Annotated in this window: 73 protein-coding genes, 1 pseudogene and 1 other annotated feature; of the genes and pseudogenes, 16 read left to right on the plus strand and 58 right to left on the minus strand. The window is 48.1% G+C overall.

Going from position 1 to position 81888, the window contains the following annotated elements; all coding sequences use genetic code 11:
• Positions 1-544 precede the first annotated feature (544 nt).
• Genes BLU30_RS08890 through brnQ form a run of 8 tightly spaced genes read right to left on the minus strand, consistent with a single transcriptional unit; the run spans position 545 to position 7471 of the window.
• Positions 545-1843 carry an acetyl-CoA hydrolase/transferase family protein gene (locus BLU30_RS08890; RefSeq protein ID WP_090245608.1) on the minus strand — a complete coding sequence of 433 codons (1299 nt, stop codon included), beginning with the start codon at positions 1841-1843 and terminating at the stop codon, positions 545-547.
• Complete coding sequence (locus BLU30_RS08895; RefSeq protein WP_090245609.1) at positions 1830-2375, minus strand: 2-oxoacid:acceptor oxidoreductase family protein; 546 nt, start codon at positions 2373-2375, stop codon at positions 1830-1832. Before BLU30_RS08895 ends, BLU30_RS08890 begins: the two co-directional genes overlap by 14 nt.
• Position 2376: 1 nt before the next feature.
• Positions 2377-3126, minus strand: coding sequence for a thiamine pyrophosphate-dependent enzyme (locus BLU30_RS08900; RefSeq protein ID WP_090245610.1), 750 nt, complete (start codon positions 3124-3126; stop codon positions 2377-2379).
• Positions 3123-4178, minus strand: a complete 1056-nt coding sequence (gene vorB / locus BLU30_RS08905; protein ID WP_090245612.1) for a 3-methyl-2-oxobutanoate dehydrogenase subunit VorB — start codon at positions 4176-4178, stop codon at positions 3123-3125. The genes BLU30_RS08900 and vorB overlap by 4 nt, the downstream gene beginning before the upstream one ends.
• An 11-nt stretch (positions 4179-4189) precedes the next feature.
• Positions 4190-4411, minus strand: a complete 222-nt coding sequence (locus BLU30_RS08910) for a 4Fe-4S dicluster domain-containing protein (protein WP_090245614.1) — start codon at positions 4409-4411, stop codon at positions 4190-4192.
• Between the two features lie 19 nt (positions 4412-4430).
• A complete protein-coding gene (locus BLU30_RS08915) occupies positions 4431-5102 on the minus strand; it encodes an ATP-binding protein (protein WP_090245616.1) in 672 nt (223 codons plus the stop codon).
• 27 nt (positions 5103-5129) lie between these two features.
• Positions 5130-6173: a Glu/Leu/Phe/Val family dehydrogenase gene (locus BLU30_RS08920; RefSeq protein WP_090245618.1), complete on the minus strand. Its 1044-nt coding sequence runs from the start codon at positions 6171-6173 to the stop codon at positions 5130-5132.
• Between the two features lie 26 nt (positions 6174-6199).
• Positions 6200-7471: a branched-chain amino acid transport system II carrier protein gene (gene brnQ, locus BLU30_RS08925; protein ID WP_090245620.1), complete on the minus strand. Its 1272-nt coding sequence runs from the start codon at positions 7469-7471 to the stop codon at positions 6200-6202.
• Between the two features lie 386 nt (positions 7472-7857).
• On the opposite strand from brnQ, the gene BLU30_RS08930 reads away from it, so the two are divergent.
• Positions 7858-8553, plus strand: a complete 696-nt coding sequence (locus BLU30_RS08930) for a helix-turn-helix domain-containing protein (protein ID WP_090245622.1) — start codon at positions 7858-7860, stop codon at positions 8551-8553.
• Positions 8554-8643: 90 nt separating this feature from the next.
• Here the strand turns inward: BLU30_RS08930 and BLU30_RS08935 are convergent, their stop codons facing one another.
• The 34 genes and pseudogenes from BLU30_RS08935 to BLU30_RS09095 all read right to left on the minus strand — a co-directional run bounded on the left by BLU30_RS08935 (position 8644) and on the right by BLU30_RS09095 (position 45206).
• Positions 8644-11916, minus strand: coding sequence for a response regulator (locus BLU30_RS08935; protein ID WP_176770882.1), 3273 nt, complete (start codon positions 11914-11916; stop codon positions 8644-8646).
• Between the two features lie 28 nt (positions 11917-11944).
• Complete coding sequence (locus tag BLU30_RS08940; RefSeq protein ID WP_090245624.1) at positions 11945-14071, minus strand: EAL domain-containing protein; 2127 nt, start codon at positions 14069-14071, stop codon at positions 11945-11947.
• A 138-nt stretch (positions 14072-14209) separates the two neighbouring features.
• The gene (locus BLU30_RS08945; RefSeq protein ID WP_090245626.1) at positions 14210-14545 is read right to left on the minus strand and encodes a hypothetical protein; all 336 of its coding nucleotides are present in this window, start codon (positions 14543-14545) and stop codon (positions 14210-14212) included.
• A gap of 104 nt (positions 14546-14649) precedes the next feature.
• Positions 14650-15831, minus strand: coding sequence for a CaiB/BaiF CoA transferase family protein (locus tag BLU30_RS08950; protein ID WP_242873556.1), 1182 nt, complete (start codon positions 15829-15831; stop codon positions 14650-14652).
• Between the two features lie 17 nt (positions 15832-15848).
• Positions 15849-16226 carry a hotdog fold domain-containing protein gene (locus tag BLU30_RS08955; protein ID WP_090245630.1) on the minus strand — a complete coding sequence of 126 codons (378 nt, stop codon included), beginning with the start codon at positions 16224-16226 and terminating at the stop codon, positions 15849-15851.
• Positions 16227-16240: 14 nt separating this feature from the next.
• Positions 16241-16696, minus strand: coding sequence for a beta-alanyl-CoA:ammonia lyase (locus BLU30_RS08960; protein WP_176770883.1), 456 nt, complete (start codon positions 16694-16696; stop codon positions 16241-16243).
• A gap of 220 nt (positions 16697-16916) precedes the next feature.
• Positions 16917-18059, minus strand: coding sequence for an acyl-CoA dehydrogenase family protein (locus tag BLU30_RS08965; protein WP_090245632.1), 1143 nt, complete (start codon positions 18057-18059; stop codon positions 16917-16919).
• 298 nt (positions 18060-18357) lie between these two features.
• A complete protein-coding gene (locus BLU30_RS08970; RefSeq protein ID WP_090245634.1) occupies positions 18358-19389 on the minus strand; it encodes an electron transfer flavoprotein subunit alpha/FixB family protein in 1032 nt (343 codons plus the stop codon).
• Positions 19390-19402: 13 nt separating this feature from the next.
• Positions 19403-20194, minus strand: a complete 792-nt coding sequence (locus BLU30_RS08975) for an electron transfer flavoprotein subunit beta/FixA family protein (protein WP_090245636.1) — start codon at positions 20192-20194, stop codon at positions 19403-19405.
• Between the two features lie 17 nt (positions 20195-20211).
• A complete protein-coding gene (acrC, locus tag BLU30_RS08980; RefSeq protein ID WP_090245638.1) occupies positions 20212-21348 on the minus strand; it encodes an acryloyl-CoA reductase in 1137 nt (378 codons plus the stop codon).
• A gap of 213 nt (positions 21349-21561) precedes the next feature.
• Positions 21562-22818 (minus strand): Zn-dependent hydrolase, encoded by a 1257-nt coding sequence (locus tag BLU30_RS08985; protein ID WP_090245641.1) that lies wholly within the window; start codon positions 22816-22818, stop codon positions 21562-21564.
• 171 nt (positions 22819-22989) lie between these two features.
• Positions 22990-24324, minus strand: a complete 1335-nt coding sequence (locus tag BLU30_RS08990) for an MATE family efflux transporter (RefSeq protein WP_090245643.1) — start codon at positions 24322-24324, stop codon at positions 22990-22992.
• A gap of 74 nt (positions 24325-24398) precedes the next feature.
• Positions 24399-25778: a dihydropyrimidinase gene (gene hydA, locus BLU30_RS08995; RefSeq protein ID WP_090245645.1), complete on the minus strand. Its 1380-nt coding sequence runs from the start codon at positions 25776-25778 to the stop codon at positions 24399-24401.
• A 42-nt stretch (positions 25779-25820) separates the two neighbouring features.
• Positions 25821-27077 (minus strand): NAD-dependent dihydropyrimidine dehydrogenase subunit PreA, encoded by a 1257-nt coding sequence (gene preA, locus BLU30_RS09000; protein WP_090245647.1) that lies wholly within the window; start codon positions 27075-27077, stop codon positions 25821-25823.
• 21 nt (positions 27078-27098) lie between these two features.
• Complete coding sequence (locus BLU30_RS09005) at positions 27099-28307, minus strand: FAD-dependent oxidoreductase (RefSeq protein WP_090245649.1); 1209 nt, start codon at positions 28305-28307, stop codon at positions 27099-27101.
• Positions 28308-28360: 53 nt separating this feature from the next.
• The gene (locus BLU30_RS09010) at positions 28361-28906 is read right to left on the minus strand and encodes a DUF1097 domain-containing protein (protein WP_090245651.1); all 546 of its coding nucleotides are present in this window, start codon (positions 28904-28906) and stop codon (positions 28361-28363) included.
• A gap of 408 nt (positions 28907-29314) precedes the next feature.
• Positions 29315-30172: a MerR family transcriptional regulator gene (locus BLU30_RS09015; RefSeq protein ID WP_090245653.1), complete on the minus strand. Its 858-nt coding sequence runs from the start codon at positions 30170-30172 to the stop codon at positions 29315-29317.
• Positions 30173-30303: 131 nt separating this feature from the next.
• Positions 30304-31602, minus strand: a complete 1299-nt coding sequence (locus BLU30_RS09020; RefSeq protein ID WP_090245655.1) for an NAD(P)H-dependent oxidoreductase — start codon at positions 31600-31602, stop codon at positions 30304-30306.
• A gap of 205 nt (positions 31603-31807) precedes the next feature.
• Positions 31808-32125 (minus strand): bh protein, encoded by a 318-nt coding sequence (locus BLU30_RS09025; protein WP_090245656.1) that lies wholly within the window; start codon positions 32123-32125, stop codon positions 31808-31810.
• A 9-nt stretch (positions 32126-32134) separates the two neighbouring features.
• Positions 32135-32830 (minus strand): tRNA threonylcarbamoyladenosine dehydratase, encoded by a 696-nt coding sequence (locus BLU30_RS09030; protein ID WP_090245657.1) that lies wholly within the window; start codon positions 32828-32830, stop codon positions 32135-32137.
• A gap of 7 nt (positions 32831-32837) precedes the next feature.
• Complete coding sequence (argS, locus tag BLU30_RS09035; RefSeq protein WP_090245658.1) at positions 32838-34529, minus strand: arginine--tRNA ligase; 1692 nt, start codon at positions 34527-34529, stop codon at positions 32838-32840.
• An 81-nt stretch (positions 34530-34610) separates the two neighbouring features.
• Complete coding sequence (locus tag BLU30_RS09040) at positions 34611-35057, minus strand: YwiB family protein (RefSeq protein WP_090245660.1); 447 nt, start codon at positions 35055-35057, stop codon at positions 34611-34613.
• A gap of 25 nt (positions 35058-35082) precedes the next feature.
• Positions 35083-36147, minus strand: a complete 1065-nt coding sequence (locus BLU30_RS09045; RefSeq protein WP_242873557.1) for a D-alanine--D-alanine ligase family protein — start codon at positions 36145-36147, stop codon at positions 35083-35085.
• 48 nt (positions 36148-36195) lie between these two features.
• A pseudogene (locus BLU30_RS14530) lies at positions 36196-36627 on the minus strand (2-thiouracil desulfurase family protein); the annotation flags it as partial.
• Between the two features lie 94 nt (positions 36628-36721).
• Positions 36722-37252, minus strand: a complete 531-nt coding sequence (locus BLU30_RS09050; protein ID WP_090245664.1) for a ferredoxin domain-containing protein — start codon at positions 37250-37252, stop codon at positions 36722-36724.
• A gap of 12 nt (positions 37253-37264) precedes the next feature.
• Positions 37265-38953 (minus strand): phospho-sugar mutase, encoded by a 1689-nt coding sequence (locus tag BLU30_RS09055; RefSeq protein ID WP_090245666.1) that lies wholly within the window; start codon positions 38951-38953, stop codon positions 37265-37267.
• Positions 38954-39034: 81 nt separating this feature from the next.
• Positions 39035-39901 carry a UTP--glucose-1-phosphate uridylyltransferase GalU gene (galU, locus tag BLU30_RS09060; RefSeq protein WP_090245668.1) on the minus strand — a complete coding sequence of 289 codons (867 nt, stop codon included), beginning with the start codon at positions 39899-39901 and terminating at the stop codon, positions 39035-39037.
• Between the two features lie 16 nt (positions 39902-39917).
• Positions 39918-41249 carry a UDP binding domain-containing protein gene (locus BLU30_RS09065; protein WP_176770885.1) on the minus strand — a complete coding sequence of 444 codons (1332 nt, stop codon included), beginning with the start codon at positions 41247-41249 and terminating at the stop codon, positions 39918-39920.
• A complete protein-coding gene (locus tag BLU30_RS09070; RefSeq protein ID WP_090245672.1) occupies positions 41249-42079 on the minus strand; it encodes a response regulator in 831 nt (276 codons plus the stop codon). The genes BLU30_RS09065 and BLU30_RS09070 overlap by 1 nt, the downstream gene beginning before the upstream one ends.
• A 102-nt stretch (positions 42080-42181) precedes the next feature.
• Positions 42182-42391, minus strand: coding sequence for a hypothetical protein (locus BLU30_RS09075; protein ID WP_090245674.1), 210 nt, complete (start codon positions 42389-42391; stop codon positions 42182-42184).
• Between the two features lie 22 nt (positions 42392-42413).
• Complete coding sequence (locus BLU30_RS09080; RefSeq protein WP_090245676.1) at positions 42414-43004, minus strand: SipW-dependent-type signal peptide-containing protein; 591 nt, start codon at positions 43002-43004, stop codon at positions 42414-42416.
• A gap of 64 nt (positions 43005-43068) precedes the next feature.
• Positions 43069-43848 carry a hypothetical protein gene (locus tag BLU30_RS09085; RefSeq protein ID WP_090245678.1) on the minus strand — a complete coding sequence of 260 codons (780 nt, stop codon included), beginning with the start codon at positions 43846-43848 and terminating at the stop codon, positions 43069-43071.
• 139 nt (positions 43849-43987) lie between these two features.
• Positions 43988-44701, minus strand: a complete 714-nt coding sequence (locus BLU30_RS09090) for a hypothetical protein (RefSeq protein WP_090245680.1) — start codon at positions 44699-44701, stop codon at positions 43988-43990.
• The gene (locus BLU30_RS09095) at positions 44670-45206 is read right to left on the minus strand and encodes a signal peptidase I (protein ID WP_090245682.1); all 537 of its coding nucleotides are present in this window, start codon (positions 45204-45206) and stop codon (positions 44670-44672) included. Before BLU30_RS09095 ends, BLU30_RS09090 begins: the two co-directional genes overlap by 32 nt.
• Before the next feature lie 211 nt (positions 45207-45417).
• Here BLU30_RS09095 and BLU30_RS09100 point away from each other — a divergent pair, with 211 nt between their 5' ends.
• Complete coding sequence (locus BLU30_RS09100; RefSeq protein ID WP_090245684.1) at positions 45418-45807, plus strand: 4Fe-4S binding protein; 390 nt, start codon at positions 45418-45420, stop codon at positions 45805-45807.
• A gap of 203 nt (positions 45808-46010) precedes the next feature.
• Here the strand turns inward: BLU30_RS09100 and rpiB are convergent, their stop codons facing one another.
• The 5 genes from rpiB to ileS all read right to left on the minus strand — a co-directional run bounded on the left by rpiB (position 46011) and on the right by ileS (position 53631).
• Positions 46011-46460: a ribose 5-phosphate isomerase B gene (gene rpiB / locus BLU30_RS09105; protein ID WP_090245686.1), complete on the minus strand. Its 450-nt coding sequence runs from the start codon at positions 46458-46460 to the stop codon at positions 46011-46013.
• Positions 46461-46563: 103 nt separating this feature from the next.
• Entirely contained in the window at positions 46564-47607 is a 1044-nt protein-coding gene (locus BLU30_RS09110) for an L-threonylcarbamoyladenylate synthase (RefSeq protein WP_090245688.1), read from the minus strand.
• A 23-nt stretch (positions 47608-47630) separates the two neighbouring features.
• Entirely contained in the window at positions 47631-49067 is a 1437-nt protein-coding gene (locus BLU30_RS09115; protein ID WP_090245692.1) for a nicotinate phosphoribosyltransferase, read from the minus strand.
• Positions 49068-49114: 47 nt separating this feature from the next.
• The gene (locus tag BLU30_RS09120) at positions 49115-50290 is read right to left on the minus strand and encodes a GGDEF domain-containing protein (protein WP_176770886.1); all 1176 of its coding nucleotides are present in this window, start codon (positions 50288-50290) and stop codon (positions 49115-49117) included.
• 185 nt (positions 50291-50475) lie between these two features.
• Positions 50476-53631 carry an isoleucine--tRNA ligase gene (gene ileS, locus BLU30_RS09125; RefSeq protein ID WP_090245695.1) on the minus strand — a complete coding sequence of 1052 codons (3156 nt, stop codon included), beginning with the start codon at positions 53629-53631 and terminating at the stop codon, positions 50476-50478.
• Positions 53632-53679: 48 nt separating this feature from the next.
• Positions 53680-53907: a binding site (T-box leader), on the minus strand.
• A 127-nt stretch (positions 53908-54034) separates the two neighbouring features.
• Here ileS and BLU30_RS09130 point away from each other — a divergent pair.
• The 4 genes from BLU30_RS09130 (at position 54035) to BLU30_RS09145 (ending at position 57809) form a co-directional block, all read left to right on the plus strand.
• Entirely contained in the window at positions 54035-54760 is a 726-nt protein-coding gene (locus BLU30_RS09130) for a LytR/AlgR family response regulator transcription factor (protein WP_090245696.1), read from the plus strand.
• On the plus strand, positions 54757-56154 hold the full coding sequence (locus BLU30_RS09135) for a sensor histidine kinase (RefSeq protein WP_090245698.1): 1398 nt from the start codon (positions 54757-54759) through the stop codon (positions 56152-56154). Before BLU30_RS09130 ends, BLU30_RS09135 begins: the two co-directional genes overlap by 4 nt.
• Positions 56155-56248: 94 nt before the next feature.
• Positions 56249-56764, plus strand: a complete 516-nt coding sequence (locus tag BLU30_RS09140; RefSeq protein ID WP_090245700.1) for an ECF transporter S component — start codon at positions 56249-56251, stop codon at positions 56762-56764.
• A 61-nt stretch (positions 56765-56825) separates the two neighbouring features.
• On the plus strand, positions 56826-57809 hold the full coding sequence (locus BLU30_RS09145) for a diaminopimelate dehydrogenase (protein ID WP_479691031.1): 984 nt from the start codon (positions 56826-56828) through the stop codon (positions 57807-57809).
• Between the two features lie 81 nt (positions 57810-57890).
• Here BLU30_RS09145 and BLU30_RS09150 read toward each other — a convergent pair whose 3' ends face one another.
• The 7 genes from BLU30_RS09150 to BLU30_RS09180 form a co-directional block, all read right to left on the minus strand.
• Positions 57891-61376, minus strand: coding sequence for a VWA domain-containing protein (locus BLU30_RS09150; RefSeq protein ID WP_176770887.1), 3486 nt, complete (start codon positions 61374-61376; stop codon positions 57891-57893).
• Between the two features lie 206 nt (positions 61377-61582).
• Entirely contained in the window at positions 61583-65218 is a 3636-nt protein-coding gene (locus BLU30_RS09155) for a SpaA isopeptide-forming pilin-related protein (protein ID WP_090245705.1), read from the minus strand.
• 401 nt (positions 65219-65619) lie between these two features.
• Positions 65620-66033, minus strand: coding sequence for a hypothetical protein (locus BLU30_RS09160; protein ID WP_090245707.1), 414 nt, complete (start codon positions 66031-66033; stop codon positions 65620-65622).
• 1 nt (position 66034) lies between these two features.
• Positions 66035-67276: an AfsR/SARP family transcriptional regulator gene (locus tag BLU30_RS09165; RefSeq protein WP_090245709.1), complete on the minus strand. Its 1242-nt coding sequence runs from the start codon at positions 67274-67276 to the stop codon at positions 66035-66037.
• Positions 67277-67425: 149 nt separating this feature from the next.
• Positions 67426-68301, minus strand: a complete 876-nt coding sequence (locus BLU30_RS09170; protein ID WP_090245711.1) for a hypothetical protein — start codon at positions 68299-68301, stop codon at positions 67426-67428.
• Between the two features lie 2 nt (positions 68302-68303).
• Positions 68304-69008 carry an LPXTG cell wall anchor domain-containing protein gene (locus BLU30_RS09175; RefSeq protein WP_090245713.1) on the minus strand — a complete coding sequence of 235 codons (705 nt, stop codon included), beginning with the start codon at positions 69006-69008 and terminating at the stop codon, positions 68304-68306.
• Between the two features lie 11 nt (positions 69009-69019).
• Entirely contained in the window at positions 69020-69682 is a 663-nt protein-coding gene (locus BLU30_RS09180; protein WP_090245715.1) for a hypothetical protein, read from the minus strand.
• Positions 69683-69889: 207 nt separating this feature from the next.
• On the opposite strand from BLU30_RS09180, the gene BLU30_RS09185 reads away from it, so the two are divergent.
• From BLU30_RS09185 to BLU30_RS09215, 7 genes are read left to right on the plus strand one after another with little or no spacing between them, the layout of a single operon-like run.
• The gene (locus BLU30_RS09185) at positions 69890-70789 is read left to right on the plus strand and encodes a transglutaminase-like domain-containing protein (RefSeq protein WP_090245717.1); all 900 of its coding nucleotides are present in this window, start codon (positions 69890-69892) and stop codon (positions 70787-70789) included.
• A gap of 24 nt (positions 70790-70813) precedes the next feature.
• Entirely contained in the window at positions 70814-71863 is a 1050-nt protein-coding gene (locus tag BLU30_RS09190) for a type II secretion system F family protein (RefSeq protein ID WP_090245719.1), read from the plus strand.
• 31 nt (positions 71864-71894) lie between these two features.
• On the plus strand, positions 71895-72236 hold the full coding sequence (locus BLU30_RS09195) for a hypothetical protein (RefSeq protein WP_090245721.1): 342 nt from the start codon (positions 71895-71897) through the stop codon (positions 72234-72236).
• Positions 72233-72700 carry a DUF4860 domain-containing protein gene (locus tag BLU30_RS09200; protein WP_090245723.1) on the plus strand — a complete coding sequence of 156 codons (468 nt, stop codon included), beginning with the start codon at positions 72233-72235 and terminating at the stop codon, positions 72698-72700. Before BLU30_RS09195 ends, BLU30_RS09200 begins: the two co-directional genes overlap by 4 nt.
• Positions 72701-72710: 10 nt before the next feature.
• On the plus strand, positions 72711-73169 hold the full coding sequence (locus tag BLU30_RS09205) for a type IV pilus modification PilV family protein (RefSeq protein ID WP_090245725.1): 459 nt from the start codon (positions 72711-72713) through the stop codon (positions 73167-73169).
• Complete coding sequence (locus tag BLU30_RS09210; protein WP_090245727.1) at positions 73166-73615, plus strand: hypothetical protein; 450 nt, start codon at positions 73166-73168, stop codon at positions 73613-73615. Before BLU30_RS09205 ends, BLU30_RS09210 begins: the two co-directional genes overlap by 4 nt.
• 14 nt (positions 73616-73629) lie before the next feature.
• Positions 73630-74688, plus strand: coding sequence for a type IV pilus twitching motility protein PilT (locus tag BLU30_RS09215; protein ID WP_090245729.1), 1059 nt, complete (start codon positions 73630-73632; stop codon positions 74686-74688).
• 55 nt (positions 74689-74743) lie between these two features.
• Here the strand turns inward: BLU30_RS09215 and BLU30_RS09220 are convergent, their stop codons facing one another.
• Positions 74744-76240, minus strand: coding sequence for an FGGY-family carbohydrate kinase (locus BLU30_RS09220; RefSeq protein WP_090245731.1), 1497 nt, complete (start codon positions 76238-76240; stop codon positions 74744-74746).
• 93 nt (positions 76241-76333) lie between these two features.
• On the opposite strand from BLU30_RS09220, the gene BLU30_RS09225 reads away from it, so the two are divergent.
• Complete coding sequence (locus tag BLU30_RS09225) at positions 76334-77098, plus strand: exodeoxyribonuclease III (protein WP_090245733.1); 765 nt, start codon at positions 76334-76336, stop codon at positions 77096-77098.
• On the opposite strand, the gene BLU30_RS09230 is transcribed toward BLU30_RS09225, so the two are convergent.
• From BLU30_RS09230 to serS, 3 genes are all read right to left on the minus strand, one after another.
• A complete protein-coding gene (locus tag BLU30_RS09230) occupies positions 77095-78081 on the minus strand; it encodes an NAD-dependent epimerase (protein ID WP_090245735.1) in 987 nt (328 codons plus the stop codon). The genes BLU30_RS09225 and BLU30_RS09230 overlap by 4 nt on opposite strands.
• A 76-nt stretch (positions 78082-78157) precedes the next feature.
• A complete protein-coding gene (locus tag BLU30_RS09235; RefSeq protein WP_090245736.1) occupies positions 78158-79429 on the minus strand; it encodes an FUSC family protein in 1272 nt (423 codons plus the stop codon).
• Positions 79430-79540: 111 nt separating this feature from the next.
• On the minus strand, positions 79541-80815 hold the full coding sequence (serS, locus tag BLU30_RS09240) for a serine--tRNA ligase (protein ID WP_090245738.1): 1275 nt from the start codon (positions 80813-80815) through the stop codon (positions 79541-79543).
• A gap of 228 nt (positions 80816-81043) precedes the next feature.
• Here serS and BLU30_RS09245 point away from each other — a divergent pair, with 228 nt between their 5' ends.
• Positions 81044-81223 (plus strand): hypothetical protein, encoded by a 180-nt coding sequence (locus tag BLU30_RS09245; protein ID WP_090245740.1) that lies wholly within the window; start codon positions 81044-81046, stop codon positions 81221-81223.
• Between the two features lie 219 nt (positions 81224-81442).
• On the plus strand, positions 81443-81604 hold the full coding sequence (locus BLU30_RS14235; protein ID WP_176770888.1) for a hypothetical protein: 162 nt from the start codon (positions 81443-81445) through the stop codon (positions 81602-81604).
• Positions 81605-81888 lie beyond the last annotated feature (284 nt).

The raw sequence follows: 81888 nt of genomic DNA on the forward strand, positions 1-81888 counted from the left end.
TCATAGATGAAGTCGAAGCTGATGGCTTCATCCACTAACCTTAGAATATGGTCCCTTGGTACGATGGTATCCATGGTGATGATCTGAGATTGTTCTCGTATGTTTTTTTCCCGTTTCGTCAGCATCTTTTTTTCCTCCGCTTTTGATGTTTTTATTATATCACGGATGACGTTCTCGCTTCTCTTCCAATCGAAAAAAAGCCATAGAAACTTTATGGGTTTCCATGGCTTTGTCGACAGTCTGAGCACCTCTCAGGTGCTCAGTGTGTCGACAAACCCAGGTCAGGGTGATGATAAAAATACGAGAACCCCGGTTGCCCCTGCGGGCTGGCGTTTTGGTTGTCATCAAATTAAGAAAGTAAACCCGCCTTAAACCTGATCAAAACCGAAGGTTTTGCGCTCTGACGAATGAGGGCTAACCCTTTGTTCGTCAGCGCCTGGGGTCCGGGGTGAATCTTTTTTATCCTCACCCTGACCGCGCTACACCACTTTGTCTTCACTTAGCACCTCTCAGGTGCTTTTTTCATTGCAATACTCTTTCAAGTCTATAAAAACCTCAACCTTTCCGCCTCTTCCATTAATGCCTCCCGAAACCGGGGGTGGGCAATTTGGATGAGGGCCCGGGCCCGTTCCGATCGGGTCCGCCCCCTCAGCTTGGCAATCCCGTATTCGGTGACAATATAGTCCACATCATTCTTCCCCGTCGTCACGACAGCACCAGGGGACAAACTGATAACAATGCGGCTGATTTGGCCATCCTTGGCCGTTGAAGGCATGGCGATAAAGCTTTTTCCTCCAGGGGAAAGAACGGCTCCCCGGACATAATCCACCTGTCCCCCGGTGCCCGATATATGCTTAAACCCAATGGATTCTGCACAGACCTGTCCCCACAAATCCACCTCCAATGCGGCATTAATGGACATGAAGGACGGATGTCTGGCAATGACCTCCGGATTGTTAACATAATCCACCGGCAGGATTTCCACTGCTGGATTATCATCGATATAATCGTACATCCGCCGGCTGCCATAGGCAAAGGTAGCCACGGTCCGTCCAGTATGGACAGGCTTTAAACGATTGGTGACTGCGCCACAGGCAATCAGTTCAATCATGCTGTCCGTGAGCATTTCGGTATGAATTCCCAGATCAACTTTATTGCGAAGGGCCATTCCCACCGCATCGGGAATAGCCCCAATACCTAACTGGAGGGTTGAGCCATCGGGAATTTCCCGGGCAATGATTTCTCCAATGGCCATACTAACCGCATCGGTTTCCATTACCGGAGCTTCCGGGATGGGAAAGCCACTTTCACACAGGGCATCAATCTGGGAAATATGCACCATGGGGGCCGATGCCACCCGGGGCATACTACCATTCACCTCCAGATAAATATGCTGGGCCTTTTGCAGCAATGCTTCGCCATTGGACCCCACGGTTCCCATGGAGAAATAGCCGTGACGGTCCATGGGAGAGACCGTCGCCATAAAGGCATTTACGGGTATTTCCTGGGTGAAGAGCCCGGGCATATCCCGGTAGTAGCAGGGCATAACATCCCCCGTTCCCCGGGCTATAGCCTTTCTTGCCCAGGGGCCGGAAAACCAGGAAATCCCCACACGCTTATTGATGTCATCCCCATAGATACCCGTGGGGTGGATATCTAAAATAGTATGGATTTTTAGATTAAACCGCTTTTCAACTTCCAGCCTTTTTCCCAACATTCCCATTAACAGTGAGGGTGCCCCCATGCCAATATCCGCGCAGCAGGTCCATCCACTTTTAAATCCACTGGCAATGATGGCTGCCGTCTTACTCTTTTGAGCGTATAATTCTTCAAACGTCCCCATAGATCTTTCCCCGGTCCATGGCGGCATGATTGATGGGAATGAACTTGGCTTTATTTGCCCCAAATACCTTGGGAAAGGCACTAAAGACCATCTCCTCGGGCACCGGCTCCTGCACCGCCATCAGTGCTCCCAGCAGTACAATATTAGCCAACTTTGGATTACCGAGCTCCTTGGCGATGGTATTGGCCGGCACGGTGATCACACGGATATCCTTTCGCTCAACGTCCGAGGTCACCAAATCCCCATTAATAATGAGGCTGCCTCCCGGGATGATGAGATCCTGAAATTTATGGAGGGATGGCTCATTCATCACGATGGCCGATGTGGCGTCCTTGGTGATAATGGGCGCGCCAATGGGCTCATCGGAGATGACGACAGCGCAGTTCGCAGTGCCTCCACGCATTTCCGGCCCATAGGAAGGGCACCAGGATACTTCTTTCCCCGCCATCATGGCCGCATAGGCTAAAAGACGGCCAACACTCAGCACGCCCTGGCCGCCAAATCCAGCAAAACATATTTTCTGGGTCGTCATATTACTCCACCTCCTGGGTGATATCCTTGTACACCCCCAATGGATAATAGGGGATCATTTCTTCCTCCACAAATTTCATGGCTGCCTCTGCCGTCTGTCCCCAGTTAGTGGGGCAGGTAGAAACCACCTCGATGAGGGTGAATCCCAGGCCGGCATCCTGGATTTCAAAGGCCCTACGGATGGCCTTCTTGGCCTTGGTGACGGCCGAGGGGCTATTGACGGATACCCGCTGGATGAAGGCGGGGCCATCTAAAACAGAGAGCATTTCGCAGACCCTTATGGGATAACCGTGGACCTTGACGTCCCGGCCGTCCTGGGCGGTGGTTGCCTTCATTCCCGGCAGGGTGGTGGGTGCCATCTGCCCCCCAGTCATGCCATAAATCCCATTGTTAATAAAAATGGTGGTGATTTTCTCACCCCGGGCAGCAGCATGGACAATTTCAGCGGTCCCAATGGATGCCAAATCCCCATCACCCTGGTAGGTGAAGACCATGTTATCGGGATGGACCCGTTTAATCCCCGTGGCAGTGGCCGGTGCCCGCCCGTGGGCCGCCTGGATCCCATCCATATTGAAATAGCTGGTGGCCAGAACCGAGCAGCCCACAGGCACCACGGCAATGGCATCCTCCACACGCCCCATTTCCTCCAGGACCTCTGCCACCAGACGATGGACAATGCCATGGGTACACCCCGGGCAATAATGGGTTTGCAGGTCGGTTAAGCCAGTGGTTTTCTTAAATATGGTTTTCATGATTGACGTCCTCCCATAATGGATTCTCCAAAGGCGACGATTTCCTCTGGTGTCGGTACGACACCGCCACTCCGTCCATAAAAGCTAATCTGATCCTTACGGCCACAGGATAATTGAACATCCTCAATCATCTGGCCAAGGCTGAGTTCGACGACCATAATTCCCTTAAGGCTTTCTCTTTGGAAAGGCTCATCTGGAAATGGCCATAGGGTCTTGGGACGAATGAGCCCCACCTTGTACCCCTCTTTTCGCAGGGTGACAATGGCACTTTTCACAATCCGGGCTGCGGTTCCATAAGCAGCAAAGGCATAGTCGGCATCTGCCATTTCATATTCTTCCCAGGACTTTTCCTCGGCTTCAATACGGTCATACTTTTCCTTTAACGCCAGATTGACCTGTTCCAGCCCCTCTGCCTGTAAATCCAGATTTAAAATCAAATGGGGGGAACCCGCCCCCTTACCCGTCATTGCCCAGTCCTTGGCTTCGAGTTTCTTCTTTGGGGTATAATTAAATTCCACGGGCTCCATCATCTGTCCAATGAGTCCATCAGACAAAAGGATAACCGGCGTGCGATAATAATCTGCTAAATCAAAGGCCTCCATCACCATATCCGCTGCCTCCTGTACCGAAGAAGGGGCCAGCACAATATTATGATAATCCCCGTTACTTCCGCCCTTAACGCACATATGGTAATCGGCCTGGCTGGGCTGAATCCCGCCTAAGCCAGGACCCCCGCGCATCATATTGACAATGACGGCGGGCAGCTCGGCCCGGGTAATATAACCGATGCCTTCCTGCTTGAGGGCAATCCCAGGCGAAGAAGATCCGGTCATAGCCCGGGCACCGGCACCGGCTGCGCCGTATAACATATTAATGGCAGAAATCTCTGATTCTGACTGGACGAAAACCCCGCCAATTTTAGGCAGCTCCCGGGATAGATATTCGGGCAGCTCGCTCTGGGGGGTAATGGGATAGCCAAAGAAATAGCGACACCCCGCTTCCATGGCCGCCTTACCAACCGCTTCATTGCCCTTCATTAAAACCTTGCTCATACCCTTACCTCCTACTGGTCCATTCCCATGACCGTGATGGCTGCCTCTGGGCACATTTTTCCACAGCTGGCACACCCCACGCATTCACTCATATTTTTGATTGTGCTTGGATTGTATCCCCGGTCGTTCACACGCTCGGTATCCAGCACAAGGAGTTTCTTCGGACAGAACACCACACACAGTCCACACCCTTTACAACTCGCTTCATCAATTTTAATACGACCTTTTGCCATAAATTAATGCCTCCTCTTCCTACATCCAGTCCTTGCGCATAAACAAAGACATGGGGATGACCACGCCGGAAAGCCCCGACGGCGCCTGTCCGATAATCGATGGGACGTAGGCGGTATAACGTACCGGGATACCGGTTCTCTCTGCCACGCAGCGCAGGATGGAATCCGATGCCTTTAAATTATCTGCCGTACTTTCCCATATTAAATTCGTGTTGTTCACTAAACCCGTAATCCGGTAGCCAGAGGCCCTTTCCAGAGCCTCTATCTGCCGGCAAATACCAGAAGCAGTGGCGGTATCCGGACGGTTTGTGTTGACGACGATGTAAACGTCGAGTTCCTCTTGGTCGATGATGGGGTGTAGGCGACCCAGGGGGCGGGTCCCCACATCATTTCCTCCAAGATCGATAACGCAGGACTGCATACCCCCACGAAGTACACCGTCGATGGCAGCCGAAACTGCCGGTAAATCCACATTATCCTGGATAATCGATGACGAAAGCACAGAAATCCCCAGCTTTTCCAGCTGCATACTTCGCTCCCGGGACCGGAAGTAGGTATTGACGATGTCCATATCTGCCAGAATCATCGACTCGCCCTGCTCATGGCGGGCCAATGCATAATTGAGGGCAAATTCCGTTTTACCACTTCCGTAATGGCCGGTGATGATTGTGATTCGTTTGTCTTTTTCCATTGATCCCTTACCGCCTCTCTGCCAGGGTTAGTGTTTGCCTTGTTTAATGATGTTTAATGCGTATTCATCTGCTGCCGCATAGGTACTGATTCCCTTTTCCTTGGCAAGGGCAATGATTTGAGCGGTGGTATCATAGATTTTTTCAACCCGGACCGCCACATCTTCAGGATTATATTTCCCGGGTAGGATTTCGACCCCACAATTAATCACACCACCGGCATTGATGATGTAATCCGGCAGGTACAAAATACTCTGATCCTCCAGAATATCTGCTGCCTTTTCATCCACCAGGATATTATTGGCACAGCCACCAACAATGGCACATTTCAGGCCCGGTGCATTTTCTTCGCTGATCACCGCACCCAGAGCACAGGGGGCTAAGATATCACATTCCGTTGTCAGTACATCCTCTGCGGCTACGGGAATGGCCCCCAGTTCATCCACAGCCCGTTTAACGGCTGCCGGGTTAATATCGTACACCTTGAGGATGGCCCCTTCATCGTGGAGGTATTTTGCCACTAAATACCCGACACTGCCTAACCCCTGAACCATTACGGTCAGGCCTTTGGCCGTATCCTTCCCAAATTTTTCTTTAATGCCAGCCTTAATGCCCACAAAGGTTCCCCGGGCAGTATAGGGTGAGGGATTTCCCCCGATTTCCGGTGTTCCAGTAATAAACTGGGTTTCTTCATGGATCCAGGCGATATCCTGGGTGGTCGTGTTCACATCCTCAGCCGTGTAGAATCGGCCTCCCAGGGAATTGATGAAACGGCCATAGGCATTGAAAAATGCCTTGTTCTTTAATTTTTTTGGATCTCCAATGATGACGGCTTTCCCTCCACCATTCGCCAAGCCACAGCCTGCATTTTTAAGGCTCATCCCCCGGGATAGACGCAGCACATCATAAAGTGCAGCATCCTCACTGACGTAATTCCACATCCGCGTTCCCCCAAGGGCAGGTCCCAGGGTGGTGTCGTGGACGGCGATAATCGCCCGTAAGCCTGTTTCTTCATCCCGTGCAAAAACTAATTCTTCATGTCCGTAAAAATCCATTTGTTCAAAGATATTCATTATTTTTACCCCAATCTAATTTTGTGTTAAACTCTTACTTTTTTCCCGATGAAATAACCGATAATCCCACAAACAATGGTTGGCAGCACCCAGGCTAAGCCCATCTCATTAAGGGGGAATGCCCTGATAAAGTCGAAGCCCAAGCCTTTTCCATTGGCCAATGTGATGAGACTGACCACGGTGGCTCCCAGAGCCGCGGCTTTAAAGACATCGTCACTCTTAATCCGATCTCCAAAGAGAGAAAGGACGATCAATGTTAAGGCCGGAGCGTAGACAATGCTGAATATGGGCTCTGACACTGCAATGATGGTTTCCAGACCCACATTAGAGACCACCGCACTAAAGATGCACATTCCAATAACGATGGCCCGATACTTTACACGCCCTCCGGTCATTCGGGAGAAGAAAGTGGCGCTGGAGCTAACCAGGGCAACGGCGGTGGTAACACAAGCCAGCGCTACCACAATGGCAAAGATGACAACACCGGCATACCCCATTAGGCTCTTAATGATATCCACCACCAGATTTGCCCGGGATATATCCGGCGCAGCCGTTTGGGATACGGTGGCCCCCAAATAGCTTAGCCCTCCATAGACAATGAGAAGCCCCCCAGCTGCCACAAGACCCGCACCGCCGATAATCCGGCGTTTTTCTTCAAGCTTGGTATAGCCCTTTTGCTCCACCGTCTTAAAGATAATGACACCGAAGATCAACGCTGCCAGAACATCCATGGTTTGATACCCGGAGATGATCCCCGTGGAAATAACATTCGCCATCCGGGGAAGGGCATCGACTCCACCCAATGGGTTGATAACACCTTTTGCAATAACAATGAGAAGTCCAATGAAAAGTGCTGGTGTCAAGAATTTCCCAACAATATCCACCACGGAGGATTCTTTGAGACAAAGCCCCAAAATCAATGCAAAAAACAGAACCGAGAACAGGATTGAATTCATCCCTGGAACAAGTGGTAAAGCTGCCATTTCAAAGGTGGTTGCACCGGTTCTTGGAATCGCCAGCAGCGGTCCAACACAAAGAAATATTGCGCAAGATAAAAGGGCTGCTGGTATTTTACCAATGCGCTTCGTGATCCCTTCGATGTCACTGTTACACTTCAGCATGGCAAAGATTGCAAGAAGGGCCAGGCCGATATCTGCTAAATAGTAGCTTATAAAAGCTGGTAGCCAAAGGTAGCCAGCCTGCATTCCTAAAAAAGGTGGAAAAATGACATTTCCTGCCCCAAAAAACATGGAAAACAACGCTAAACCGACAATCCATCTCTCTTTAATTTGATTCATTCGTTGCAACCTTTCTTCCAAAAGAATTCCTTTGGTACACACCCAAACAGTTCATCACTGACCAGCTGGTTTTACATTTGGTTAACCTGATTTTCATTGTAAACCTCCTTCATATCATCCGTCAAAAATATCGATACCTCATATAATTATAAAAAAAGTGGAAAAAATTTCTTCAAACGAAACATTTCGCACTTTTTTAATGGTTTTCATCATTTTTCTTTCGATTTTCTATAGAATTCACAGAATAGTCTATTTACACGATTTCAACTTTCATTAAGAAAGGCCTCTTTCGAAAGAGGCCTTTCTTGACAATTTTTCTTCACTCGCATATCATTTTATACAGAGAGAACTTGCTTAAATTACTTTTAACAAGAGAGGTTATGTGAATGTCTATGAATTTTCCAGCTTTAGTCGGCGCACAAATCCGAACTTACCGTAAAGCATCCAAACTGAGTCTCGACGATTTAGCGCAGCGAATCCATAAAAGCAAGGCCACTGTCTGCAAATATGAATCCGGGGATATTTCCATCGATATCACGACCCTTTATGAAATTGCAGAAGCCCTGAATATTGAAATTGGACATCTCGTAGAAGATATTCCCATAAAAGCAACCCACCTATCAAACGACCTCCCCTTTGGCTTCACTGAAGTTTTTTATCTGTATCATACACATCACAGCAAGTATTATACCTCACAAATTCATTTAGGGCACCAGGAAGGTACAAACCAGTATGGTGCTACCCTGTATTACCGTTTGAAAAATGACAGCCAATTCCATGATTGTGAATGCATTTACAATGGCCATATGCAGATTTCGAGTAATAATCTTCATTTTGTCATGAAAAACTTCCACAGTTTAGCTGAATCCATTTATATTTCTTTTTTTATTCCCATTAAACAGGTTTCTTATTATCCGGGACTATTAATGGGCATCCAAAACGATAACCTGCGCCCCGCCTGCTTCAAGGTTCTCCTGGCCAAGCATATTCTTTCTGATCAGGATTTACAGGCGCACCTTCTATTAGATCGCGAGGAGATCCGAGGACTAAAAAATGGCAGCTATTTTGCCATTAACGAATAATATAGTGACAACGAGATAAAAAAAACAGTTAATGGATTATTTTAACATACTCCCATTAACTGATTCTTTTATCTTTCTCCAACACGCTTTCTATTGATCCTCCAGTCTCCACTCACCATAAATAAAGTCGTAAAGGGTTTGATAGAGTTGCTTTGGCTCAATGGGTTTTGCCAGATGGGCATTCATCCCGGCTGCCTTGGATTTTTTCACATCATCTTCAAAGGCGTTGGCTGTCATGGCAATGATTGGGATGGTTTTCGCATCTGTTCTTCGCCAATGGCGAATACTATAGGTCGCCTGAAGCCCATCCATATCTGGCATCCGAATGTCCATTAAAATGGCGTCGTAATAATCCGGGGAACTGGTGGTAAACATCTCCAATGCCCGGAGGCCGTTTTCAGCATGCTCAATTATAAATCCCTTCCGCTCTAAAAGTCGTTTGGCTACTTCAACATTCATGGGATGGTCCTCTGCAAGCAGAATTCGTTTTCCATTAAATTCAAAATCATCATGCCGCCCTATAACTTCTTCCTCCTCATGGCCCAAGGCTTTTTCAAAGGCCGATATTAAAGTGGATTTAAACATAGGCTTACTCATCAGCAGATTAACACCGGAAGATTTAGCCTCATGTTCAATATTCGCCCAATCATAGGATGTCATGATAATAATGGTAACCTCTGAACCGACAATTTTTCGAATATGGCGTGCCGTTTCAATTCCATCCATTTCAGGCATTTTCCAATCAAGGAGGATGAGATCATAATATTTTTTCTTCTTCCATTTTTCCTGTACTTTATCGATGGCTTTTCTGCCACTATCCACCCACTCTGCGGTAACACCAATTTCCTTTAAAGTAATCATTGCATGTTCACACACCGTTACATCATCATCCACCACCAAGGTTTTTAACTGGGTGAAGTTATAATGGGGCTTACTCAAATACCGGATTTTCGATTCCGCTGTCATTTCAAGGCGAACATCAACTGTAAACTCTGTTCCAACACCAACAATGCTCCGAACGTCAATGTGTCCGTCCATCATATCCACCAGGTTTTTACAAATCGCAAGACCTAATCCCGTTCCACCATACATGGTGGTTGTCCCGGAGTCCGCCTGGGCAAAGGGATCAAACAACTTTGGAATAAAATCTTCTGAAATTCCACAGCCAGTATCATTGATAATAAACCGTAAAGTCGCATGACGCTTATCCTTTTGCGTTTGACGGACATTCAAGGTCACTCTACCACCAGAGGGTGTAAATTTAATGGCGTTGGATAAAATATTAATGACGATTTGCTGCAGTTTCATGGCATCACCGATATAGTAATCTTCAAGATTAGGATCTGTGATGTTTTCATAATCAATATTCTTTGCCTTTGCTTGGGTATAGCAAATTGAATTAATGCCCTTTAAAAACTCTTCGAAGGGAATTTTTTCATTTTTGAGCAGCATTTTCCCGCTTTCAATACGGCTCATATCTAAAATATCGTTGATTAAAGAAAGTAAAAAGTGGGAGGAAATACCAATTTTCCCAATACAATCGGCCACCTGGGCATCATCTCCCATGGATTGTTCCGCTATGGTAGCCATCCCAATAATGGCATTCATCGGCGTCCGAATTTCATGGCTCATCCGGGATAGAAAATCACTTTTGGCACGATTAGCCTGTTCTGCCGCAAGGAGAGCGGCTTCGACTGTCATCTGTTGCTGTTTTTGATACGCCAATAAATCCGTTACATCAGTCCGTGTCATGACCACTTGTTCATTCATCTCGTCCAAATAGGCGTATTGAATACGTTTTTGTCGAATATTTTTATTATTGTCATACACATTATAAACAGCGGTGACCGATCTTTGTGTTTTTAATTTCTCCTTCATGGTCTCTGGCATCATATCAGAAATAGCGCCTTCGACCTCTTCTGGAACAATTGCCTCGCCATTGATCCTTTTCATTGTCTCGATGTAATTATCTGAATTTTGATTGGGCATTAAAACAATGTCATCATTGCCCAGATAAAGCCTGAGCTGATTCCGGTTAAGATCAATGTAGGCAATATAGTCATATTCCAAAGCAGTAACCGAATTAATAATACCAGCCTTAATCTTATCTTCGTTGATGTCATAAGTATACATAAAGGACATCACATCCCCAGTTTCAGGATTTTGATAGGTTTTGACGGTTGTGTTGACCCAAATAACACTCCCGTCCTGCAGCCTCCTTCGATACTCCAGTGTGTCGATCTTTTCTCCCTGGGCAAAGGCGGTAAGGACGCGGTGTCGGTTAATGGACTTCCAAAGTTCATCCTTTTCCTCTTCTGTGAATCCTACTGCAACAAGAGCCGCAACAGCATCTTCATAGGCCATACCCTCAGTGCAGACCCCCACCATATCTTCAGCGATATAACGTTCGATGATGCCCTGGGACACATTGGCACATCCCTTTACGAGCAGACTTTCACTTTGTACTGCATCTGCATAGGTCTTTTCTTCCTGAAATTTCTTTTCAGCAATTTTAGTAGCCGTCACCTCTTTACCTACGGCGTAGGCCTGTAGGGGCATCCCATCCTCATCAAATACATTGGTATAGTCAATATGCTCACACCACCACTGTTTGGCTGAGCTGTCATAGGTCCAAAAATCCCCCGAGGCGGTCTTCGCTCCTGCTTCCAACTCACGGTACATTTGTAAAAATGCTTCTGCTGAATCCCAGCGGATATGTCCCCCCTCAATGAGTGATTCGGGTACATTTTCTACCACTGTTTCCAAACCGTGATGCCGCTTTGAGGATTTGGTTTGAATAATCGCCCGACGGGCATAATTGTAGGTCCAGAACGAAAGATCCGAATTATCCGTTGCAATTCTAAATTTTTCCTCACTAATTTGCAGGGCTCGCTCCATGGTCTTCAATTTTGAAATATCCGCAACATACCCGTCAAAAACATCTTCTCCATCACGATGATTAAAACAACCACTGACAAAAGCATATTTTAGTTTTTTCTTCCCAGTGATAATCCGCATTTCCCATTCGACATTTTTTTGCTTCTTTTCCCTGGCCTCTGATAATACCTGTTGAACATACGGAAAATCCAGGGGATGGATAAAAAGTGCACAGCTTTTCCCAAGCATCTCTTCCGGTTCGTATTCGTGAACCTGAAAATATAAATCATTGGCATAAAGCAAGGTGAAATCTTCATCCATTCTGACCGAGTATACCCCACCAATATTTGAAGAACGATACAGCTGGAGCTGTTTGTTCAACTCCAAAATGGTCTTCGAATATTGATTCAACTTTTCTTCTAACGCTCGGTTCTCCTCACTCTTTCGTTGAATCGCTTGTTTCCATTCCTCATTCCTATTATCCATAATACTCCACTCTCTTCATTTTTAAATGTTACTTCCAATTTTCTAACGTCTCTTTTGTCTTCCATTCCGTGGTTAAATCTCTAAAAACCCCTAACATATGATGCTTTTTTCCCAGTCGATTAATATATCGGAGGTGAACCTGTATCCAGCGACAGGACCCATCAGGATACTCTCTAAGATAAATACATTCAGCGGTTGCCTGATTTTCTATCGCTTGATTAACGGCGGACTGAACCACTTTTTTATATGTTGGCGACAAGACCTCTTCCCATTGAAGAGAATTATTTGAAAAATTATCGTGTCCAAAGAGATCATAATACTCCTGATTGACGCGCAGGAGTTCGACTTTATCATCACAGACTTCAAAAATGACAAGTGGTTCTGGGATAACGGAAAACATGAGGTTAACCTGGTCACTATCCTTCCAGAGCTTATGAATTGGATGCTCTGTATTTTTTTTGCCTTTTATTTCTAAATTTTGATGTTCTTCCAACAATACTTCATAGTCAGCGGCAGGCATCGGCCGTGCAAAATAATAGCCCTGAACACACTCACACCCCATATCCCTGAGGAACGTGACTTGCTCTAGGGTTTCGACACCTTCGGCAATAATTGGCAACCCCAGCCATTTGGCCATGCGGATAATCGAAGCAATAATATTTTGCTGGCGCCCTTTTATGGCTGATCCTTCAAAAAAAATCATATCGATTTTCAGTACATCAAACTCAACATCTTTTAACACGTTCAAAGAGGAATAACCACTGCCAAAGTCGTCCATCATCACAATGAAGCCATTATCGTGGAGCTTGGCAATGGTATCCTGGATGATGGATGGATGCTCGGTATAGATGCTTTCCGTTAGTTCCAGATTAATAAGCTCGTGGGGAAGATGATGGCGATCCAACATTTCACAAAGCACCTCTGGGAGCTTAGGATTATATAAATGCACCCGTGAAACATTAACCGATATGGGTAAAATCGGTAAATTTCTTTTTCGCATACTCTCAAGCAATTGACAAGTTTCTTCCCAAACATAGTAGTCTAATTTGGCAATAAAGCCATTTTTTTCGAAGACTGGGATAAATGCGCCCGGGGAGATCATTCCCTTTTCTGGATGAATCCACCGGACCAGGGCTTCCGCTCCGGCTGGTACCTGCTGATATAAATCGTATTTCGGCTGTAAATAAATACAAAACTGTCGCTCCTCCAGAGCCCGGCTCATATCATTGATGATTTCCTGCTCGGCCACCAACATATCACCCATGGCCTTGTCATAAAAGGCATAATTATGGCTAAAATGACCCTTTGCTTTTTTTGCAGACAGGTTGGCATTGTCCAGCATCTGACGCACAGGAATAATAGGTTCGGTCACCAGATAGATACCAAAAGTAAGGATGGTTTCAAAATTCAAGGGGTACTTTTTTAAATCTTCGATGGTTTGCTGTACCATCCCTTCCAGAATGGGCAACGTCTCATAGGCACAGCAAAAGGCAAATTCATCCCCTTCAATCCGTCCATAAGTAACCGTCTTAAAGCACTTTGTCAGTTTGGATTTTAAATAGCTGGCGATATACTGCAGGAGCCGGTCTCCCGCCTCATTGCCAAAAAAGGTGTTGACCAAAGAAAATCGATCCATATCCAAACGGACAAATGCAAAAGAAAGGTCTGTCCCCTCCAGAATCATTTTCCAGGTTTCTTCAAAAAACTTATTCTGGTTATAAAGTCCCGTCAACGGGTCATGCTCTGCCAAGTATTTCATCTTTCCCCATACCACGTATTGGCTCCGGGTGATGGCGCTCTGGAGACGGTATTTTAAAATCTGGGCATCATAAGGTTTTGAAACAAAATCCAGGGCTCCCAGGTCAAAGGCCCTTTTCTCATTTTCCGCCCCATTATTCCCAGTCGTTACGATTACAGGGATGTCATGATGCGATGTCTTTTGCAATGCGCCTAAAAAGGTATATCCATCCATTACAGGCATTACTAAATCAAGTAAAACTGCGGATATCCTTACCGATGAAGTTTCTAATACATCCAGGGCCTGCTTTCCGTTTTCAGCCTGCATAACCAGATAGTCATTTTCCAGAATTTTAACCAATATTTTTCGATTCACAGCATTATCATCAACGATTAAAACAGTATATTGTTCTTTCACACGGTCACCACCTGTTTCGCTTTACCTTATTTATATATCTATGGAGAGTGTAACATATCATACCCCCAAAATCCAGAAAACCCTGACAGAACTATCAGGATCTGTCAGGGTTTTTTTGGTTTTATGGGTTTACTTTTTTTATTCGTGTTCCTTCACAATTCGCCGCTTCAGCTCATACTCGATTTCCCGGGTCTGTCGATCCATTGAAACGGCACTGCCATCCTCATTATAAACTAAGGCAACCCCCAGATAGATAATGCGTTCGGGATGACCGGAGTGATCTTGAAAACGCACCATTTCTCCAAATCCAGGCAAGTGAACGATGTCCATCTCCCGGATGGATACCAGGGGGATGGGTTCCCCTTCCTCGGGAATGATGGTGGGAATCTCCCTAATCTCAGTGAGCCGTCCCTTTTTACAGGCGTTGGGTGCAGGCATTCGATGTCCAATATGATAAATAATTTGATAATCCATGGTTTTATGCCACTCCTTCTTCGTTTTTGTCATTGTAGCAGTGAATCCTTAGGTGAGAAGAAAGGCGACAAAAAAAGACACCCCGGTACAGGGTGCCTTAAGATTTAGATAACACCCTCGTTTTTGAGGCGCGTGTAATCCGCATCGGAAAGACCGAGAACTTCCTGGGTGTGCTGTCCCAAAAGGGGTGCTGGCGCATCGACACTCCCCGGTGTCTCGGTCAGCTTAATGGGGCAACCCTGGAAATACATTTCCCCAATGGTGGGGTGTGTGCTGTGGACCATCATTTCCCGGGCCTGAAAATGGGGATGTTCAATGGCTTCCTGCATGTTGAGCACCGGACCACAGGGAATACCAGCCTCTGCAAAAATGGCTTCCAAATCCGCTTTTTTCTTATCACTAACCCATCCTCTGATGAGGTTCTGCAGACCATTTTTGTAATTCTGACAGCGCAGATCATTGGTCGTGTACATGGGGTTATCCAGGAGATAATCCATACCGATGACTTCGCAGAAAATACCAAAAAGCTTATCGTTGCCCACACCGATGGCAATGTAACCATCCGCCGCTTCGTAGATATCGAAGGGGGCGATGGAGGGGTCGACATTGCCTTCCCGCTGGGGAATATAGCCTGCCATAGTGGTTTTCACAATGGCATTTTCCAGTAGGGAGAAAATAGTATCCGCCATAGACACATCGACCTGCTGGCCTTCACCGGTTTTTTCTCTGTGATACAGAGCCATCAATGTCCCCACACAAAGGTAAATCCCTGTTACATTATCGGCAACTGAGGGCCCCACCTTTACCGGGGGCGTATCTTCAAATCCCGTCAGGTTGACCATACCGCCCATGGATTGGGCAACAATATCATAGCAAGGGCGATCCGATAGTGGACCGTATTGACCAAAACCTGAACCCGAGGCGTAAATAATCTTAGGATTAATGGCCTTTAATGTCTCATAATCGACCTTGAGCTTCTTGCTAACCCCAGCACGGAAGTTTTCCACCACTACATCAGCGTCCCGAACCAGGTCGTAAAAAATTTCCCGGGCCCGTTCGTCCTTCAGGTTCATGGTAATGCCCTTTTTATTACGGTTTAGGAAGGCGAAAAAGCCGCTTTCACCGCTCTTTTCATCCATGGGACCCCAGGTTCGGCATTGGTCACCCTGGGGGGGCTCAATTTTAATGACATCTGCCCCATTATCCGCCAGCAAGGTGGTACAAAAGGGCCCGTTGTAAGCATGGGTCAGGTCCAATACTTTTAATCCAGTCAGTGCTTTCATCATAATTTCCTTTTCACCTCTTATTTTGGGATGGCGTATTCGAAGATGGCCGCTGTGGACAGCTGGGGATCTTCAATCATGTCAATGGAACTTGGGAATTCCGGTTCAGCGGGCAGCTCGCACACTTTAAAGGAGCGTACTTCAATGATGGCTTTTCCATCCTCTTCTTTTAAAATCCGCCCGATGAATTCCATGTAGTCGCCTGCGAAGCAAGGGACAAAAAGGCGAACCTTCCGGACCTTTGTGCAGCGGCTGACATTGCCATAGGCCTTTGCCATCAGGCGATTGGCCAAGTCATTCATATAAGTGATGGAGCGGGCACCGTTGACCACACCGCCACCGTAGAACACATCACGGTCCGACATTCTATATCTCATGGTTACTGTTTGTTCGTTCATCCTATGCCTCCTTTTTAATAATCGATTTCCCGCCAAGGATCCTTGACGTCGCCGCTGGGCTGATGTCCACGCTGAAGATCTTTCTTTACCACCAGGACAACAGTCCCTTCAGTGACAAGCTTGGGTTCATCAAAATAATGCATTTCCCCTGGTGCCGCATCGGTTTTTCCCATCCGGGAAGCGGGTGTGGCTACCTTATAGCAAGCAATACGGCAGGTTCTGGATGTTCCCCCTACCTTTAACATTTCTGCGGTAAAATCCATCATATCGCCCACGTAGACATCTTCATACAGCTCAACATCACTATAGCCCAGGCATAAGGATTCATCCCCGTCATTTAAAATCATCAATTCAGTTTCAACATCACCGATAAAATCGAATTGACGGCCAAAGGGGACAATACCCTCTGGATTACCCGCATCCGCGGTGGTCATGTTATAGCTTAAAAAAGCTTTTGTTCTTACACTCACAATAATTCCCTCCTGTTTGTTTTATTGGTTAAATCGCATTGCTTTCTGTGTTGTCTTAATAGTACGCCATCCCCTTTATATATAGTCAATTCCTAATTGAAAAATTTTTAACAATATTTTTGACCAAGACCCTCAAACTCTCCCTTCGGTAGAGTGTTTGTTTTTTCATAAAAAATCCCCGTCGTGTAAAACGACGGGGTAGTTTGACGGAAAATCGATTTTAGGCAAAAATATTCCCGCCGATAATCAGGCGCTGAATTTCGTTGGTGCCCTCGTAGATCTGGGTAATTTTGGCATCCCGGAACATCCGCTCCACGTGGAATTCCTTCATATACCCGCTGCCACCCATCATCTGGACGCACTCGGTGGTCACGTGCATAGCCAGCTCAGTACAGGCCAGCTTCGCTTTTGCCGCATCGATGGCAAAATCCACTTTTTCATCCTGGCGGCTAACCGCTTTGTAAAGGAGCAGTCTGGCCATATCGATATCCACCTCCAGATCTGCCATTCTAAAATTAAGGGCCTGGTGCTTGTGGATCGGTTTTCCAAATTGGATACGGTCCTGCATAAAGGAGCGACAGGCTTCGAAGGCTCCCTGGGCCAATCCCAGCCCTTGGGCGGCAACCCCCAATCGACCGGCATTAAGAGTCGTCAGGGCATAACGGAAGCCCTTACCCTCCTCTCCAATCAGTCGATCAGCAGGAATATGACAGTCCTCAAAGATGAGCTCCGATACCTGGGCGCTGGCAATCCCACATTTATTTTCAACATGGCCAATCCGCACCCCGGGGGTGGTCTTTAAGTCCACTAAAAATGCGGACAGCCCTTTCGAACCTTTTTCGGGGTCGGTGGAAGCAACCAAGAAGCAATAATCCGCAACGGGACCATTGGTAATAAAATGCTTCACCCCATTGATAATGTACTCATCCCCCACCTTCTCGGCCCGGGTTTTTGCGCCGCCAGCATCAGACCCCGTGTCGGGCTCTGTTAACGCAAAGCACCCCAGAGCATCTCCACGACAGAGCCGAGGCATACAGTGCTGCTGCTGGGCTTCATTGGCAAAGAGCATAATCGCCCCGCCAAAGCCCGTGGTAGAAATCGAATAGGCGATTCCAAAGGACGAATCCACCTTGGAGAGTTCCTCAATAATCAAAGTATAAGACAAGTAATCCCCACCCTGTCCCCCAACAGACGTCGGGTATTGGATCCCAATCAATCCTGCCTCTCCCAATTTTTTCACTAAGGACATATCAAAGGTTTTGCCTTCGTCCCGGTCAATGACCCCAGGCGCCAGTTCCTTTTCTGCAAACTCCCGAGCCACCCGCTGCATCATCTTTTGTTCTGCACTTAAATTGAAATCCATAATACTTACCTCTATTTTGATATTCTTTTTCTGCCATAAGCATCCGTGTTCCGGCCGGGAACACCCACCAGCGGCAATCCGGAGGTTCCGTACCAGACGACATCAGCAGCTGCCTTCCCATCCTATTATTGCTAATAAGGACAGCTGCTTCGTCGCCCGGCACATCCCCTTCCATGATGACCCTGACGGGATACTCTTATGATAATGCCTCGGCTTTGTATAAGGTCAAGGGATGGATTTCATTTTTTGCATTTTTATTATCCGATGCTTCTGAGGACTCTCTTTCTGTTAGATGGTTTTATTTTTCAACAGAGGCATCCAAGGCTGCCATAATCGCCGGGATGATCTGATTTAAATCCCCTACCAGCCCCACATGGGCCACATCAAAGATAGACGCATGGGCATCCTTATTAATGGCCACAATGGTATCGGACTCGGACATCCCTGCCAGGTGCTGAATGGCACCGGATATCCCACAGGCAATGTACAGCTTTGGACGGACGGTTACACCGGTTTGTCCCACCTGCTTATCCGGGGTGATCCACCCTGCATCCACACAGGCACGGGAAGAGGCTACTTCCCCACCGAGCTTTTCTGCCAGGGACTTTAATAATTCAAAGCCCTTGGGTCCGCCGATTCCCCGACCACCAGATACGATAATTTCGGCTTCACCCAGGGGCACGCCGTGCCGGGCTTCCTCAACCATTTGAACCACCTTTGCCAGAATATCCCCTTCTGACAGATTGCCCTTGATGGTTTCAATGGCACAGGCATCTGCCTGATATTCAGCCTTCTGCATAACGCCGGGGCGCACGGTAGACATCTGGGGACGGTTATTGGGGCAAATGATGGTGGCCATGAGATGACCACCAAAGGCCGGACGGGTCTGGAGGAGCTTTTTGTCGGACTCATCGACATCCAGTACGGTACAGTCGGCGGTCAGGCCTGTCCCGACCTTTGCGGCAATTCGGGGGGCCAGATCCCGGCCGATGGTTGTCGCCCCCACCAGAACAGCTTCTGGCCGGCGTTCTAAAATCAATTCTCCAATAACCTTGGCGTAAGCATCGGTGGTGTATACCCCCAACAGGGCATCCTCCACAAAGAGAACCTTATCGGCACCGTAATGGGCCAGGGCTTCAACCTCATCGGTCATTCCATCCCCCAGCACCACAGCGGTGAGGGTGGTGCCAATTTTATCCGCCAGTTTCCGGCCTTCTCCTAAAAGCTCAATGGAAACGCCCATGGTTTTACCACGACGCTGTTCAGTGATCACCCACACACCCTTCCATTGACTAAAATCCAGGCCTCGGTTTACTTTTGCATTTGACATATTGTCACCCCTCCTATACCAGGTTTTCCTTCTTCATTTCATCCATGAAGACCGCAGCCAATTCTCCAGGGGTTCCCGTGAATTTCTCCCCGTGGAATTCCTTGACCGGTACAAAGCTTTTGTGCACATTGGTGGGGGAATTCTTCACCCCAATCTGGGTGGCATCCACATCAATATCTGCCATGCTCCAGAATCGGATGGGTGCATCCGGGCTATAGGCCTCATAAATGCGGCGCATCCGGGGGTAACGGGGGGTATTCAGCTCTTTAATGGTCGTTAACAGTACGGGCAGAGGACAGCTAATTTCGTAGTGTCCATCCTCAGTAGCCCGTTCAACCAATACGCCATCCTCCGTCACCTGAATTTTTTTCGCATAGGTAATCTGGGGAAGATCCAGGAATTCGGCAATCTCTGGTCCCACCTGGGCGGTGTCCCCATCAATGGCCTGACGGCCGCAGAAAATCAGGTCATAATCCCCAATTTTCCGAAGGGCAGCACTCAGAATAGTTGCTGTGGCCCAGGTATCCGACCCGGCAAAGGCCCGATCCCCTAAGAGGATGGCTTCATCGGCACCCATGGCCAAGGCCTCTCTCAGGGCATCTGCTGCCTGGGGTGGCCCCATTGAGAGTACCGTAACATGAACATCATCCCGGCTATCTTTAATGCGCAGGGCTTCCTCAATAGCATTTTTGTCATCTGGATTGATGATACTGGGCACCCCATCACGGATCAGTGTCCCTGTCTCTTTATTAATCCGGACCTCATTGGTGTCCGGCACTTGTTTCGCACATACGATTATTTTCATCACGACTCCTGCCTTTCCTACTTCAGAATATTGGATGCGATGACGACCTTCATAATTTCAGAGGTCCCCTCATAAATTTCAGTGATTTTGGCATCCCGATACATCCGTTCCAAGGGATAATCTTTCATATAGCCATACCCCCCATGGATTTGCAGGGCTAAATTCGTGACTTCTCTGGCCACTTCAGAGGCATGGAGCTTGGCCATGGCGGCTTCGGTGGTGAAGCTTTCTCCTCTGTTCTCAAGATCGGCGGCCCGGTACGTCATCCACCTGGCCGATTCCAATTTTGTCTTCATTTCTGCTAAATACCACTGGATTCCCTGGAGATTTGCAATGGGTTTCCCAAACTGTACCCGCTCCTTGGCGTATTGGATGGATAAATCCAGGGCACCCTGGGCAATACCCAGCCCCTGGGCGGCTGTCCCAATACGGGCGCTATCCAGGACCATCATGGCATATTTAAAACCCTTCCCGATTTTACCCAGAACATTGGTTTTTGGTACCCGGACATCGGTGAAAATAAGTTCCGCTGTCTGGGAGCCCTTGATCCCCATTTTATCTTCGATTTTCCCAATTTCAAAGCCAGGAGTATCCCCTTCAACAATAAAGGCGGTTAATCCCTTCAGCCCCTTTGCCGGATCTGTCTGGGCAATAATGGTATAAATGGAGGCAATTCCCCCACCAGTGATAAAGCACTTGGTGCCATTTAAAATATAATCGTCACCCTCCGCCACTGCCGTGGTCTGCACCCGGGAGGCATCAGAGCCTGCTCCAGGCTCTGTCAGGGCAAAGGCTCCCAGCTCTCCCCCGGCCAGCAGGCGGGGCAGGTAAGCTGCCTTTTGATCCTTATTCCCAAAGCGATTAATGAGCCAGGGCGTTACGCCGTGAATGGAGAGCATGGCGGCCTGGGTGGCACAGACCTTGGCGATTTCCTCAACGGCAATCACTTCAGCCAGTTTATCCTCTCCGGAGCCACCATATTCTGCGGGAAAGCCCAATCCGGTTATGCCGCATTCCGCCATGGCCTTAAAGGAATCCATGGGGAATTCTCCCGTTTTATCGATCTCCTCCGCCCGGGGCTCGCAGACCTCACTGGCGAATTGGGAGACCACCGTTTTAATCATCTGTTGTTCAGGTGTGAAACGAAAATCCATATAAAATCTCCTCATTTAAAGTTAAAGGGGCTATTTCAGAAATAAAAGAAGCCCACAGCTGTCCGGCATATAAAGTACATTTAGGGTCGACTTGACGCGAACAGCGACCACTATCTCCCACTTCCGTCACTGCCCTTTAAATAGAAAGGTCATTATCAAGGGAGTGTCACTCGGATGATAATGACCTTTTTGATTTGCCGGTTAAATTAAAAACTATTCAGCGTCGCACTTCAGAATGGCATTTAACAGAACGGAAGCCCCCTGGGTACATTGCTTTGCAGAGGTAAATTCCGGTTCACAGTGGGAATGACCATCCTTTGAAGGTACAAAGATCATGGTGGTCGGCATCATATATGCGGCAAACTGAGCATCGTGGCCAGCACCGGAGTTAATCCTCTGGTTGCTGTAGCCCAATTCCTTAACCGCATCCTGGACATAGCTCACCAGGGTTTCATTGAAATACACCGTATCCCGGGTCCAGGCTACATCGTAATCCACCTTACACCCAACAATTTCTTTGGGCATATTCTTAATAACATCAACCACCTGCTCAATGACCTTGGGATCTTCGTGACGGGCGTCAATGGAGAAATCCACAAAGTCCGGAATAACGGTATGCACATTGGGATGACACAGAATTTCACCGGTGGTGTACACCAGATCGGCATCCAGGTGATCCAGCTCATCGTGGAGGTATTGCAGAATCTTCGCGGAAGCATACAGTGCATCCTTCCGGTATTTCATGGGTGTGGTGCCGGCATGATCAGACTGACCATAGGTCCGAATACGGTAGTTGATCATTCCCAGAACACAGGTCACTACGCCGATATCCTTGCCTTCCGCTTCCAGAATTGGGCCCTGTTCAATATGGAGTTCAAACATGGCTTTATAATCCTTTGGATTCAGGCGATTGGCCTTTTCTCCCTTGTAACCCGAAGCATCCAGGGCTTCCCCAAAGGTTTTCGTCTTATCCAGCACCGATTTAGAAGCCAGCATATCCTCATGAATAAATTTCACCTTAATATCATCCGGCAGGTAATCATTACAGATAACCCCTGAAGACATCATTGCCGGTGGATATAAGGAACCCTCTTCATTGGTCCAGATCATCGCAGTGATATCGTGCTTGTGGGGAATCTTTTCAGCAGCGATGGTCTCTAATACTTCCATAGCGCCCATGACCCCTAAGATCCCATCGTAGTTCCCACCGTTTTTAACGGAATCACAATGGGAGCCAGTGACAATGGCCGGCAGTCCTTCTTCAGAACCCTTTAATGTTGCGTAGATATTGCCCATATCATCCGTCTTAATTTCCGCACCAACAGCCTGCATCCGACGGACGAATTCGCCTCTGGCCTTCAGGGCTTCAGGGGATAAGGAGTAACGGGTAATCCCACCGTGTCCTGCATCTCCAAAGGTGCTCATGGTCGAAATCTTATCCTGCATTCTTTCTTCACTGCAAGTATACATAATATAAAACCCTCCTTGAAAATTTGTTAGAATTTGTATTTGTTAACTCTATAACGATGTTGATAAGCCTATTATAATGGCTAATCCTAATGAAAGGTAAAGGGCCTTTCCCAATTATTTTAACTTTTTTAACTGTAAAAACCTGTAACCCTCAGGTCGGGGCAGGGTTGGTTATCCGAGCACCGCACTGCGCTTCCAAATCCCCGACCGCTCATAGATCAAGGCCGGCAAAATGGACACGCTGGTGGAAATCATCAAAATCCAATAAATACCGATAATCCCCACCAAGGGTCCCAGGAAATAGAGCAGGGAGATGCGCACAATAATGCAATTTAAAAAAGAATTGATGGACACAAATAATGTATGTCCCGCCCCAATGGCCAGGGCATGGTACATATAAAAAATGGAGAAGAACCACTGTCCCATAATTTCAATGCGCAAATTAGTCACTGCTACCTGGACCACCGTTGTATCCTGGGTAAACACCCCAGCCAGGACCGGTGCTGCCACCTCCACGAGTAATATGGTAATGGTCGCCATGGCAATATCCAAACCCATGGCCGTCCGCAGCACCTGCCGTGTCCGCGGAATGTCCCCGGCGCCCAGGCATTGGGCAATCATACTGGAAGTCGCCGTCATCATGGCCGTTATCAGGAGTTGGCAAAAATCCCGGATTTTCGCACTGATACCATAGCCCGCCACCACGTCCGCACCGTAACCGTTAATCACGGCAAGGACATACAGCCAGGACACGGCAATGATGGCCTGCTGGAAGGCAATGGGCAGGCTAAGGCGGATAATGGCCCAAATTCTCGGGCCATCCCACACCAGCCATCGCCGCTCCAGGCCATAAAAGGAACCTTTGGGCAAGGCGTAAACCAAAAGAATGGTCAAAAAGGCCACTCCCTGGGCCAGCACCGTTGCAATGGCCGCACCGTATACGCCCCAGCCAAAGCCCCCTACAAATAAAAGATCTAAGAGGACATTGGCTCCGGAGGCCGCCATAATGCAGTAAAAAGGCCCCTTGGACTCCCCCACTCCCCGGAGGATGGCACTCAGGGCATGATACCCAAAGATGGGCAAAAATCCAATGGCAGATAACCGGATATACCCCACCGCCTCTGCCGATTCCTGGGCCCCCAAAAGTCGAATCATGGGACCGGCCAAGGCATACAGCCCAAAGGTAAACACTACCCCCAGTACCAGGCTGAATACGCACAAAGCCCCTGCCGACGCCTTGCGCTCATCGGCCTGTCCACTGCCAAAATGCCGTCCCACCAGTACATTGCCCCCAACGGTCATGGCAATGGCGATCTGGGATAGAAACCCCACCACCTGACCAGCATTGGTCACCGCCACAATCCCAGTGCTCCCCACAAACTGGCCCACGATCATCAAATCCACAATGCTGTACAAAGCCTGGAGCGCATTGATGGCAATGAGCGGCACCGCATAGCGAATGAGCTGCGGCGCCACCGCCCCCCGAGTCAAATCATTTCCGTTCATAATCCCTCTCTGTTCTTCCCCATTTTAAAACCTAAAAATCCCTCCCCTTTGGGGGAGGGTCTTTCATCTTTAAACTATTTCCGCGGTGAACGCTTGACGTATTCTCCGAGGCCAGGGGCACCGACGAATTCGCCATCATCATACACCAGGTTGCCACGAACAAAGGTCTTTACCGGATAGCCATGGAGCTGCTTTCCTTCCCAGATGGTATGATCGCAGTCTGAATGCATGGACTCCACACTGATGGTAAAATCCTTATCCTTATCATAAATGACAATATCTGCATCCTTCCCCACGGTTAAGGAACCTTTGCTGTCACAGCCAAAAATCCGTGCGGGGTTAGTGGCGCAAAGTTCAACCACCCGCTCAAAGCTCAGCTTACCTGAACCAGCGGCATCAAGCATATAGGGATAGAGATTTTCAATCCCCGAGCAGCCGTTGGGAATCTTGGTGAAGTCATCCTTACCCCAATCCTTCTCGTAGCTTTGGAAGGGGCAGTGGTCCGTGGCCACAGTGTCAATCATGCCGTTTTGCAGGGCTGTCCACAGAGCATCCTGACTTTCCTGACCCTTGATGGGTGGGGAGCACACAAAGTTACGGCCGTCCTCACGCTTATACACATCACAGGTGAATTCCAGATACTGGGGACAGGTTTCCACAAAGACATCCGCCCCTTCTTCTTTTGCTGCAATGCAGGCCTCCAGGCCTTCCTTATCTGCCATATGGACAATATACAGCGGTGCTTCCAGGTGGCGTGCCCAATGAACGGCCCGCTTATCGGCTTCTGCCTCTACAAATTCCGGACGGCTGAGGTAATGATACCAGGGGCTGGTCTTCCCCTCTGCCAGGAAGTTCTCCACATTCATATCGATAAGATCCGGGTTTTCGGCATGGACGTTAATCATCGCACCCAACTCCTTAGCTCGAAGCATCAGCCGGGCCAAAGTGGCATCATCCACCATCATCCCTTCTTTTTTATAGACCAGGAAGCATTTAAAGCTGGTAATTCCCTGGGCCACAGCCTCTTCCATTTCTTCCAGAATCGCCCCATCATTTAAGTTGGTGATACAGCAGTGCATGGCATAATCCACACAAGCTTCCTTTTCCAGCATCTCCTTTTTGGAGTTCACTAAACCGATGATGGTATCTCCGGTCTTTTGTACCGGATAATCGAAGATGGTGGTTACGCCGCCACAGGCTGCTGCACGGGTTCCGGAAAAATAACTATCAGAAGAAACCGTCCCGCCAAAGGGCATTGCCAAATGGGTGTGGACATCCAGGGCTCCGGGCAGGACCAGCTTCCCTTCCACATCGTAGACCACAGTGGCATCATCTTCTGCCAAATTTTGGCCAATGGCTGCAATCTTGCCGTTTTTAACGGCAAGATCTGCTTTAACCATATCGGTGGTCGTCACGATGGTCCCATTTTTAATCAGCATATCATATTGTTTCATGGGTTAACCTCTTTTATTTGAATCTGTTTTATTATAACCGATTTAGAGATAATGTTCCTTTAATTTGATTTCGTGCTCGGCTTCGCCTTCCTTTAAGACCAGCTTACCTGGCAGGATACAATCCATCACAGGACAGACATTCAGGCACAGGTGACAGCCCACGCATTTATCATCCAGAATTTTTGGTACACGGGTCTCTTCGTCAAAGGTAATGGCTTGATGTCCACCGTCAAAGCAGGAAACATAGCAGCGGCCACAGCCCACACATTTGTCTTCATCAATAACCGGCAGGCTTTTGTAGGAACGGTCAAGATCATCTGCCCCAACAATGTTCGGCAGTGCCAGACCAACCATATCCTGGAGACGTTCGAAGCCATGGTCTTCCATAAAGTGGGAAAGGCCAGAAATCATATCCTCGACAATGCGGTAACCATACTGCATGATCGCAGTGGTGACCTGGAGGTTTTCACATCCCAGAAGGATAAAGTCCAGGCAGTCCCGCCAGGTTTCAATCCCACCCATACCGGTCATTGGTACATCCTTTAAGATGGGGTCGTGCTTCATATCAGAAATAAAGCGCAGGGCGATGGGCTTAACCGCAGCTCCGGAATAACCAGAAACCGAAGATTTTCCGTTCACTACAGGCATCCCGGTCATATTATCCACATCAATATTCGTGATGGATTTCACGGTATTAATGGCAGCAATTCCCTTGGCACCCCCTTCAATGGCGGCAATGGCAGGGATTTCCATATTCCCAATATTCGGTGTCATTTTAGCAATGACAGGAACATCGGTGGCCTTGGAAACGACCTCGCAATAATGCTTTACCAATTCAGGGTTTTGGCCAACATCTGAGCCCATGGTGGAGGAGGTCATCTGAGGACAGGAGAAGTTACATTCGATGAGATCCACCCCAGCCTTGGTGACTTCCTTGGCCAGGAATTCCCATTCTTCATCAGAACTCCCCATGATGGAAGCGACAATCACCTTATTGGGATAGTCTTCCTTTAAACGACGCATATATTCAAAGTTAAGTTCATTGGGCTTGTCGGAGGTCATTTCCATGTTCTTGAATCCGGTCCAAGGAGTCCCTTCCTTTGTGGCGATATCGAAACGGGGTGAACATTCATTGGGGATGAACACCGAGATGGACTTGTAATAAATCCCACCCCAGCCTGCTTCGAGTGCTTTTGCGCACATTTCATAGTTGCTGCCCACGGGAGATGAGGACAGGAAAAAGGGATTTTCACAATGTACTCCCATAAAGTCGATTGATAAATCTTTTGTTAATGCCATAATTTGTTCTCCTTCCTCTAATTATCCCAGGTAATTCACAATGTCAGCTGCAGCAGCCTTACCGTCGGCCACAGCCTCTACCACGGTTGCACCCTTGCCATCTTTCATATCTCCGCCAACGAAGACACCATCCCCAAAGGAGACCCCTTCAAAGGCAGCTTCCAGCTCTTGACCAATGGCAAAGACAACCATATCTGCCTTTAAAGTCATTTCAGATTCACCATCCCGGCCTGTAGCCTTGAGGAAGGTGACCTTGCCATCTTTCCCCAGGATTTCAGCAGGTGCAAACTGGGTGAACATCGGAATCCCCATACTCTGGACCAGTTTGACTTCTTCGATGTCTGCCGGTGCTTCTTCAATGGTTCTCCGATAAACGATGGCCGCATTCTTAGAGCCTAATTGCTTGGCTGTCGTCACACAGTCCATGGCCACATCTCCGCCGCCGATAACCAATACGTTTTCTGGTAATTCTGTCACCACACCTGTTCTAGCTTTTTCCAGGAAGTCAATGGCACCGACAACCCCGTCTAAATCTGTCCCAGGGAGGTCTACCATTTTCGCCTGCCACAGGCCGATGCCCATAAACACAGCATCATATTCTTTTTTAAGGGTTTCCAGCCGTGCCCCGTCGACGGTTTCGCCAAAGACGAAGTGCACACCGGTTTTTGCGATGGTTTCAATGTCGAAGTCCACCACTTCCTGGGATAAACGGGAGGGTACGATCCCATAGGACAACACACCGCCAGCCTTTTCCTTGGCTTCAAAGACGGTGACATCATAGCCTAATACCGATAGTTCTCTGGCACAGGTTAAGGAGGCAGGACCAGCCCCGACACAGGCCACTTTTTTGCCATTCTTTGCAGCCGGTGTTAAAAATTCCATGCCCTGTTCTTTTTCCTGTTCAACCAGGAAGCGTTGGATTTTCCCAATATTAATGGGCGTATCGATGCCACAGCGGCTGCAGGCTTCTTCACAAAGCTTGCCATAGGGGCAAACCTGGGCGCAGCTTCCAGCTAAGGCATTGTTTTCACGGATGGTTTCGGCCGCACCCTTTATATTTCTAAACCGCAGGGAGCGAATGAATTTACCAGGATCGGTACCTGCCGGGCAGCCCTTGCTGCACGGGGCATCATGGCACAGGAGGCAGCGGGAAGCTTCCTCCATGGCCCGGCGATAATCATAACCCTTTTCAATTTCTTGCGCATACGATTTTTTTAAAACATCACTCATATTGATACTATCCTTTCTCTCTCGCTCAATTTAAAATCAACTTTAATGGAATGCTAACCCTCAATATGTTCTGGCTCATCAGGGAGCACCTGGGCCAATACCCAATCTTCTTTTTCATCCTTTTTATGCATAAACCGCTTATAAATGTAGCGTCCGAGGTAATCACTTCCCAGACCAACCAAATTACCAAGCAGTAAGCAAATAACGAGCAGCTGCCAGTTTCCTCCCGTTGCAAAGGCAGAAAACCCACCCATGAACGTACATGGAACGACCCTGGTTAAATCGATGTGTGCCAGGAAACAGATCACCCAAGTAAAGAATCCTGTGCAAATGGCACTGAAAATCCATCCATTGGAGATCATCACACTTAAAGAAATGATGGTACAACCAATGAGTACCCCAGCGTAGTTACTACACATTGAACGAATAAAACCATTACGTCCACAACCCGCAGTAAAATACGAGGTACAACCCACAAATCCAACCCAACCCGCTATGAGTGTTGGGGCAATAATGCTGAAATATGTGCTGAACCCAGCCCAAATTCCACAAACAATGCCACTACCTAAGGCACTTGCCATAATGTAACCAAATCCCATAATACACCCTCCTTGATTTTTTCTGACTTGGTATAAATCTATTGTATTGTATCCATTGGGGTGCAAGTAAACCCTTAATTTTTCGTTTTAAGAATTTTTTTGACTATTTTTTAACGATATTTCCCCAACTCTCCTGCTACATAATTGTAATTTTCATGGAAATATCTGCTTAAATTGTTGTTTTTGTTCAATATTACAAACATTTGTCTTTTCAATAAAGACGACACCCCTTAAATTGATATTGATAGCCTTTTTCGAAAATCCCTTCCCATCCCTCCACCTACCCGAGTGTTTGATTTGAAATGCTGACACCCTCCCTTGAACCGCATCCATTTACAGTGATGCCATGTCGTAGTGGCGCGAAAAAAAGACCAATCCAGCGATCTCTGCTGGCTTGGCCTTCGCGTTTTACTTTTTCTCGACTGGCACAATGATTTTCGTCACGTGCTCTTCTTTATTATTAATGTCAATGGGGGAAATGATAAACTCCTCAGTGGCAGGTCCCACAACTTCATAGCCACCTTCCTCAATCCAACGTTTTAAACCGATATAGGTTTTAAAAATGGTGTCGTAATCCCCGACATGAATACCCGTCGCTGCTGTAAAGCCCCCATACTTGTGAATCTTTTTATGATTTCGTTCCCCAGGCTCCACCTGGATACTGAATTCCAAATCACAATCTGTGGCCAGTAGCTGGCCTAAAAGCTCGGTATAATAGGTTACGAAGATGGGACCACAAACCTTTAAGTTGTTTTCCCGGGCTTCTTCATTCACAGCAATCCATCGCTCGAGATTAACTTCTTCATTTTTATAGGATTCAATGACCTTCCGGTCTCCATAAAGATAGATTTCCGGGATATCCTGGAGCGCATAGCCATCCTGCCCCTCACCCTTTTGTCCTTCTAACAAAACGGTTCCTTTTTGAATCCTGGCAGCGAAAATCTCTGTTTCCTCGTGGATCTTTTGGAGCTCGGCAATCTCCCCAGCCAGCTGGTTAAGCTTGCTGTCAATCAATACCTTCAGCTCTGTCGCTGTATTTTCATCAACGATTTTCTTTATATCCTTAAGTCCTAAACCAATGAGGCGTAACTGACGTATGATAAACCCCGTTACCAATTGATTTGCGCTATAGTATCGATAATTACTTTTTTCTTTCCTGAGGCTCGGCACCAGTAACTTGATTTCATCATAATATCTTAGGGTCTGGATGGGTATTTTACAAATCTTTGCCGCTTGGCCGATGGAATAATACTTAACCTTTTCCATGGTTCTTCCTCCCCGCTTTCTTTAGATATTGTCAACTCATGCCTTTTCCAACCCTGTTATTCTATCATAACCGCCTCAATATTTCTCCCTTTTTTTTGATTTCATCCCCTTCTATTCGGGTTCGCACTTGCTTATGCATCAATGAGCTGATCCTGGAGCTTTCTTAGCTGAACCACCAGGCTATCGTGGTTCAGTTCCACATCCGCATAGGTGATGATTTCTCCAGCCGCCTTGGGCACAAGCAGCTTTGTCTGGGCATCCACCAGCCCCATGGGCAGTGCCCCCATGGCATCGGATTCTGTGGCCGCCATAATGGTCCCACGGATCGTATATCCCCCGATGCCATCAAAGATTTCACCCGGAACCAAATCCTTTTTAGCCACCGTCACGACCTCAGCCATGCGGCCGCAGCTGGGCACAATGGTGGGCTCATGATCGATCACGGCTTTAGCAATGGAGGATGGCGTTTCCACACTGGTTAAGTGGAAGGGGCGGTACAGGGCATAATTAGGCCCATCCCCCATTTCAATATATTTCAAAGTTGCCATAATATCCGGTTCATCGGTGCTGCAGATCACAAAGACCCCAGGGGCAACGCCGTTGATATATTCCACCACCCCATAGCGATTAAGGACACCGCCTTCGCTTTTCAGGCTGAGTACCTGGGGCAGATGCTTCGCATCACTCTCAGCACCATGGCCCCCCACCACATCCGGGATAAAACCCGTGGCGTTAGCCATGGCGGCCATTTCCACCATGGTTTTAGTACCATCTTTAAAGGCACAAATCATCCGTGGACTGGCGCCCTTAACCGCTGCAATTTCCTTAACGGATTCCGGGGTACAATCCAGAATAACCGGATTATTTTTTCCCTTCCCCACAACCCGGACCTCAAAACCTAAAGAATCGGCCAGATCAAAAAGCTCCATCACAGCGCCAGGCTCATCCCCAGCACTGCCCGTGTAAACCACGCCCGCATTCTGGGCCATTTTATAAAGGATATGACCAATACACACATCTGTCTCTACGTTGAGCATGACGATGTGCTTGCCGTGGTTGATGGCATCCATGGCAATTTTGGCCCCAGCTTCTGGAACGCCCGTGGCATCTACCGCACAATCCAGGATGGCACATTTGGTGGCCAATTCATCATTGAGGGTTCCCACAAATTTACCCTCCGCCAAAATGCGGTCCCCCTCTGCCACCGTATCCGCCAGCTCATAATCCTGGCCTTCCCGATAACCGGCCCGCTCAAAGGCTGCTTTAACAGCTTCCAGCTTATGGTCAACCACCACTGCCGGGCGCATGCCCTTCATCCTGGAAATCTGACCAACCAGGGTAATTCCCATTTGTCCCATCCCCACAATGCCAACCTGAATGGGATTTCCCTCAGTCTCACGTTTTCTCAGCTTATGACTGACATTAATCATTTTTTACCTCTCTTTTTTTCAAATGTAAAATTAAAAGATTGTTTTCTTAAATCTGTTTGTATTATACTGCATTTTGCACTAAAATTCGACCATTGTTATTTCCTTAACACGATGAATTAAGAAACCTCTCAGAACAAGTATAATCCGCCCCCTTCATTTATGCGTAAAAAAAGAACCACCGCGATGGTGGTTCCCTGGGCACGTCTTATTTTTTCTTTTCTTCCTGTTCCCATTCCTTATACACCCGGTAAGGCTTGGTAATCACCCGGTAGGGCAGGGATTTAATAAAGCCATTAAGATCCGCCTGCATTTCCTTGGTCATCCGTCCAGGCTTACTCATGACCCGGTCAACGAAGTCTTCTTTAAAATGGGCCTGAATATACTCTTGATTAATTTGAATGGCCATGCCGCACTCCCTACAGGTAATTCGATGAATTTGACCATCCCGATATTCGATTTTATGGTCTGTATCTTTATCACAATTCAAACAGAACAGATACGCATCCATGTTCGTCTTCGACATCATAATCTCCTAATTTGGGGACACATTGATTCCTAGCAAATCCTTCACAACAGTGGCGGCAATCAGTAATCCAGCCGCACCGGGTACAAAGCTCATACTTCCCGGGGGCGTTACCTTAACTGATGGCTCTTCCCGGGAATAGACGACCTTGACCTTTTTAATCCCCCGAAGCTTGAGCTCCCGACGCATCACCTTGGCCAAGGGACACACACTGGTTTTTTCAATCATCGCCACTTCAAAACGGCTTGGGTCCATCTTATTCCCTGTCCCCATGCAGGAAATCACAGGTGTCCCCTTCTGATGGCATGCTTCAATAATGGCCAGCTTAGCCGTCACCATATCCACCGCATCGATGGCGTAATCGTAATTCTCAAGACCAAAGGTCTGGATATTTTCCGGAAGGACGCAGGCGGAAATCGCCTGAACCGTCACTTCTGGATTAATTTCCCGGTATCGGGCTGTCGCGACAGCCACCTTTTCCTCTCCAATGGTGGTGTGTAAGGCAATAAGCTGCCGGTTGAGGTTCGTTTCATCCACCACATCCTTATCCACAAGGGTAATATGACCGACACCGGTTCGGACCAGGGCCTCGGCCACATAGGAGCCCACTCCACCGACACCAAAGAGGATCACCCGGGCGGACTGGAGGTGTTTTATTCCCTGGCTGCCAATGATTTTTTCGGTTCTTGCAAATTGGGTGATCATGGCAAAGCTACATGTGATCCGGAGCTTCTACCCCAAGAATACCCAGAACGTTTTTGAGGACCTGGCGGGTGGATAAAACCAGGGCCAGACGGGCTTTCATCAGCTCCACATCCTCTACCCGAACGCGGCAGGCGTTGTAGAAGGTGTGGAAGGCGGAGGCCAGATCAATGGCGTATCGGGTGATGCGGCTGGGGTCATTTTTATCCTCTGCCACGATGATGGCACCCGGCAGATCCGACAGTATTTCCATCAGATCCATTTCTTCCTTGGCCGTCAATAGGGTTAGGTTCGCTGAGGCCGCATCCGTCACATTCCCTTCCATTTGACGGAGAATGCTGCAAATCCGGGCATGGGCATACTGCACATAGAACACCGGGTTTTCATTGGATTCCTGAATGGCCAGATCTAAATCGAAATCAAAGTGGCTGTCCGGTGAGCGCAGATTAAAGAATACCCGGGCCGCGTCCACGCCAACCATATCTAACAGTTCGGTCAGGCCGATGGCTTTCCCCTTCCGCTTCGACATCCGCACCGGCTCACCATCCTTCACTAGGCGCACTAACTGCATAATAACAATGTGCAGACGGTCTGGATTGACCCCGGCGGCTTCCATGGCGGCCTTTAGTCTCGCAATGTGTCCGTGGTGGTCAGCCCCCCAGACATTGACACTGCGGTCAAATCCCCGGGTAATGAGCTTATTTAAATGGTAGGCAATATCCCCCATAAAGTAGGTGGGCAGACCGTTCTGACGGATGAGGACGTCGTCCTTCTCACAGCCATAATCCGTGGTTTTAAACCAAACAGCACCATCCTCTTCATAGACTGCCCCCCGATCCTTAAGGGTCTGAAGTGCTGCTTCTATTTCCCCATCGTCATACAGGCTCTGCTCAGAGAACCAGACATCGTAGTCCACCCCATAAGTATTCATATCCTCGTGCATTTTTTTAAGGTTTTTTTCCAGGGCGTATTCCACAAAGATAGCCCTGCGTTCGTCCTCCGGCATCTCTAAAAGCACCCGACAGGCCTCTGCACCGCCCTTGGCGTCGATATACTCCTCCATATGCACCTGGATATCCTTACCCTGGTAGCCATCCTCGGGGAAGGATATATCCTCCCCTAAAAGCTGTCTAAAGCGGACGTCCAGGGATTGTCCGAATTTTGCAATTTGATTCCCCGCATCATTAACATAGAATTCCCGGGTAACGTTATAGCCCGTCCAAGCGGCTATTTCTGCCAGAATATCACCAATGGCTCCCCCCCGGGCATTTCCCATGTGCATGGGTCCCGTGGGATTGGCCGAAACAAATTCAAGATTATAGGTTTTTCCGGCATGACCTTGGGTCTTCCCGTAATCCGCCTGCATTTCTTCGATTTCCAGTACCGTTTCATAGTGCCATTCTGGCTTCAGTTTGAAATTAATGAAGCCCGGACCGGCAATATCCACCTCTGCTACATAGGAATCATCAATATCCATATGGCGCAGAATGGCTTCGGCAATCAATTTCGGTGCTTTTCGGGCTAGCTTGGGAAGCTGCATGGCAATATTGGTGGAATACTCTCCATACTCCCGTTCCCGGGGAACCTCTAACTGAATTTCCGGTAATGCCTCTACATTAAAGTCTCCCGCTGCAACGGCCTGATCCACCGCCTTCTGGATGAGCCCTTTTATTTCTTCCTCAACCTTTTCTCTGATATACATCTTCTTGCAAATCCTCCATCTCTTCGCTTGTCTTAAAAGCAAGCACGAGCAGACTCACTGTCTGCCCGTGCTTATTTATCTTTATGAAACCGGACAACTACTGATTTCAATATTAATTCGATTGCTGGTATTCGAAATCCCCTTAATCTCCAAATCATAGTCAACTTTGACACTCACAGGAGCTTCCTGGTCATTGTAGACCACATCGATCTCCTTGGTGAAAATTCCCATGGAAATATCCCCATAGGGTGTGGAGTACATGGTGAGGTTGTGCTTACCTTGCTCAAATTCCATAATCGAGTTCACCGAGCCCAGGCGAATGACCGATACCTTATCACCATTCACCCGAACAGTGGTGGTGGTTCCACCCATGCCGGCCATTTCTGATTCCTCATAACTCAGGCACGTTGCCCCTTGTTCACGGTAATAGTCTCCTTCAGTCAGGAATACTGCATCATCACCTACAACATCTTCACTGCCATAATTGCCCTTGATGGACAGCCAAACCTTTTGTCGTTCTGGCATCATCTTACTCACCTCCTGTTCCTTTTGTTTAGCTAAGCGTATACTCCGTATCCCGCTTTCGCCCCGCTGAACAAATGATTTTTTCCACCAGTTCAGCGTAATCCATCCCCATATTTTCCCACATCTTGGGATACATACTGATATTCGTAAATCCGGGGAGGGTATTCACCTCGTTAATGATAATTTCTCCAGATTCCCGGGTTACAAAGAAATCCACCCGGCTTAAGCCCGAGCCATCGATGGCTTCAAAGGCAATGGCAGCATATTCCCGAACTTTGTTTAACAAAGCCTCAGAAATCGGTGCCGGGATAATCACTTCTGAATCCTGATCATCCGAATATTTTGCTTCATAATCGTAGAATTCCTTGGAGGCGACAACTTCACCGGGAATAGTGGTCTTAATGACCCCTCCATCCTCCAGCACTGCACATTCAATTTCCCGGCCATCAATAAAGGCTTCCACCAGAATTTTCTGGTCATAGCGCAGGGCTTCGATAATGCCTGCCACCAGCTCCTCATGGTTGTGGGCCTTGCTAATGCCAACACTGGAGCCCATGTTTACCGGTTTGACAAAGGCCGGATAGCCAAGCTTCTCTTCAATTTTGGTCAGGATGGCATCCTGGTTCTGATCCCATTGTCGTTTTTTAAAGCACACATAGGGTGTCACTGGGATTCCCGCTGATTCAAATAATATTTTAGAGACGACCTTGTCCATCCCCACTGAAGAGGCCAGGACACCGCAGCCTACGTAGGGCTTGCCCATCATTTCAAAGACACCCTGGATGGTGCCATCCTCTCCCATGGGGCCGTGGAGAATGGGGTAAAAAACATCGATTTCAGTGATTTCTGAATCATGAAACAGGGAAAATTCCTTTTTCAGGTTTTCGTCATCCTGTTCCCAGGAGCCATCTTTAATACGGCTGTAAGGCCCCTTATAAATCATCCACACCCCTTGCTTGGTAATGCCAATACAAGTGATGTCATATTTTGCTGTATTAATAACCTGTAGTACATTATAGGCTGATACCCGGGAAACCTCATGCTCTCCGGATTGACCGCCGAATACCACACCTAATTTTATTTTATTTTCCATAAACGCCTCCTGATTCAGTGGTTTTTCTGGTAAGCTCTCTTCAGTCATAACCGTGATGCCCTTTTCTTCAAGCAACGCCGCGGTGATTCCGCTCCCCTTGACCAAAGTCCCGGAAAAAGAACCGTCATAAATCTGCCCATAGCCACAGGATGGACTTTTTGCCTTTAAAACAGCCTTCTGGCACCCGTGTTTACGGGCCAGGGCCAAGGCATATTGGGCGCCCTCAACAAAGGGTAAAGTGCAATCTTCATTTTTAACATTATACACTTTTTGTCCATCACTTACCATCATTATTTCACATGGCAAGCGGGGTGTTGACAGACCCCCTGCCTGTTCTGGGCACACGGGAATCCCCCGTCCCTCCTGAACCCATTTGATGATCTGGGGATGGGGATTTGCCCGGCCATCATAGCGGCATGGCTGTCCAGCCAGACAGGCACTGACCAAAATTTTTTCACTCTTTTTCATCGAATCATCCATTTATGTATCATACCATAAAAAAGCAGATACCAACATAATTTGTCAGTATCTGCCATCATTTATTTGACCCTATAAATTAGTGCTGCCCCTGGGCTTAGCGGTCAAAGAAAATTGATTTGCCACTGGTTGAAAGGGGAATCCCCATAATCATGGTGACATCTGCTCCCAGGTATCCCAGGGATTTTGCTGCCATGCCAATGGAAAACATAATCCGATTATCGATGCGAGCATCCCCTGCCACAGATACCGCAGAACCGATGGCGATTCCCAGGTCCATAGGATCATACACACAGACCCCGTCTGCTTTTTGGCACTGGGCACAGTCCTCATAATGACAAAGCTGACAGGCTTCATTGAGCCCCCGTTTCCCTTCCCGGGTTCCGATGAGCACCACGGCTGCACTCAATTCGACATTTTTTCCATCCCGGATAAAGCTGGGTTTGTCCTGGGCTTCCCCCAATCGCATCATCTCTGCCACCAGCTCACCCTTTTCCGTATCGGTGATAACGGCAGTCTCAATATAATCGATGCCCCGGGCCTTGGGTGCAGTCCGGGCAGCAGCACACATGGCATTGGCAGTCATCATGACTGCGGCAGCTTCTGCTTTTTCAGATTTTACAATCATTTTATTTTCCTCTTATTTTGGGATATTGGCAGCGACGGCTTCCTGGAGCACCGAAAGCTTGGCTTCGGCATCGCCATGGGAGGTGCCTACCACAGAGTAGTAAATCTTAAGCTTTGGCTCGGTTCCAGAGGGACGCAGGGCATACCAGGAATTCTTATCAAAGACAAATTTCAGAACATTGGATTTAGGTAAATCAATCCGTGTTTTCACGCCGGTTTCCAAATCGATGCTTTCTCCCGTCTGGTAATCATTAAAGACCACCAGCCTTTCATCGGCAAAGCCATCAAAATGAGTCCCCCGGAATTGTTCCATAATGGTGTTAATCTTGACCTTACCTTCGATGCCCTCCAGGGTAATGGCCTGGACATTTTCCAGGAAGAAGCCATGCTGTGCGTATAAATCCTCTAAGGCTTCGTATAAGGTCATTCCCTTTTGCTTGTAGTAGTGGGCCATTTCACACACCAGGGCCGAGGCTAATACGGCATCCTTATCCCGGGCATAATCCCCGGCCAGGTAGCCGTAGCTTTCTTCATAGCCCATGACGAAGGTCTGTTCTCCACTTTCCTTCCACTCTGTCATTTTTTCCCCAATGTATTTAAATCCAGTGAGGACATCAACCACCGCAGCACCCTGGGCTCTGGCAATCACCCCGCCCATTTCACTGGTCACAATGGTTTTGATAACCGCCTTATTGTCCGGATAATCCCGGGTTTTAAGCATATAATCCACCAGCAGGGCCCCGGTTTGGTTGCCGGTGAAAACCACATAATCGCCATCGGATTTCCGACAGACCACCCCGACACGGTCACAGTCCGGGTCCGTCCCGATAATCACATCTGCACCATCTTTTTCCGCCATGGCGATGGCAATGTTAAAGACAGATTTTTCCTCGGGATTGGGGTAGGATACCGTTGGGAAATCCCCATCGGGCTGTTCCTGCTCTTTGACCACCACCACATTTTTGTAGCCGAGATCTGCCAGCACCCGACGCACAGGCACATTACCGCTGCCGTGGAGTGGGGTATAAATCACCTTTAAATCACTCCCGGGATTGGCATGGGCTACCCCCTCAACAGCGGCAGCAAAAGCATCATCCACCTCAGGCCCAACCGTAATAATATGTTCGTCATCAATGGCGGCAAGCTTCACCCCGAAATAATCCTCAATTTTAGAAATTTCTGCGACCACCCCATCAGCTACCTCCGCAGTAATCTGACCGCCGTCTGGGCCGTACACCTTATAGCCGTTATAAATCTTCGGATTATGGGACGCTGTTACAGCAATCCCCGCAGCAGTTTTTAAATGGCGCACGGTAAAGGACAGTACCGGCACCGGACGCAGGCTATCGAAGAGATACGCCACAATCCCATTGGCCGCCAATACTTGAGCCGCTACCTGGGCAAATTCCGGAGAAAAGTTCCTGGAATCATAGGCGATGGCCACACCCTTTTCGGCATTGGCGGGGTCTGCCGCCAGCAGATACTGGGCCAATCCCTGGGTCGCCCGGGCAACCACATAAATATTCATACGGTTGGTCCCCATTCCAATTTTTCCACGCATACCAGCGGTGCCAAAGGCTAAGTCCGTATAGAATCGATCCTCTAATTCTTTTTCATCCCGAATGACCGAGAGCTCCTTGTACATGTTGGCGTCCCATTGCATAAAATCCTTCCATGCCTGACAATTTGTCTGATAGTCCATTCTTCTCTCCTCCTTGGTGTAATTGCTTTTCGGTTTCATACATTATAACCCACTCCCTTTTTCGCCACAAGAGAAAAGCGCTTAAAGCTCCAAATTTTTAAGATATTCTCTGAATTTATCTTCTAATCCAGGGGTTCGCAGACCGTACTCCACGGTAGCTTCCAGAAATCCCAATTTATCCCCCACGTCGTAACGGCGTCCGGCAAAATCGTAGGCCATCATCTTTTCCCGCTTAGCCAGCTTTTTTAAGCCATCTGTCAGCTGGATTTCTCCACCGGCTCCCCGACCCGTATGCTCCAGAATTTCAAAGATCTCAGGGGAGATGATGTATCGGCCCAGGATAGCCAGGTTGGAGGGTGCTTCATCAATGGGAGGCTTTTCCACCAGATCTTCCACTTCATACACATAGTCCGACAGAGACTTTCCAGAAACAATCCCGTATTTATCCACCTGATCATCCGGAACCGTCTGCACCCCAATGACTGAAGCCTGATATTTATCATAGATATTAATCATTTGCTTTAACGCTGGGTTTTCTTCATTATAAACGATATCGTCCCCCAGGACCACAGCAAAGGGTTCATCCCCAACGAATTCCTTGGCACAGAGCACGGCATGTCCCAGACCCTTGGCTTCCCCCTGGCGTACCGTAAAGATATTGGCCATATTCGTAATGTTCTCCACCATACGCAGCTCGGCATCCTTTCCCTTCATCTTGAGATTGAATTCCAGCTCCGGTACATGGTCGAAGTGATTAATGATAATATCCTTATTCCGTCCGGTGATAATCAGAATATCTTCAATGCCGGATGCCACAATTTCCTCGATGATATACTGGATCGTCGGCTTATCCACAATGGGAAGAATTTCCTTCGGAACGGATTTTGTCACAGGCAGGAACCGAGTCCCTAAACCCGCTGCCGGTATAACGGCCTTGCGTACTTTCATGCTTTTCTCCTATCTTTTAATTATAATATTCCAATCCACAATGAGCGGCTCGGTCCTGATCAAAGGCATGGACCACGTCGATAAAAGTGGTCCCCTCCATGCGTTTCCCCAGGGAGGGCATGAGCAGACGCTCCATTCCCTTCCATCTCCCCAGAATAACCACAGCATCCACATCCTGGGTCGCCTCTTTAACGGACAGACAAAAGAGCAGATCATCCCGGATTCTAAACAAACGCCATTTTGCTTGATCTAAACCCTGGGGTGTGAAGAGCTGCAACTGGTACCCCGCTGCCGCCAGGGCCTGAATAACCACCAGAGCCGGAGCATCCCGAAGATCATCCGTATTGGCAATGGGTGCCATCCCCAGAACTGCAATCTTCTTTGCCTTTGACCGGCGAAGCTGCTTCTTAATCCGACTGATTGTAGCTCTTAAAATCCGCTTATGATCCCCTGACACAGATTCCAGGAGTCCCAGGGGTGCCTTTTTCTCCCCAGCCAGATGGCGAAGGGTTTCTATTTCCTGGGAAATACAACTTCCGCCATATCCTAAAGCCTCAGAAAAAGGATCATATCCCGTTTTTTCCTGCATCCTTACAATGGCCTTGATTCTCCGGGGATCACTTCCCCCCATCTGGCTCAGACGGGTAATCCCATCCCCATAAGTCTGCTTAATGGCCAACAGTCCGCTGTAGGCATAGGCCGAAAGTTCTGCTTCCTCAGGCATGCAGTGGGCAATACGCTTCTTCGCCCCGGAAAGGTGGTGGAGCATAGTGCCCAGGGCCTCAGGAATTTCCCCCGGACATCCCACTGGCATCACCGCAGTTCGTCCCATTGCCTCAAGCCAATTCCCCCGGGCGTATAAATCCGGCATAGACACCACCTGAATCCTAATGGCTTTATCCGCCTCGGCTAAGATAGCATCCACCATCCCTTGGATTGCGGCACAGCTGCCTGGGGGCACCACCGATTTAATAACCAGCACCCGATCCTCCACGGCTGTATTGGCCACCTGTCTGGCAATGGCCTCCACAAAACGCAGATTCGGCTGATGGTCCTCTCCGATGGGGACCATGGCACTGATAAAAATAACCGGACAGTTAAGAATCAGCCTCCGGGGATGGCTTACAAACACCAAAGTCTTCTGAGTTGTCAGTGCAGTGACCGCCTCGGACAGGCCGGGCTCTTCTCCCGGAAGCTCCCCCTCAAGGGCTCCACTCACCATTTCTTCATCCATATCCGTACACATCGCAGACACCCCAGCCCGGGCTAAGACTGCTCCCCAGGACAGACCCTCAACCGTCAGACCGATAACGCCCCCCACCATGGATGTTTTCTCTGTATTCTCCATTACCATACCCCCTTCAAGGCTTCGTACAATTCCCGCTCAGCGCCTTCACCAATACAGACATCAACCCCTGCATTTTCCATGCGGTCCATCCCCAGAGGTACGGTTACCGAGGCCAATATAATGGGTACAGATCGGCTGCCTGCATGTTTAAGCTTTCGGATACACTTCGCCACAGTTACCCCATCCATGAGAAACATCGCCTTTTCCAACACGATACCATCATATCGTCCTTCTTCTGAAGCTGAAAAGATCTCCACTGCCTTTAAGCCATTCGCGGCCTCATCCACCTGAATCCCCCAGGTTTCTGCCAGCGTGATGATATCTTTGCCTTCACCCCTGGGACCAATGCCATAGAGCAAATGCTTCCCTACAAAGGAAGCCGTATCCATGGGTTCCAGGGCCACCTCGGGCTCCGGTTCTTCTTCCAATTCTGTATCAAATGCTTCATCGAAAGCGATTTCAAATTCCCCTTCTTCCGGTGGTTCATCCTCAGTTTCCAGTCTTCCCACAGGTTCACGTTCCTGCTCCAGAATGAACGCCGGCTCATCTCCTGATGACAGTGCCTCCGCCAACACATCCCCGTCTGCCAACGGGGCTTCCTGTGCTGGCTTCTTTGTTTCTGTTTCTTCTAAAGCTTCCGTTTCCATCCCCTCTTCTGGTGGTGCTTCTAACCAGGGCGTTCCCAGAATATCTAAGATCCGCCTCAACGCCCCTTTCCCATCTTCTTCTGTTGCCAAGGCCTCCCGTGCCACATCACGGATTTGATCCAGCACCTCCGGTGCCGCTATACATTCATGTTTTTTAAAAAAATCTCGCCACTTCCCAGCCATTCTCTATTCTCCATTCACATTGCTGTTGGGTATTATTATACAATAAAAATTTGCAAATAGAAAGCCACCCTCCAGACCGGAGGATGGCTTTTCCAAGAAAACTTATTTTTTAAAAACAGAATTGGGTATTTCATCCGTTCCTACCGCAGAATCCAAAAGATGAATCAGCTCTAGCGCACTGCGAAAGGGGATTTTCTGCTGGGTTTGTGTCCATAGAACGGTTCCCTGCCAGGTGTTGTTTTGGGTGTTCAGGATTTCCAGGATAAAGGTCTGTCCGGCCTTTGTTTTGATGGTTGTCGTATTGTCCTGCATTCTTTTCCTCTTTACATCCAGGTTATTTGGCGGCTTCGATGGTGACGTTCCCCCAGCTGGTAATATTACCCGCGGTATCTTTAGTCGGAGTAAAATTATCGGACTGGATTAATTCAGCCTTTAAATTCATGCTAAAGGATTTTTCAGCCATTTCATTTCCCCAGGTTGTGGGGATGGTAACCGTATTAAAGATGGTTGCCGTATCCCCAGGTTTTAACACTGTATTGTAATAGAAATATCCGTCAGACCCTAAGACCCATCCAGGATTCAAGGTGATCCCCCCTTGAAATTCTGCAATCTGAGGTGCTGTTAAACCGGTGTATTCAATCTTCATCCGGGCGTAAGCATTTTGAGAATTCGAATCCAACGTGATGACGGGAACCTTGCTCAAGGTTTTACCAGGGGTAATGCTTGTATAATCCCGGCCACCATCTTCTCGCTTTGTTCCATCGGTGGACCCATCTTCTGTTAATGTCCCGGATACTTTACCTAAGGTAAAGACATTCTGCTTGGCATCGGTATCGGTAAAGTATGCTAAGGTGGCGCCAACAGCAATGATGGCAATCACGGCCAATGCTGAAATCAGTATGGCGGCTTTTTTTGTAGTTGTCATGGGGTTGCTCCTTCTTTAACAAAGGGATAGATTCATGATCTCCCTTTGTTCCCTTAAGTTAAAATTAAAGTGCTACGAAAAGATCGTTGCCCGTTCTTTGGGCGTTGGCAAGTTTAATTAATTCTGCCTTGTACACTGAAGACGTATCCGCGCTTTGTACCGCAAAACCCTGTGCATCAATCTGGAATGCAGGCAGGTTATCAATGGCGATGGTATTTCCCAAAGCATCAATATAGTCTGTTTTTGCGATATTTGTTGCAATCGTACTGCTATCTACTTCCGTTTTTGTTTCAGCATCCGCATCAAACTTACCATTTGAATTTAAATCTTCATAGGTATATGTTTTTGTTGTGGCTAACTGGGTCGTTGTATAAGTTTTTAATCCTGCATTAACGGTAATGTTTTGGAAAATCGCATTGGTACTGCCACCCGCAGCTACAATGCTTTTATATGCATAGAGTTCAGAACCATTGGCCGATTTTGCAATTAATTCCCAGTCCGTTGTGTTCAAATCATTAATCGTACAATATTTTGCGAATTCAGTTCGGGACATTGTCGTATTTAATCCCTTAAAATCAAGGGCCATGGCGACGTATGCCGGCTCATTGGATGCTGTTAAATCAACAACAGGGTTTTTTGCTAAAACTTCTCCCGGCGTATACTTTGCAGCGGCATCTTTATCCCAGTTTGTTTCAGTTAATTCACCCTTAATATTTGAAGTACTGGTAAACTTATTTTCCAACTTATCTGTCGTTGTACTCAAATACGCTAAGGTTGCACCCACTGCGATAATTGCCAGTAAGGCAATAACGGTAATTCCCTTTGCCATTTTTTTGACGTTCATTTTTTTACCCTCCATTTTGGATTGAATTTTATATTTAAAAAGTCCATGCTTTTTTAAATCCTATTCCGATCTCAAGCTTATGTATAGTATAATTCCCAGCTGTCACACCGTTGTCACATCTAAGTATTTATAACTTTTTTTATTCAATATTCACCGCCGTTTCTGACGTTACCACACTTGCCATGCCACTGAAATCATCAATCCCCCAGGCCCCCTTCAAAGAAGAATTCCCATCGGCATCCTTTTGACCAGCCGCTATACCTTCTGTGAGAACCTGGAGTTCAAAATGGGTATTTTCCGGTAGCTTACCCGTATAAGTAACCGCGGTAATTAAGTTCGTAGTCGTACTCCCAGGTGTTACAGCTTCTGTGTAATAATAGTAGCTTTCCCCACCGCTATGATCGACCACCCATTTAGAATCTGTACCAAAGGTGTAATTTACCTTCCCAGCCATATCCACCGGCACCACCTGTCCGGCGTATTCAGTCCCATCGTTGTATCGAAGAATCGGCACTAACCGAACCCGTACATAGGTATCCACGGTTTTATAGTCGGGTTTATCTAAATTCTTAATGGCAACGGTCTTTGACACTGTGGGATTGTCTGCTGTCATTTCTGTGTAATGATTCACATTCTCATCAGCGTTTCCCGGGTTTTCTAAATCCTGGGTTTTATCCCCACCTGTCTCAATCACACTCACATTCACATGTCCACCATCAAAGGCGTTTACCATGGTTCCGGTGACAGCGCTTAATAGCGCAACTGTGCCGCCTATCATTAAAAAAGCGATGGCAGCAATCATGAGGAAAAGCTGTTTTTTATTATTTCTTAGATTTTTTATGAACTGCTGCATTCTTTTTCTCCTTTCCCTTCTCTGGTGTCTCCTCTTTAAATAGAAGATCCGGTACGAAGGTAAGTACCAGCACCACCAGGATAGTGGTGATCAGGATGATCATTCCCTGCTGGGTTTGGGCGTAAACGGCCAGGTACCCAAGCATTGGAACGGTAAAAGCCGGCTTGCCGACCAGGTTTTCATAGGATACACTCCCACCGTCCGGCGTGTTATTGGCATCTCCCTTCGTGTAGAAACATTGATTTTGTGTATCAATGGCAATGACCCGGTGGGTAACCATGGTATCCGCACTAATTTTAAAGGTAATGGGATCACCCGGCTTCACCGCATTGGCATCTGCCTCTTTAACGAAGATCAGACTTCCCACATGATAGGTGGGTTCCATACTCCCACTGAGTACGGCCAAAGGTGTCATCCCAAGGAGTCGTGGCAGCATCATAATGGCAGCCAACCCTACTAAAAGTATCAAGATGATTGTTGTTAAGATATTATAGGCTTTTCTCATTGGGGTTTGTCGTCCTTCTTCGTTTTATGCCCCCATAATAACAAGGTCAAGTCACATCATGGTCACAACGCATTTTTTCATTCCCTAACCTGCGATAATTTCTCTATTTTCTCCTTGTTATATGATTTCATTTAAAGTATAATAAAGCCAAGCAACTTGTGTGTACATGTTTAGGACTTAAATTCAAATCACAAAAAAGGGGAGACTGTCAATGAAAAAGTTAATAATGGAAAACAAAGAGCTTTGTATGTCTTGTTTAAGCTGCGAGCTGGCCTGTGCCGAAGCCTTTTATAAGGCTCCGGTATCAGAATACGCCTGCATTCAGATTAACAAAAAGGACGACGGCACCATCAAGCCCAGCCTATGCGTGCAATGCGGTAAATGCGCCAGAGCCTGTGAAGCTGGCGCCATTACCCAAAATAAAAAAGGAACCTACATCCTGAACAAAAAGCTCTGTGTGGGCTGTTTGAAGTGTGTGGATGTCTGTCCCTTTGGTCTTATTGTGAAAGCTGATCATGTGGAAAAGCCTTCAAAATGTATTGCCTGCGGCATTTGTGTCAAAGCCTGTCCAGTGGATATTCTGAAGGTCGTTGAATCCTAATAAGGATTTGTCAATTTTTTTCAACAGAAAAAGGATGATTGCATAAAAAAAAACACCCACAGATGTCCGGCATATAAAACCAGTTAAGGTCGACTTGACGCGAACAGCAAAGCTGTCCGCGGAGCGGAGCCTAAAATGGATTTATATGTCGGACATCGACTGTGAGTGATCTCTTGTGCAATCGTCCTTTTTACGCTATTGATTTACTGATTATACTTTTCTTCAATCGCCGTAATTTCGTCCAGACGGCGTTGGTGGCGGCCACCTTCGAATTCGGTATAGAGCCATTTCTTCACAATGGCCTTTGCCAGTTCCGTTCCCAGCACCCGTCCGCCTAAAACCAATACGTTGGAATTATTATGGCGTCTGGTCATTTCAGCCATATATTCGTTGGTACAGAGGGATCCCCGAATTCCCGGGATCTTATTGACGGCGATAGAAATGCCCACGCCGGTTCCACAAATGGCAATCCCGCGCTCAGCCTGGCCCCCTGCCACGACCTCAGCAACCTTTTGCCCGTAAACGGGGTAGTCCACCGACTCCTCATTCTCAGGACCCAGGTCCATATATTCAATTCCTTCGTCAGACAGCAGAACCTTGATGACTTCCTTTAGCTCATATCCGCCGTGATCTGATCCAATGGCTATTTTCATTTGACACCTCGCAACCTTTGATGGGCTTATTATAGCACACCCCTTCTTTTTTCCAAAGCGCAAAGATTAGAAACTTTGATAAAGTAAGTATTGGTCAAATACCTTAAATAAACTGGTATCCTGCGGATTTATACAGACGGTTGATAATGGCCAGGGTGTCATTGGTCACCGGAATGTCCTCGGCAAAGATATGCTTAACCTTCATTTCATCAAAAATACGCAGGCGATCAAAGAGATTTCGGCCCATCTCCCCTGGATCCTCCCGGCTTCCCAGGGAAATGATGATTCCCTTATGATAGTTTCCCATGGTTTCATCCGTGGCCAAAATCCCGATGCTGGTATCGCCATTCTTGGCCAGAACCTTAATATGGCTTGAAATCTTCGCCACCCGTTCTTCATCGGTCCCTTTAACAATAAGAACCTCGCCTTCCGGGGAGTAGTGGGTGTACTTCATTCCCGGAGATTTGACCTCCTCGGGAATGATATTTTCTGTAATGTTGGGAGAAATATCCACCTCACCAATAACCGCCGTCAAATCCCGGACGGTGATTCCTCCGGGACGCAAAAGGGTGGGTGGCTCAGTGGTCATATCCACCACGGTGGATTCCAGGCCCACCTCCACATCCTCCCGGATAAGGATGGCCGATACCTTCCCAAGCATATCTTCTAAAACGTGCTCCCCCTTGGTAGGGCTGGGGCGTCCGGAAATATTGGCCGAGGGTGCGGCAATGGGCACCCCGGCTTCCTGAATCAGGCGGTGGGCAATATCTCCTGAAGGCAGGCGTATGGCCACCGTGGAGAGCCCTGCGGTGACTTCCTCTGGGATGATCTCCCCCCGGTCCATGATAAGGGTCAGGGGCCCAGGCCAAAAAGCATCCATCAGAGCCCTGGCCTTTTCCGGAACCTGGGCGACCAAGCCGTCCACGGCCTCCACCTCCGCAATATGGACGATGAGAGGATTATCCCCGGGACGGCCCTTCGCTAAAAATATTTTTTTGACCGCTTCCCCATCTAAGGCATTGGCCCCCAATCCGTACACGGTTTCCGTGGGGAATACCACAGTTTCACCCTGGCGTATGAGCGCCCCCGCTTTTTTAAGACTTTCTGTAATGGATGCATCATCCATTTCTAAAAGCAAGGTCTCCATGTTATCCCTTCTTTCTGACTGTATTAACTCTCTGCACTATCTAATAGTGCCTGCTTCATCTCCCATAGGGATTTTGATAAGTCCACATGATAGACATGGGGATTGATCATCCGTTTAAAGGTTGGCCACAGGGTTTTCTTTTCAGCCACTAAATGAGCCTTACTCTCGGCAATGGTGGGAACATCATAAACCTTTTTCCCATCTACAAAAATAGGGACCAGGAGTTCCTTTAGATAATAATCCGTGATGGTCCGTTTTTTCCAGGTATGCATGGGGTGGAAAATGGTTAAGGGTTCATTTTCATCAATAACCTCATCCCCCAGGCACAGCAAATCCGCCAGGGCCATGTTGTTACTCTTGCCATAAATCCGATAGATTTTCTTATATCCGGGATTGGTGATTTTCCAGGGATCGTTGGAAATCTTGATTTTAGGCTTTCCATCGATTTGGGCCATCTTGTAAACCCCCCCCAGGGCCGGGCAATCGTAGGCAGTAATAAGCTTCGTCCCAATTCCCCAGGAATTAATCTTCGCCCCCTGAATTTTCAGATCCTTAATGAGATACTCATCCAAATCGGAGGAAGCAACAATGACCGCATCGGTAAGGCCCTCCGCATCTAACATCTTTCTGGCCTCTGCAGTGAGGTAGGCTAAGTCCCCGGAATCAATGCGAATCCCGTAATTCCCGGTAATTCGGCCATCAGCCAGGCATTCCTTAAAAACCTGGATGGCATGGGGCATTCCCTGCTCTAAAGTATTGTAAGTATCCACCAATAAAACTGCGTTCTGGGGATTATATTTTACAAATTTATAAAAGGATTCAAGCTCCGTATCATAACTTAAGACAAAGCTGTGGGACATGGTTCCCATGGAGGGCTTGCCCAACATCGCTTCCGTTTCCACCACCGAGGTTCCGGCACAGCCACCAATAACGGCTGCCCGGGCGCCAAAATACCCGGCCTCGGTACCATGGGCCCGGCGCAGTCCAAATTCCATCACTGGGTCGCCCTTGGCTTCCTCGACGATACGGGATGCCTTGGTGGCGATCAGGGTCTGATGATTGATGATGGACAAAATGGTGGTCTCTACAAGCTGAGCCTCAATGAGGGGCGCCTTCACCCGGATAATGGGCTCAAAGGGAAAGACAACCGTTCCTTCTGGTACGGCATAGAGCTCACCGGTAAACCGAAAGCTGCGTAAATAGTCGATGAAGCCATCGGAGAATTCAGGATGGTTCGCCTTTAAAAGCCGAACATCTTCTTCCTCAAAGGCTAACCCTTCAATATATTCGATAACCTGTTCAAGTCCAGCTGCCACGGTGTAGCCGCCACCAAAGGGATTATTCCGGATGAATACGTCGAATACGGCGATTTCGTCCTTCTTACCATCTTCTAAATACACGTTTCCCATACTCAGCTGGTATAAATCCGTGGCCAGCTGAAGTTTTCTTTCAAATTGCATTTCTGTCTCCTATTCTCCTGCTCCATATCCTTCAATCAATTCTAATCTCAATCCACTTGGCTTACTGTCTTTTTCTGCACTTCCTCTCCATAGCAGGCAAAGCCATTTTTTCCCAGCTCTTTGGCATGGTACATGGCCTGATCTCCATGGCTGTACAAGGTTTCAAAATCCGTTCCATCCCTGGGAAAACAGGCAATCCCAATGCTACATCCCAGGGGACTGCCATCCGGTAATCGAATGGATGATACCCGTCTCAAAACATGACGGGCTCGAGCGGTAACATCATCCGCTTCTCTCAGCTCCTTCATCAATACAATGAATTCATCGCCGCCGATCCGCCCTACAATGTCTGAGGCTCTAAAAATTTCCGTTAGACTTTTCACCAACTCCATTAAGATTTGATCGCCGTAGGCATGGCCAAAATGATCATTGACCTGTTTGAAGTCATCAATATCAATGAGGAGGAGGCAATGGGACGAGCCCTGCCGAAAGTTAGATAATAATAAGAGGGTCTCAATTTCTTCCCGTACCGCTTTTTTATTAAAGGCACCCGTTAAAGGGTCCCGCCGGGCGTGATCCACTAAATTATTTTCCCGACATTTTTGATCCTCAATATCACTAATAATTCCAATAATTCTTTGGGTTTCACCACCGTCATCCTGAATACCCACCAATCGGATTCGACTCCAATGTGGCTGACCATCCCCGTAGATAAAGCGAAATTCCTCCTCAGCAAATTCCTGTCCACCCAGAATCATCATCACCATCCCCTGGAAAGACAAGGCCTCGCTGTCCACCACTATGCTGCCATTTTCAATCATCTCCGGGGTGGGGGTGTATCCTAAAGCCGCCCACCATTTTGTGGAGGTCTGTACTTGGGCACATCCCAGGTCCCATTCAAAATATAAAACGTCCATGGCGTCAAGGATGACCTGATTGCGCAATTCCTCCATGCGGATGGCCTCACAGTAGGCATCTTCAATCTGCCCTTCCATTTTTTCTCTGAGACAAATAACGCGCATAAGTAGTAGGGCAAAGGCAATCATATCTAAAATTAATGGTGCTAACGACCAAAGGGAGGTATCCCATGTCCGTCCATTGATGATATTGCTCACCAACACGATCAGCGAAACCACCATCAGACACAAACACGCTAAAGCGATTTTATAATTTCGATCCCTCTCAATTTTAAAAATCTCTTTTTGTTTCTCTTTAATTTTCATTCCACTCTCCATGGAAACATGGGCTCCGCTCCCCCCAGCTGGACCCCGCCAAATATGTATACTTATTTTATTTTATCACTCTCTTTTCTTTTTTTCAATGGTGAACCTTCACTTCCCAAATCTTACAAAAAAACCGACAAAACAAAGAATATTCTGTCGGTTTATTATTCTATTGGAGGATTGGCTTAACAATCAGCCTTGGTAATTTCAATGGTTGCGTCATGACCGTTTAATCCAAAGACTTCACCGCCGCTGCCCACCGTTAAGCTTTCAGCCAAAGTTTCCTGCTTAACAAAGTCGGCATAGGCCGTAATGGCCGCCACTAAAGCATCATCCCCACTGTAGGTGATATGGATATGGTCCATGACCTCATAACCGTTGTTTTTACGCATCTGCTGCACCTTGGACACCAGCTCCCGGGCCAGGCCCTCGTCAATTAAATCCGGGGTCAGCCCGGTGTCTAAAATAACGAAGCGGTTGCCCTCGGTCTGGACATTGAAGCCAGGTTTCGCAGAAATACGCACATCCACCATTTCCAGGGTTACCTCGATGGTTTGTCCATCCACATCCACCGGAAAGTTTTCCCCGGCTTCCGTGGCGGCCACCAGGGCCGGAGCATCCACGGTGGCCATGGCCTTGCCCAGGAGCTTCACGTTTTTCCCTAAAATGGGGCCAGCCACTTTAAAGTTTGGCTTGATGGTATAATCCATAAAGGCGCCCAAATCATCCTTAAAGACCACTTCCTTGATGTTCAGCTCTTCCTGCATCAAACCCACCAGATTTTTAAGCATGTCCTTATACTTGCCATCGATGATGACCTCGGACAGGGGCTGGCGGACCTTGATTTTAGCATCCTCTCTGGCACCGCGGCCCAGGCTGACCAAATCCCGGACCAGGTCCATGGGGCCTTCGACTGCATCGTCAATAAGGGCCGCATCTGCCACGGGATAATCTGCCAGGTGGACGGATTCCTCTCCGGTAAGGTCGCAGTAAATTTCTTCACTGATATAGGGCGCATAGGGGGCGCACAGACGGCTTAAGCCCTCCAACACCTCGTAGGTGGTGCGGTAGACCGCCTGCTTATCCGCACTCATGCCGGATTCCCAGAAACGGCGGCGGTTGCGACGGATGTACCAGTTGGACAGATCTTCATTGACAAAGAACTGGATTTTACGCACCGCTCGGGTGAGGTCGTAGTGGTCCATTTCCTCGGTGACTTCCTTGACCAGACGGTTGTATTTAGATAAAATCCACCGGTCGATTTCCGGGCGCTGGTCCACCGGCACATCAAAGGTTCTTGGATCGATGCCGTCAGTATCGGCATACAGGGCAAAGAAGGTGTAGGTATTCTTTAAGGTATTAAAGAACTTGCTGCGCACTTCCTTCAGACCCTCCACATCAAACTTGGTGGGGGTCCAGGCCGGGGATACATAGAGCAGGTACCAGCGCAGGGCGTCTGCGCCGTATTCGTCAAAGAGCTCGAAGGGGTCCACAGTGTTTCCCTTGGACTTACTCATCTTCTGGCCCTCGGCATCTAAAATCAAATCGTTGACCAGCACATTCTTATAGGGTGCCTTTCCCGTGACAAAGGAAGAAATGGCCAGCAGGGAGTAGAACCACCCCCGGGTCTGGTCGATGCCCTCACAGATAAAGTCTGCGGGGAAAGCGTCGGCGGGTAAGGGGGGGATATCCGCATCCTTGGGATTTTGCCCGTCCTTAAGCTGGGAAAACGGATAGTGCTGCTGGGCAAAGGGCATGGAGCCAGAGTCGAACCAGCAGTCAATGACATCCTTCACCCGGGTCATCCGGCCGCCGCATTTGGGGCAGGTCAGGTGCACATCATCCACATAGGGGCGGTGGAGTTCAATATCCTCAGAAATATCCTCCATGGCCTTCTCTGCCAGCTCTGCCCGGGAGCCCACAGAGGCCAGGCCATCACAATCCTCATGATCACAGCGCCAAATGGGCAGGGGTGTCCCCCAGTAACGGCTACGGGAAATCGCCCAGTCGTTCAGGTTTTCCAGCCAGTTGCCAAAGCGTTTTTCCCCCACAAATTCCGGGAACCAGTTGACGCCGTCATTGTTTTTAATCAGGCGGTCCTTAATCTTGGTGATTTCAATATACCAGCTGGGCTTGGCGTAGTACACCAGGGGTGTCTTACAGCGCCAGCAATGGGGGTAATTATGCAGAACCTTTTCCTTTTTAAAGAGGACCCCTTTATCCTTTAACCATTTAATGATTTCAATATCCAGGCCCTCTTCCATGACGAAGTGGCCCTTCCATGGCGTAGCGGTGTAGGCCCCGTCCTCTCCCACGGGCTGCAGCACCGGCAGGCCGTACTTCCGGCCCACCTGGTAGTCGTCCTCCCCAAAGGCCGGGGCGATATGGACGATCCCGGTGCCATCGTCGGTGGTGACGTAATCCGCACAGGTCACATAAAAGGCTTTGCCCTTGACGGGGACATCTGAGAAGGGCATGAGACGATTGTATTCTATCCCCTCTAAATCACGCCCCTTCATTTCTGCAATAATTTCATAATCCTCACCCAGCAGTCTATCCGCCAGTACCTTGGCACAGATGTAGGTTTCACCATGACTAACGGCCTTAATGTAGTCCGCCGCCGGGTTAACCGCCAGGGCCACGTTGGCCGCTAAAGTCCAGGGGGTCGTGGTCCACACCAGGAAATATTCATCGGCGTCAGAGCGCTTAAAGCCCACCACCACGGTATTGGTCTTAATTTCCTGATAACCCTGGGCCACCTCATGGGAGGCTAAGCCGGTGCCACAGCGGGGGCAATAGGGCAGAATCTTATGCCCTTCATAAATAAAGTCTTCTTCAAAAAATTTATTCAGAATCCACCATACGGATTCAATATAATCATTATCCAGGGTAATATAGGGATTTTCTAAATCCACAAAATACCCCATGCGCTTGGTCATTTCACGCCATTGGGCCTCGTAGCTAAACACCGAATCCTTACATTTTTTATTAAATTCAGCAATCCCATAAGCCTCGATTTCTGGCTTACTGGAAATTCCCAGCTGCTTTTCCACTTCAATTTCCACCGGCAGGCCGTGGGTATCCCATCCCGCCTTACGCAGGACCCGTTTGCCCTTCATTACCTGGTATTTACAAACCGAGTCCTTTAAGGTCCGGGCGATAACATGGTGGATCCCCGGGCGGCCATTGGCCGTGGGGGGGCCTTCGTAAAACACAAAGTTTTCACAACCCTCACGATTGTCAATGGACTTCTGAAGGATATCCATATCCTCCCATTTTTTTGCGATACACGCTTCGGTTTCTTTCACCGGAGCCGTTTTTAATTCTTTAAATACAGCCACTCGTTTTCCTCCTACAAAAAAGTAACGTCCCTTGTACAAAAGTATTGTACAAGGGACGATAATAGACTTGTTTTACCGCGGTACCACCCACATTAATACGGCATTCTCCGTATTCACTCATTCTCCATTTAACGGTGGCCCGAGATATCCTACTTCATCAAGTTCAGATATCCTGCTCCAAGGTGATCTCAATGGGTCCTGCCTGGGCCCCCTTCCACCATACGGGCGGCCTCTCTGTTCTGCATTTTGCCATTGCGTCCTTTTCCACGCATTTATATGCTTACTATTTCCATATTCTAACATGAATCCAATGAAATGCAAGGGAAATTTCCATTATCTGGACTTCTCTCTGCTTTTTCAGGTATAATAAAAGCAACCAAAATAAGGAGTGTGTGAAAAAATCATGATCAACATTGCCATTTGTGATGATAATCCATTAGATCTGACCCAGCTGGAAGGGAGCATCTTAACGCTTTCCAAGGAATTAGGCCTTCCCGTTTGCCTGACCACTTATCCTGATGGCAAAACCCTGCTTGCCCACTTGGACCATACGGATTTTACCGCCATTTTCCTGGATATTTTTATGGCAGATTTAAATGGTATTGACGTTGCCCAGGCCATTGCAAAGCGGTCTGATGCCTTTATCATCTTTACAACCACCAGCTCAGAATTCGCTCTGGAGGCCATTGATCTGGGTGCGGTCCACTATCTGATCAAACCCATCACTGAGGAAGCCCTCCGGGAAGTCTACCGCCGCTGTGCCGCCCGTACTACCAAGCGCCGGGATCCTCTTTTGGAAATAACAGTGGATCGGAGAAAACTAACCCTTTTTCAATCGGATATCCAATACATTGCCGCCAACAACAAAACCTCGATTATTTATACCTCGATGGGGTCCTACCGCACCTACGAGGCCATCCACCACCTCGCCAATCGTCTCGATACCGAACGTTTCATCGTCCCCCAACGCAGCTATATTGTTAATCTGGATTATATCAGCCGTTTTCAGAAAACCCGCATCACCCTGAAAAACGGTCAGGAAATCACCGTTGGCCGTCAATCCCGAAACGAGGTGGCCAACCGCTACACCGACTATCTGGCAGGTATTGTACGGAGAAACGTCCTATGATGGTCCTGCTTTCGGCCTGTCTGGGGTATTGGGTACAGATTTTACCCTCCATCCTTTTGCTGGTCTTCTTATTTTCCAATCGCCTGCGTTTGACCGGGGTGCCCTTGGTCCTCGCCTTAATGGGCATTGTTTTAATTCCTGGGGTATTCTTTGCCATTACCGCTAATTTTTTACCGGTTTTCCTTGGTGATATGCCGACAGAACAAGTCCGATTCATGTGTTTTGCTTTTTTCATGATTCTAACCTATCTGTCCCTTCTCCCCTTTTTTGACGAATCCCTGTCCCGCAAGCTTTTCTTTTTTGGCGTCGTCTGCAATTACTCCCAGGTTATTTCGACCCTGGCCATGCTCATTGAACGCACCGGTGCTGTTCAAACCATCAGCTCCAACAGCGATTTTTTTTCCATGACGAACTCCCTTATTTCTGTTTGGCTGCTGGTTTTCACCTTTCCGTTTGTGTTTTATATCCTTAGCCGACGCTACCCCCTTATTCTGGAATCTGTTTCAGACCGGGTCTGGGGATGGCTGGCCTTTGCCAGTGTCATTGAATTTGGCCTTTTATCCTTTGGCGGTCTCCTCCTTCCCCTGACCGCCTTAGACGCCTTCAGCCTTTTCGCCATGTCCGGGATCATTCTGAATATCGTGCTCCTTTATGTTTATGTCTATAGCATCCTTAAAAACGCCTGGCAACAAACCCAAAAAGCTCTGGAGGAAAAACAGGCCCGCTTTCTGCTGGACCTTCAAACCCAACGAATGAAAGATCTGCGTCAAGCTATTGCCGATACAAGACAATCCCGCCACGATCTGCGTCATCATCTTCAGGCCTTATCCACTTTAGCCGCCCAGGAGGATGGCCATACTGCCCAGGAGCGGCTCCGCCACGTCCAGGATTACCTAAAGTCCTACACAGAAATGATTGATCAGCGGGAATTCATTCCACTGTGCCATAATCTACTGGTGGACAGTCTTCTGAATTATTATCGCAGTAAAGCGCTGGATGCCCAGGTTTCCATTGAAATCCACGCTAACCTTCCAGAGATGTCCATGATTCCAGATCCCTTGCTGTGCATTATTTTGGGGAATTTATTGGAAAATGCCCTGGATGCCACAATGGAACTCCCTCCAGGTGAAGGCCGTATTCAAACCATCATCCAAACCCTGGGAGAGAACCTCATCATTACCGTCGATAATACCTATAGTGGTGATTTAAACCTTCAGGGAAATACCTTCCACAGTACTAAAGCCACTGGCTCCGGGCTGGGACTCATCAATGTCAGCCATACCGCTGAGAGCTACGGCGGCAATGCCCTTTTTGACGGAAACGGTCAAACCTTCCACGCTTCGGTCATTCTCCCCATTTGTGGTCCCTGCCCCATTTTCGAAGAACAAGCATAAACTGAACCCATTAAAAACTTTTAAACTGAACCATCCAGTGGTTCAGTTTTTTAGTATAATAGAATGAAACAAACCAAACACAGGAGGCCACACCATGACCATAAACACTAAAAAATGCTGCTACACTGCCTTGATGATTGCCATCACCTTCATTATGATTTATATCATCAAAATCCCCATTCCCAATGGCTATATCCACTTAGGAGATGGCGCTGTCTTTCTTTGCGGTTATATCCTTGGGCCCATCCTCGGAACCTTTGCGGCCTGTGTCGGCGCTGCTTCTGCGGACTATTTCTCGGGTTATGCCATCTACATCATCCCCACCATCTTAGCCAAGGGCACCATGGCTTGGCTCACCGCCTGGGCAATGACCCAGCCCAACCTTAAAAAGGGGACTCAGATGGCCGTTCTCTTTGGTGCCAGCATCGTCATGGCCCTTATTTATTACCTTTCAGAGGTCATAATGTACGGTAACGCCCTATCTCCACTGGTCAACATTCCCTTTAATCTCCTCCAGGCAGCGGTTGGCCTTGTCATTGCCGTATTGCTCTTCAAGCCCTTACGCCATTTTCGTCTGGTCGAAATTAAGGCCATTTCCACCACTGAATAAATTTATGCTATAATGAATCCAATCCTACGGCATAGAATTTGAACTAAGAGGAGGAAGCATAATGATAAAAATCGGTATTTTGGGCTACGGGAACCTGGGGCGGGGCGTGGAATGCGCCATCCGCCAAAATCCAGATATGGAGCTTGTGGCCATCTTCACCCGACGTCCCCCGGAAAGGGTGACTATTCTGACAGAGGGCGTCCCGGTCCGCAGCATTGAAGATGCTCCGGCTTTTAAGGATACCATCGACGTCATGATTCTCTGCGGCGGCAGCGCCACCGACCTACCCCAGCAGACCCCGGATTTTGCCAAACACTTCAATGTGGTGGATAGCTTTGACACCCACGCCAAAATTCCAGAACACTTTGCAGCAGTGGATGAAGCCGCCACAGAAGCGGGACATGTTGCCCTTATTTCCGCAGGGTGGGACCCCGGCCTTTTCTCCCTCAACCGGGTTTATGGCAATGCCATCCTTCCAGAAGGCAAGGACTATACCTTCTGGGGAAAAGGTGTCAGTCAGGGGCACTCCGACGCTATCCGACGTATTGATGGCGTGGTGGATGCCCGTCAGTATACGATCCCTGTGGATGCCGCTTTAGAGGCCGTGCGCAGTGGTGCCAATCCTGAACTTTCCACCCGGGAGAAACACACCCGGGAATGCTTTGTCGTTGTTGAAGAGGGCGCAGATCAAGCTGCCATTGAAGCTGAAATCGTCGGAATGCCCAATTATTTTGCAGATTACGACACGACCGTCCACTTTATTTCTGCTGAGGAGCTGGCCCGGGACCATCAAGGAATCCCCCACGGTGGCTTCGTCATTCGCAGCGGTGCCACCGGCTGGGAAAATGAGCATAAGGCCGTAGTAGAATACAGCTTAAAGCTGGACTCCAATCCCGAGTTTACCGCCTGTGTTCTGGTCGCCTGTGCACGGGCCGTTGCCCGCTTTGCTGCTGAAGGGGCCAATGGCGCTAAGACGATCTTCGATGTGCCACCCGCTTACTTGTGCGCTGGTGATGGCGCCGATTTGCGTAAGGGTCTCCTCTAAATTCTCGTTTAAAAAACAGCCGCATGCCATAGAGGCCTGCGACTGTTTTTTTAATCCGACGGTTCTTCGGTTCATTTTATGCTATTTGTTAAAGACGTTAATGGCCGAAGCAGTGTCAGAGAGCCAGTTCCAATTCTTATTTTCATTGACAAAGCTAACCACCGTGTGGGTTCCATTGGCATAGGCCGTATATTTTGTAGTGTCTGACCATGCACCCGTGGTGCTCTTCGGGTTTTTACTGTCCTCTATCCCCATAAAGGTATAGAGACCATTTGCGTTGGCTTTCTCACTGCTCGCTCCGATGAAGAAGCCCAATCCATCCGTCATACTAGCATCTGCCCCTGTTTGATTAAAGGCATTTTCCCCCAGTTTTTTGCTCATTAAGGTATATTTTGCTGACCATGGTGTTTCCTCACTCACTTTGTAGTACCCTTTCTTCAAGCCTGAAATCAACCGGGAATCCGACTTGCTTGTGCCATTGGCATCAAAGCTAATGGTTTCATAGAAGGTTTCCATCGGTTTCGTATCCGTCACCTTTTCATAGCGTTCCACCTTATAGATAAAGGTTTGATTCGCCCTTTGTTTTCCAATTGAGGTGTACTGGCTGTCGATGCTTTTACGAAGTTCAATCTGTCCTGGTACAATGTGTACCACAAAGCGTCCATAAGTCTTTCCTTTGAGTTCTGCTGCATCTGCCTGCTGGATATCTCCAACAAATGATTTTCCAGTATTTGAAGCAAGGACCGTATGGGTTGTCCCACCAGAGACATTGCCACCAGTATTGACCGTGCTGCTCTCTGTCGAAATACCGGCATCATAGGATGCTTTTAAATAGTAGGTTGTACTAATCTCTGAATCGGACAGCCGATCTTTGCCATTGATCGAATGGATGGTGCCTTCAGGGTCTACAGCCTGTGTGCAGGCTTCATCTTTATACCAGGTTACCCCAATGTGATCCAACTCACCCGCATAATTTTTATAGCCTTGCCCAAACAAACACTTTGCCATATTGTCCGAGGTCAGAGTCATATCGTCGCCAAAGAAAATTGTCTTTTCGGCATTGTCCACGGTCAGTGTTGATTTGACATTAACCGTTGGTTGAGGAAAATAAGCCGTTCCAACCTCACAGGAAATATTTGACTGGCTGCCATTGGTGGGAATGTTATTCCCGCCAATATAATCGGCTTTCGCTTTAACAACAAAATCCTTGGACCATCCTTTGACCGTTCCAGACTGGGCTTTGATGGTTTGATTATTCCAAGTCACAATGGTCGAGCCATCACTTCCGGTGGTAATACTGGCACCATCCGCCATTAGGCGCTGTTTTTCTGCCTCAGATAACTCAAATCGAGGATCAATCACATCTGAGACCATCGCACCATTAATACTTTTTCCCATATTGACGGTAATGCTGTCAAATAAGGATTTTAAAGAATCCACACTATCGGCTGTCATATAATAACCGGGATCAGAAGCGACTCCTTTCATGTAGTCATCAATCATCTTAACGGTGGCTTGGGTATTGACGTTTCCCTGGATAATGCTTCCATAATAATTGGCCGAATCAAAGACCCCCAGGGAATAAATACTCGCATTGTTGTTTGCAACGATACTATCAGTAGCATTAATGGCCCCCTGGGCAACCCCATTGTCAAAAGAGCTATACTGTGTCGGGACCCCATCCGTTAAGAAGACCACCATCTTCTCCCGACCAGATCCCTGATTAACATTTTCCCAGACTGCGGTATTCTCTAAAAGGGTTTTCGCATTACTCATACCGGCCGCTGAATTGGTTGCACCCCCGGCATTGAGACCATCAATCCAAGAATTGAGTTGTGTATAAGAACCCGGGTTTCCAATACGTAAAAGGGACTTATTATCACTTCGGATTTTGGTAGTGGCACTCCCCGAAAAGGTAACAATACCAATCCGGCTGTCGGGACTCTTGGTTCGAACACTATCCACAAAAGCCTTGGCGGAACTGCGAAGGGCCGCTATCTTTGTTGTATATGAACCATATTGACGACTATATAATTCGGCCTCACTTGCTGGCTTTTGAACCCAGCTCGAAGTGGCCGTATCGTAATATGTGATGTAGTAAACATCACTCCATCCAAGGGAAACCTGTTCATAAATGCCACTGGCTGTTTTAATAAAATAGGCATTTCCATAGGACAGTGATGTACTGCTGACCTTTTGATACGTCTGGAATGTATCCCCCATACTCCCTGAAACATCCAGCACCAGCACAATATCATATGGCGTGGTGACTGTTGACGTTTCAGTCATTAATGAGCTGGCATCCAAATGTATCGTATAAGTCCGATCGTCCCAGCTGTTGACGGTGGCGGTTTTATTGTAGGATAAACTTTTATTGATATCCTGGACTTCAGCGCTTTGGATGCTCATCGCCATGTCATCACTGGTGACGGCTTCTACAGGAGGGGCTGCCTGGAGTGCCATACGTTCTGCTTCCTGCACCCTGTTGACACTGGCATTGCTTTCTTCCAATGATTGGGTTCCTAAAAAATCCATCCGGTGTGTTTCCGCATTGACCGTCACATTTTGGGCAATGATATTCCCATTAAGACTGGCCCCCGCCGTCACGGAAGCTGCTGGTGCCAGGATGGAAGCCGTCACTGGTTTATTCGTATGAATGGTCCCTGCGTACTGGCCATCTAAAGCCGTACTATCGTACACATTCAGTAAAATCCGCCCCCACTTAAAATTTGAAGTCTCATCAATTCCTACTGGAACATCCCCAGCCATCATTTCAATTTGTGGCAATGTAATACTGCTCTGACCGGCTGCATCCACATTGATGATCAAACAGCCCGTCCCCTCTTGAGTAAATCCCTGTACCTTAAAGGCTGCATCCGCATTTTGCAAATCCGTGACAGGTATGGTCATTGTGTTGATCCCAGAGGCATCGCCAATAGTGATTACGGGATTACTCCTATCCGCTTTATAGTCCACCGAGGCCCCTTCGAGGTTCTCATATGTCGTGGATTGCTTCACCACATTCTTATAGAGAGACTCTAAATCGACATATTTAACCGTTTCGCTGTCCTTCCCTAAAACCCCGGGGCGATCGAGCTTAATCCCCTGCAACCTGAAAGCATCACCCGTATCCGCTAAATCAACCGTATTGTTATTTCCGACATACAGCGCAGTGGATTCCTGAGCGCCCATAGTGGTATTGGCGACTTTGACCGTTCCAGCATAAGACACCTCTTCCTTCAAGTCTTTGCTTCCGAAACCAGCCTCTGCCGTAAGATTGCCCGCTAATATATTCCCATCCGTGTCGGCTTTCAAAATCGCATCCCCAAAGGCGACAATATGAAAATTCCCAGCAATTCCTAAGGGACGATTCAGATATGCCTGTGACTGCTCAAAATTTTTCGCGGCATCGTCCACATAAATATAGTGCAAATTATTATTTTTATAATCACTGGTTCCCGTGAATTCCGCTGCCCTTACGGGTATAGTCGTAAAAATCAAAACAGTAACCATCAAAATAGTTCTAAGAATAGCAGGTCCCATTCCCTTGTTCCTTAAACGGCTCATGTCATCATCCCTCATATTTCATATTTGTCAATCATCTCGTTCTTTTCTGATCCTCTTATTTCCTTTATTATATGAATTTGAATCACAAGAGAGTCACAAATAAGTTTAGTTTAAGGAACCTTTCAAAAAACGGAACACACCGGCTTAAAACAGGCATGTTCCGTTTATCTCTTTATTATTTAGTTTGACAAATTCCATTTAATGCATTATTTTTTAAATACATTAATGGCAGAGGCCGTATCAGAAATCCAATTCCAATTTTTATTTTTGTTAACAAAACTGACTTGAGTTCGCGTCCCGTAGGCCACTGTATTATATTTTTCGCTATCCATACATTTTTTCGGTGTATCCCCTGGGTTCCTGTACTGAGCATCCTCTAATCCACTAAAGGTTTTTAGTCCAGTGTTTGCATCCCCTTGGATCACTTCACCGATGGCAAAGCCCCTTCCAATTTCATTTTTTTCCTTTGATAGAATGGAAGAACCGAAAGCCCTTCCATCGAAAGCGGTTTCTTTATCCCCCATTTTTGTTGTATGACTTTCCAATCCATATTTAGCCGACCAATCGATCTCTTCGGTAACCTTGTAGTAACCCTTTTTCAATCCCGATATCAGCCGGGAATCCGCCTTCACACTACCATTATTGGCATCAAAGCTAATGGTTTCATAGAAGGTATCCGTTGGGGTATGATCGCTTGCTTTCTCATAACGTTCGATCTTATATACAAACGTCTGGTTGGCATTTATTTTACTGATATTACTATACTGCGTATCAATTGTTTTATTGATTTGGATTTGGCCTGTCACAATATGCAGCGTATACAGTCCATAAGGTTTATCCTTCAGGACCGTATCATCCTGCTTTGTGGTGTTTCCAATAATGGTCCTTCCGCTGTTTTTCGCATCCACACTATAACCAGCGTTGGCATCCCCGGCAACCTTCTCATGGGTCGCCTCTGTGCTGGCCTGTGTTGGATCTCCAGCATTATAAGTCATTCGCAGGTACTGTAAAATTGTATTCTCATCGGCTTTTAACTGAGTTGCTTGGTTTATTTCAGTAATGATTGCGGTGGGATCTGAGGATGAGACCCCTTCAACATCAGCACTCCAGTATGCCGTCAATCGATCCGCTGAAAGCTCTCCATCGTAATCCTTATATCGATTTTTAAAGAGGATATCAATCAATGCTTCGTTGGAGAACGTGTCAGGATCTCCCCAGAAACGGGTTTCTTCCAGGTTATCGAATTGTGGTTCAGCTTTAACATTGACGCTGGGCACTGGAAATTTCACTGTCCCAATGGCTGTCTGAACATAAGCTTCCACCGTATTTGTCGTAATGGCATTTCCACCAATAAAGTCGGCTTTTGCTTTTATCATAATCGATCGCGTCCATCCCCCCAGGGTTGGATCGTTAACCTGGGGCAATTCCTGGTTCGTCCACTCCACATAGGTACTGTCATCCGTTATATGGAGGGTGCCGTCAGCGACTGTCGCCCCATCGGCCAATGGATTGCCTTGCGCATCAACCACCACAAAGCGATGATCGATGGTATCGACAATTTTTTGTGCTGCCAGAGTATCCTTATTTTCTGAATCCCTATTGGCCGGACATGAGGCATAGAGATTTAACGTATAGGTTCGGTCATCCCAATTAAGCAAGTCCGCCGTTTTCTTGGTCAGAATTTCTGATTGGTTGGCAATGGTGGTCACCCGATTGCCATCCATTGTACTCAACGTTACCGTCCCGTCATGATCTATTGTAACGTTCCACTTGTCCGTACTGGGCTTGTACCCCACTGGTGCGTATTTTTCCAGTAACGTATAACCGTCTGCACGCCATTTAATATCAGCAAAGGTTACCTGACCGCTATCATCCGATACCTGGGTATCGATTTCTTTCTCCGTTCCGTCGCTGTCCGTGTAGGATAGGGTGAAGGTTGCCCCGGCCAGAGGCAACTGCGTGTCGCCATCGACCTTTGTGAAAGAGAACGCTCCCCGGGGTAAATCATAGCCCACATCATCCATACGCACACTATCACTATTGGTTAAAGTACCATCCCCTAAAACCCCGGATTGTCCTGCATTTCCCGTTGTTATCCTATAGGGCTTACCTTCTGGGGGCGTTACCGTAACGGTATAAGTGCCGTAGGGCAAAAGTTTTGAGGTATAGGTCCCGTCATTGCCGGTGACCTGTGTATCAACAACCTCTCCCCTTTCGTTGGTCATCAAAATACTCGCGCCGGCAATATACCCATCATTATCGGATGGATTATAAATGCCATCACTATTTTCATCCTCAAAAACGAAACCCGTGATATAGCCATTTTGATCCAAGCTATCTTCAAGTTTAAAATCCGCAGTCTCTCTGCTGCTTTCCGAAAAGGTCCAATAGTCAATGGCTGCATTGTTTCCTCTGGCATCCTTATATGCGGATGCACCCTCTTCACTGTTGGCAGCCGTAAAGCGCCATTGACTTTCCCCATCCCCTAACTTTTTATTTTGACTACTTGCCAGGGGCACATTATTATAATAAACATCCCATTCTTTCCCTGCATTATTGCCGTTCGTTAATTTGTTTTTTATGCCATTGGGGTTGTTTTCCACATCAAACATCAGGAAATGGTATTCTCCCCCCTTTGTAATCAGTGTTGCTGTATAGTCTGTCTCTTTATTCGGAGGATTACCATTGGCATCCTTACCATCCCAATGAACCCGATTTTCACCGATTTGAGCATCCCCGGACAACACTACCGTATTGTTATCCCCAAAGTTGATTTCAATTTGATAGGAGCCGGCATTTGAGCCCTCGTCCTCGCGATTCATCGTAAACAGAAAATCCCCGCCTTTGCCCACGCGGCCAACACCTTCTTGATCCCCATACATAAACCGCAGAGAACCCTTTTGAACTATCGCTGTACTTTCTAATGTGGGGAGCACCGTCCTTGGCAAATCCTTGCTTGGATCATTAAAAAACACCTTAAAGGTTCGGTTAGAGGCATCATTTTCTTTTGCAGGGGAATAATACCCCATATTTCCTTCTAATTCTCCCATTTCTGCTTTAGAAATATCTTCTGCAAAGGCTGAAGCGTAAGCTGTTTGCTGGGTTTTTGTATTGAACAATCCGCGATTATTTCCAAAAAATAGGAATCCGTAGGGTTCCATACCATTAAAATCTGTTTGATAGATATAACCATCGTAAGTTACAACGTACACCTGGCTTTTCAGGGGAATATTATTCGCCCCCATATTTAAGCATAGATAATCGGTATATACGCGACCGGAAATAGGATTGTCATTATTGGTTACCGTAATATCCCAGGCTGCAACAGACATACCATTTTCCGTCCACGCCGCATCGTATTGGGCCTTCGTTGGGTTCCCCACTTCGTTCTTTGTGGAATGAAACTCAAAAACATAAACCCCTGTGGTCGTGGCCGTAAAGGAGTGGGCAGGATATCCCCCCTTCCCGGCTAATGCTGCAGGGCCCGTCGATTCCTGGGCAGGTGTTTCAATATACCCCTTGCTTTGAGTATTGGTATAAGTCGTCGTATTCCCATTGGGGTCTTTAATGGCAATATCCCCTCCCGCTAACTCTGATTTTGTCACACTGCTGCCAAAATAGACCGTTTCCCCCTCTTTTACAAAAGCCTTGATGATTTGATGCCGCAGGAGTCCGGAAGTTGTTTTATTGGCCCATTCTGTATAAGGACGATATCCACCGTTTTCCACAAGATCCGCACTTCCCTCAGCATGGACCCTTCCACTAAAAAATATGAACATTGTTAATAGCAGAACGAATCCAATCATTCCTTTAATGATGGGCGTCTCTATTCTAATACGCATCTACTTTCCCCTTTCATTCCAATCCTTTATTGTTTATTAAGCTTTTTTCGCATCCTTCGATTTTCCTTAAATCTTATCAAGAATTAGTCACATCGGAGTCACAGCCCAATAAAAAACCACCCCATCAAAGGGTGGTCAGACTGTCGACAAACCCAGGTCAGGGTGATGATAAAAATACGAGAACCCCGGCGCCCCTGCGGGCAGGCGTTTTGGTTGCCATCAAATCAAGAAAGCAAACCCGCCTTAAACCTGATCAAAACCGAAGGTTTTGCGCACTGACGACTGAGGGCTTTCCCTTTGTTCATCAGCGCTTGGGGTCCGGGGTGAATCTTTTTTATCCTCTCCCTGACCGCGCTAAGGCACTTTGTCTACGCTTTGACCACCCCATCAAAGGGTGGTCACTATAATTGTGTCAAGCATTCGGTAACATTTTGAAACGTTCCAATCAGGGCACCATCCACGGCCTTCAATACCCCCTGCCATTCGGCATGCTTTCGGGTCATCATAATCAGGTCAATGGTTTTTACCTTTCCGCACATATTCAGAATTTCCGAAGATTGATAGAAGTGCTGGGGAGTGCCACAGTAGGAGACCGGGGCTCCCATGCCGGCTTTGAAACTGCGAATGATTTGACTGGGCTGGGGCTTTCCTATTCGGTTAAAGGCCTCATCCACCTTTATGATAAATTCCCCAATACCATCAAAGGGAATGGCTTCCTCCAAAGCGATGCCAACGAGTCGCCCAGTGAAGCGATCGACCCTTTGCTCGTCTATACAGATTCGGACGCAATTATCTGGAATTTGCCGTTCCTTCATTTCAAGACCTCCGGCTGCCACTTTTGCCCACGCCGTTCCTTTTTCTCGGCAGCGTATCCATCTCCTGTAAGCTGTAGCTTAAGCGTGTTTTGGGCTTTTTTTTTGTATTATAATAATTCCTTTCGATGCGCTCCATGACCATTTTGGCCGTTTCGTACTGGCAGGTGGGTAACAGCACGATAAATTGGGAGCCGCTATACCGGGAGATAACATCCCCAGAGCGCAAACTCCCCAGGAGTACGTCCTCCAAAGTGTCCATCCCATCGCTGATAATACTCAGATAAACGGGACTATCCACAGGGATTTCAACCCGGGGTATGACGGTGATCAAGCCGATATAAACGGAAATTCCCAGGCGCCCAGCTCTTCGGATTTCCAAATCGTAGGTTTTTTTAAAAACCCCGTATTCACACAGAAATGCCCCGGACTCAGCATCCTCACGCAGATCCCGCTCAATGGCGGCAATGTCCATTTCCTGGTCGTGGGTCTGTTTCAACAAATCCTCATATACCCGGCGCAGTTCTTCAGAGGGGGCAATCCCCAGGCTTTCGTAGAGAAGATTTTCAGCGTGCTTGTATTGCTCCATTGCCAATTTGGGTTTGCCCTGGAGCATAAGTCCTTTTACAAAGGCGGTATGGATGTCTTCATCCAGGGTGTCCAGTTTTAAGACCTCTCGACAGCACGCTGCCATCTCGCTATATTCTCCAAAATCCTCTAAAATCCCCAGGCGATTTTTTGCTGCCTCTAGGTATTGGGAGTGGTAGTAAGTCGATAATGAGGCCACCCAATGCTCCCCCGCAAGCTTCGGCATAAACATTCCTTTATACAAGGCCATGGCACTGCCATAGTCCTCGGCCGCAGCCTTTTTAGTCTGTGCCGCCTTTGCCCGCTGGCAGAGTCGATCGAAATCCTCGGCATCGACTTCTAGGATGTACTCTGAATTCCAGGCATAAGAACCACGCCCGGTGAGAATGAAAGCATGGTCTCCCCAGGTTTTTTTAATGAGTGCCCGAAGGCGGTACATGAGATTTTTCAAGGCTCCTGCGGGGTTGTCGCTCTTTTCATCTGGCCATAAACTTTCGCAGATTTCCTGTACCGTCATTTCTTTATCACGGTGGATGATGATATAGACTAGAAGCTTGGTCAGCATTTCAGAGCGGATGCGGTCTTCGTCCAGTGTTCCCCCCAACCCTTCCAAAATAAATCGGCTGAACATTTGGACTCGTAAGCTATTTTTCGTCATTACACTTTTCCTCTTTACAAAGATATGTAATTTATTATACCTTAACCTTCCTTAATTCCCCTTGGATTTATGGGCTAATTTGGTCATAAAATGCGCAAAAAAAGCCTGTGTACGTTCTCAAATCCTAACGTACACAGGCTGTGTTTTTTCTAGCTGCGATGACGCTTTCTGATGAACAGAAAAGCACCCCCAAGGGATAAGATGATCATCACACCAATCCCTGCATAGACCCAAGGGGATGCCCCCCCACTATCTTTTTGTAAATCCTGATTCGCTAAAGGCACATCATTTTCATCCAGGGTGGTGGTCTGCCCCTGTTGATTCGTGGTATTATCCGTAGTCCTTTGCCCATCCTGACCGGTTGCTGTCGTTGCTGTCGTTCCGTCCGTTCCCACGGTTCCGGCCGTTACACCACCAGTCGTGACGATGGTTGTTCCCCCGGGGAGTACCACTGTCTGGATGACCTCAGTGGGATTAGCTTCGGCCTCAGAGGTATAGATAAAGTCAATCTGGGTCCCCTTTGCCGTGGCGATGTTGACGGTTTTGGAGGCAGCATCCACCACGTAGCCATCAATGGGGAGCGCGTATTCTGTCACATCCACCCCAACATTGGTAATGGCAGCTCTTTGAGTCGCCAACTCATTGCCATAGTGATCCATGTAGCGCACCCGATAGACGCCTTCATTGATAATCCGGGCATATTGAGCCACGTAATTGGCTTTCTCCGTCACGGTTGTTTCAACTTCCGGGCTCCACCCCGTAAAGTAATAGCCGGTAGGCGGAAGCGCCGTGATGATGCTTAAATCCACAGTACCCTCATAGGGTACCTTCACCGTATAGCTTTCATTCACGGCTCCCGTGTCCGCCACCTGAATGGTGCCTTCCCCTCCGCGAAAGGAAATGGCGTATTCCTTATTGGCATCCGCCGCCTGTACTGGATAAGCCAAAACCACGAGGAGCAGAACCAGCAGGGTGCTCACCAGGGCCATGGCCGATTTCTTAATGTTTACTTTTATTGATCCCATGGCTACTCCTCTCTTCTCCGGCGCTTGACGATGAGGACCACCGCCAGTATTATTAAAACCACACCAATGATGGCGGCCATGGAGACACCTCCCACACCCGTATTGACAATGCTCCGTTCACCGGTAATGTACTGGGTGACCGTCTTAATCATGGATTGCCCCGGGGTCACGGGGTATCCTGCGCTGAATACCAATTGGATTTTCCCAGTTTTATCCATATAGCTGTTTTCTGCCGATTGTCCGTCCAATTTAATGGCAACGGTAACCCTGTCCTGGGCTCCCACCGCTAAGGTATCCATGAGAATATCATTATCCTCCTGGAGATATTCCCGGCCGACGGATTGATTGTAAGCACTGCCTCCACCGATAACGGTGGAGAAGAAGGTGGTCCCGTTTTTCGCAATGGAAAAATCGTATACCGCCTGGGAATCTGCTGTTTTTTCTGCAATATTATCAAGAATTTCAGCACTCATATAGAAGCTCATCTCCCGGGCGCCATCGTTCTTTAAGATTAAATTCAAAGTCCGCTCTTCTCCTGGCTGTAAATCCATAAAGCCCTCGGTCGAAAGATTCCCATCCACAGACTGGACAAATTTTTCAGCTTCTCCCTTGAAGGTGATGACCTGCCCTCCCTCTGCCAGAACTGTTCCCATGGTGGCTAAAAGAAATACAGCCGTTAAAATAAAGGGTATGCATTGTTTTTTCATGTCGGTACCTCCTATTGTTCTGCCACAGCGGTAATCTGTCCGTTATTGTCAATTTCTGCCACAATGCCCCACTCCGACAGCATAGCATCTTTAGCCGCCACGGTTTGGATACCATCGGCCTTAAAGGTGATTTGGGTGGACAGGCCCGAGTAGCTGTTGCTGTTCTCCCCGACCTTATCCGCCAGGATGCTAAAGGCATCCATAACGTTAGCGGAGATGGCGCCCGATGGCAGCACCTTTTTATAGTAGCATTCCACCACCTCGGGATCCTCGGCATCCTCTTTGATAATCCAGTCACCATTATTGCAGACAATGCCAATTTCTGAAGGATCAACCTCCAGGTCCTTTTTGCCGTCAGTCCCGATCCAACTTCGATTGATGGTTACCCGGACATAGGCATCCTTACTGCCGGTTGCCTGGACCGCCACCGTTTCATTCACCACATCCCCGGGGACCCCTGCGTACTGGAAGCCACTGCCTTTTTTAGCATCCGTTATTTCGGTCACCCCAGACTTAGCCCTATCCCCAGTCTGGACAATTTCAATACCCAGATTAGCGGTGGATACTTCCTTTGTCGTTTTCGTCGAGGTGAAGAATGCTGCGTAGGTACCAGCAAACAATGCCAGGACGGTGATGATCGCGATGGTGATGGCGATTTTCTTCGTGTTCTTCATATTCCGCTCCTTCTCTATCTTCATGATTCTTTAATCTTTTATACCCATTATTAGCCATATTATAAAGCGTCTATGTCACATCTCAGTCACACAGAGGGGTTCTCCCGGGGATTTTAGGGTTCCTTCATTTTTACGCACTTGTTCATTCCTTTTCTTTAAATTATGTTATAATGAGACTATATTACAGATTTGGATGGTACCTATACAATGGCCAAAGCAAAAAAATGCTTCTATATATGTGGCCTGATCGCCTTGTTGCTGCTCCTGTGCAGCTGTGGCAGTACCGGGGGCGGCAGCCGCACCAATGCGCCGACGGTCCTTTCCCCCAGGGCAGACGGCACGGTGGTCTACGGCAATATCACAGTCACCATTGATGCATCCCATACCAGCCTGGGCTACGCCATGGTGAATTACACCGGCGGTAATCCCAAGGCAAAGATGCAGATTACAGGCCCCGATGGCGGGGTGTACACCTACGACCTCCAGGCCGGCTACGAAACCTTTCCTCTAACCGCCGGCAGTGGCCCCTACACCCTGGTCATTTATGAAAATGCCGGAGGCAATGAATACACCACCGCCTTTACCCAGTCCCTGGATGTTACTTTGGAAGATGCCTTCAGTCCCTTCCTCTACCCCAACCAATACGTTTGGTACACCGCGGATTCTGCGGTGGTCCCTCTGAGCCAGCAGCTAGGGGAAGGTGCGGATACCGATTTGGATGTCATTACCCAGGTGTACGATTATGTTACCACCACAATCCAGTATGATGATGCCCTGGCCCAAAGCGTCACCAGCGATTATCTGCCAAACCTGGATACCATCCTGGAAACTCAAAAGGGCATCTGTTTCGATTATGCCGCCCTGATGACGGCACTCTTACGGATCCAAAACCTTCCCACCCGCCTGGAAATTGGTTATGCGGGTAGTGCCTATCATGCCTGGATCAGCGTATACACCGCTGAAAAGGGCTGGGTGGAAAATGTCATTGAATTTGACGGCGCGGATTGGACCCTGATGGATCCTACTCTAGCCGCCAATAATGATAACGACTCGGTTAAACAATACATTGGAGACGGCAGCCGCTATGTCACCAAATTCAGGTATTGATTGGAACTCAACGAGGAGAATGTGATGAAAAAACAGCAACGGATGCTGAGTAATGTGGAAATCAGCAGCTTCTGTGAACAAATGGCAATGATTCTAAAATCCGGTGTCTCAATTCTGGAAGGCCTTTCCATCATGTTGGAAGATGCGCCGCCGGGAGAAGGCCAGCGAATTTTATCAGACCTCTACCAGGCCTTTGGCCAATACGGCCAGTTGGCCCCATCCTTAGAGGCCGCAAAGGTCTTCCCCGCCTATATGGTTGGCATGGTCCGTCTAGGGGAAACTGCTGGTCGGCTGGATGCCGTCATGGACGCCCTGATCCTTTATTACGGTCGGGAAGAGGATATCGCCCGAGGGATCCGCAGCGCCATATCCTATCCCCTCATCATGATTGGAATGATGCTTGTTATCGTGGTGGTGCTTATGGTCAATGTTATGCCGGTCTTTGCCCAGGTCTTTGCCCAGCTCGGAGCTGAAATGACAGGGTTTTCCCGGGCCATCTTGGAAATGGGCCTGTCCATGAACCACTACGCCGCGGTCTTTGTGGTCCTCCTCATCCTCCTTCTGGCCACTATCTTTTATTTATGCAAGGTCCCCCGGGGTCGGGCCGCCATGGCCCGCTTTGCCTCAAAATTCTTTCTCACCCGGAAGCTCAATGAAAAAATTGCCCTGGCCCGTTTTGCCAGCGGCCTTTCCATGACCATTGCCAGCGGTTTAGACGGGGAGCACAGCCTTTGCCTGGTGGCGGACATCACCGAAAATCCCGCCTTAAAGAAAAACATCGCGGTGGCTCAGACCCTTATGGCAAAAGGCTGCAGTTTTCCAGATGCCCTCCACGAAGCCGCCCTTTTTTCGGGTATCTATGGCAAGATTCTGGCCATCGGTCACAAGAGCGGCACCCTGGACAAAGCCATGGACCGGATTGCCGGTCAATACAACGACGAGGTGGACACCGCTATCAATGGAATGCTCGCTGTCTTAGAACCCACCTTAGTGGCTATCCTCTCGATTATCGTCGGCATTATCCTGCTCTCGGTTATGTTCCCCCTTCTCGGTATTATGAGCACCATTGGCTGATCCGGACATTTTGCCTCCAGGAGGTGGCTCTATGAAAAATCGATTTAATCCAACTCAAAAAAGCAGATCCATCCTCAAGGATTCAGCGATTACTCTGGTGGTTTTCTTCGTTATCGCCGGGGTCTTTATCCTCGGAATCTTCCAGGTTTCATCCGCCTCCAATACCGAGGAAATACAGAACCTGAAAAACGCCGTCCAGCACGCCGTGGTCCACTGCTACGCCACGGAGGGGCGCTACCCCCAAAGCTTGAGCTATTTGGAAGAGCACTATGGCCTCAGTTACGACAATAAGAAATATCTGGTGGATTACACGCCCTACGGAACCAATATTTTCCCGGGCATTACCATCATCCCCCTGGGAGGTTCCTCATGAAAATTCAAAAATCCAGGGGACATGTGGTGGATTATCTCTTCGTTTTAGCCCTGTTCTTCACCTTTGTCCTTTGTACCTTTACTGTCATCTTCATTGGCATCAAGGTCTACAGCCAAACCGTCTCCCATATGAACGAAAACTATGTGGGACGGACCGCCACTACCTACGTCACCCAAAAAATCCGCAGCAGCAATGGCCCTATTACCATCACAACGGTTGGAGATGCCCAAGCCCTTAGTCTCACGGATGACGACACCCAGACCCGTACCCTGATTTACGCCTGGCAGGGGACCCTGAAAGAGCTAACCATTAAAGCTTCGGATGCCGTTACCCCTGGGGCCGGACAGGAAATACTACCCGTGGATGCCTTTGTCCCAACCCTGGCTGGCACGGGCCTCCTTGAGCTCTCCATTACCGATGGAACCGGGCGACACCATCAACGTTTTGTTGCATTCAATCCATGAGGAGGTTCCCATGAAGCATCGATACCCCACATCTAAAAACAGCCTCTTCCTCATGGAGCTCATCATCGCCATTTTTTTCTTCGTCCTTGCCAGCGGGGTCTGTATCCAGATTTTCGTTAAGGCCCACGTCCTCAGTACAACTACCCAGCGCACCCAGCTGGCCGTCAACGAAGCCAGCAGTGCTGCGGATATCATCCGGGCCAACCCTGGAGATGCCGCCGCCGCGTTGCTGCAAAATCTCCCGGGGGCCACACTTTCCGAGGGTGCTGTGGAATGCAGCTACGATACCCAGGGCCAGACCTGTGCTCCGGCAGATGCCGACATCCAAATGCGCATCCTTTTAAGCCAGGCTGAAGGCATGATCACCGGGGAGATCGTGGTCACCCAGGCCGCTACTCAGGAGAGCCTGTATACCCTCCAGGTCAAACGCTACATCCCCATCAACGAGAGAGGAGGGACCACACCATGATGAAAAAAAGCTTTCATATGATGAATGTCGGCGCCTCCTCCTTCCTCGTTATTTTTACCGTCCTGGCCCTGGTGACCTTCGCGGTGCTGTCCGTATCCAGCGCCAACGCCGATCAACAACTGAGTGACAAGGTTCTGGACTCCACCACGGCTTATTACCAGGCCGAAAACCAGGCCGAAGAAACCCTGGCCCAAATCGATCAGGCCTTATCCCAAGGGGCTCCTCCGGATGATACCACCCTCCCAGATCTTCTCCCCCCGGGGTGCATCTGGGATGCCGGTAGCCGCACCATCGCTTTTACTAAAGAAATGGGCGATGGCCAGGCCTTGGCCATCAGCCTAACCCTCCCCCCCGAAGGCACCACCTACCAGATTACCCGCTGGCAGGTCATCGCCACCAATGATTGGCAGCCAGACAACACGCTGCCCGTGATTACCCTGAACTAGAAATGAGGTTTGATATGGATATTTCCCAAATTTTAAACCACGCCACCCAAAATAAGGCCTCGGACATCTTTATCGTTGCTGGGTTACCACTCACTTACAAGGTGAATGGCCGAATGCTCCAAATCACCCAGGAAAAGCTTTTGCCTCAAGATACCGAAACCCTTATCCGTGGTATTTATCGACTGGCCCAAAACCGGGATTATGAGCAATTCTTTGCAACGGGTGACGATGATTTTTCCTTCTCCTTAGTGGGTATTTCCCGATTTCGGGCCAGTGCCTACAAGCAGCGGGGCTCCGCGGCTGCCGTCGTGCGCATCATCAGCTTCCAACTCCCTGATCCCCAAGCCCTGGGTATTCCCCAGGCCGTTATTGCCCTCACCACCATGGGGAAAGGTCTGGTCCTGATCACCGGTCCAGCTGGCAGCGGCAAATCCACAACTTTGGCCTGTATGATTAACCATATCAACGAAACCCAACACAAGCACATTATCACCCTGGAGGACCCCCTGGAGCATCTTCATAGCCATAAAAAAAGCATTGTGAGCCAGCGTGAGATCAGCAGCGATACGGTGGATTACGTTACCGCCCTGCGTGCCTCCTTAAGACAGAGCCCCGATGTGATCCTCCTGGGGGAGCTCCGGGATTTTGATACCATGGACATCGCCATGACCGCTGCCGAAACCGGCCATCTCATCCTGTCCACCCTGCATACCCTGGGCGCTGCAGATACCATTGACCGGGTGATTGATGTCTTCCCACCCAATCAGCAAAACCAGATTGCGGTCCAGCTTTCCATGTGTCTGGGGGCCGTGGTTTCCCAACAGCTTATCCCGGATGTTAAGGGACGGCTCATTCCTGTCTTTGAAATCATGACCCTGAATCCGGGAATCCGAAATATGATCCGGGAAAATAAAATTCATCAGATTGAGGGTATGCTTTACTCCGCCAACCAGGAAAATATGATTTCCATGGATAATAGTCTATTGGATCTGGTCTCCCAGGGGCGCATTACTAAAACCGTTGCCCTGGATCATGCCACCAATCCGGAAATGCTTGAAAAGAAATTGGGATAAAAAATGCCAGCCAAAGAACAAATCATTCCTTGGCTGGCATTTTCTTTTTTACGTTCTATCCCAACAATTCTTTACGCAGCTGCCAAAGGGGAGCAAAGGCCCGCCGCAACTCCCGGTAGAGCTGATAGGTTCGGTCATAAACAGGATGGGCCTTGGCCTGATAAATCTTATCCAGACGACAACAGGAACGAACCGCATCCTCAAAATTCTCATACAGCCCCAGACCGACTCCGGCTGCCATCACCGCACCCCGGGCGGCAAATTCACTGCCCTTGGACACGGCCACAGTGGCGCCATTGACATCGGCTATGATTCGGGGGAGGATGCCGCTGGTGGCCCCGCCGCCGGAAATTAAGATTTTATCAATCCCGTTGTACCCTTCCATACAATCTCGTATGGAGAAGGCAATGGATTCGTACACTGCCCGGAGCAGCTGCTCCCGACTGGTGCCATCCGAAATGCCAAAGAAGCTGGCCTTGGCATTGGCATTATTAAAGGGCATCCGTTCCCCGGCGGTGGATAAATAGGGATGGTACACCACCCCACCGGCACCGGGTTTTGTCATCTCTACCATCTGATCCGCCAGGGCGTAGTCTGGTCGCCCCAGCAGTTCCTTCAGGGCCCAGTCGATATTGGTCATGCCGTTTAAGGTGGACATCACCTCCACCGCCTTATCCACACAGACATGGGGCAGGAAATGCCGCCAATACCGGGTAGGGTCACAGCCCTCCTTATCGTGGACGATGAGGGAGGCGCAGGTTGTCCCTAATACCACGGAGATATTCCCGGCATCATAGGCCCCTACCCCCAGGGATGCGGACACCACATCCAGAGCCCCCACAAAGACCGGAATACCTGGAAGGAGCCCCATTTTAGCCGCCGCCTCCGGGGTCATGTGGCCTCCCACCGAAGACGCTGGCAAAACCCCAGGGAACTTATCCACGGCCTCTGGCAGACCCAGGACCGTCATCAGCTGGGTGGGTACCCCACCATTGGTAAAACGCAGAAAGGAGGAGCCTCCGTCAGAGAAGTCCGTTAAAATCCGACCGGTCATGCAATACCGCAGCCAGTCCTTTGCAAAAAATACCGCCTTGGTTTGCTGATATAAATGCAAATGGTTCTTTTTAAGCCAACGCAATAACACCAGTGTACTGCCAGATCCCACCGGGCAGCCAATGTTGCGGTGGACCAGCTTTCCCACCCCTGGCGTTTTTTCGTTAATAATCCAAGCCTCTTCCCGGGCCCGTCCATCATTCCACAGAATAGCATTCATCACTGGCCGGCCCTCGCTATTGATGGCCCAGAGGCCCTCACCCTGACCCGTAACGGCCACCCCAATGACTTCCTCTGCCATGGCCGGTCCCTGGCTCATCAAAAGTGCGACTGCTGTCGCTGTTGACTCCCAGAAATTATCCATATCCATTTCCTTGCAGTCACCATTCGTGATGATTTCATTGTCTACAGCAATTTTATTGATTTCCTTCCCCTGTAAATCAAAGAGAACGGCTTTCGTCTTGGTGGTCCCACCATCGATTCCGATGAGATATTTCATGGTCTTCTCCTAACTTCCCCAAAAAATTCGAGAGTGTGTTATAATAGTATATCAAATTCTTGAAAAAATTACTAGCAATGTCGAGGAGGAACAATGAAACTCTATTCCTGGAACGTCAATGGCATTCGAGCCGTAGAAAAAAAAGGATTCACCGATTGGGTCATTGAGACCCAGCCCGATGTACTTGGCCTGCAAGAGGTCAAGGCGGATGAAAGTCAGCTCAGCGATGGTCTTTTAAACCTGGAAGGCTACAAAAGCTTCTTCCATTCGGCTGAACGCAAGGGCTACAGCGGCACTGCCGTCTATTACAAGCGCGATCCCCTATCCATTACCACGGGATTATCCGACCCCCAATTCAATAGTGAAGGCCGGACCATTATTATGGAATACCCGGAATTCACCTTCTATAACATCTATTTTCCCAATGGCCAAAAGGATGAAGAGCGCCTTCAATTTAAGATGGATTTTTATGAATGCTTCCTTAAGGATGTGAACGCCTTGGTGGCCCAGGGGAAACGGGTCATCGTCTGTGGTGATGTCAATACGGCCCACCGGGAAATCGATCTAAAGAATCCCAAGTCCAATGCCAAGCGATCGGGCTTCCTCCCCATGGAGCGGGAATGGATGGATAAATTTTTCGGGGAAGGCTACATCGATACCTACCGTTACTTCCACCCGGATACGGTAAAGTACTCCTGGTGGAGCTATCGCTTCAACGCCAGAGCCAACAACGCCGGCTGGCGCATCGATTATTTCTTTGCCTCTGAAAATGCCGCAGACCTGCTGGTGGATGCTGCCATCCATAACGAGGTCACCGGCTCGGACCACTGCCCGGTATCCCTGACCCTTCGTGTCTAGGCGTAGTACGCCTTAAACCACGTCCAAAACCGGGCTAAGCCATCCTTCAGGCTGGTTTCCGGCTTAAATCCAACATCCGCCATGAGATCCGTGACATCGGCGTAGGTCTGATACACATCCCCGGGCTGCATGGGATAAAACTCCTTCTGGGCTTCTTTTCCAATGCAGTCCTCTAAAATTCCAATAAAATCCAGCAGCTTTTCCGGCTGATTATTCCCTATATTGTACACCTTATAACGGGCATTGTTTTCATCTGCCTGGGGTGTATGGGGAATCAGCCGGATAATCCCTTCCACAATATCATCAATATAGGTAAAATCCCGGTACATATCTCCATGGTTAAAGACCTTAATGGGTTGGCCCGCCAAGATGTTTTGGGTAAAGGAAAAATACGCCATGTCCGGCCGGCCGTAGGGGCCATAGACCGTAAAAAAGCGCAGCCCAGTGGCTGGAATATCGTAAAGCTTGCTGTAGCTGTAGGCTAACAGCTCATTGCTTTTCTTGGTGGCTGCATACAGGCTCACCGGATGATCCACGGGGTCCTCCGTGGAAAAGGGTATTTTTTTATTAGCCCCGTAGACCGAGCTGGAGGAGGCGTAGATCAAATGTTTAACGGGATAGTGCCGACAGCATTCTAAAATATTAAAAAATCCAATAATATTACTATTGATATAGGCTTCGGGATTTTCGATGGAATACCGCACCCCTGCCTGGGCCGCCAGATTAATGACGATATCGAAGGTGTAGGTTTTAAAGACGGCTTCCAGTGCCACCTTATCCCCGAGATCCCCCTTGATAAAGGTAAAATTTGCATAGGGGGCAAGTTTTTTGAGTCGGCTCTCCTTCAAGCTCACCGCATAATAATCATTTAAATTATCATAGCCGACGATGGTTTCCCCCAACTCAAGCAGCGCCCGACTTAAATGGTAGCCGATGAACCCCGCCGCCCCGGTAATCAATATCAATCGTTTCTCTTTTGTCATTTTCTATTTTCCTCCAATTCAACAATTTTGAATGCTTTTAGTATACCATATTATTTCTCTGCAAACCAAGGGGGTTCTAACCATTACTCCGGGGCATCCGCCCCATTCCATTATAAATCCGTCGAATCTGTCGGATGGCACTGGTGAAGTCTCCCTGGGGCAGGGTAATGTCCGATTCATTGCCCTCTACCCCAAAGGTCAGGCTCCGGGTATAGCCGTAATCTGCTTTCAAACGTTCCACCATCACCTGGGGCGTGGCCTGGGCATCCATAATCTTCAAAAGGCTCCGGCCCTCATACACATCCTGGGTAACCCGATAGCATAAGCCTTCTTCCTGGGCAGAAAGGGCTTCAATGAGGCGATCAATCTGCCTGGGTGTATCGAGTACACTAAAATAGAGAATTTCGCAGCCCTCAATTGGACACCCTTTAATATAATTGCGCAGAGGGGAGCGACGTAAATCTTCATAAAACTCTTTTTGGATCTGATTTCTAAATTGATTGTAATAAATCAGCAACACCTTATCCACCATGGCATTGGTGAAAAAGGGGGTGCCCTTATCCGTTAAAAAGGCCTGGACCCGCTTGGCCTGCTCCGGTTGGATGGAAATGGTATAAAGGTAACGCTTATCCTCAATATCGTAAAGAGCCGCTCCCCCCATGGCAATGACTGGCAGCTTCAGCTTTAAAATACTAAGATCATCCACAATGCTGGCCGGCGGCTCCTGGGCCACCAAGGATAGTGGCGCACCTTGGGCCACCAACTGATTAAGGACCCTTTGGTGAAAGACATTGACCTGTCGATCTCCGGTTTTAACAATGCCGTCGTAATCCACTATAAACAGAGCATCCTGACGTCTGTGGTAGGGCAGATGGGTATGGCTGACGACAAAGGCGACGCCAATCCCCAGGAAGGTATCCAGGATGCGAAAGAAAATATACTCCCCCACCGGTACCCCTCCCCTGGACATCACCGCAATCGCTAAATAGACCATACAGGCCAGGGCCGCCGTACTTTCCTTTTTCAGCAGCACCGCCAGGTAGATGGTAAGACAAATCATTCCGGCATTGAGGGCATCCAAAAAATAGGCCCCGCCGCCCCATCCCAGTACTGCGGGTTTGACCAACAGCACCACGGCTCCTGTAAAGGCCCCAATCAACGTCGCCACCACCCGCTTGATCGCATTATCCTTCTCGTTTTCAGCATCGGGCTGAATACAAATAATGGTGGCAACCAGGACATAAAAGGGCGATCGCTCAAAAGCGAAGGCCGTGAAGATAATTTCGACCATAAAGACTGCAATGGTCGTTTTAATGATTCGCATGCCGATATGTGGTAGCTGTGGCATTTGACCACCTCCTTCTCTCAATCACGCATTCCTTACCCCATAAACAAAAGGGGATTGCAGGTCCGTCTCCCTGCAATCCCCTTATTCTAATCCATTTGGTTTAAACTCTCATTATTTTGCAATAATTTCCCGATTCCCCAGAAAATGCTGGAGCTTTTTGGGCACATTAATGGAGCCATCCGCGTTCTGGCAGTTTTCCAGAATCGCCGCAAAGGTCCGGCCAACCGCCAGGCCTGAACCATTTAAGGTATGGACAAAGCGGGTCTTTTTGGTCATGGGATCCCGGAAGCGAATATTCGCCCGCCGTGCCTGATAATCCTCAAAATTCGAACAGGAGGATATTTCCACATAACGGTTGTAGCTGGGCATCCACACTTCGATATCGTAGGTCTTTGCTGAGGAAAATCCTAAGTCCCCCGTGCAAAGCTCCACCACCCGATAAGGGATTTCCAATGCCTGGAGGATCGCTTCCGCATCAGCGGTTAAGCTTTCCAGCTCATCATAAGAATGATCAGGATGGGCAAATTTCACCATTTCCACTTTATCAAACTGATGGTTACGAATCAATCCCCTGGTATCCCGACCGGCAGAACCCGCCTCTTCCCGGAAGCAGGGTGTGTAGGCCGTAAACTTAATGGGAAGGTCCCCGACATCTAAAATTTCATCCCGGTAAATATTGGTCACTGGAACTTCCGCGGTGGGCACCAGGAAGAAATCTTCCCGTTCTAAATGGAAGGCGTCCTCTTCAAACTTCGGAAGCTGTCCGGTGCCGGTCATACTGGCTCGATTCACCATAAAGGGGGGAGAAACTTCTGTATAGCCATGGTCCTCGGTGTGCATGTACAGCATGAAATTAATGATGGCACGTTCCAGCTTAGCACCCAGTCCTTTGAACATGGAAAAACGAGCTCCGGTAATTTTAGCGGCCCGCTCAAAATCCAGGATATCTAAATCCGTTCCTAAATCCCAATGAGCTTTGGGCTCAAAGTCGAATACCCGGGGTTCGCCCCATTTTCGAATTTCCTTGTTCTGACTATCATCAAGCCCCACGGCTACCTCTGGGTTAGGCACATTGGGCAGGTTGAGCAGTGCCTTCCGGATTTCCCCATCAATGATGGCCAGCTGTTCATCATCAGCCTTAATTTTATCCGAGACTTCTTTCATTTCCTGGAAGAGAGGTGTGAGGTCCTTCCCCTCCATTTTCATCTTAGGGATTTCCTTGGAAACTGCGTTTTTCTGGGCTTTTAACTCCTCAACGCGCCCAAGGATTTCCCGGCGTTTTTCATCCAATTCCAATACAGGTGCAACTGTGTATTCACCACCGCGGCTACAGAGGCCAGCAGTTACAGCTTCGGCATGATCACGAATCCGTTTGATATCTAGCATTTTTCTCTCCTCTAACTACTATGCGTTCATTTATTTTTCAATATTTTTATCATATCACAAAGCCTTGTTTTGTTCCACCAAAAACTCCAGTTGAAGCAGGATCCCTCAATGCTTCATGCACCGAAATATAATTTTTCCTTAAGCCCCTTGACAGTTCTTACAAATCTCTGTATAATACAAACATAAACAGTAACTTATAAAGTTACAAATAAAGAATCGAGGTAAATTATGATGAAAGAAGCAACTGGTACCACCTATAAAAACCCATTAACGGATGAACGTGAAGAAATCGGGACGGATGAACGTAAAAGCGGTAATTATGTGAATCCCCAGGCAAAGCTCCGTGACACTAAAAAGGATGAAGTGACTAAAAATACTTGCAAATGTGAAATGAACGAAACGGAATAAGCACCATCTTCCTTCCCCTTTGGCTAAAAAAGCCGGCAGTTATCGCCGGCTTTTTTAGCTCTTTTTTAGTAAAATATCCTTTTAATGATAATAACCTGAATACTTAATGAAAGCATATTTTTGCGGCGACGAATTGACAAACTTATCCTCCCTCAATATAATGAAACCGTAACATCATTTTATGCAATGTTACACACTAAGAAAGCGAGGTTGAAGGCCATGAAAGAAAAAGAAGGCGTGCTTTATGATAATCCCTTACTCGAAGAAGAGGAAGAAATCGGAACCGACGATCGCAAAAGTGGAAACTACGTTAATCCCCAGGCTAAGCTTCGGGAGACCAAAACTGAAGAAGTAACAAAGATTACCGAAGAAAGTGTATAATTTTAAAAGGACCATTGATATCCGCAGATATCAATGGTCCTCAGACTGTCGACAAAGCCATGGAAACCCATAAAGTTTCTATGGCTTTTTTTCGATTGGAAGAGAAGCGAGAACGTCATCCGTGATATAATAAAAACATCAAAAGCGGAGGAAAAAAAGATGCTGACGAAACGGGAAAAAAACATACGAGAACAATCTCAGATCATCACCATGGATACCATCGTACCAAGGGACCATATTCTAAGGTTAGTGGATGAAGCCATCAGCTTCGACTTCATCTATGA

Origin of the sequence: Eubacterium barkeri (genome assembly GCF_900107125.1) — a bacterium.
GTDB lineage: Bacteria > Bacillota > Clostridia > Eubacteriales > Eubacteriaceae > Eubacterium_O > Eubacterium_O barkeri.

Bases quoted from the DNA above. Each gene is read 5' to 3' on its own strand.
- BLU30_RS08890 (WP_090245608.1), bottom strand. From the start codon at position 1,843: ATGGGGACGTTTGAAGAATTATACGCTCAAAAGAGTAAGACGGCAGCC.
- BLU30_RS08895 (WP_090245609.1), bottom strand. From the start codon at position 2,375: ATGACGACCCAGAAAATATGTTTTGCTGGATTTGGCGGCCAGGGCGTG.
- BLU30_RS08900 (WP_090245610.1), bottom strand. From the start codon at position 3,126: ATGAAAACCATATTTAAGAAAACCACTGGCTTAACCGACCTGCAAACC.
- vorB (WP_090245612.1), bottom strand. From the start codon at position 4,178: ATGAGCAAGGTTTTAATGAAGGGCAATGAAGCGGTTGGTAAGGCGGCC.
- BLU30_RS08910 (WP_090245614.1), bottom strand. From the start codon at position 4,411: ATGGCAAAAGGTCGTATTAAAATTGATGAAGCGAGTTGTAAAGGGTGT.
- BLU30_RS08915 (WP_090245616.1), bottom strand. From the start codon at position 5,102: ATGGAAAAAGACAAACGAATCACAATCATCACCGGCCATTACGGAAGT.
- BLU30_RS08920 (WP_090245618.1), bottom strand. From the start codon at position 6,173: ATGAATATCTTTGAACAAATGGATTTTTACGGACATGAAGAATTAGTT.
- brnQ (WP_090245620.1), bottom strand. From the start codon at position 7,471: ATGAATCAAATTAAAGAGAGATGGATTGTCGGTTTAGCGTTGTTTTCC.
- BLU30_RS08930 (WP_090245622.1), top strand. From the start codon at position 7,858: ATGTCTATGAATTTTCCAGCTTTAGTCGGCGCACAAATCCGAACTTAC.
- BLU30_RS08935 (WP_176770882.1), bottom strand. From the start codon at position 11,916: ATGGATAATAGGAATGAGGAATGGAAACAAGCGATTCAACGAAAGAGT.
- BLU30_RS08945 (WP_090245626.1), bottom strand. From the start codon at position 14,545: ATGGATTATCAAATTATTTATCATATTGGACATCGAATGCCTGCACCC.
- BLU30_RS08950 (WP_242873556.1), bottom strand. From the start codon at position 15,831: ATGATGAAAGCACTGACTGGATTAAAAGTATTGGACCTGACCCATGCT.
- BLU30_RS08955 (WP_090245630.1), bottom strand. From the start codon at position 16,226: ATGAACGAACAAACAGTAACCATGAGATATAGAATGTCGGACCGTGAT.
- BLU30_RS08965 (WP_090245632.1), bottom strand. From the start codon at position 18,059: ATGGATTTCAATTTAAGTGCAGAACAAAAGATGATGCAGCGGGTGGCT.
- BLU30_RS08970 (WP_090245634.1), bottom strand. From the start codon at position 19,389: ATGTCAAATGCAAAAGTAAACCGAGGCCTGGATTTTAGTCAATGGAAG.
- BLU30_RS08975 (WP_090245636.1), bottom strand. From the start codon at position 20,194: ATGAAAATAATCGTATGTGCGAAACAAGTGCCGGACACCAATGAGGTC.
- acrC (WP_090245638.1), bottom strand. From the start codon at position 21,348: ATGGATTTTCGTTTCACACCTGAACAACAGATGATTAAAACGGTGGTC.
- BLU30_RS08985 (WP_090245641.1), bottom strand. From the start codon at position 22,818: ATGTATACTTGCAGTGAAGAAAGAATGCAGGATAAGATTTCGACCATG.
- BLU30_RS08990 (WP_090245643.1), bottom strand. From the start codon at position 24,324: ATGAACGGAAATGATTTGACTCGGGGGGCGGTGGCGCCGCAGCTCATT.
- hydA (WP_090245645.1), bottom strand. From the start codon at position 25,778: ATGAAACAATATGATATGCTGATTAAAAATGGGACCATCGTGACGACC.
- preA (WP_090245647.1), bottom strand. From the start codon at position 27,077: ATGGCATTAACAAAAGATTTATCAATCGACTTTATGGGAGTACATTGT.
- BLU30_RS09005 (WP_090245649.1), bottom strand. From the start codon at position 28,307: ATGAGTGATGTTTTAAAAAAATCGTATGCGCAAGAAATTGAAAAGGGT.
- BLU30_RS09010 (WP_090245651.1), bottom strand. From the start codon at position 28,906: ATGGGATTTGGTTACATTATGGCAAGTGCCTTAGGTAGTGGCATTGTT.
- BLU30_RS09015 (WP_090245653.1), bottom strand. From the start codon at position 30,172: ATGGAAAAGGTTAAGTATTATTCCATCGGCCAAGCGGCAAAGATTTGT.
- BLU30_RS09020 (WP_090245655.1), bottom strand. From the start codon at position 31,602: ATGATTAATGTCAGTCATAAGCTGAGAAAACGTGAGACTGAGGGAAAT.
- BLU30_RS09025 (WP_090245656.1), bottom strand. From the start codon at position 32,125: ATGTCGAAGACGAACATGGATGCGTATCTGTTCTGTTTGAATTGTGAT.
- BLU30_RS09030 (WP_090245657.1), bottom strand. From the start codon at position 32,830: ATGATCACCCAATTTGCAAGAACCGAAAAAATCATTGGCAGCCAGGGA.
- argS (WP_090245658.1), bottom strand. From the start codon at position 34,529: ATGTATATCAGAGAAAAGGTTGAGGAAGAAATAAAAGGGCTCATCCAG.
- BLU30_RS09040 (WP_090245660.1), bottom strand. From the start codon at position 35,057: ATGATGCCAGAACGACAAAAGGTTTGGCTGTCCATCAAGGGCAATTAT.
- BLU30_RS09045 (WP_242873557.1), bottom strand. From the start codon at position 36,147: ATGGAAAATAAAATAAAATTAGGTGTGGTATTCGGCGGTCAATCCGGA.
- BLU30_RS09050 (WP_090245664.1), bottom strand. From the start codon at position 37,252: ATGATTGTAAAATCTGAAAAAGCAGAAGCTGCCGCAGTCATGATGACT.
- BLU30_RS09055 (WP_090245666.1), bottom strand. From the start codon at position 38,953: ATGGACTATCAGACAAATTGTCAGGCATGGAAGGATTTTATGCAATGG.
- galU (WP_090245668.1), bottom strand. From the start codon at position 39,901: ATGAAAGTACGCAAGGCCGTTATACCGGCAGCGGGTTTAGGGACTCGG.
- BLU30_RS09065 (WP_176770885.1), bottom strand. From the start codon at position 41,249: ATGGAGAATACAGAGAAAACATCCATGGTGGGGGGCGTTATCGGTCTG.
- BLU30_RS09070 (WP_090245672.1), bottom strand. From the start codon at position 42,079: ATGGCTGGGAAGTGGCGAGATTTTTTTAAAAAACATGAATGTATAGCG.
- BLU30_RS09075 (WP_090245674.1), bottom strand. From the start codon at position 42,391: ATGCAGGACAATACGACAACCATCAAAACAAAGGCCGGACAGACCTTT.
- BLU30_RS09080 (WP_090245676.1), bottom strand. From the start codon at position 43,004: ATGACAACTACAAAAAAAGCCGCCATACTGATTTCAGCATTGGCCGTG.
- BLU30_RS09085 (WP_090245678.1), bottom strand. From the start codon at position 43,848: ATGAACGTCAAAAAAATGGCAAAGGGAATTACCGTTATTGCCTTACTG.
- BLU30_RS09090 (WP_090245680.1), bottom strand. From the start codon at position 44,701: ATGCAGCAGTTCATAAAAAATCTAAGAAATAATAAAAAACAGCTTTTC.
- BLU30_RS09095 (WP_090245682.1), bottom strand. From the start codon at position 45,206: ATGAGAAAAGCCTATAATATCTTAACAACAATCATCTTGATACTTTTA.
- BLU30_RS09100 (WP_090245684.1), top strand. From the start codon at position 45,418: ATGAAAAAGTTAATAATGGAAAACAAAGAGCTTTGTATGTCTTGTTTA.
- rpiB (WP_090245686.1), bottom strand. From the start codon at position 46,460: ATGAAAATAGCCATTGGATCAGATCACGGCGGATATGAGCTAAAGGAA.
- BLU30_RS09110 (WP_090245688.1), bottom strand. From the start codon at position 47,607: ATGGAGACCTTGCTTTTAGAAATGGATGATGCATCCATTACAGAAAGT.
- BLU30_RS09115 (WP_090245692.1), bottom strand. From the start codon at position 49,067: ATGCAATTTGAAAGAAAACTTCAGCTGGCCACGGATTTATACCAGCTG.
- BLU30_RS09120 (WP_176770886.1), bottom strand. From the start codon at position 50,290: ATGAAAATTAAAGAGAAACAAAAAGAGATTTTTAAAATTGAGAGGGAT.
- BLU30_RS09130 (WP_090245696.1), top strand. From the start codon at position 54,035: ATGATCAACATTGCCATTTGTGATGATAATCCATTAGATCTGACCCAG.
- BLU30_RS09135 (WP_090245698.1), top strand. From the start codon at position 54,757: ATGATGGTCCTGCTTTCGGCCTGTCTGGGGTATTGGGTACAGATTTTA.
- BLU30_RS09140 (WP_090245700.1), top strand. From the start codon at position 56,249: ATGACCATAAACACTAAAAAATGCTGCTACACTGCCTTGATGATTGCC.
- BLU30_RS09145 (WP_479691031.1), top strand. From the start codon at position 56,826: ATGATAAAAATCGGTATTTTGGGCTACGGGAACCTGGGGCGGGGCGTG.
- BLU30_RS09150 (WP_176770887.1), bottom strand. From the start codon at position 61,376: ATGAGCCGTTTAAGGAACAAGGGAATGGGACCTGCTATTCTTAGAACT.
- BLU30_RS09155 (WP_090245705.1), bottom strand. From the start codon at position 65,218: ATGCGTATTAGAATAGAGACGCCCATCATTAAAGGAATGATTGGATTC.
- BLU30_RS09160 (WP_090245707.1), bottom strand. From the start codon at position 66,033: ATGAAGGAACGGCAAATTCCAGATAATTGCGTCCGAATCTGTATAGAC.
- BLU30_RS09165 (WP_090245709.1), bottom strand. From the start codon at position 67,276: ATGACGAAAAATAGCTTACGAGTCCAAATGTTCAGCCGATTTATTTTG.
- BLU30_RS09170 (WP_090245711.1), bottom strand. From the start codon at position 68,301: ATGGGATCAATAAAAGTAAACATTAAGAAATCGGCCATGGCCCTGGTG.
- BLU30_RS09175 (WP_090245713.1), bottom strand. From the start codon at position 69,008: ATGAAAAAACAATGCATACCCTTTATTTTAACGGCTGTATTTCTTTTA.
- BLU30_RS09180 (WP_090245715.1), bottom strand. From the start codon at position 69,682: ATGAAGAACACGAAGAAAATCGCCATCACCATCGCGATCATCACCGTC.
- BLU30_RS09185 (WP_090245717.1), top strand. From the start codon at position 69,890: ATGGCCAAAGCAAAAAAATGCTTCTATATATGTGGCCTGATCGCCTTG.
- BLU30_RS09190 (WP_090245719.1), top strand. From the start codon at position 70,814: ATGAAAAAACAGCAACGGATGCTGAGTAATGTGGAAATCAGCAGCTTC.
- BLU30_RS09195 (WP_090245721.1), top strand. From the start codon at position 71,895: ATGAAAAATCGATTTAATCCAACTCAAAAAAGCAGATCCATCCTCAAG.
- BLU30_RS09200 (WP_090245723.1), top strand. From the start codon at position 72,233: ATGAAAATTCAAAAATCCAGGGGACATGTGGTGGATTATCTCTTCGTT.
- BLU30_RS09205 (WP_090245725.1), top strand. From the start codon at position 72,711: ATGAAGCATCGATACCCCACATCTAAAAACAGCCTCTTCCTCATGGAG.
- BLU30_RS09210 (WP_090245727.1), top strand. From the start codon at position 73,166: ATGATGAAAAAAAGCTTTCATATGATGAATGTCGGCGCCTCCTCCTTC.
- BLU30_RS09215 (WP_090245729.1), top strand. From the start codon at position 73,630: ATGGATATTTCCCAAATTTTAAACCACGCCACCCAAAATAAGGCCTCG.
- BLU30_RS09220 (WP_090245731.1), bottom strand. From the start codon at position 76,240: ATGAAATATCTCATCGGAATCGATGGTGGGACCACCAAGACGAAAGCC.
- BLU30_RS09225 (WP_090245733.1), top strand. From the start codon at position 76,334: ATGAAACTCTATTCCTGGAACGTCAATGGCATTCGAGCCGTAGAAAAA.
- BLU30_RS09230 (WP_090245735.1), bottom strand. From the start codon at position 78,081: ATGACAAAAGAGAAACGATTGATATTGATTACCGGGGCGGCGGGGTTC.
- BLU30_RS09235 (WP_090245736.1), bottom strand. From the start codon at position 79,429: ATGCCACAGCTACCACATATCGGCATGCGAATCATTAAAACGACCATT.
- serS (WP_090245738.1), bottom strand. From the start codon at position 80,815: ATGCTAGATATCAAACGGATTCGTGATCATGCCGAAGCTGTAACTGCT.
- BLU30_RS09245 (WP_090245740.1), top strand. From the start codon at position 81,044: ATGATGAAAGAAGCAACTGGTACCACCTATAAAAACCCATTAACGGAT.
- BLU30_RS14235 (WP_176770888.1), top strand. From the start codon at position 81,443: ATGAAAGAAAAAGAAGGCGTGCTTTATGATAATCCCTTACTCGAAGAA.